We start from the raw sequence: 84,887 nt of genomic DNA on the forward strand, positions 1-84,887 counted from the left end.
CCCGAGGTGTACGGGCTGCCACCGGACCCGGTGGTGACGACCCGGGACCTGCCGGCCATGTGGAAACGCGCCGGCCTCGCCGCCCTCACCATGGCGGCGGCGACCGTCGCCGCGTTCGTCGGAGGTTCCTCATGACCCCACCGCGCCCCGTGGGCGACCGGTTCCGTCGCTTCCGGGAGCGGCTCGCCGCCGAGGGCGGCGACCGACCACAGGCGAGCGACGAACGCCCCAGCGCCGCGAGCGGTGCCGACCACCCGGGCGACGGGGACACCGCCAGCGGTGACGGTGCCACCGGCAGCCGCCGGGGCGAGGTGACGGTGCGCCGAAGCGGCGGAGCCTCCGGCCGGCGGGGTGGGCGGCGCAGAGGCGGCGGCGAGGAACTGCGGGTGCCGGAGGCCGAGTTCACGTCGTACTACGGTCGGCCCATCCTCAAGGCGCCGGTCTGGAAGTGGGACATCGCGGCGTACCTGTTCACCGGTGGGTTGGCCGCCGGCTCGTCGCTGCTCGCCGCGGGTGGGCAGCTCACCGGGCGGCCGGCGTTGCGACGTGCCGGTCGGGTCACCGCGGTGGTCGCCGTCAGCGCCAGCGCCGTCTTCCTGATCAGGGACCTGGGCCGGCCGGCGCGGTTCCACCACATGCTGCGGGTGGCCAAGCCGACCTCGCCGATGTCGATGGGCACCTGGATCCTCACCGCGTACGGGCCGGCGGCGGGTGTGGCCGCGATCGCCGAGGCGGCCGGTGTGCTGCCCCGCCACGGTCCGCTCGGGCTGGCCGGCAGGGTGTTGCCGCCGCTCGGGCACGCCGCCGGGCTGCTCGCCGCAGGCACCGCGCCGGCGCTTGCCACGTACACCGGGGTGTTGCTGGCCGACACGGCGGTGCCGTCGTGGCACGAGGCGTACCCCGAGTTGCCTGTCATCTTCGCGGGCAGCGCCCTGGCCAGCGGCGCGGGCGTGGGTCTGCTCGCCGCGCCACCGGCGCAGGCGGGGCCGGCCCGGCGGATGGCGGTGGCCGGCGCGGCCCTGGAGTTGTACGGCGCGCATCGGGTGGAGACCCGCCTCGGCCTGCTCAGCGAGCCCTACCGGTTGGGTCGGCCCGGTCGGCTGCTGCGCGCCGGCCGGTTGCTGACCGCCGGTGGGGTCGCCGGTGCCCTGCTCGGTCGGCGCAGTCGGGTGCTCGGGGCGCTGTCGGGGACCGCGCTGCTGGCGGCGTCGGTGCTGACCCGGTTCGGCATCTTCTATGGTGGTGTCGCCTCCGCACGGGACCCCCGGTACACGGTGGTGCCGCAGCGTGCGCGGGTCGACGACCGGCGGGCCGGCATGGATCTTCCAGCTGATCGGGCGGACCCGCCGGCGGTGTGATCGAATGTCCGGTGGAGGCGTTCAGGAGGCTGGTGCCCCTCCCGGTCTTCAAAACCGGAGTGGTCCGGGACCCGGGCCAGGCGGGTTCGATTCCCGTCCGTCTCCGCCAAACCGCTCGCAGGAGATGACGCGATGGGCGACGGGCCGGTGGACCCGCGACGTCGGGTGCCGCGCACCGACACGCTGCTCGCCGACCCGCTGTTGGCCGCGGCCACCGCGACGTTGGGCCGCGACCAGGTCAAGGCGGTCGTCGTGCGCGCGCAGGACCGGGCCCGCCGTGGCGAGATCAACCCCGACGAGGTACGAGACGCCGCGCTCGCCGCGTTGCCCGCGCCCGGCCCCCGCGTGGTGCTCAACGCCACGGGCGTCGTGCTGCACACCAACCTGGGTCGGGCGCCACTGTCACCGGCCGCCCTCGCCGCGGTGGTGGCCGCCGCCGGGCACACCGACGTCGAGTTGGACCTGGGCACCGGTCGGCGGGCCCGCCGGGGCCGGAACGCGCTCGACGCCCTGGCCGCCGCCGTGCCCGACGCGGGGGCCGTGCACGTGGTCAACAACGGCGCCGCCGCGCTGGTGCTGGCCGCCACCGCGCTGGCCGCCGGCCGGGAGATCGTGGTCAGTCGGGGCGAGCTGGTCGAGATCGGCGACGGCTTCCGCCTGCCCGACCTGCTGGAGAGCACCGGCGCGCGACTGCGGGAGGTGGGCACCACCAACCGCACCAGGCTCGCGGACTACGCCGCGGCGCTCGGCCCGCAGACCGGCTTCGTGCTCAAGGTGCACCCGTCGAATTTCCAGATCACCGGCTTCACCTCGGCCACCGGTGTGCGTGACCTGGCCACCCTCGGCGTGCCAGTGGTCGCCGACATCGGCTCCGGTCTGCTCACCGAGGATGCGCTGTTGCCCGACGAACCGGACGCGACGAGCACACTGCGCGCCGGCGCCGCGCTTGTCACCGCCAGCGGCGACAAGCTGCTCGGCGGCCCGCAGGCGGGGCTGCTGCTCGGCGACGTCGCGCTGATCGACCGACTGCGCCGCCACCCGCTGGCCCGGGCGTTGCGGGTGGACAAGCTCACCCTGGCCGCGCTGGCCGCCACCCTGCACCAACCGGCCACCCCCACCCGGGCGGCCCTGCACGCCGACCCGGCCGTGCTGCGCCGACGGGTGGAGCGGCTGCGCGACCGGCTCGGCGCGGACGGTCGCAAGGCGGAGGTGGTGCCGGCCCTCGCGGTGGTCGGCGGGGGCGGCGCCCCCGGTGTCGAGTTGGACTCGTGGGCGCTGAGCCTGCCCGAGCGGTACGCGGCGCCGCTGCGCACCGGAGAACAGCCGGTCCTCGGCCGGGTGGTGCGCGGTCGGCTCCTGCTCGACCTGCGCTGTGTGCCCGCCGACGCCGACGAGGCGGTCCGCGCGGCCGTGCTGCGCGTACCCGGGGACGACTGAGCGTGTTCGTCGTCGCGACCGCCGGGCACGTCGACCACGGCAAGTCGACACTGGTCCGGGCGTTGACCGGGATGGAACCCGACAGGTGGGCCGAGGAACGCCGCCGGGGCATGACCATCGACCTGGGCTTCGCCTGGACGACGCTGCCGTCCGGCGGCACCGTCGCCTTCGTCGACGTACCCGGGCACGAACGGTTCGTGCCGAACATGCTCGCCGGTGTCGGCCCGGTGCCGGCGGCACTGATCGTGGTAGCCGCCGACGAGGGCTGGATGCCGCAGTCGGCCGAGCACCTGGCGGCGCTCGACGCGCTCGGTGTCGCGTACGGCCTGCTGGCGGTGACCCGCGCGGACCTGGCCGATCCGGGGCCGGCGACGGCCCGCGCCCGCGCCGAGATCGGCGCGACGAGTCTCGGCGCGGTGCAGGCGGTCGCGGTCAGCGGTCGGACCGGCGCGGGTCTGCCGGAGCTACGGGCCGCCCTGGACCGGCTCGCCACCCGCCTGCCGCCGCCGATGCTGGACGACCCGGTCCGGCTCTGGATCGACCGCAGCTTCACCGTGCGGGGCAGCGGCACCGTCGTCACCGGCACCCTCGGCGCCGGTCGGCTGCGGGTGGGCGACACGCTGGAGCTGGCCGGGGCCGACGAACCGGTCCGGGTCCGTGGCCTGCACTCGCTCGGCGAGGCCCACCCGGAGGCCGCCGCGGTGGCCCGGGTGGCGGTCAACCTGCGCGGCACCTCCCGCGACCAGCTCGGTCGAGGTGACGCGCTGCTCACCCCGGGCCGGTTCGCGCACACCGACCTGATCGACGTCCGCCTCACCGGCGACCCGGCCGCCGACCTGCCGGCCACCCTCACCCTGCACGTCGGATCCGCGGCGGTGCCGGTCCGGGTGCGACCGCTCGGTGTGGACACCGTACGGCTGCGCCTGTCCCGCCCGCTGCCGCTGCTGGTTGGCGACCGGGCGCTGCTGCGTGACCCGGGCCGGCACCACGTGACCGGCGGGGTGCGGGTGCTGGACGTGGCGCCGCCGCCGCTGGCCCGCCGAGGGGCCGCGGTGGCCCGCGCGCAGGTCCTCGCCGAGCTGGACGGTCGACCCGACCTGGTCGGTGAGCTGCGCCGCCGCCGACTGGTCCGGGCCGGTGCGCTGCTGCGGATGGGCGTGCCGGTGCACGTCGCGCCGGTGGCCGGTGACTGGCTGGCCGACCCCGAGCACTGGCGGCGGCTCGGCGACCAGGTCACCGAGGAGGTCGCCCGCTACGTGCGGGAGCACCCGTTGGAGCCGGGGATGCCGGTGGACGCGCTGCGCCAGCGCCTCGCCCTGCCCGACCGGGTGCTCGTCGAGGCGCTGGTCCGGCCGCCGCTGCGTGTGCACGCCGGTCGGGTCGGGGCGGCGGGCGCCGCCGACGGGTTGCCCGAGCCGGTGGCGCGGGCCGTGCGGCGGGTCCGCGAAGAGTACGGCGACCGCCCGTTCCGGGCTCCCGAGGCGGACCGTCTCGTCGACCTGGGTCTGGGCCCCCGGGAGATCGGCGCCGCGGTGCGGGCCGGCGCGCTGCTGCGGTTGGCCGACAACGTGGTGCTGCTGCCCGACGCGCTCGACGGCGCGGTCCGGGTGCTGGCCGGGCTGCCGCAGCCGTTCACCCTCTCCGCGGCGCGGCAGGCGTTGGACACCACCCGGCGGGTGGCGGTGCCGCTGCTGGAGTTGCTGGACCGGCGCGGCGCGACCCGCCGACTGCCCGACGACGCCCGGATCGTCGTCACCTGAGCCCCGCCCCTCCGAGCCGGTGGTGCGGCGCTAACCGGCCCCCGGGGCGGTGGTGGTCACCTACGGTGACGCCATGGACCCTTCGGCGGTCTGGCGGGACCGGCAGCACCGGTGGCGGATCGAGGCGTACCGGGCGCCGGATCTGCGGTTCGCCATCTACGCCACCAACGGCCCCACCGAGTCCGTGCCGCTCTGGCTGTTCGGCATGTCGGCGCTGGCCCGCTGGTTGATGACCCACGCCATCTCGCTTGACGACCTGGAGGTCGACTGAGTGGTCTTGACGACCTGGAGGTCGACTGAGCGGTGGCGCGGGCGTAAACCGGACCCGGAGCCGGCCCCGCTGCGGTTGAGTGACCTGAGGCGGCGGACGGGGGTGCGCGATGGGCGGTCAGCTCGTGCAGTTGGCGCTGGTGGCGGTGCTGGTGCTTGTCAACGCCGCGCTCTCCGGCAGCGAGATGGCGTTGGTGACGCTGCGCGAGGGGCAGTTGCGGCGGCTGGGTCGGCGGGGCGGCGCCGGTGAGCGGCTGGTGCGGCTGTCCCGCGATCCCAACCGCTATCTGGCGACCATCCAGCTCGGCATCACCCTTGCCGGTTTCCTCGCCTCGGCGGCGGCCGCGGTGTCGCTGGCCGGGCCGTTGGTCGGGCCGTTGGGCTTCCTCGGCGGCGTGGCCCGCCCCGCCGCGGTGCTGCTGGTGACGGTGCTGCTGACGTTCGTCACGCTGGTGCTCGGTGAGTTGGCCCCGAAACGACTGGCGATGCAGCGGGCGGAGCGCTGGGCGCTGCTCAGCGCCGGACCGCTGGACCTGCTCGCCCGGGTGTCCCGGCCGGCGGTGTGGCTGCTCAGTCGGGCCACCGACACTGTGGTGCGGCTGGCCGGCGGCGACCCGGGAGCCAACCGCGCGGAGATGACCGAGGACGAGCTGCGGGAGATGCTGGCCAGCCAGCGCGGCCTGTCGGCGCAACAGCGGGAGATCCTGACCGGCGCGTTCGACATCGCCGGCCGGACGTTGCGGGAGATCCTGGTGGCCCGCCGGGAGGTCACGACGCTGCCGGCCACCCTGAGCGCCGACGAGGGGGTCCGCCGCCTCGCCGCCGCCGGACGGTCGCGCGCTCCGGTCACCGGCCCCGGCGGTCTGGACGAGGTGCTCGGGGTGGTGCACATCCGCGACCTGGTACGCGCCGGCACGGCACCGGTGGGGGAGCGGGTGCGCCCGCCGGTGCTGCTGCCGGTGACCCTGCCGGTCGCCGACGCGATGCGGCAGCTCCGCCAGGACCACCAACAACTGGCCCTGGTGGTCGACGAGCACGGCGGGATCGACGGCATGGTCACCATGGAGGACCTGCTGGCCGAGGTGGTCGGCGAGTTGTACGACGAAACCGACAGGGATGTGCGCGGGGTGCTGTGGGAGGAGGACGGGTCCCTGCTGGTGCCCGGTGACTTTCCGCTGCACGACCTGCCCGACCTGGGGGTGCGGTTGAGCTTCCCGCTGTCGCGTGACTACACGACGGTGGCCGGGCTGGTGTTGGCCCGGCTGCGGCACCTGCCCGGCAGGCCGGGGGAGACGGTCCGACTTCCCGGGCTGACCCTGGAGGTGGTGGAGGTCGCCGACCGGGCGGTGCGGCGCGTGCGGCTGCGCGGGTTCACCGTCGAGCGCTGACCGGGTCGCCCGGTCGGGGGACACCGGCACCGAACACCCGCACGGGCGGATGCGGTCGGCCTACGGTGCGTATTCGTGAAGGACCGAGGTTTGCGGACGTTCGTCGCGGTGCTGGCCGGCCTCACGGTGATCTACTTCGGCAGCGCCGGGCGTAGTCCCGAGGAGGGGCGTGGGATCTCCGGCGGAGTGGTGGTCCTGGCGTTGCTCGCCGCGTTGCTGGTGTGGCACCTGACCCGGCCGGGGGACAAGACGGTGAAGTGAGCCGCCTCAGCGGGCGGCGACCCGGCTGACCTCGCCGGCGGACTCCTCGCCGAGCGCCACCCGCACCAGCGCCGAGGCGAGCCGGCCGAAGTCCGGTTCGTCGACAAGGCCGGCCAACCCGTCCGGGGAGCCCGGCAGACCCAGCCGCTTCGCCCCGGCGAGGGCCCGACGGTCGGCGTACGGGCGCACATCCGACCAGACCGCCTGAGCCTCACGCAGGTAGATGTCCGCGCCGGTGGGGCCGATGCCGGGAAACTCGGTGAGGCGGCGGCGCAGCCCGGCCGGGTCGCCCCGGGCCTCCCGGTGCAGTCGGCGCAGGTCACCGTGCCAACGGTCCAGGCACAGTCGGGCGCCGGTGCCGAGCATGGTGGCCGTCCGCTCGTCGTAGCGGCGGTAGTGGGCCCGACCCAGCGCGTCGACGCGGTCCTGCCAACTGGCCGCCTCCATCGCCTGCGGCGTGCGGTAGCCCGCGGCGAACAGCTCCCGCGCCGCGTCCACCGCCAGGCACGCCCGGATCCGGGTGCTCAGCAGGGTGGCCAGCACCAGCAGCTGGTAGAGCGGACGGGGGCGGTCGGCGAGCTGGATGCCGGCCTCCTCGGCGTACGTGCTGCCCCGCCGGTCCAGCAGAACCCGCGCCACCGTTCGATCGTTGCCCACCCCGCAGGGGTACCCACCGCGCGGCCCGCTAGCCGTCGCACCGCCGGAATGCCGCCGGGGCGGACGGGTATGCCGGCGGTGGAGGCGGTCGATGCCGCCCGCGTACCGGAGGGAGACACCCAGTGGTCAACCCGCAGCAGGAGGAGTTCCGGCGCAACGCCAAGGGAGCCACCAGCCAGGACAGCAAGGGGCCCACGCCGACCGGGCATCCACTCAACCGCGGTTCGTCACGCGGTGACGAGGGTCGGCCGGTGCCCAAGGGACAGGTGTCGCCGTACGGCCCGGCCGGTGAGCCGGTGGCCGACGACGACAGCGGCACCCGGTAACTAACGGGTGCGCCCGGACGGCCGCCGCAACCTGTTCCAGGTGGCGGCGGCCGTCAGCCCGTACGCGAGGTGCGGAATGATGTCCGAGATCCAGTCGGAGCGCCGCCACGTGCGGGGATCACTGATCCCGAGTACGGTGATCGACCCGTCGGTCATCGTCATCACGCCGGCGCCGAGCAGGCCGGTGGCCAGCGGCAGCGGCTGGCGGCGACCACCGGCGTAGAGCGCGAACGCGACGCCCGCGGCGATGCCCAGCCCGTAGCCGATCAGGGGCCCGAGGCCCGCGCGGCGGTTCGCCGCCCGGCCGTCGGAGCCCAAACTGACGTGCGCGATCCCGGCCAGCCGGTCGACGGTCTCCTGGGGCACGTCGCTGTCCGGTCGTCCCCGCAGGGCCATGTCGAGGTAGCTGACCACGTTCAGCGCGGTGCTGCCGACGGCGCCAGCGATGGCGCCGTCGGCAATGTCGACCCTGCTCACTTCGGGTCGCCCGGTTCGCGCTCGCTCTTGGGGCCGTACGTGCGGTCGCCGCGCACCACGCCCCGCTGGCCGCGATCCTCCTGGAGGATCCGGTTGGCGACCTGGTTGGCCTTACCGTCGGGCACCCGGCGTCCGGAGTCGTCGATCGCGTTGCGCAACCGCGCCCGCTGCTTGTCGTAGGCGTTACTGCCCGGCCGTGGTCCTGGCATCTGGTGCCTCCTTCGTCGGGTCTGGGCTCCTGCGCCGCCTTCGGCGCTCGGGGCATGCGCCGCCGTCGGCGGTCCGGGCACGCGGCACCCTCGTCGGTCGGGGCATCCGCCGTCCTCGTCGCCGTCGGCGTACCGCGGCCGTCTACCCGTCTGGCGGCCGGCCAACCTCGGGCGCCCAGCCGGGGGCGTGGACCACGGCGACCGGGCACCGGGCGTGGTGCAGCATCGACTGGCTCACCGACCCCAGCAGCAACCCTGTCACCTCGCCGCGCCCCTGCCCGCCCACCACCGCCAGTTGCGCGGCCTCGGACGCCTCGGCCAGCACGGCGCCGGTCCGGCCGCGGACCGCCCGACAGGTCAACCGCAGCTCCCGGTGGTGCTCGGTGAGCCCGGTCAACCACTCGGCGAGCATGCGCTCCCGCTCGCCGTGCAGCGTCGCCTCGTCGTACACCAGGGGTTGCATGTCGCCGGGGCCACTGCTGCCCGGATGCCGGTAGGCGTGCACGGCCACCAGCGGCACGCCGCGCGCCACGGCCGTCTCGGCCGCGAAGTCGGCCGCCAGCCGGGAGGCCGGCGAGCCGTCCACCGCGACCAACACCGGCTCGTCGGGCCGTTGCGCCCCGCGGGCCACCAGCACCGGGCAGTCGGCGTACGTGGCGACCTGCACCGCGACCGAGCCGACCACGAGCCCCGAGAAGCCACCCAGCCCCCGGTCGCCGAGCACGATGAGCGCGGCGGTCGGTGACTCGCCCACCAGCACCGCGGCGGCCTCACCGTCGATGATCTCACCGGCGACCGACAGCCCCGGTGCTGTCGCCTCGGCCTCGGCCACCGCGGCCTGGACCAACTCCTCGGCCCGATGGCGCAGCCCACCGCCGGGCGGCGCGTCCGGGGCGGGGGAGACCGGCACGTGCAGCAGCGGCCAGATGAACCCGTGCACGACCCGCAGGGGCCGACGTCGGAGCGCCGCCTCCGTGGCGGCCAGGCGTACGGCGCGCAGGGCCGGCTGCGAGCCGTCCACGCCGACCACCACCGCCGCGTTGTTCGCCGAGTTCACCGCCCACCTTCCGCTCGGGGCCAGTATCGCGGGCGGCAGCGTCTCCGCGTCGCGATACCGCCGAGCGCGTCGGGGTCGGTACGCTGGCGACCACTGGTCCGGGAGGGAGAATCGTCGATGGGTGAACCGGACCAACCGGGCACCGGCCGGATGATCGACTTCTGGCTCGGTGGGGAGCACCACTTCCCGGTCGACGTGGCCGCCGCGAGCGCGTTCGAGCAGGCGTACGGACCGTGCGCGCCGGTGTTCCGGGAGCTGCGGGCGTTCCTGGGGCGGGCGGTGCGGGCCACTCTCGCCCACGGCGTGGATGGCTTCCTGGTGTTCGGTGCCGGGGTGCCCACGATGGGCAACGTGCACGAGGTCGCCACCGACGCGACGGTGCTCTACACCGACGTCGACCCGGTGACCATCCGGTTGGGGCAGAGCATCCTCGCCGGCAGCGACCGGGCCGGCTACGGCTTCGGTGACGCGACAGACATCGGCACCATCGACCCGGCGCAGCTGCGCCGGTTCGTGCCGGGCTGGGGCCGTCGGCCGGTCGGGGTGGTCTTTCTTGGGCTCGCCGCGTTCCTCGATGACGCTACGCTGACCCGCACGCTCGACGAGCTGTACGCCGCCGCGGCGCCGGGCAGCCTGCTCGTCCTGGACTTCGACACCGAGGAGTTGGCGGGTCACCCGCAGGCGCTGGCGATGATGGGGCCACAGTTTCGGATGCGCCAGCCGTCGACGTTCGCGCCGCTGCTGGGTCGCTGGGCGCCGACGGCGGACGGGATCGTGCCGGTCGCGCGGTGGCGGCCGACGGGTCCGCCGGCGCGGGTGCCCGACGCGTTCCACTGTGTGCTCGCGACCCGTGACGCCGACTGACCGCGGGGATTCGCCGCCTCGGGGTGTCCGTATGATGCTTGCCCTACAGCAAGCTTCTGGAGAGGACGACAATGGTGGACCCGCCGGACGTGGTGTCGCGCGCGCTGCGCGAGGCCCCGCCCGACCAGTTGGCCGAGGCGGCGGACCAGGCGATCCGGTCGACGCTTGGCGCGCTGCGCACCGACGTGTTCGTGGCTGACTACCGGATCAGCGGCCTCTGGCCGCTGCTGGACCCGGACCTGCCGGCGGCCGGGTTTCTGGCCTGCCACACCGTGGCGCAGCGGTGCTTCAGCAGCCAGCAACCGGTCCGCGACGCCGCCGGTGAGGGCCCCTGCCGGCTCTACCTGCCGTTGACGGTGTGGGGGGAGCGGTTGGGCGTGCTGTTGGTCGAGCTTCCCGCCGTACCGAATCCGACGGTTACCGGGCAGGCGACCGACATCGCCGCCGCGCTCGCGGTCGCGATGCGTGCGGCGGACCGGGGGACCGACAGGTACCGGCGGGCCCGCCGCCGTGAGCGACTGACGATGGCGGCCGAGATGCAGTGGGATCTGCTGCCCGGTCGCAGCGTCGCCAACCAGGCGTTTCAGCTGGCCGGTCAACTGGAGCCGGCGTACACGGTGGGTGGGGACCATTTCGACTGGTCTCTCGACGGCGACCGTCTCACAGTGACGGCGCTCAACGGCGAGGGCAGTGGTCTGGCCGCGTCGATGCTGACCGCCGTGACGGTCAACGCGATGCGCAACGCGCGTCGCTCCGGTGGCGGCCTTGCCGAACAGGCCGAACTCGCCTCGGACACGGTCTTCTACCAGCACCGGGGCCGCCGGTACGTGGCCACCCTGCTGCTCGAGGTGGACACGCGCACCGGCCGGGCGCGGGCGGTCGACGCGGGCTCCCCGCACCTGCTGCGGATGCGCGGGGCCACTGTGGAGTCGATCAAGCTGGACCAGCAGTTGCCGCTGGGGATGTTCGCCGAGACCCGGTACGAGGTGCAGGAGTTGGACCTGGCGCCGGGTGACCGCCTCGTTGTGGTCAGCGACGGGGTGTGGGCCGCCGAGCCGCCGGGCCGGGAGCCGTACGGGGAGCGGATGATGGCCCGTTCGCTGCGCGCCACACGGTTGCAGCCGGCGACCGAGGCGGTTGGTACGGTGATGCGCGAGCTGCACGCTTACCATGCGGACTCCGACCTGCGCGACGACGCCGTCGTGGTGTGTCTGGACTGGCACGGTCCGCGTGGGCGGGACAGTAGGTGATGGTCCCGGTCAACCCGTCTGGCGGGCAGCAGCGCGACAACGGCAGGGGACATCACGTGGAGCGACCTGCGGATCTCGCCGCGGCGATCGACGCGGCTGCCGGGACGCTGATCGCCGTGCTCGACTCGGCCGCGGCGCGGCACCAGGTGCCGCCCACCCAGTTGCGGGTGCTGACGCTGCTCACCAGTCGACCGGAGACCAATGTCAACGCGTTGGCGGAGCTGCTGGACGTGGTGCCGTCGTCGGCGAGCCGCCTCTGCGACCGGCTGGAGGCGACCGGGCTGCTGCGTCGGATGGCCGATCCCCGCGACCGGCGCGAGGTGCGGTTGGTGCCGACCCCCGCGGCGCTGACGCTGCTGGGGGAGCTGGCCGAGCGCCGGCAGCGGGCGGTGCAGGCGGTGCTGGATCGGATGCCGGCGAGGATGCAGCACGATCTGCTGCTGTCGTTGGTGGCGTTCGGCCACGCGGCGGCGCAGTCGGTGCCCGAGCAGCCGACCGACTCGGCGGTCCAGACGGCCTGAGCGCGAGCCCGCACCCACCACCCTTCCACTATTATCCTAGGACGCTTTAGGCATGGTGATCCCCACCACAGTGCGGCACCGCCGCACCGAGCCACACGTGACAGCACCGGGGAAGCGGGCGGCGAGCCCGATATAGTGACAGCGCACTTACCCGGCCCGTGATCTCGACGATCACGGGCCGGATCAGGGAAGAGACCCCACCCGGGGCGGGGCTGGCGCTGGTCGGCCCGAAGCACGCGTACGACGTCGGCCGGGGGTCCGTGCCGTGGAGGAGGATCGGTGTCGCGTCCGGCTCGGGCAGAGCAACCGCGGGACACCGGTGACGAGGCCCCCGGCAACCAGGTGCTCACCCTGCCCAACCTGATCAGCTTCGTGCGGCTGCTGGGCGTCCCGCTGTTCCTGTATCTGTTCCTGGTCGAGCGGGCCGACGTGGCGGCGATCGTCGTCCTGGCCATCGGCGGCACCACGGACTGGGTCGACGGCTGGATCGCGCGTCGTCTGCACCAGGTCAGTCGACTCGGGGAGTTGCTCGACCCGTTCGCCGACCGGCTCTACATCCTCGCCACCCTTGTCGCGTTCACCGCCCGGGAGGTGGTGCCGTGGCAGTTCACCGCGGCGCTGCTGGCCCGCGAGCTGCTGCTGCTCGGCTCGCTGGCGGTGCTGCGCCGCTTCGGGTACGGGCCGCCGCCGGTGCACTACGTGGGTAAGACCGCCACGTTCCTTCTGCTGGCGGCGTTCCCGGTGCTGTTGTTGGCCAGCGAGTGGGCCGCGGCGGCGACGGCGACGGCCGCGATCGGCTGGGCGTTGGCGTGGTGGGGGCTGGTGCTCTACTGGGTGGCCGGCGGGATGTACGTGGTGCAGGCTGCGCGGCTGGTGCGTGCGGTGCGCGGCCCGGGAGCGGTGGCGTGAGCGCGCCGCAGCCGGGCAAACCCCGCCCGGATCGGGTGTACGCGCCGGACTTCCTCACCGAGCTGTTTCGCAATCCACTGGATCCGGGGTATGCGGATGCGGCGGCTGCCCGCCGGCGCTCGGCGTCCACCGAGCCGGTCCGGGGGTGGCGTGCCTGGCCGGCGCGGTCGGTCAGTGTGGTCGTGGTGGTGCTGCTCGGTTTCCTGTTCGCGGTGGCGTACCGGCAGACGGTGGCGGACGAGCCGGGGCGCAGTCAGGCTCGTTCCGGTCTGGTGGCGCAGATCAGGGAGCGGGAGGGTCAGACCGACAGGTTGTCCACACGTGCGGACCAGCTGCGCGAGGAGGTCAGTCGGCAGCGGGACGCGGCGTTGAGTGGGTCGACCGCCGCGCGGCTGCGGGACCTGGAGGCGAGCACCGGGCTGGGTCGGGTGCGCGGCGACGGTGCGGTGGTGCGGTTGGCGGACGGGCCGGGTAAGGCGGACGCGGTGACGGGTGCTGGCGCGGGGCCGTCGCGGGTGCTCTACAGCGACTTGCAGGGGGTGGCGAATGCGCTGTGGAGTGCCGGTGCGGAGGCGATCGCCATCAATGGGCAGCGGTTGACCTCGACGTCGACGATCCGTACGGCGGGTGACGCGATCCTTGTGGACTTCCGGCCGGTGACGGGGCCGTACGAGGTGTCGGCGATCGGGCCGGGTTCGATGCGGCGCAAGTTCGAGAACAGTCGGAACGCGGATCTGATGCGGGAGGTCGCGCAGAAGACCGGGTTGTCGTTCGGTGTGCGGGAGGCGGATGACCTCACCCTGCCGGCGGCTCCGGAGCCGCAGCTACGCTACGCGAAGCCGTCGGTCAGTCCGAGCCCTTTCGCGTCGGGTGTCCGGTCCGGCAGTCCTGGGTCGTCCGGTTCGACGACGACCGCTAGCCCCTCCGGAGGTGGCCGATGATCGCGGTGCTGGCGTTGCTTGCCGGTGTGGTGCTGGGTGTGTGGCTTGATCCCACGGTGCCGGCGGCGTTGCAGCCGTACCTGCCGATCGCGGTGGTGGCCGCGCTGGACGCGGTGTTCGGTGGGGTGCGGGCCAGGTTGGACCGCATCTTCGACGACAAGCAGTTCGTGGTGTCGTTCATCTCGAACGTGTTGGTCGCTGGTCTGATCGTGTATCTGGGTGACCAGCTCGGGGTGGGCGGGCAGTTGTCCACTGGTGTGGTGGTCGTGTTGGGTGTGCGCATCTTCGGCAATGTGGCGGCGATCCGTCGGCACCTGTTCCGGGCGTAGGTTTGACGGCGATGAGTGATGAGCAGAGCGATACGGGGACGGGGTGGCCGCAGCCGGGTGGGCCGACGCGCCCGGGTGGGCCGGCGGGTGAGCCGGATCCGCGTCCGGACGCGCCGGATCCGGATGAGCTGAGTCCGTTGGCCCCGCAGGAGCCCGTGGGGCCGCAGGAGCGGCCGGACGAGGAGCCGGCGGGGGAGTCGGGCGTGGAGCCGGTCGACGACGGTGCGACGGTGGATCTGAACGCGGTGTCGCGGCCCGGGGAGCCGGTGGCGGGTTCGGACGGGTTGGCCGAGCCGGTCGGGGTGTCGGCGGTGCCGGTGGCGGCGGGTCGGTTCCGGTGGAGTACGGCCGGTGTGATGATCGTGGCGTTGTTGGTGTTGTTGGGTTTCACGTTGGTCGTGCAGTTGAAGACGACGTCGACGGATCCGACGTTGGGGGCGACGCGTCAGGAGGACCTGGTGCGGATCCTGTCGGATCTGGATGCCCGGGAGAGTCGTCTGCAGCAGGACATCCGTGCGTTGGAGGACAGTCAGCGGCAGTTGCGCTCGGGTGAGCAGGGTCGTCAGGCGGCGTTGGACGAGGCGACGCGGCGGGCGAACGAGTTGGGCATCCTGGCGGGGACGTTGCCGGCGGTGGGGCCGGGGTTGACTGTGCAGTTCGAGGCTGGTGTCAAGCCGATCACGGCGACTCGGGTGTTGGACGCGGTGCAGGAGTTGCGGGGTGCGGGCGCGGAGGCGATGCAGATCGCCGGTGGTGATCGGGCGACGGTGCGGATCATCGCGTCGACGTACTTCCTCGATGGGGACAACGGGTCGTTGGTGGTGGAGGGGCGTCGGTTGACGGGGCCGTTCACGATCACGGTGATCGGTGATCCGGCGACGATGCGTACGGCGTTGAACATTCCTGGTGGGGTGGTGGCGTCGGTCCGGGGTGTCGGCGGTAACGTGACGTTTGGGGAGCGTGAGGTTGCCGAGGTTTCGGCGCTGCACGCGCCGATCAAGTTGGAACACGCCCGTCCGGTCTCCTGACCGGCGCGGCCGCGCCGGACCCGGGTGGTCCGGGGCACCGATGGATGAAGGACGCGTCTGGTGATTCCCGAGGATCTGCGATACACCGCCGAGCATGAGTGGGTGGCGGGTGACGGCACGGGTTCGATCCGGGTCGGTATCACGCACTTCGCGCAGGACGCGCTGGGTGACATCGTGTACGTGCAGTTGCCCGAGGCGGGTGCGGTGGTCGCGGCCGGTGATTCGTTGGGTGAGATCGAGTCGACCAAGAGTGTGTCGGAGATTTACGCGCCGGTGGCCGGTACGGTTGCGGCGCGCAACGAGGCGTTGGGTGACACACCGGAGTTGATCAACACTGATCCGTACGGTGAGGGTTGGTTGGTGGAGATCACGCCGAACGATCCGACGGCGACGGACGGGTTGCTGACGGCGGCTGCTTATCAGAAGATCACCGAAGGCTGAGTGTGCGTGATCCGGTGCGTGGGCGGTGTGCGCGCGTCCGGTTGCCCTGCATTTCGGCGCTGGCTAGGCTCGCCCAGTCGACCGAGAACCCAAATAGTTGAGCGTTGTGGAATTGCCTTCCCGGGCACGGGGAGCCAGCCGCCGGGTGGACAAGCGCCCGGCGGCCAGACCCGCCATTACCCGACGCCGACCGAACAGATCCGTGAGGTGGTCCCATGACGCGGCCAGACGACGAGTTCCCCCCACTCGACGTCACTTCGACGCTCAATCTCGGTTCGCTCGACGAAGTGCTGGAAGGGCCGGATACCGATGTGGTGCCGAGCCGGATGTCCGGTTCGCTGCCGCCGGGTATGGCGCTGCTGGTGGTTCGTCGAGGTCCGAATGCGGGTGCCCGGTTCCTGTTGGACCACGATGTGACGACCAGTGGCCGGCATCCGGACAGTGACATCTTCCTTGATGACGTGACGGTGTCGCGTCGGCACGCGGAGTTCCACCGTGATGGTGGGACGTTCACGGTGCGGGACGTGGGTAGCCTGAATGGCACGTACGTGAATCGTGAGCGGGTTGAGGCGGCCACGTTGAGCAATGGTGATGAGGTTCAGATCGGTAAGTTCCGGGTGGTGTTCATCGCCGGTCCGCGCCCGGAGGAGGAGGCCGGCCGGGGGTGAACGAGCCTGCGGCCTCCACGTCACCCGGGGCGGCTCGGTCTCAGCCGCTGATGAGCATCGGTGAGGTGCTTGGGCAGTTGCGGGTGGATTTTCCGGACACCACGATTTCGAAGTTGCGGTTTCTTGAGGCTGAGGGTTTGGTCGAGCCGCAGCGGACGGCGGCGGGTTACCGGAAGTACAGCTGGGACGATGTGGCGCGGTTGCGGTTCGTGTTGACCGCGCAGCGGGACAAGTACCTGCCGTTGCGGGTGATCCGTGAGCAGTTGGCCCAGTGGGATTCGTCTGGTGAGCAGCCGGGGCGGTCGCGGCCGGCGTTGGTGGCGGTTGGTCCTGATGGTGCGGTGCCGGGTCGTGAGTCGGTGGAGCCGGTCGAGTCGTCGCAGGTGCGGCTCGGCCGGTCGGATCTGGTGGCGCGTAGTGGGATCGACGAGTCGACGCTTGTGGAGCTGGAGCGGCTCGGTGTGGTGGTGTCGGATCCGCCGGGGTGGTATGACGCGGATGCGTTGATCATCGCGTCCGCGGTGGCGGGTTTGGCGTCCTACGGGTTGGAGCCGCGGCACCTGCGGGGTTATCGGACGGCGGCGGACCGTGAGGTCGGTTTGTTCGCGCAGTTGGTGGCGCCGTTGGCGCGGCAGAGTGATCCGGCGGCGCGGGCTCGGGCGGCGGAGACGGCGCGTGAGTTGGTGGCGTTGTCGGAGCAGTTGCACGCGGCGTTGGTGCGGGTGGGTCTGCGTTCGACGTTGGGTCGGTGAGGGTGCCCGGTGAGTGGTGGCTGAGCGGAAAGATCTCTTCCGGGAAGCGTGCCGTAGGCTTGCCGGGGTAACCCCTTTCTGGCGCGGGCGTGGTGCTGTAGCGGACGGGACGGCCGTGTCGCGGTCCGTGTACCGTGCAGGGAGAGGGCGCGGTGCGTAGGTGACGACGACACGGAGGCGGCGGTGCGCGAGCTGAGCGTGGTCGGAGTTCGGGTGGAGCTGCCTAGCAACCAGCCGATCGTCCTGCTCAGGGAGGTCGAGGGGGACCGCTATCTGCCGATCTGGATCGGCGCGGTCGAGGCCACGGCTATCGCTTATGAGCAGCAGGGGGTCAAGCCGGCCCGGCCGTTGACGCATGATCTTTTGCGGGACGTGTTGGCGGCGTTGAAGGCGCCCTTGCAGGCGGTGGAGATCACTGAGCTCAAGGAGAACGTCTTCTACGCGGATCTGTTGATTGGCGATGGGGTGCGGGTGTCGGCGCGTCCGAGCGATTCGATCGCGTTGGCGTTGCGTGTCGGTGCGCCGATTCGTTGTGCTGAGCAGGTCCTGAGTGAGGCGGGGATCGTCATTCCTGATGAGCAGGAGGACGAGGTGGAGAAGTTCCGCGAGTTCCTGGAGCAGGTGCGTCCGGAGGATTTCGCGGGCTGAGTGGGCCGTGGGGGCTGTGCTCCCGGGTGTCACCGTGGGTGGTGCCCCGGTGTGGTTGGTGATCTTTCTCGGTGGGCTGCGCGGCGTGTCGTGTCGGTTCCTCCGTGGTAACCCCTGAAGGTGGCTATAGGGTTGCCGTGTCGAGGGGTGCGCGTCGGAGGAAACGGCGCGTCGCCGCACTGACGGGGGAGGTTGTCCGGATGCACGAGCCGCAGGATCCCGAGCCAGGCAGAGAGTTCGACGAGTCGGCTGCGTCGTCGCCAGGTGTGGCGGTCGACGGTGATGGTTCGGTCGGCTACCGGGGTGTGACGGCCTGCCACGCGGTGGGCATCAGTTACCGGCAGTTGGATTACTGGGCGCGGACGGCGCTTGTGGTGCCGAGCGTGCGGGACGCCTCTGGTTCGGGGACGCAGCGGTTGTATTCGTTCCGGGACCTGGTGGTGTTGAAGGTCGTGAAGCGGTTGTTGGATGCGGGGGTGTCCCTACAGAACATCCGCAAGGCGATCGAGGCGTTGCGGTCGCGTGGTGTGGAGGATCTGGCCGGGATCACGCTGATCTCTGATGGGACGACGGTGTACGAGTGTCGGTCTCCGGAGGAGGTGGTCGACCTGTTGCAGGGTGGCCAGGGTGTCTTCGGGATTGCCATCGGTGGGGCGTTCAAGGAGATCCAGGGGTCGTTGTCGCATCTGCCGGCGGAGCCGGCGACGAGCGCGCCGGTGGAGCCCGTGGTGGGGTCGGATCCGGTGGGTGACGAGTTGGCGGCGCGGCGAGCGCGACGGCGGGCTGGCTGAGCGTAGGGGCGTTCGCCTTTTTTCGGGTTGGTTTTCTCGCGACCGTCGGTGACGGTGGGTGGCGTCTGTGGGTGACTTCGTTCCACTGTGGACACTGTGGGTGTCGTTGCGGTGGCCGATTGTGGAGATACCCGTCGGTAGTGGTGACGCTGCGTTTCGTCCTGTTGTCGGGAACGCGATAGGGCGGCAATGACCCCGGGCGATTGACACGCTATGGTCCGACACGGTTATCGACCCTTCACCCCCGGAGGAACGACCGTGACGGTTACCGAAGAGGCTGCCCCCAAGTCGCACTACGACCGAATTGGCGGTGCCAGCTCGGTCAAGGCGGCTGTGGAGCTGTTCTATGACAAGGTGTTGGCCGACCCGGCTTTGGCGGGCTATTTCGCCGAGGTGGAGATGGTGGGTCAGCGGCGGCACCTGACGTTGATGTTGACCACGGTGCTGGGTGGCCCGAACGAGTACACGGGTCGTGGGTTGGCCGAGGCGCACCAGCCGTTGAACATTCCGGTGGAGCACTACGCGAAGGTGGGCGAGCACCTGCTGGCGACGCTGAGCGAGCTGGGTGTGCCGGGTGACATCCTGGCCGACGTTCAGGCGGTGCTGGGGCAGGTGCAGGACCAGGTGGTGGCCTCCGGAGACCGGTCGGACGCCTGAGCGTGGACGCGGCCCAACTCAAGCAGAGCTGGTCGGTGGTCGCCGGGCACGGTGATCAGGTGCCGCTCTATTTCTATTCGACGTTGTTCCTCGCTCATCCTGAGACGAGGCAGATGTTCCCGACGAACATGGCCGGGCAGCGGGACCGTCTCGTGACCGCGTTGGGGCACATCGTGTCCAACGTGGACCAGGTGGACCGGCTTGTGGGTTTCCTGCAGGATCTCGGCGCGGACCACCGTAAGTTCGCGGTCCGTGCGGAGCACTATCCGGCGGTCGGTGAGGCGCTGTTGGCGACGTTGCAGCATTTCCTCGCCGAGCAGTGGACCGACGAGTTGGCGTCGGACTGGGCGGCCGCGTACGGGTTGGTGGCCCAGGTGATGACGGAGGCCGCGCAGGCCGCCGAGGCGGTGAATCCGCCGTGGTGGGTGGCGGAGATCGTGGCGCACGAGCGGCGGGCGTTCGACGTGGCGGTGTTGACGGTGCGTCCGCAGTATCTGTTGCCATTCACCCCGGGTCAGTCGATCGGGGTGTCGCATCCGTCGGTGCGGTCGTGGCGGTACTACTCGCCGGCGAACGCGCCGCGGGCGGACGGCACGTTGGAGTTGCATGTGCGGGCCGCGCCGGGTGGGGCGGTGTCGTCGCGGCTGGTGTACGGGTCGTCGGTCGGGGATCGGATCCACCTGGCGGCGCCGGTCGGGGAGCGGCTGGGGTTGTGGGCGGCGGGTTCCAGTGATCTGTTGTTGGTGGTCGCGGGGACCGGCTGGGCGCCGGTTAAGGCGTTGGTGGAGCAGGTCGCGGCGGAGGGTTCGCGCCGGCGGGTGGACCTGTACGTGGGGGCCCGTTCCCGCAGTGAGCTGTACGACAGTGAGGCGATCGACAAGCTGGCGTCGTCGTACCCGTGGTTGACGGTGACCTATGTGGTGGGTGCCGATGTGCACCGGCCCGGGGAGTTCCTGCACGCGGTGGATCGGGCGTTGGCCGACGGTGACTGGCGTTCTCGGCACGTGTTCGTGTGCGGGTCGGACGAGATGGTGTCGTACGCGGTGCGGGCGTTGCTCCAGGCGGGTTTCCACTCGGGTCAGGTGCATCACGAGGGCCTGGGTGAGCAGTGGTATGGCCCGGCGTGGCGTACGGCGGTGCAGCAGTCGACCGTCGATGACATCTCGGGAGGTGGGCACAGGTGACGAGGAGTGAGCTGGGGGGCCCCGCAGTGGTGAACGGAGGCGGCCACAGGTGAGTGCGACGCCGATCAGTCGGTACGACGGGATGCAGGTGTCCGGCGCGGTGCAGGTGCGGATGACCGCCGATCGGGTGCGGCGGTGGCAGTTCGGGGCGGCGTCGTTCGCGCGTCGCGGCTATGACAACGCCGATGTGGACCGGTTCCGGATGCAGATCGCCGACGAGTTGGATGTGTTGGCGACGCAGCTCGCGACGTTGCGGGCGGAGAATGAGCGGTTGACCGACCGGGTGGAGTTGCACCGGCACGGGGTGATCCCGAGCACGGGGGTGGCGGGGAAGACCCCGGCGGCGCGGGAGGTGAATCTGTTGTCCGCGGCGCAGCGGGAGGCGGAGCAGATCATCGCGCAGGCGCATGACTATGCGCGGCGGGTCGCCGAGTACGCGCGGGTGCAGTACGAGAGTTATCTGCACGCGGCGGAGGCGGAGGCTAAGCAGGAGGCGGAGCGGGCGGTGGCGGAGTACCGCAGCGCGGCGGGGTCGAGCTTCGACGACACGGTGGCCACCCGGGAGGCGTTGCGGATCTTCGGGGAGATGATGGTGTCGCACATGCAGGCGGCGGCGCGGCATCTCGATGATGGCAGTGAGCAGTTGGCGCGGACGATGGATCGGATCTCGGCGGAGACGCCGGGGGCGCCGTTCGTCGGTGGTGTGGTGGGTCAGTCGGCGTTGCCGCGGCACCAGCAGCGATGAGTGTCCCGGGTGGGGTGCGCCCCGCCCGGGTGCTCAGCTGAGGTGTGGTGCGAGTTACCTCGGCCGCGGTGATGTGGTGGGCCGCACGAGGAAAACTTGGTCCAGTGCTCCGGTGCAGGGTGCTTGGGCGAGCTCGGCGCCGTCGTCCACGTCCGCGTGTCCGCCGAGAATGCCGAGGCAGAGCCCACTGTGGGTGGGCCGGATCCGGTATCCGGTCGGTGTCTGGGTCGGCTCCAGTTGGTAACGCTGATGTGCGGCTCCGGTGCACTCGCTGGGCGCTATCAGCGTGTCGGCCTCGGTGAGCGCCTCGTCGACGGTGAGGCATCCGACGCCTTCGGTTGGATGGTGCCACCGGATTTCGTAGACGCCGTTGATGCTTGTTGCGGTGAGGTACGTGTCGGGGGTGATCGTGGCGCATGGGCGTTGCACGGCGAGGGGCCGATCCGTACGGCGGTTGCGCTCGCGGCCTTCGCCGACGCAGAGGTCGTGGTCGGGGATGTGGGCGGGTTGGATGAGGACCCAGCCGTCGTGTGGCAGCTGAGGCTCGGCGGCGGGGCGTTCAGGTGTTTCGGTCGGCTTGAGCAGCAGAAACGCCGCGATGCTGAGAAGTAACCCGAGAGCGGCGGCGCCGATGACGAGCAGTCGGCGGCGTCTCGTGAGCTGGGGGGCGGGTGGCGCCGGCTCGGTTCCGCTGTCGGACTGCGGTGGCAGGGGAGCGCTCGAATCTGAGATTTCGGTGCCGATGGCGATGCTGTTTCGCACTGTGGCCCACCGGTCGGCGGTGTCCTGATCGAGGCCGCAGGCCAGGACGAACGTCGCGATCAGTGGGGCGCGGGGCAGAGTGTTGCGGCCGAGCATCGACGCGATGGTGCTCGGTGGGAGCGATCCTCCGGATGCCTGTGCCTTCGCGGCCAACTCCCGGTACGAGAGCCCTGACCACAGGCGTAGGGCTTTCAGGGCTGCGACGAACTCTCCGACGTTCATGGATGGATGGGGTTCCGGCGGTCGCAACGCAGGCCCTCCCTCAGTGCCAAGGCGCTCCGATTCGGTGGGAACCAGCATTCTTCCGACAGGTTCACATTCGTGCGTCTAGATATCTGACTCTCCGACTCGTTGTGACCGCCATCACTGTGGCAGCGCGGCTCGCAGGCAGCCGTCGAGGCCGGGTGCGCGGAACTGTTCCGCACAGCTCAGACCCTTGTTCGTCGCACCGACCGCTGGCCAGGCTCATCCCCAGATCGAGGTGAGAACCCCTCGGTCAGTTCCGTACCAGAGGAGGAGCAGCATGCAGAAACTGAAGCGGCGGGCGCTCACTGTGGGCGCCGCCATCGCGCTTGGCGTCGCCTCGGGGGCAGCGCCGGCGAGCGCCTCGACGAACCAGGCACCGACCTTCACACCGTCGAACGCCCCCGTCGGCACCCTGGCCGTCTGCGGTTGGAGTCCCGGGAGCAACGGTCTCGGGGGCGCCACCGTGACGACGTCCATCCCGCTGCGCAATGGTCCGGGCCAGAGCTGTGGCAACGTGAGCAACTACCTCAACGTGGGCCAGCGACTCGGCGGGTGGTGCCGGTTCCAGAACTCGGCGGGAAACTGGTGGTACTACGTCAGCGTCGGAGGGGCGGCACCGTACGGCTGGATCTACGGCGGGAACGTCTCGGGCGAGAGCACGATCACCACGCCCTGCACCGGCTGAGGTGAGTCCACCGATGCGGTGAGTCAGCGGGGATCCGTTCGGGGCCTGTCCCGTTCTGCGGGGCGGGCCCCGAACGGCATGCGGGACGTGGACCGCGGCACCAGCAGCGCCGATCACCCCCGGGGGTGGTCAAGGGTCACCTCGGTGCCGGCGATGACGACACGCATGCGCCGAACCTACCGGGGCGGGGTCGCCCACACCGCCGGGTGTGCAGGGCTTGACCTTGCCCTTCGGGTAACCCCCAGTCTGGGGTGTGCCGGTCGCCGTGACCGGCGCGAGGAGGATGGCGACGTGGGGCTGTGGACCATCGGGGTGTTCGCCCGGGCGGCGAGGCTGACGCCGAAGGCGCTGCGCCTGTACGAGCAGGTGGGGCTCCTGCCGCCGGCCGCTGTCGATCCGGAGTCCGGGTATCGGCTGTACGACCCCGAGCAGCTGCCGGTGGCGCGGCTGGTCGCCCAGCTCCGGCGCATCGGCATGCCGCTGGCGACGATCCGCGTCGTGTGTGCCCTGGATCCCGCGGCGGCGGCGCAGGCGGTCACCGCGTACTGGCGGGAGGTCAGCGCCGACACCGCGGCCCGTGCCCGGCTCGCCACCGTCCTCGTGGAGCACCTTCTGGAAGGGGACGTCACCGTGTCTCGATCGAATCCCGCCCTCGCTGTTCGCTGTGCCGCCGGGTGTGTCACCGGGGCGGCGCGCGACAGCAACGAGGACGCCGCGTACGCCGGTGAGCGGCTGTTCGCCGTCGCCGACGGCATGCGGGGACCCGGTGGGGCTGCCGCCAGTGCCGCCGCCATCGACGCCCTCCTGCCGTTGGCGCTCGCCGACACACCGGCGGTGGACCTGCTGACGATGCTGGCCGGTGCGGTCACCGACGTCGACCGCACCGTGCGGGCGCTGGCCACCGACGAGCACCAGCCGGTCACCACGTTGACCGCGTTGCTGCGCGGCGGCTCGCAGTTGGCTCTGGTGCACATCGGTGACACCCGGGCGTACCTGCTGCGCGGCGGGGAGTTGTCGCTGCTCACGCAGGATCACACCTGGGTGCGGACCCAGGTGGATCAGGGTCGTCTCGACCCCGACGAGGCCGCCGCGCATCCCCAGCGGGCGGTGCTGGTGCGCGCGCTCGGTGGGGGCCGGCAGGTCGAGGCTGATCTCGCGCTGCGGACCGCGCTGCCCGGTGACCGGTACCTGCTGTGCTCCGACGGGCTGTGGGCGGTCGTGGATCGTGCCGATCTGCACGCGACGCTGAGTGCCGGCGGCGATCCCGAGGACACGGTGGCGGCGCTTGTCGACCTGGCGCAGGCCCGCGGTGGGCCGGACAACATCGCCTGCGTCGTCGCCGACGTCGTCGCCGCGTAGCCCAGGGCCCCACCCCACCCCACCCAAGGCGGTTGATCATGAGGTTATTGTCACGACCCGCCGCGGCGGCCGACTATAACTCCATGATCAACCGCCTCGAGGGGGGTGGGGGTGGGTGGGGTGAGGCAGCATGGAGGGGTGACGGAGAGCTTCGACGCGTTGCGCGCGCTGGTGGCCGCTGGTGGGGTGGTGGTGCTCAGCGGCGCCGGCCTGTCCACCGAGTCGGGCATCCCGGACTACCGGGGGCCCAGCGGGGTGGCGCGGCGGCACACCCCGATGACCTTCCAGGCGTTCACCCGGGATCCCCTCGCGCGGCGGCGTTACTGGGCGCGAAGTCACCTGGGGTGGCGGTTGATCGCGGGTGCGGCGCCCAACGCCGGGCACCGGGCGGTGGCCAGGCTGCAACACGCCGGCCTGGTCGATGAGGTGATCACCCAGAACGTCGACGGTCTGCACGGTGCGGCCGGCAGCACGTCGGTGATCGACTTGCATGGTCGCCTGGACGAGGTGATCTGCCTGGACTGCGGCAACCTGACCTCCCGGGAGGAGTTGGACCGGCGGCTGCGCGAGGCCAACCCGGACTTCGTGGCCCAGGTCGCCGCGGTGAACCCGGACGGTGACGTGGATCTCCCCGACGAGCAGGTGGCCGCGTTCCGGCCGGTGGACTGCGGCATCTGCGGCACCGGGATGGTGAAGCCGGACGTGGTGTTCTTCGGCGAGACGGTCCCGCCGCAGCGGGTGGCACGGTGCTTCGCCGCCGTCGAGCGGGCCCGCTCGTTGCTGGTGCTCGGGTCGTCGTTGACGGTGATGTCGGGGCGCCGTTTCGTGATCCGCGCCGCGAAACGGGGCATTCCGGTGGCGATCGTCAACCAGGGGCCGACCCGTGGTGACGGCCACGCCACCATCAGCGTCGACGCGCCCCTGGGCGCGCTGCTGTCGGAGTTGGCCGACCGGGTGGGTGGTGCGGCACCGGTCGGGGTGTGACAGCCCGGCCGGGGGTCGGACATCTGCCGGAAACACCGGCGCTGGTAGCGTTGACCATGCCGGTAACACCCACGTGGGAGAGACCGCCCGAGGGCACTCAGGGCGGCGCCGAAGGGGCAAATCCTCCCCGGAACCTCTCAGGCAAAAGGACCTCGTGGGCAGGCACTGTGGAGCGCCCCCGGTGGGGGTGCGACAGAGGGGGAGGCCGACACGTCGACCTCGCCCGGGAGTGCCCCTGATGACCGTAGAGCAGTTCGCCACCCGTCACATCGGCCCCGGCCCCGACGACGAGCGTCGGATGTTGGAGGTCGTCGGGCACGACTCGATCGACGAGTTGATGGACGCCGCGATCCCCGAGGTGATCCGCTGGCACGGCACCCTGGCCCTGCCCGATCCGGCCACCGAGGCCGAGACGATCGCCGAGCTGCGGGCCCTCGCGGCGCGTAACACCGTCGCCGTGTCCATGATCGGGTTGGGATACCACGGCACGCACACCCCGGCGGTGATCCGCCGCAACGTGCTGGAGGACCCGGCCTGGTACACGGCGTACACCCCGTACCAGCCGGAGATCAGCCAGGGCCGCCTGGAGGCGCTGTTGAACTTCCAGACGATGGTCACCGACCTGACCGGCCTGGCCACCGCGAACGCCTCCATGCTCGACGAGGGCACCGCCGCGGCGGAGGCGATGACCCTCGCCCGCCGCGCGTCCAAGAGCAAGAGCCGGGTGTACGTCGTCGACGCCGACGCGTTGCCGCAGACCATCGCGGTGATCACCAGCCGCGCCGAGCCGCTCGGCATCGACGTGCGGGTCGTCGACGTCGCCCGTGACGAGCTGCCGGCGGAGTTCTTCGGCCTGCACCTGCAGTACCCGGGCGCGTCCGGGGCGGTCCGCGACCACACGAGCCTCGTCGAGGCCGCGCACACCGTCGGGGCGCTGGTCACCGTCGCGGCGGACCTGTTGGCGTTGACGCTGCTGCGCGCACCGGGGCAGATCGGCGCGGACATCGCCGCCGGCACCACCCAGCGTTTCGGCGTACCCATGGGCTTCGGGGGGCCGCACGCCGGTTACCTGGCGGTCCGCGCGGGCCTGGAGCGGATGCTGCCCGGGCGCCTCGTCGGGGTGTCACGCGACGCGGACGGCAACCCGGCCTACCGGTTGGCGTTGCAGACCCGTGAGCAGCACATCCGGCGGGAGAAGGCGACAAGCAACATCTGCACCGCGCAGGTGCTGCTCGCGGTGATGGCCGGCATGTACGCCGTCTACCACGGCCCGGACGGGCTGCGCGACATCGCGACGCGTACCCATCAGATGGCGGCGCGGCTCGCGGCCGGGCTGCGCGCCGGTGGCGTGGACGTCGCGGGCGTCGCGTTCTTCGACACCGTCACCGCGACCGTGCCGGGCGGCGCGGCGCGGGTGGTCGCGGCGGCCGCGCAGCGGGGCGTGAACCTGCGGCTGGTCGACGCCGACCGGGTGGGGGTGTCCTGCGACGAGACGACCACCGACGCGCACCTGGCACTGGTGTGGGAGGCGTTCGGGGTGCCCGCGTTCGACGGGACCGTGGACGCGGCCCTGCCGGCCGACCTGGCCCGGACGTCGGACTTCCTGACCCACCCGGTGTTCCGCAGCCACCACTCCGAGACGGCGATGCTGCGCTACCTGCGGCGGCTGTCGGACTTCGACTACGCCCTGGACCGGGGCATGATCCCGCTCGGGTCGTGCACGATGAAGCTGAACGCGACCACCGAGATGGAGCCGGTCAGCTGGGCGGAGTTCGCGCACATCCACCCGTTCGCGCCGGACGCGCAGACCGTCGGGTACCGGGAGATGATCGGTCAGCTGGAGTCGTGGCTGGCGGAGGTGACCGGCTACGACGCGGTCAGCGTGCAACCCAACGCCGGGTCGCAGGGTGAGCTGGCCGGGTTGCTGGCGATCCGCTCCTACCACGCGTCGCGGGGTGAGTCGCACCGCGACGTGTGCCTGATCCCGTCGTCGGCGCACGGCACCAACGCGGCGTCGGCGGTGATGGCCGGCATGCGGGTCGTCGTGGTGGCCTGCGACGAGGACGGCAACGTCGACCTCGTCGACCTGGACGCGAAGATCGACAAGCATCGGGACGCGCTCGCCGGGATCATGGTGACGTACCCGTCGACGCACGGGGTGTACGAGACGGGCATCGCGTCGCTGTGCGCGAAGGTCCACGACGCCGGCGGTCAGGTGTACGTCGACGGGGCGAACCTCAACGCCCTGGTCGGGTTCGCCAAGCCCGGCAGGTTCGGCGCGGACGTGTCGCACCTCAACCTGCACAAGACGTTCTGCATCCCGCACGGCGGCGGTGGCCCCGGTGTGGGCCCGGTCGCGGTCCGCGCGCACCTCGCGCCGTTCCTGCCCGGTGACCCCCTCGGGGCGCACGCCGACGCGACGCCGGCGATCTCGGCGGCGAAGTACGGGTCGGCGGGGATCCTGCCGATCCCGTGGGCGTACCTGCGGATGATGGGCGCCGAAGGGCTGACCCGGGCCACCGGGGTGGCGGTCCTCGCCGCGAACTACGTGGCGGCGCGGCTGCGCGGGCACTTCCCGGTGCTCTACGCCGGCAACAAGGGCCTGGTGGCCCACGAGTGCATCCTCGACCTGCGGCCGTTGACGAAGACGACAGGGGTGAGCGTCGACGACGTGGCGAAGCGGCTGATCGACTACGGCTTCCACGCGCCGACGATGTCGTTCCCGGTGGCGGGCACGCTGATGGTGGAGCCGACCGAGAGTGAGGACCTGGCCGAGCTGGACCGGTTCTGCGACGCGATGATCGCCATCCGGGCGGAGATCGAGCAGGTGGGTTCCGGGGCGTGGCCGGCGGGGGACAACCCCCTGGCGAACGCGCCGCACACCGCGGCGATGGTCAGCGGTGACGAGTGGTCGCACGCGTACCCGCGGTCGGTGGGCGCGTACCCGGCCGGGGTGGACCGGGCCGGGAAGTACTGGCCACCGGTGCGGCGCATCGACGGCGCGTACGGCGACCGGAACCTGGTCTGCTCGTGCCCGTCGCCGGAGGCGTTCGAGGACTGACAACGCCGGAGCCGGTCGAGGACCGACGGCGGCGCGCCGGGGCGGGCGGTTACGGCCTGCCCCGGCAGCCGCTGCGACCTGGGCGGAGAGGTCCCTTACCGGGGGACTAGCCTGGGTCCGCGGCGGCTAAACGGTGACGCTGGGTGGTCAATCAGGCCACGAGGGCGTGGCGGGCGGGACCGCGGTGCGGTGCGATGCTGCTGCCGTCGGGCAGCAACTCGCCGGTGTCCTCGAAGACGATCACACCGTTGCAGAGCAGACTCCAGCCCTGCTCACGGAAGCAGGCGAGGACCCGCGCGGCTTCCCGGTCGGTGGCTTCAGCGGAGGGGCAGGTCGGTTGGTGCTGGCACATCGGGTTCTCCGGACTGTGGGGGCACTGTGTCATGGTTCACATGACCAGTGACGCACAGTACCAAGCGAAAGTGGCCAGCATCGAGCAGGTGTCGGCCTGGCGCACCCGAAATCCACTGAACGGATGAGGAAGGTCGGACCATACGGCGTGGAAACGCTCCCACAGGTGTTCACCGCAGGCAGCGGCGCGGCCGCGTTGGCCGCCTACCGCGGCGCGGCGGCGTCGGTCGGTGTGCCGGCGGCGCCCGCCGCGTGTCGGGACTCGCTCACCGAACGCGCCCGCCTACAGTGGCACCGCCGCGACGGCGGCGACCCCGCCGCGCTCGCCGAGGAGTTCCTCGCCGCACACGGCCTGCCCCTACACGACCTGACCCGACCCGCCCGCCCCCACCCGCACGACGGGGTGTGCGGCGCCGCGCTCTACCTGTCCGCCGCGGCCGGCGCGCACCTGGCCGGCGCACCCACCACCGCACCCGAACCCGCGCCGACCCTGCCCGACCTCACCGTCGTCGTCTACCACCACGGCCCCACCCGGGCCACCCCACCGGCCGTACCCACCCCCTGGTGGCTCGGCCCGTGGACCGACAGCTGGACCCCCCGCCAACACGCCGACGCCGTCGACAGGGTCCGCGCCGCCATCGGCCGCGGCGACGTCTACCAGACCAACCTCGTCGGGCACGCCGCCGCCCGCTACACCGGCGACCCCCTACCCGCCCTGAGTCGCCTCGGCGCGCTCCCCGGCGCCCGCTACGGCGGCGTCCTCACCGGCGACGGCTGGGCGATCGGCTGCGCCTCCCCGGAAACCCTCATCGAGGTCACCGACGGGCACCTGATCACCCGACCCATCAAGGGCACCCGCCCGGCCACCGCCGCCGGCCGCGCCGAACTGCTCGCCAGCGCCAAGGAACGCGCCGAACACATCATGATCGTCGATTTGGAACGCAACGACCTCGCCCGCATCGCCCGCACCGGCACCGTCACCGTCGACGACCTGTTCGCCGTACGCCGCTGGTGCGACCTGTGGCAGGCCGAGTCGACGGTCCGCGCCGCCGCCGCCGACGGCCTCGGCCTCGCCGACCTGCTGCGCGCCACCTGCCCCGGCGGCTCCGTGACCGGCGCACCCAAACACGCCGCCCTCACCCAGATCAACGCCCTCGAACCCGTCGGCCGGGGCGCCAGCATGGGCGCACTCGGCTGGGTCACCCCCGGGCACGTCGACCTCGGCCTGACCATCCGCACCGCCGCCGCCGACGCCGACCTGCTGCACACCTGGGCCGGCGGCGGCATCACCTGGGACAGCGACGCCCACGCCGAGGTCGCCGAAGCCGCCGCGAAGACCGCCCCGATCCGCGCCACCCTGGCCGGACACTGACCCACCCACCACCGGCGATAAACTGACCCCCATGACCATGCGGCCCATCCGGATCATCGGCGACCCCGTCCTGCGCACCGGATGCGAACCGGTCACCACCTTCGACGCCGAGCTGCGCGCCCTCGTCACCGACCTGATGGACACCCTGCTCGGCGCCCCCGGCCGCGCCGGCGTCGCCGCACCACAGATCGGCGTCAGCGCCCAGGTGTTCGTCTACGACGCCGACGGGCACCGCGGCCACCTCATCAACCCCACCCTTGAGCTCTCCGACGAGCTCCAGGACGACGAGGAAGGCTGCCTGTCCATCCCCGGCCTGTACTTCCCGACCGTCCGGGCGCTGCACGCCACCGCCCACGGCGTCGACCAACACGGTGAGCCGCTCACCATCGCCGGCAGCGGCTTCCTCGCCCGCGCCCTGCAACACGAGACCGACCACCTGCACGGCACCCTCTACGTCGACACCCTGCGCGGTGACACCCGCCGCCGCGCCCTGCGCGAGATCCGCGCCGGGCGCTTCGACTCACCCAGCCGCCGCGCCTAGCGACGTCAACGTCCACTCGTCGTAGTCGGCGACCCGGGTGAAACCCACCCGCTCGTACAGCCGCACCGCGGCCGCGTTGTCCGCCTTCACGTTCAGCGTCACGTGCTGCACGCTCTCCCGCAGCCGCGTACACAACGCCGCCACCACCGACGCGCCCACACCACGACCCCGCCACCGCGGATGCGTCGTGACGTTCCCCAACGCCGCCACCCGGTACGCCGGCGAGAACACATGCACCCCCGCCACCGCGACCAACGCGCCCCCGTCGCGTACCCCCAGGTACTGCCCGGTCTGCATCATCCGCTCGTCGAACCAGTTACCCGGGTACGCCTGCGCGTACAACTCCCGCACCTGCGGCAGGTCCGCCGCCCCCAACACCACCCCCGCCGGGGCCACAGCGCCCAGCCGCCCCGGATCGGTCAACGCCATCCGGTGGTGCCGACCACCGGCATCCATCCGGAACGACCCCGCCAGCGCGCCGGTCAGGCCGGGGGACAGGTGCGCGTACAGGCGGGCCGGCAGCACCGGCGCCACCTGCGCCAACAACACCGACAACGCCGCGGTGTCCGCCGGCGCGGCGAACGCCAACAACGTCGGCAGGTCGGCGCCGTGGTACAGCAACGCGACCTGGTCACCACGGCGAAACCACGACGTGTACGGCCAGAAGAAGTCGTCCAGGTCACCCAACTGGTAGGCGTGCAACACCGGGTCCCGCCCCAGCAACCTGGCCAGCACCGCCCGGTCGTGCTCGGCCCGCACCGGCATCAGCGGGCCACCCACTGGTCGTGGCCCAGCTTCGCGACCAACGCCAACACCACCACCAGCAACACCACCCGCACGAAACCCGACCCCCGGCGCAACGCCATCCGCGCACCCAGCACCGCCCCGGCGATGTTGCACACCGCCATGCCCGCACCGAGCAACCACCACACGTGCCCGGTCACCCCGAACACCACCAACGCACCCAGATTCGTTCCCGCGTTCACGACCTTCGCCATCGCCGACCCGTGCACGAAGTCCGCGCCGACGAGGGTGGTGAACGCCAACACCAGAAACGTGCCGGTCCCCGGACCGATCAACCCGTCGTACAGCGCGATGCCCACCCCCGCGACCGCGATCACCGCCACCACCCGCACCGGGGTACGCCGCCGCGGCACCGCCACCACCCCCAACCGGGGGCGCAGCAGCACGAACACCGCCACCGCCACCAACACGACAAGCACCACCGGCCGGTACGCCGACGCCGGCACCGCCCCGGCCAGCGCCGCGCCGACGCCCGCACTCACCACCGCCAACCCCGCCGCCGGCGCCACCACCCGCCAGTCCACCTCGGTCCGCCGCGCGTACGTCGCCGCCGCCGTGGTCGTACCGAAGATCGCGGCCAGCTTGTTCGTGCCCAGCGCGGTGGCCACCGGCAACCCCGGCGCCGCCACCAGCAACGCCGGCAGCAGCAACAACCCACCACCACCGACCACGGCGTCAACCCACCCCGCCATCGCGGCAGCGGCCAACAGGGTACTCAGCGATACGGCGTCCACGGGCGGCAATTCTCCCCACCCGGGGCACCCCGACCCGCACCGGAGTGGCCAGCCTCACCCGGTCAGCGACCCCGGGAACGCCGCAACCACACCCCCAACGCGCCGACCGCCACGAACACCAGCACGGAACACAGCAACACCTTCGCCACCCGGTAACCCTGGCACAGGGACGTAGGGTGCAGAAGTGCGCCTGGCCACCTTCAACGTGCTGCACGGACGCTCCCTGAGCGACGGGCTCGTCAACCCCGACCGCCTCACCGCCGCCGTGCGCGCCCTCGACGCCGACGTCCTCGCCCTACAGGAGGTCGACCGCGACCAACACCGCAGCGGCAACCTCGACCTCACCACCATCGCCGCCCACGCCCTGGACGCACCACAGCACCGCTTCGCCGCCGCCCTCGTCGGCACCCCCGGCGAACAGTTCCGCCCACTACGCCACGACGACGACGGGCACGGCGAACCCTGCTACGGCATCGGCCTGGTCAGCCGCCACCCCGTGCGCAGCTGGCACATCACCCGCCTCAAGCCCGCACCCGTACGATCCCCGGTCTACGTCCCCGGCCCCCGCGGCGGCCTCATCCTGCTGCACGACGAACCCCGCGTCGTCCTCGCCGCCGTCCTGGACACCCCACACGGCCCACTCACCGTCGCCGCGACCCACCTGTCCTTCGTCCCCGGCTGGAACGCCCGCCAACTACGCCAAACCGTCCGCGCCCTGCGCGCACTACCCGGCCCCCGCGTCCTGCTCGGCGACCTCAACCTGCCCGCCGGCCCCGCCCGACTCATCTCCGGCTGGCACCTGCTGGGCCGCCGCCCCACCTACCCCTCCGGGCAGCCCCGCGTGCAACTCGACCACATCCTCGCCGACCGGCACGCCCTCGACCAGCTCCCACCCGTACGGGCCGTCACCGCACCACCGTCCACCATCTCCGACCACCGCCCCCTGCTGGTCGACCTCGGCTGAACCCGCCGGCCACCCGCCCGGCAGTGCGTAGGTTGGAAACCACCACCGCCACGGAGCTGACCATGAGCGACACGCCGGACACGATCGTGCTCATCCACGGATTCTGGGTCACCCCCCGCAGCTGGGAACACTGGGCCACCCACTACCAGGCCCAAGGCTTCCGGGTACTCACCCCCACGTACCCCGGACTGGAAGCCGAGGTCGAAGCGATCAACGCCGACCCCAGCCCCCTGGAGACGCTCACCGCGCCACAGATCATCGCGCACCTGTGCGCGGTGCTCGACGCACTGCCCACACCGCCGATCATCATGGGCCACTCCGCCGGCGGGGCGTTCACCCAGGTGCTGCTCGACCGCGGGTACGGCGCCTCGGCGGTCGTGCTCAACTCCGCGCCCACCGAAGGCGTCACGGTGACGCCCCTCTCGCAGCTACGCTCCACCTTCCCGGTCCTGAAAAACCCCGCCAACCGGCACCGGGCCGTCGGCTTCACCTTCGACCAGTGGAACTACGCGTTCACCAACACCTTCGACGAGGACGAGGCCCGCGCCCTGTACGAGCGCTACGCCATCCCCGCCGCCGGCGGGATCCTCTGGGACGGCGTCCTGGCCAACCTGCTGCCCGGCCCGCAGGACATCGCCGTCGACTACCACAACGACAAACGCGCCCCGCTGCTGTTCATCTCCGGCTCCGAAGACCACATCATGCCGCCCAGCGTGCAACGCGCCAACGCCGCGCACTACCAGGGCGACACCATCACCGAGGTCGAACTCCACGACGGGTACGCCCACCTACTGCCCGCCCAGCACGGCTGGCAGCGCATCGCCGACCACGCCCTCGACTGGGCGCTGCGGCACGCCCGCTGACCGGCGCGGACGCTTCATGTTCGCGGTCAGGGGCGCAGGATCACCTTTCCCCGGTTGACCCGCGCCTCGATGATCTCATGAGCGGTCGCCGCATCGGACAGGGGAATCTGGGCGTGGATGACGGCCCGAAGCTGTCCGGTGCGGTGCAGCTCCCACAGCCGCTCGTGGTGGCGGTCGTAGAGGTCCCGCCGGGTGCCGGCGAACCGGGCCATCGTGAGACCGGTGATGGTCTTCGAGCCGGCGAGCAGGTCGAACGCGGGCACCGTACCGCCACCGGAGTTGAAGAAGATGAGCCGCCCACCCGGACGCAACGCGGCGACCGCGCGGGGGAGAAGGTCACCACCGACGGCGTCGAGGACCACATCGACCGGGTCGGTCCACGATTCGTCGTCGTAGACGACGACCTCGTCGGCGCCGAGACCCCGCACGAAGTCCACCTTGTCCACGGTGCCGACGGCTGCCACGACGCGCGTGACGCCCTGAATCTTCGCCAACTGGACGGCGAGATGCCCCACGCCGCTGGCCGCGCCGGTGACCAGAACCGACTCGGCGGCGGTGATCTGCGCGGTGGCCAGCGCCGCCAGGGCGACGTGTCCGCTTCGGACCAGCGCGGCGGCCTGCACACAGTCCGCGTGGTCGGGGATGCGGCTAGCGGTGAACGTCGGCACGACGACCACGTCGGCGTAGGCGCCCACGAAGGCGAGGGCGGTCACCCGGTCGCCGATCGCGAAGCCATCGGCCTGCGGGCCGACGCCTATCACCGCACCGGCCACCTCACCGCCCAGCGTCGCCGGCAGCGGACCGCGGTCGCCGTCACCCCGAACCTTCCGCACCCCGGGAAGCGTGACACCGATGGCCTCGACGCGGATCAGCAGCTCGCCGCGGCTGGGACGAGGCTGGGGGACCTGCTCCACCCGCAGGACCTCCGGTCCGCCGTGCCGGTGATAGCGAACAGTGCGCACAGGTACCTCCTATCGTTGGGTGTCCCCAACGATAGGCGCGACTGTCGGGTAGGCCCAACGATTAAGTAGTGTCCTGACATGGCCGACACCCCGTACGCCCCCGCACGCATCCGCGCGCTGCCAAGCTGGCTACTGGGCCGAGCCGCTGCCCGCGGCCACCGACTCGTCGCCGAGGCGCTCGCTCATGAGGGCATCCGGATGATGCACCACGCGGTGCTGGCCACCGTTGCCGAACTCGGGCCGCTCTCGCAGGCCCAACTCAGCCGAACCCTCGGCGTCGACCCCAAAGACATGGTCTCCATCGTCCACGACCTGCACACCGAAGACCTGATCACCCGAGCCCCCGACAGCGCCGACCGGCGCAAGAACGCCATCTCCATCTCACCGACCGGCACCCGCCTGCTGCGCCGCACGGAGAGACTGGGCGAGCAGGCCAACGCCGAACTGACCGCCGCACTCACCCCCGAAGAGCGTCAACACCTCGTGCGACTCCTGACCCGCATCGTCGCGCCCCACCACCCACCGGCATGACGACCCCGCCTACCTGATCAGCCCTACGCCGCCGGCCGGGTGAGCTTGGCGGCCACGGCGTCGAGGACCCAGTCCAGACCGGTCGCGAAGGACACCTCGGCGTCCACCTCCGCCCCGTCGTGCACCGCCCTGCTCAGCGCCGGGAAGCGGCCCGTGGCCAACATCTTCGCCAGGCGCGGGCCGGAGGCGCGCTGCCAGTCGCGCTTGGACAGACCCGTGGCGCGCTCGGCCCGCAGGTTCGCGATCTCACGCCTGATCGCACCTGTGACGTAGGCGCTGACAGTTTCCACCGCCCGCAGCGCGGTGTCGATGTCGGCGAGGCCGTCGAGGGCGGCCAGCTTGGCCTCGGTCACCGCGAAACCGTTCGGCCCCAGGGTCGGGCGGCCACCGAGCAGGTCGGCAAGCCATTCATGCCGCAGAACGGCCTGCCTGGTGCGGTGGGCGAGGACGCGCAACGCCTCCCGCCACTCACCCGGCGGCTCCCCGGGGAGTATCTCGGCGTGCACCTCGTCCACCATGAGGTCGAACAGCTCGTCCTTGGTGGAGATGTACCCGTACAGCCGCATCGGGCCGGCGTTCAGCCGGGCCGCGACCTTGCGCAACGACACCGCCTCCAGCCCACCCTCGTCGGCCAGCGCGACGGCGGCCGCGATGATCCGCTCCCGGTCGAGCGGCACCGGGGGATTCGGCGGCTCCGGCCGGTCCCACACCGTCATGATCACTCCCTGCTGTTGCGGTGCATTCTACGAGCCCGATACGGTGTATCGCTATGAGACACCGTATCGCCGTGGCCGGGGGCGGCCCCGCAGGCCTCACCTTCGCCCGCGTCCTGCACCGCCACGGCCACCCCGTCACCGTCCTCGAACGCGACCCCGCACCCGACTCCCGCCCCCCAGGCGGCACCCTCGACCTCCACCAGGGGCTCGGCCAACTGGCACTGGACAAAGCCGGCCTACTGACCGAGTTCCAGACACTGTCCCGCCCGGAGGGACAGGCCATGCGCATCCTGGACACCGCCGGCACCGTCCTGCGGGACTGGCAACCCCACCCCGACGAGCAGACCAACCCGGAGATCGACCGCGGACACCTCCGCGACCTCCTGCTCGACTCACTCGACGTACGGTGGGGGCGAGAGGTCACACAGGTGCTGCCCGGCACCGCGGACGGCACACTCGTCCACTTCGCCGACGGGCACCAGGAGACGTTCGATCTCGTCGTGGGCGCGGACGGCGCCTGGTCCCGGGTCCGCCCGGCGGTCTCACCGGTGACACCGCACTACACCGGCGTCACCTCGGTCGAAACCTCCCTCGACGACATCGACACCCGCCACCCCGACCTCGCCCACCTGATCGGCGACGGCTCGGTGGCCGTGTACGGCGTCAACCGATCCCTCGTCGCCCAACGCAACAGCGGCGGCCACGTCAAGGTATACGTCAAGCTCCGCGCCCCACTGGACTGGCACGCGGACCTGGACCCCACCGACGTCGAGGCCACCCGAACGCGCCTGCTGGCCCTGTTCGACGGCTGGGCCGCACCCGTCCTCGCCCTGCTCGGCCACGGCACCGCCTTCGTCCACCGCCCCTTCTACGTCCTACCCGAATCCCACACCTGGGCCCACGTCCGCGGGGTCACGCTCCTGGGCGACGCCGCCCACCTGATGCCACCGCTGGGGGCCGGCGCGAACCTCGCGATGCTCGACGGCGCCGAACTCGCCGAGGCCATCGTCGCCAACCCAGAAGATCTGGACCAGGCCGTACGCGCCTTCGAGGAACGGATGTGGGCACGAGCCGCCACGTGGGCGAAGATCACGACAGCCGGCCTGGAACGCCTCGTGAGCCCGGACCCCGCCGAAGCCCTCGCCCTCTTCGACGACGTCCAGCCATCCTGACCACGGCACCACCCAGCCGCACACTCAATCCCGGTCCACACCCACCAGAGAGGCCAACACCCGATTGGTGCGGTTGGCCCGTACCGCCTCACGCTGCTGCCCCGCCGTCACCTCGATATAGGTCTGCGACGACGCCAACGACGCGTGCCCCAACAACCGCATGATCTCCGCCGCGCTCGCCCCGTCCTCCGCCAACCGGGTCGCGAACGTGTGCCGCAACGCGTGCAACCGCGCCCCACGCGGCACCCGATCACCGATGCCCGCCCGCCGATAACACGACTCCACCAGATACTGCAGCCCACCACGGCGCAGCGGCTCGCCCTGCCGATCCACCAGCAGCGCCGAATCGGGGCGCACCGACCGCGCCCCGAAGCGCCGACGCCGACTGTCCAGATAGTCGGCGATCACCCGATCCAGATCGGACTCGATCGGCACCACCCGGGGCCGCCCGCCCTTGCCGGCCACCTCGATGCGCCGCTCACCCGGCCGACCCGCCAGCGAGCCGACCCGCAGCGCCAGCAACTCCGACAGGCGCAGCCCCGCGCACAACGCCACCGCCAACACCGCCACGTCCCGCTCCGGCCACGGATCACGCTGCCGGCCGTCGTCGCGCGCCACCGACGCGAGCAGCACCTCGGGGGTGTCGGCACCGCGCAGCGGCTTCGGCTGGGGGAGTAGCGCCCGAGGCCGCCCGACCGCCGGCATCGGATTGCCCGCCATCAGCCCCTCGGCCACCAGGAACGAGCAGAAACTGTTCCAGGTGGACCAGGCCCGGTGCACCGACGCGGCCGCCCGGGGAGCGGCGAACCGGGCGAAGGCCGCCCGCATCACCCGGGGGGAGAGGTCGGTGATCGACAGCGCGTCCAGGGATGGGGGAGAAGCGGCATCCTCCGCGATCAGGGTGGCCACCGTGCGCAGATCCCTCCGGTACGCCTCCAGGGTGTGCGGGGAGGGCTTGCGGGTGGCCCGGGCGGTCAGGAACTCCTCGATCAGCACCTCGAGCGATTCGTCCTGTTTGTCATGCATAAGGGATATTATGCATGATTTTCGGGTTCCCGGGAAGGGGGGGCGAGGGGAGAGGGTGAAGCTGAACCTGAGGGCCGGCGCCAGCGTCTGCTGTTGACTGCCTGTCGAGCTGCGCCGTCGGTGGGGCAGCTCGACAGGTGCTCACTGCCACACCTGGCCGGCACGCCCCGCAGCCCGGACCACCGCGAGAACGGCTGGAACTGCTCGACAAGCACGTACCGTGCGTGGCATGACGTCGCCCGCCACCTCCTGTCCCACCTGCGGTCGACCCGGCACGCCCACCGTGTACCGGGACCTGGACGGACCGGTGGACCTGATCTGTCCCGAGGGGCACCAGTGGCGCGCCGCAGGCCGCCCCGGGTGGGCTCCGCAGGCGTCCCCGGCCGCCGTCGGCGGCGACGCGCACGGCACAGCGGCGTGGACGGCGCCCCTGGACGTCGGCAAGGACGGGCGGAGGTGGCGGATCGGCACGGCCGACGACGTCGCCTGGCTCGCCGGGCACACCACACCGGGTACCTCGGTCGCCGCCGCGATCCCGCCGGTGTTCGACGCGTACGCCACCTTCCACCCGCCCGACGGGGTCGGCTTCGCCACCCACGAGCGTGCCGTGATCGACGAACTGACGGCGTGCACCCCGGACCAGCCCTGGTGGTTGGGCTTCCTCGACACCGGCGCCCACGACGTCGTCTTCCCGAGCGCTGCGCGGGTGTCGCTCTACCAGGGCTGGTCCTACGTGCTTGTCGAAGCCGGACCCGAGCAGGCTCTCACCTGGCGGGCCGGTCACATGCGCGGCGACGGGACCCTGCCCGATTTGTTCTTTCCGACGGATCGCTCCTGGTTGGTCTCCGCCCTGTGGGACGACACCTGGACCGACATCGGCGGCGGCGCGCTCGTGCTCGGACGCCTGCACCGCAATCCGCTGGTCAAAGCGCGCCTCGTTCGGCCCGACGAGGACGCCTGCCCGCCGGGCCTGACGCGCGAGTGAAGGCCGCGAGGGGACCCGCCCACCCAGCTTACTTTACATAATGTGCATTATCGAATGCGGTGCTGACGGCATTGTGCGGCCGGAACGTCACACCTGGTCCACTGCCGTCCGTGCGACAGACTCCGGGTCGTCCGCGTTGGTGACGAGGGCAGCGACGCGCAGTAGGTCCCTGGCGCGGAAGTACGCCAGCACGTCCTGACCGTAGAGCCCCCCACCGATGCGCCGCCGCACCTGCCGCACCGCGGTGTCGAGCAGCCGATGGTGGTCGGCGGAGAGTGAACCACCGCCCGCCAGGCAGGCGGTCACCACGAGGTCGATCTCCCCTGCGCCCGGGTCGTCCCACCCGAGCAGTTCGGGCAGTCGGCTGCGCCGCCAGTAGGTCAGGGCGTGCAGCGCGGCCTGGCGCGAAGCGCCGTACCAGACCGGTGGGCCCAGAGTCGGGTTTGCCGCATCGGCCCGCAGCGTACGGTGGCCGAGCCGTTTCGCCGCGCGGCGTTGGTCGGCGTACTCGCGGAGGTGTTCGCGCCAGAGGGTACGGCTCGCCGCGAGATGATCAAGTGCGCGCGGTAACGCGTGTTCGTCTCGCTGGAATGGCCCGGCCAACTCTTCGAGGAAGCTCAGTGTCGCCTCGAAGCCGATTGGGCGATAGAGCTGGACGCAGGAGCGCAGCGCCGAGACCCGGCGCTGGCGCGGTTGCCGCGGGTCCCGGACCTGGTGGGAGAAGGCGCTGAAGCTCACCGGCGGAGAGCGGAGCCGATCATGATGCCCCCGAGATCCGGCGCAGCCAGTCCTGGGTCAGCGATCGCAGCGGCGTGGGCTGTTCGTACGGTAGGTAGTGCCCGGCCGCGTCGAGCACGGTGAAGGTGCCGCGGGGATAGCGGCGCATGGCGCGGAACTGGTCGGCGTAGCCGGCGATCCGGTCCTGGCGGCCGGTGAGCACGGTGACCGGGCCGTCGAAGACGACCTCGGCGTTCTCGTCGGGCAGCGCGTAGTGGGCGCCGGACTGCAGTTTCTGCTGGAACGTCGCGTCGCCGGGGCCGCCGGAGTCCAGTGCCGCGAGCACCGTCGCGACGACCGCGGGGGTGCGCTGGCCCAGGGCGGCGTCGAGGTGCTCGTGCAGGGTGGCGGGGGCGGCGTCGAGCCAGCCCGGGGGTGCGGTGAGCGGTGGGTCGTCGGGCAGGTCGCGGCTGTCGCGGGCGATGGTGACCCCGGGGCAGACGAGGAGCAGGCCGCGCACGAGGTCGGGTCGTTGGCGGGCGATGCCGGCGGCCAGGTACGCGCCGTAGGAGCCGCCGGCCAGCAGGACCGGTGCGTCGAGGTGGTGGTCGAGCCACGCGCACACGGTGTCCAGCATCGACTGGGAGGTGGGTGCGCAGTTCGCGGGGGTGTCTCCGTGGCCGGGTAGGTCCAGGTAGATCTCGCGGAGGCCCGCGCCCGCGAGGGCGGGGCTGAAGGCGGCGGCCGTGGCGGCGCGGCTCAGGCTGAACATGGGCAGGCACACCACCGCTGGTCCGGTTTCGGCTGATTGGTGGAACGCCAGGTTCATGGGAGGAGTCCTTGTGGGGGTTGGGGGCGGTGGCGACGTGCACCAACGTCTCACGCCCTGGTGCTGCTGTGAAGGGCATGGGCGGAGGGGCTGTCCGTCGGTTCGGAGGTGAGCGCCGCCGCTGTCGCCGACCTCACGTGCGCCGCCCGCCGGGGAATTCTTGGCACGGGTGGTGCCGTTGACCGTTCGGAAGATCAGGACCATATGATCGGATGGAAGTGCCATGCACATGCGCTCGGATGCGGTAGTGCTGTTCGGCGTCACCGGCGACCTCGTCTCGAAGAAGCTGTTCCCGGCGCTGTACGAGTTGACTCGGCGCGACCGCCTCGACGTCCCGGTGATCGGCGTGGCCCGCTCCCCCTGGGATGACCAGCAGCTCGTCACGACGGCCCGTAAGGCGGTCGCCGAGGCCAACGACGAGATCGACGACGAGACCTTCGACCGGCTGGCGCAGCACCTTTCGATGATCTCGGGCGACTACGCGGATCCGGCCACGTACCAGCGGCTGGCCGAGCGTCTGCGGGGCGCCGAGCGGCCGGTCTTCTATCTGGCGATCCCTCCGGCGGTGTTCGGTGCCGTTGTGGAGGGTCTCGCGGCGGCCGGTCTGGCCGCTCGGGGTCGGGTCATCGTGGAGAAGCCGTTCGGGCGTGACCTGGAGTCCTCGCGTGAGTTGGATCGCACGCTGCGGGGGGCCTTCGCTCCGGAGCGGGTGTTCCGCATCGATCACTACCTGGGTAAGGAGGCGGTCGAGGGTCTGTATGCCTTCCGGTTCGCCAACCGGTTGTTCGAGCCGCTGTGGAACAGCCAGCACATCGACAACGTCCAGGTCACCCTGGCTGAGGGTTTCGGTACGCAGGGCCGCGCCGGCTTCTACGACACGGTGGGCGCCACTCGGGACGTGTTGCAGAACCACATCCTGCAGGTCGTCGCGTTGATCGCGATGGAGGCGCCGGACAGCGAGGACGTCGACGCGTTCCGTGCGGCGGAGGTGGCGGTGTTGCGGCAGATCGCGCCGTTGTCGCCGGAGTCGACGGTGCGGGGTCAGTACGTCGGCTACCGGGACGAGCCGGGCGTGGCACCGGATTCGAACACGGAGACGTTCGTGGCCACCCGGTTGACTGTCGACTCCCCCCGCTGGGCTGGTGTGCCCTTCTATCTGCGGGCCGGTAAGTCGTTGCCGGGGACGGCGACGGAGGTGGTGGTCGAGTTCAAGCAGCCGCAGCGCTCGTTGATCCCGGCCGAGCGGGGCACGGAGACCGCCGCGAATCTGCTGCGGTTCCGGCTCGGGCGTGGTGACGGCATCACGATGTCGATTCAGGCGAAGAGCCCGGGTGCCGAGGTGGCGAGCCGTCCGGTGGATCTGTCCGTCGACTTCGGCGCGGCTCTCGGTCGTCGCCAGGAGGCGTATGAGCGGCTGCTCGACGACGCGATGGATGGGCTGCACCTGCGCTTCGCGCGCGCGGAGACGATCGAGCAGGAGTGGCGCATCGTCGAGCCGATCCTGGATCTGCCGGCGCCGGTGCAGTCGTACGACAGGGGCAGTTGGGGTCCGGCGGACGCGGACGCGTTGGCTGGTGGCTGGCACACGCCGGACCTGCGGTAGCGGGTGTCGCCCGGCGCTGACTGACCGCTCAGCTCAGCGGAGGGACCGTCCGGCGCTGGTGAGGTTTGCCGCTCGCGGGTGCTGTGGGCACGTTGTGCGGGACGCCTTTCGTCCTCGTCGGAGAGGAAGCAGCGCATGCTTTCCGCACTCGATCGTCGGCACACCGTCGCGCCGCCCGGTTACAGCCGGTGGCTCATTCCCCCGGCGGCGTTGGCCATCCACCTCTGCATCGGTCAGGTCTACGCCACGAGCGTCTACAAGAATTCGTTGATCGCCCACTTCGACACCAGTCAGACCGCGATCGGGGTGATCTTCAGCATCGCGATCGTGATGCTGGGGTTGTCCGCGGCGGTCGCCGGGACCTGGGTGGAGGCGAACGGGCCGCGCAAGGCGATGTTCGTCTCGGCCTGTTTCTGGGCGGCGGGCTTCCTGGTGGGTTCGCTGGGTATCGCCACGAAGCAGCTGTGGTTGCTGTATCTGGGCTACGGGTTGCTCGGTGGCATCGGTCTGGGCATCGGTTACATCTCCCCCGTCTCCACGTTGATCAAGTGGTTTCCGGATCGGCCGGGTCTGGCCACCGGATTGGCGATCATGGGCTTCGGTGGTGGGGCGATGGTGGCCTCTCCCCTGTCGCGGCACCTGTTGTCGTTCTTCGACGCCGGCTACGACCCGGCCAATGCGGGCTCGACGGCGTCGGGCAGTGCGCTGGTGTGGTTGTTCGTGACGCTCGGCCTGGGCTACTTCGTGATCATGATGTTCGGGGTGGCGAACGTGCGGGTGCCGGCGGAGGGCTGGCGGCCGGCCGGGTTCGACCCGGCGAGCGTGGCGGCGAAACCGCTTGTCACCACGGCGAACGTGTCGGCGGCGAACGCGGTGAAGACCCGCTCGTTCTGGCTGCTGTGGGTGGTGTTGTTCTGCAACGTGACGGCGGGTATCGGGATCCTGGAGCAGGCCAGCCCGATGATCCAGGACTTCTTCCGGGACAACGGCACGTCAGCGGTGTCGGTGGCGGCGGCCGGCGGGTTCGTGGGGCTGCTGTCGCTGTTCAACATGGCCGGCCGGTTCGTGTGGTCGTCGACGTCGGACGTCATCGGCCGTAAGCCGATCTACCTGGTGTACCTGGGGGTCGGCATGGTGTTGTACGCGCTGCTGGCCCTGGTCGGGCAGAGCGCGACGGCGTTGTTCGTGTTGTTGGCGTGCGTGATCCTGTCGTTCTACGGTGGTGGGTTCGCCACGGTGCCGGCGTACCTGCGGGATCTGTTCGGCACGTTCCAGGTCGGTGCGATTCATGGCCGGTTGCTGACCGCGTGGTCGGCGGCGGGGGTCGCGGGTCCGCTGATCGTCAACGGGTTCCTCGACGCGCAGGGTGAGCCGGGTTCGTTGACGGCGGCGGCGTACCGGCCGGCGCTGTTCACGATGGTGGGTGTGTTGGCCGTGGGGTTCGTGGCGAACCTGCTGGTGCGGCCGGTGCCGCAGCGCTACCACGAGCCGTCGTCGGAGCGCGGCGTGGATGAGGACACCGTGGCGGAGAGGAGTGGTACGCGATGAGCGACGACAGCCGATCCGGGCAGCAGGCCCGGTTGTGGATGTCCTGGTTGGTGGTGGCGGTGCTGCTCGGCTTCGGGGTGGTGCAGACGGTCATCACGGCGGCGAAGCTGTTCACGCACTGAGGGTGTGCACGCACTGAGCGGTGAGCCGGGGCGCCGCGCGCCCCGGCTCACAGGCCGCCGGAGACCCGCAGGACCGTGCCGGTGGTGTACGAGGCGTCCGGGCCGAGCAACCAGGCGATGGCGGCGGCGATCTCGTCGGGTTCACCGGCGCGGCCCAGTGGGATGCGACCGACGGCGGTGTCGGCGCGGTCGGGTACGCCGGAGTCGGCGTGGATGTCGGTGCGCACGATGCCCGGTGCGACGGCGTTGACCCGGATGCCCCTGGCGGCGAGTTCCTTGGCGAGGCCGACGGTGAGGGTGTCGGTGGCGGCTTTCACGGCGGCGTAGTGCACGTACTCCCCCGGGCTGCCGAGGGTCGCCGCGGCCGACGAGACGTTGACGATCGCGCCGCCGTCGGTGAGTCGGCGGGCGGCCTGTTGGGCGCAGAGGACGTAGCCGACGAGGTTGACGTCGACGACCCGGCGCAGGTCGTCGACGCGTAGCTCGGTGAAGGGCCCGATGGGGCTGGTGACGCCGGCGTTGTTGACCAGGCCGGTGAGGGGGCCGAGTTGGGTGGCGGCGTCGAACAGGCCGGCGACCTGGTCGGGGTCGGTGGTGTCGGCGCGTACCGCGATGGCCTGTGCTCCGGCGGCGCGCAGGTCGGCCAGGACTGTCGTGGCGGCGGTGTCGTCGCGGCGGTAGCACAGGGCGATGCGGTGACCGGCCTGGGCGAGGCGGCGGGCGGTGGCCGCGCCGATGCCACGGCCGCCGCCGGTGATGACGGTGACGGGTGCCATGGTCCCTCCCGAGGTTCTGGTGGCTGCGCAGTCGGTCGCGCCGACGCTACCGTGACCGGCGCGGCCGGGTCGTCGAGAGGAGGGTCACCTGCGGCGGGCGGGGCGGGCTCAGGCCGCGGTGGTGGCCGACGAGGTGGCGGCGCTCTGGGTGTGATCGCTTACGCTCACCGCGCGTTCGATCGGACAACGGAGGTGCGCGGTGGCGGGTGTGGGTGTCGGCGACGTGGTGCGGGATTTCGAGTTGCCGGATGAGACGGGCACGCCGCGGCGGTTGTCGGAGTTCCTGGCGACCGGGCCGGTGGTGTTGTTCTTCTATCCGGCGGCGATGACCCGGGGGTGCACGGCGGAGAGCTGCCACTTCCGGGACCTGGCGGCGGAGTTCACGGCGTTGGGCGCGTCGCGGGTGGGCATCAGTCGGGACCCGGTGGCGAAGCAGGCCGAGTTCTCGAAGTTGCACGGTTTCGACTACCCGCTGCTGTCGGATGTCGACGGCACTGTGGCGCAGTTGTTCGGGGTCAGGCGGCGGGTGCCGTTGGGGCCGTTGGGCACGAAGCGGATGACGTTCGTGATCGGCACGGACCGGCGGATCGTCGAGGTGATCCACAGCGAGGTCAGCATGAACGACCACGCGGACCGGGCGTTGCGAGCCCTGGGCGGCTGAGCCGGCGGTGAGCCCCGTGCGGCGGGTGTCGCAGTCGGCTGGTATCAAGACAGCAATCAAACAGGTGTACGGAAGAGGGTTGTGATGGATGCCGGCCAGGGTTTGTCCACTAGCGAGGTGCAGAGCATCCGGGAAGCGTTGGCGGCCGGGCGCAAGCCGCGGGTGGTGTTCACGGCGGCGGCGGGGCAGATCGCCGGTCAGGTTGGTCAGGTGGTCGAGCTGACCGACCCCGAGGTGTCCGACGAGTTCGTGGTGGTGCGTTTCGGTCGCGACGAGTTGCCGTTCTCCCCCGCCGACCTGGCGGTGGCGCCCAAGGGCGCCGGTCGTCGGGTGGTGGAGGCGAAACCGGAGCCGGAGCCGCAGGAGTCGCCTGCGGCGGCGCCCGCACCGGAGTTCGTGTTGGACACGCCGCGGGTGCCCGCGCAGCGACAGGAGGAGCCGAAGGTGGAGCAGACGGAGAAGCCGCCGGCGCGGCGGGCGGTCAAGGCGGTCAAGCCGAAGGGCCCGGCGGGGCTGACGGTGACGTTGGCGTACGCGGACGGGGAGTGGACCGTCGCGGCGCAGCAGGGCAGCAAGGCCCTCGCGAAGCCGTACGTGGTGAAGCCGGCGGAGGCGTTGAAGATGGTGGCGCTGGTGGACGTGCCCGGGGTGCAGGAGGCGGTGGAGCAGATCCTCGGCACCGAGCGGGCCGAGGCGGAGCAGCAGGCGGAGAAGCTGCGCGCCGAGCTGGCCGAGATCGAGGCCCGGCTGGCGGAGCTGCGCGAGGCCCGCTGAGGCGGGTCAGGGTCGGCGGTGGTGCTCCAGCAGCCGGGTGAGCTGCTCTCGCTCGGTGGTGGACAGTGGGGCGAGCAGGTCGTGTTGGACGCGGTCGAGGGTGTCGCCCAGCCGGCGGGCCTCGGTGACGCCGGCTTCGGTGCTGCTGATGACGTTGCGGCGGCGATCGGCCGGGTCGGGGGCGCGTACGACGAGCCCTCGGCCGGCCAGGTCGTTGATGGCCGCGACGACGTCGCTGCGGTCGATGCCGCAGCGGCGGCCGAGGTCGGCCTGACTGGCGGGCCCGTCCTCGGCGAGGGTGGCGAGCAGCCGGTAGTGGTAGCCGCGCAGGTCGTGCGCGGCGAAGCCCTCGGTGAGCAGGCGGGTGGCGTGGCTGGCGGTCTGGTTGAGCAGCCAGGTCGGGCCCGCATCTCGGCTGTCACACCTGTATCTGTCCGCTGCCGCCGCCGAGTTCTCGATCAGTCATCGGCCGCCGGTCAGAAGTAGTCGAGCAGCTGCGCCGGACCTCCGGCGCCGAGCAGGTCGAGCGCGGCCGGGTCGACGGTCGGGCCGTGGTGCAGCAACCCGGCCTGCGCCACCGAGCGGGCCCGCGCCGCCCCGGCGTAGAGCAGGGCGAAACCGCGGACGTCCAACCGCAGGTCAGTATCGCCACTGACCCGGGTCAGCTCGGCGTCGCCGTCGGCGACGCTCAGCCGCCAGGTGCCGGTGTTCCAGTCGGCGAGCGTGTCGGTGAGGCCGAAGTCGACAGTGCCCCGGGTGTGGGCGGGCCACCCCCGCGCCGCCACCGCCCGGGTGACGTCGACAGGTCGGTGCATCCACAGGTCCCGTTCGTGGTCGCGGGCCGCCTCCAGCGGCAGGACTGTGCTGACGGCGTCGCCGTCGAGCGGGCACAGCCGCAGCGTCGGCGCGACGCTTGCCCAGCTGGCGAGCACGCCGACAAGCTCCCGGGCGGCCTCGGGGGTGACGGCCAGGGCTTCGTCGACGGTGAGCACCGAGTCGGCGCCGTAGCCACGGCCGCGCTGCCAGGTGGCGTAGCCGACCAGCTCACCGTCGGCCTCGACGAGGGTCAGACCGTCGCCGGGCAGGGTGGGGTCGGGCATCTCGAACCGCTCACCCCGGCGGGTCAGCATGCCGTTGCGGTGCCGGGCGACCCGCTCGTAGAGGTCGGCGACGGCGGGCAGGTCGGCCGTCGTGCCGGCCCGCGCCGCCAGCTCCGGCGACGGCCGGTGCCGGGGCAGCGCGGCGGTGGCCAGATCGACGGTACGCAGCACGCCGGCGGCCTCCCACCCGCACGCCCGGTACGGGGCGGCGATGGTCGGGTAGAGGGCGCTGATCGCCGCCTGACGCTCGTGGGCCCCGCGCAGCAGAGCGGTGAGCAGGGCACGGCCCACGCCCCGGCCCCGGGCCTCGGGGGCGACCGCCACCCCGGCGACGTCGGCGGCCGACACCGCCCGACCCGACCACCACTGGTCGTGGTGCAGGTCGACAGCCTTGCCGACGAGCCGACCGCTGCCGTCGAACGCGCCGTAGCGGGTCAGGCCGGCAGGCGTGACGGTGGCGTGCGCGGGGGGCTGCGGGTCGGAGCCGAACGCGAACCGACCCAACTCCCAGGCGGCGTCGAGGTCGTCGGTGGCGAGTTCACGAACGTGCACAGGTTCGGGCATCGGCACACCCTAGCGGGGCGGATCGGAGCCAACCGCCGATTCCCCCACCCCACCCCGCCCCCGCCCCACCCTCCGCCCCCCTCCGCCGTCGATCAAGGAGTTGTGGTGGGTGACAAAGGGCCCGAACTGGCCCAGGCCGGGCACCACAATTCCATGATCGACGGATCCATGATCGACGGAGTCGGCACGGGCACGATCGTGCGCCGGCCTGATCCGCTCAGTGCTGGGGGATGTTGGCCACGCCGATGCGCTTGCGGAACACCCAGTAGGTCCAGGCCTGGTAGCCCAGCACGACCGGAGTGAAGATCACCGCCACCCAGGTCATGATCTTCAGGGTGTACGGGGTGGAGGCGGCGTTGGTGGCCGTGAGCGTGCCGGCCGCGTCCAGGGTGGAGGGCAGCACGTTCGGGAACAGCGCCGCGAACAGGGTGGCCACGGCCAGGCCGATCGCCACGGCGGTGCCGGTGAACGCCCAGCCCTCCCGGCGTACCCGGGCGGCGGCGAGCCCGCCGAGCAGGGCGAGGGCCGCGGCGACGGCGAGCACGACGGCGGCGGTGCTGGAGCGGATGTTCAACGTCCAGGTCAGGAAGGTGACCGCGAGCACGGCGGCGCCGATGCCCAGGCGCACGGCGAGGGTGCCCGCGCGCTCGCGGATGTCGCCGGTGGTCTTCAGGGCGAGGAACACCGCGCCGTGGGTCGCGAACAGCGCGAGGGTGGTCGCCCCGCCCAGCAGGGCGTACGGGTTGAGCAGGTCGAGCAGGCCGCCGACGTACTCGTGGTCGGCGTCCAGTGGCACACCGCGCAGGATGTTGGCGAAGGCGACGCCCCACAGGATCGCCGGCACCACCGACCCGGCCACGATCGCGGTGTCCCAGCGGCGCTTCCAGGACACCTCGGGGCGCTTGTGCCGGTACTCGAAGGCGACGCCCCGGGCGATCAGGGCCAGCAGGATCAGCAGCAGCGGCAGGTAGAAGCCGGAGAAGAGGGTGGCGTACCACTCGGGGAAGGCGGCGAACATGGCGCCGCCGGCGGTGATCAGCCAGACCTCGTTGCCGTCCCAGACCGGGCCGATGGTGTTGATCAGGACGCGGCGTTCCCTGTCGTCGCGGGCCAGGACGGGCAGCAGCATGCCGACGCCGAAGTCGAAGCCCTCCAGGATGAAGTACCCGGTGAACAGCACGGCGACGAGGAGAAACCAGATGGTGGTCAGGTCCACGATGGGCTCCGGGATCAGTAGGCGAAGGCGAGCGGGCGCTCGGCGTCGTCGGTGTCGTCGGTGGGGGGTTGTTCGGTGACGTCCGGTACGCCGGCCTTGGCGTAGCGCAGCAGCAGCTTGACCTCGATCACGGCGAGGGTGGCGTAGAGCAGCGTGAAGGCGGTGAACGAGGTGAGCACCTCGGTCAGCGAGACGCTGCGGGAGACGCCGTCGCGGGTGAGCATCTCGCCGAAGACGATCCACGGCTGGCGGCCCATCTCGGTGAAGATCCAGCCGAAGGAGTTGGCCAGCAGCGGCAGCACCGGCATGGCCAGCCCGGCGCGCAGCAGCCACCTGCTGCTGGGGGTGCGGCCCCGTCGCTGGCTCCACAGGACCAGCAGGGCGATCGCGCCGGCGGCCATCCCGAAGGCGATCATGAAGCGGAAGCTCCAGTAGGTGACCGGGATGATCGGGGTGTAGCTGCCCGCGCCGTACTGGGTGGCGTACTGGGCTTGCAGGTCGTTGATGCCGTGCACGGTGCCGTGCGGGTCGCCGGTGCCCAGGTACGACAGCAGGTACGGGATCTTGAGGGCGAACACCTCGCGGCTGCCGTCGAGGCTGCCGATGGTGAGCACGGAGAACGAGGCGGGGCTCTCGGTGGTGTAGAGGCCCTCGGCCGCGGCCATCTTCATCGGCTGCACATCCGTCATGATCTTGCCCTGGATGTCGCCGGTGAACAGCACGGCGGCGGAGGCGACAAGGACCACCCAGGAGCCGAACTTCGTGGCGAAGCGGTACGCGCCGGTGTCGGCCGAGTCGCGGTTGCGGATCAGGTGCCACAGGCCGACGGCGACGATCAGCGACCCGGCGACCAGGAACGAGCCGGCCAGGGTGTGCGGGAAGGTGATCAGGGCGACCTTGTTGGTCAGCACGGCCGGGAAGTCGGTCAGCTCGGCGCGCCCGCTGTCGGGGTTGATCCGGTAGCCGACCGGGTTCTGCATGAACGAGTTCGCCGCGAGGATGAAGTACGCGGACAGGTTCGTGCCGATCGCGGCGGCCCAGATGCTGGCCAGGTGGGCGCGCTTGGGCAGTCGGTCCCAACCGAAGATCCACAGGCCGATGAACGTGGATTCGAGGAAGAACGCCACCAGGGCCTCGATGGCCAGGGGCGCGCCGAAGACGTCGCCGACGAAGCGGGAGTAGTCGCTCCAGTTCATGCCGAACTGGAACTCCTGCACGATGCCGGTCACCACACCCATCGCGAAGTTGATCAGGAACAGCTTGCCGTAGAACTTGGTGAGTTTGAGGTAGCGCTCGTTGCCGGTGCGGTGCCACATCGTCTGGAGGATGGCCACCAGCACGGACAGGCCGATGGTCAGTGGCACGAAGAGAAAGTGGTAGACGGTGGTGACACCGAACTGCCAGCGGGCAACGTCCAACGCGTCCACCTGAACCCCCAACCATCCATACTACGAGACGTAGTAAATACTACTGCTCGTCGTAGATGCTCGGGTGCTCGGAGCCCGCCCACGGCCCATGACCCTGATCACCCGACCCGCCCTCGCCACCACACCGCCGCGTGCGACGATGGCGCGCTGATGGACACCACCCACTGGCAGCCGCCGTTGATCTGGCGCGCCGCCCTCCTGCTGATGCGCGGCCTGGTCGGCCTGCTGGCCCGCCTCGAGGTCACCGGCGACGTCCCGGCGCACCTGCGCCGCGGCCCCCTGGTGCTGACCGCCAACCACATCAGCCCGTTCGACCCCCTCGTCATGGCCGCCGCCTGCCAGACCCGCGGCATCGCCCCCCGGATCATGGCGACCGCCGGGCTGTTCCGCGTGCCGGTGTTCGGTGCCGCCATGCGCCACGCCGGGCACATCCGCGTCGACCGGGGCACCAGCGCCGTACACCGGGCACTCGACGACGCCGCCAGCGCCGTCGCCCGGGGGTCGGTGATCCTCATCTACCCCGAGGGGCGCATCGGCCTGGACCCCGGCATGTGGCCCGAACGCGGCAAGACCGGCGCCGCCCGACTCGCCCTGGACTGCGGCGCTCCGGTCGTGCCGATCGCCCAGTGGGGCGCCCACGAGGTGCTGCCCTACCGGGCGCCGCGCGGAATGCTGCGCGGCATCGCCCGCGCACTGTGGCGCCGCCCGGTGATCCGGGTGCACTTCGGCGTGCCCGTCGACCTGGGCGAGACGAACACCGCCACCCCCGGCGCCGCCCGCCGGGCCACCGACCGGATCATCGACGCGCTCACCGACGCCCTCGCCCCGCTGCGCCCCGACGAACCGGACCTGCCCCGGCACGTCGACCCCGGCCGCCCGGCCGACACCAGCCGCGCCCACCGCCGCGACCCCCGCTGAGGTCGACGCCGCGACCCCCCGCTGAGGTCGACGCCGTGATCAACTCCGCTTTCTGAAAACCGGGGCATACCCGCGCCCCGGACACCCCGCCTCGCGGAAAACCGAGTCGATCACCGTCCGCGCCCCTAGCCTGTTGCGGCGGGTCCAGGAGCGACTCGACCCGCGGCGCCCGAAACGAAAGGCCGACCCATGAGCGGGCAGACCGTACTGATCACCGGAACGTCGACAGGCATCGGCCTGGAGATCGCGCTGGGCTGCGCGCGGGCCGGCTGGCGGACCGTCGCCACCATGCGCGACGTCGCCCGCGCGGACCGGCTGCGCGACGCCGCCGCCACCGCCGGGGTCGCCGACCTGATCGACGTACGCCCCCTCGACGTCACCGACCCGGACGCGGTCACCGGCTGCGTCGAGGACGTGATCGGCGCGTACGGCCGGCTCGACGCGGTGGTCAACAACGCCGGCGCCGGGCACGTCGGCACCCTGGAACAGGACAGCGTCGACGACGTCCGGGCCGTCATGGAGGTCAACTTCTTCGGCGTCCTGCACGTCAGCCGCGCCGCCCTGCCCCACCTGCGGACCAGCCGGGGCCGACTGGTCACCGTCTCCAGCGTCGGCGGGATCGTCGGGCAGCCGTTCAACGAGGCGTACTGCGCGGCGAAGTTCGCCGTCGAGGGATACCTGGAATCCCTCGCCCCGCTCGCCGCGACCACCGGCGTACGGGTCACCCTCGTCGAGCCGGGCGCGGTGGCCAGCGAATTCGTCACCAACATCGCCATCGACGCCGACGTCGCCATCGCCGCCGCCGGGGTGTACGGGCCGGCGCTGCGCGCGTACCTGGCCCGCACCGGGCAGGCGGGCGGCGACAGACGTCGGAGGCCCGACGTCGCGCCGGTGCGGCGGGGGCCCCCACACACCTCGTCTTGCCCGACACCGGCTGACCACCGTCTGCGCGGGTGGGCCGGCCTGGGGGAAATCCCCCAGTGCAGGACGGCCGCCAGCCGGCTTCTGCCCGGACAACCGCGCGCCTAGCGTGATCTTCCGTAGCCCACCGACGACGCGGGTGACCCGGGCCCGGACCCTCACCAGGCGACACGGGCCGACGATCGGTGAGCGGTGCCGGCGCGCATCCGCCGTCGGCGGTTGGCCGCCGGACAGGCGGGACGCGTGCGCGGGAGGCGGGGTGGAGGATGACGGGCATGGGCCTTCCGGTTCGCACGCCGACCGGGGACCCGCCGCCGGACGACCGGCGGCGGGGCAGGCACCCGTGGCGGGGCGTCCACACGGCGGTCGTGGCCCCGTTGCGCAGACGTGCGGGCCGTGAGCTGGCGTTCTGCCTCGCCGAGCTGCCATTCCTCGTGGTCAACCCGGTGGCACTCTTCGTTGTCGCGGTGGACCTGAGCTGGTTGGTCAGCAACGGCGCGCGGGGTAACCCCGCCCCGACCGACCTGGTCGTCGCCGTTGTCAGCGTGGGACTGCTGCTCGTGCTGCTCGTGTCGACGACTGCGGCGCGCAGGCTCGGCGCACTGCACCGCTCGCTCGCGGCCCGGCTGCTCGGGGTCCGGGTCGCGGCGCCGCCGCCGGTGCGCGCGAGTCGGGCCTGGCCCGGGCCGCGCGACAGGGCCGGCTGGCGGGTTGTCGGGTATCTGTTGGCCAGGCTGCCGGCCAGCCTGATCGAGCTGTACGCCGTGTTCTTCTGGATCGGCGGCCTGGTCAACCTGAGCTACCCGTTGTTGTGGGGGGCGTTCCGCAACCACCCGCCGGGGGTTCGACTGGACCCGGTGCCGGTGTTCACGCCGTTCGGGTTGTTCGGCGACGGCACGTTCCGCGTCGCGACCCTCGGCGGCACGTTCGCCGCCGCGGCGGCGGGAGCGGCGATGCTGCTGGCCGCACCGTGGGTGACCAGAGCCGTCACGTCCGCCGACGCCTGGCTGATCCGGGGTCTACTCGGGCCGGGGCGGCTGGCGCAGCGGGTCCACGAGCTGGAGCTGACCCGGGCGTCGGCCGTGGACGACTCCGCCGCCTTGCTCCGACGGCTGGAACGCGACCTGCACGACGGCGCGCAGATCCGGCTGGCCACGCTGGCCATGAACCTCGGCATGGCCCGCCGCAAGCTCGGCGACGGCGACGAGGTCGCGGACGCCGCCGCCGTCCGCGACCTGCTCGACGCCGCGCTGCGCGGCGCCAAGGACGCACTCGGCGAACTACGCAGTCTGACCCGCGGGATCCACCCGCCGGTGCTCGACAACGGGCTGGCCGACGCCCTCGCCTCGCTGGCCGCCGACAGTGTGATCCCCGTCAAGTTGGAGATCGGCATCCCGGTCCGGCCCACCCCCGCGATCGAGGCCATCGCGTATTTCTGCGCCGCCGAACTGCTGGCCAACGCCGCCAGACACGGGTTCGCGACCACCATCGCCGTCCGGGTGGCGGGCGGGCGGGGACTGCTGCGGCTCAGCGTCGCCGACGACGGCGCCGGCGGCGCCGACCCGACCCGGGGCACCGGCCTGTCCGGGCTGGCACAACGGGTCGCCGTGGTCGACGGCACGCTGACCATCGCGAGCCCGCCCGGTGGCCCGACGACGGTCACCGTCGAGCTTCCGATGCGCGCATGAGCGTGCGCGTGGTGATCGCCGAGGACGCCGCCCTGTTCCGGGCGGGGCTCACCCGCCTGATCGAGGACCACGGCCACCAGGTGTGCGCCGCAGTGGGCGACGGTGACACGCTGCTGACCGCGGTGAGCGCGCATCGGCCCGACGTCGTGGTGGCCGACATCCGGATGCCGCCGACGCACACCGACGAAGGGCTGCGCGCCGCACTCGAGATCCGCCGCCAGCACCCCCGCACGGGGGTGCTGGTGCTGTCGCAGTACATCGAGACCAGGTACACGGCCCGGCTCCTGGAAGGCAACGCGGCGGGCGTCGGATACCTGCTGAAGGAACGGGTGGCCGACGTCGCGGAGTTCGCCGACGCGCTGCGACGGGTCGCCACCGGCGGCACGGCGCTCGACCCGGAGGTCGTCGGTCAACTGCTGCGCGTCAGCCGTCGTGCCGACGGGGTGGCGGCGCTGACCCCGCGCGAGCGCCACGTCCTCGCGCTGATGGCGGAGGGTCGCTCGAACGCCGGCGTCGCCGACGCGCTCGCGGTGACCGGCGGCACCGTGGAGAAACACGTCGCGAGCATCTTCGACAAGTTGGGGCTGCCCCCGGCCGAGGCCGACAACCGCCGTGTCCTCGCGGTCCTGCGCTACCTCAGTTCGTAGGTCCGCGCCGGCCCGAGGTGCTGGGGGCAAACCCCCACGTCGAACCTGGGGCTATCCGGTTGGTGCGGACATTGAGACTCTTCGTAGCGTTTGGGGGCAAACGTTGTCCCGAAGGGAGCCCTCGGATGAGCGTGGTTTTCGCAGGCCGGAGGGTGGTGCGGTGGCGCGCGGTCGTGGCGGTCGCGGCAGTGGCGGCGGTGCTGGCCACGACGGTCGGCCCGGCTGCCGGGTCAGCCGCGCCGCCCACCCCGGATCACCGGTCCACGGCCACGGTGCTCCACCGCGGCCTCGACGACCTGCACGGCCTGGGCGTGTCCGGGACGCAGGGCCTGGTCCGCGACGCGGGCCGGGTGACCGCCGCGCGCAGCGGCGTGGCCGACCTGGACACCGGGGCGCCGATGCCGGTCGACGGGTACTTCCGGATCGGCAGCACCACGAAGACGTTCGTGTCGGTGATGGTGCTCCAACTCGTCGGCGAGGGCCGGATCCGACTGGACGACCCGATCGAACGCTGGCTGCCCGGCGTCGTCACCGGCAGCGGCAACGACGGCCGGTACGTCAGCGTTCGCCAGCTCCTGCAACACACCAGCGGCCTCTACGATCCCACCGGCGACCTCGCCGCCCTGCGATCGGCCGACGAGTTCCTGGCGCACCGCTTCGACCACTACACCGAGGCGCAGCAGGTGGCGACCGCGATGGGGCACGCGCCGTTGTTCGCCGCCGGCACCGGCTGGAGCTACTCGAACACCAACTACCTGCTGGCCGGGATGCTCGTCGAACGCGTCACCGGACACCCGTGGCACACCGAGGTGCGTTCCCGGATCCTGCTGCCGCTGCGCCTGACCCACACGTTCTACCCGGGTGACCAGCCGAGCCTGCCCCACCCGCACGCCAACGGGTACCGACAGTTCGCGCCCGGCGGGGAGTTGGTCGACACGACCGTGTTCAATCCAACGGTGACGGCCTCGGCCGGCGGCCTGGTCAGCACCCCCAGCGACCTGGCCCGCTTCTGGCAGGCGGTCGGCCGCGGTCAGCTCCTGCGGCCGGCGCAGCTGGCCGAACTGCACCGGACCGTGCTGGCCGACGGGTTCCAGGGCATCCGACCGGGCATCCGTTACGGGCTGGGGATCATGTGGATACCCAACCGGTGTGGCGGCTCCTGGGCGCACGTCGGCTCCATGCCGGGGATGAGCACCCTCGCCGCGGTCAGCCCGGACGGGCGCCGCTCGACGGTCCTGTACCTGGCCACCGAGCTGGCTGACCCGGACCCGGCGGTGGCGGTCATCCAGCGGCAGATGACCCTGCTGGACGACCTGATCTGCGGCTGACGCCCCGCGCGGCGGCGCGGGCGGGCGACAGACGCCGGCCGGCCACCCGCCGGCCACCAACCGGGGGCATACTGCGTCGCGTGTTGACCCGATTCGGCTACCTGGACGCGCCCGCGCCGCTGGCGTTCGCCCACCGTGGCGGTGCCGCCGAAGGTGACGAGAACACCACCGAGGCGTTCGCCCGTGCCATCGGGCTCGGCTACCGGTACGTGGAGACCGACGTGCACGCCACCGCGGACGGCGTGGCGGTGATCTTCCACGACCCGACGTTGCGACGGGTCACCGGCGAGGCGGGGCGCATCGCCGAGCTGAACTGGGCCGACCTCGCCTCGGTACGCGTCGGCGGGGCCGCCGTCGTACCCCGGCTCGACGAGGTGCTGGCCGCCTGGCCGCAGGTCCGCTTCAACATCGACGTGAAGGCCGACGGCGGCGTCGAGCCGGCGGTCGCGACGGTGACCCGGGCCGGCGCCGGCGACCGGGTGTTGCTCGCGTCGTTCAGTGACGCCCGCCTGACCCGGCTGCGCGCGCTCACGCAGGGGCGGGTGGCGACCAGCCTCGGCATGCGCGGGGTCGCCCGGCTGCGGCTCGCGTCCCTGCACGGGCGGCCGCTGCGGCTGCCCCCGTCGGTGGTCGCCGCGCAGGTGCCGCCGCGCTACGGGCGGGTGCCGGTGGTGGACCGCCGGTTCCTCGACTACTGCCACCGGCTCGGCCTTCAGGTGCACGTCTGGACGATCGACGAACCCGCCCAGATGCACGACTTACTGGATCTCGGTGTGGATGGCATCATGACCGATCACGTCGGCGTGCTGCGCGACGTCTACCGCAGCCGCGGCCACTGGGCCGCCTGATCCGTCGAAGGACCCCCGGATGGCCGAGACCGTGACCCCCGCGGTGGACGACACCCCGCCCCCGGCGAGCACCCGCCGCGAGCGCAGGGGCTGGTACATCTACGACTGGGCGAACTCCGCGTTCCAGACCACGGTGATCACCGTGTTCCTCGGCCCGTTCCTGACCACCGTCACCGAGCTGGCCGCCGGCTGCGAGTTGGGCGCGGACACCTGCGACGGGTCCGTGCACCCGCTGGGCATCCGGGTCGCGGCCGGGTCCTACTACCCGTACCTGATCTCGCTGTCGGTGTTCCTCACCGTGTTCGTGCTGCCGGTCATCGGGGCGATCGCCGACCGGTCGGCGCACAAGAAGCGGCTGCTCGGCGGGGCCGCGTTCACCGGCGCCGGCGCGACCATCGCGATGGCCTTCGTCACCGGCGACCGCTACCTGCTCGGTGGGGCGTTGTTCCTGGTCGCCAACATCTCCTTCGGCGCGGCGATCGTGGTCTACCACTCGTTCCTGCCGCAGCTCGGCGGCCCCGACGAACGCGACGGCATCTCCAGCCGCGGCTGGGCGATCGGCTATCTCGGCGGTGGTCTGCTGCTGGCGCTCAACCTCGTCGCGATCACCCTGCTCGACGAGGGCGACGACCCGCAACGCACCCTGGACCTGGCCCGCTGGTCGATCGTGTCCGCCGGGGTGTGGTGGGCGGTGTTCACGCTGGTGCCGCTGCGCTGGATGCGCGAGCACCCCAGCGCGGCGGCCCTGGCCGGAGGCGGCAACGTGGTCACCGACGGGTTCCGGCAGCTCGGCCGGACCATGCGCGAGATCAAGGCGTACCCGTTGACGTTGTTCTTCCTGCTCGCCTTCCTGGTCTACAACGACGGCATCCAGACCGTCATCACCCTGGCCAGCCAGTACGGCACCGAGGAGCTGCGCCTGGAGCAGAGCACCCTGATCATCACGATCCTGCTGGTGCAGTTCCTCGCCTTCGGCGGCGCGCTGAGCCTCGGCGCGTTGGCCCGGCGCATCGGCGCGTGGAAGACCGTGCTGCTCAGCCTGGTGCTCTGGACCGGTGTGATCATCGCCGCGTTCCGGCTGCCCGCCGAGGCGCCGGTGCCGTTCATGATCCTCGGCGCGGGCATCGGCCTGGTCCTCGGCGGCAGCCAGGCGTTGAGCCGGTCGCTGTTCAGCCAGCTCATCCCGGTCGGCAAGGAAGGCGAGTACTACGGCTTCTACGAGATCAGCGACAAGGGCACCAGCTGGCTCGGCCCGCTCGCCTTCGGCCTGGTGTTCCAACTCACCGCCTCCTACCGGGTGGGCCTGGTCTCCCTCCTGATCTTCTTCGTGGTCGGCTTCGTGCTCCTGGCCGCCGTGCCGATCCGCCGCGCCATCGTCGCCGCCGGCAACACACCACCCCGGGTGCTCTGAGCACGCGTCCCGCGCCCGACAGATCGGCCTCGGCCGATCGGCTAGGCTGCCCGACCGTGACAGACGACGCCGCCACCGCTCCGACCTGCCTGGCTCACCCGTTCCCCGGCCAGCCGCACGCACCGGCCGGGTGCGCGGCCGCGCGGGGGCTCGACGGGCGTCCGGTGCACGCCGCGGCGTTGAAGTTCTTCTGGGGGCCGATGGACTGCGGCAAGTCGACGATGGCGTTGCAGATGAACTACAACCACGCCCGGCAGGGCCGCCGTGGACTGGTCACCACCCGCATCGACAGGTCGCTGGGCCCGCAGGTCACCACCCGCATCGGCCTGGCCCACGAGGCCATCGAGGTCACCGACGACCTGGACCTGCGGGCCCTGGTGCGCGGCCGGTGGGCCGACGGGGTACGCGTCGACTACCTGATCTGCGACGAGGCGTGCTTCTACACCGTCGAGCACGTCGAGCAGATGGCCGAGCTTGTCGACAGCTTCGACGTGGACGTGTTCGCGTTCGGCCTGGCCACCGACTTCCGCTCGCAGATGTTCCCCGCCGCGCAACGGCTGTTCGAGTTGGCCGACCAGGTGGCCCGCATCCAGGTCGAGGTGCTCTGCTGGTGCGGCCGGGAGGGGCTGCTCAACGCCCGCGTCGTCGACGGGCGGGTGGTCCGCGAGGGCGCGCAGGTCGTCATCGGCGACACCGTCGACACCGCCGAGGTGCGCTACCAGGTGCTGTGCCGCCGGCACTACCGCAGCGGCGACCTCGGCCCCCGCGACTGAGCGGCCCGCCGCGACGACACCCAGTCGGCCATGATCACCGCGCCGGTGATCAGCAGCGCGGCCGAGGCAGCCACCGCGAGTGGCACCCGCAGCGCGACCGCCGGCACGCTCAGCGCGAGCAACACCACAGTCGCGACGGCCCGAGCGACGCTCCCGCCGTCGCCGAGCGCGAACTGGTACGCGGCGTGCCCGGCCAGGAACAGCGCGGGACCGCCCAGCACGACCAGAGCGGTCGCCCAGCCGACCGGTTCACCGGGAGCGTGCAGCAGGAGTTCGTCGCCGACCGCCGTGACGACGATGCCGGCCACCATCACCGGGTGCAGGTAGTTGAACACCAACCGCGAGAGCCGGCCGGCCCGCCTGCCCGCCCCGGCCAGCGCCACCATGGCGGCCTGGGCCCGGTCGAAGTACACCCACCACAGGGCCGCCGAGCCCGCGAAGGCGAGCAGGAAGGCGACGATCGTCACCCGGTCCAGCTGCTGCGTCAGCGTCCTTCCGGTGATCAGGATCGACTCCCCCAGCGCGATGAGGATGAACGCCTGGCAGCGTTCGGCCAGGTGCCCGCCCTCCACCTCCCAGTGCTCGGGGGTGCTGCGCCCCAACCCGGGCACCGGAAACCCGGTCGCCAGCCCGACGGCGTCGACGCCGATCACCGCGATCCAGATCACCTCCCGGGCCGGGGCGTCCACCAGCGCGCCGACGACCGCGAGCGTGCTGGTGGCGGTAACCCAGACGACGCACTGGCGGAAACTGTCACCCAGCCCGGGTTGCCCGCGGATCGCCCACATGGCGAAGACCGTCCGCCCCACCTGCACCGCCGCGTAGGCCGCGGCGAAGAGCAGACCGTTGTCGCCGAAGGCGCCAGGCAGCGCCGCGGCGAGCAGCAGGCAGCCCAGCGACGCCAGCAGCAGGGTGACCCGCACCGGGGTCCGATCCGGGTGCAGCCAGTTGCCCGCCCACACGGTGTAGATCCAGACCAACCACACAAGGCCCAGCAGGACGGCGGTCCGGCCGGCGCCCGACCAGCCGAGGTCCCTGCTCAGGTAGTGCGACAACTGGGTGATGGTGAAGACGTAGACCAGGTCGAAGAACAACTCGGTGGAGGTGGTCCGCTCCACCCCACGACGCGGGCGCAGCAACTGCGGGTGCAGCGGACGGCTGTTCGGCCCCGAGCGGGTCACCGCACACCCCGCCGCACCCGCGACCGGTCGGCCACGATCACGGCGACGGTCACCGCCAACGCCAACGCGGCGCACACCGCGACGGGCAGGCCCAGCCCCACCCCGACCGGCACCAGCGCGAGCAGCACCAGCACCGCCGTGATCCGGCTGGTCGGCAGGTGTCGCCACAGCAGCGCCTGGTACGCGGCGTGCCCGGCCAGGAACAACGCCGGCCCACCCAGGACGAACAGCGCGCCGACGGTGGTGGCGGGCACCCCGGGCCCGCGCAGCAGCGACTCGTCGCCGGCGGACACGACGATCACACCGGCGACGATCACCGGGTGCAGGTAGTTGAACGCCACCCGGCTCAACGCGCCGGTACGCTCGCCCGCCCCCGCGATCACCTCTGTCGCGGCCGGGGCCGACCGGGCGAAGTACACCCACCACAACGCCACCGAACCGGCGAACGCCAGCAGGAACGCCCCCCAGGTCACCAGGTCCACGTGCGACGTGAGGGTGCTGCCGGTGACCAGGATCGACTCACCCAACGCGATCAGGACGAACGCCGCGCACCGTTCGGCCAGGTGTCCACCCTCCACCATCCACCGTTCCGGGCGGCTGCGACCCCGCCCCGGCAGCGGGTAACCGATCAGCAGGCCGACGACCTCGATCACGATCACCGCCGCCCACAACGCCTCCCGGGCAACCCCGCCGGCCAGGCCGCCGAGCACCACGAGCACCGACGTCCCGGTGATCCACGGCAGCGACTGTTGGAACCCGGCGACCAGCCACGGGCTGCCCCGCACCGCCCACAGCGCGAACACGGTGCGGCCCAACTGCACGGCCACGTAGATCACCGCGAAGAGCAGGCCGGTGCCGGCGAACGCCTGCGGGATCACCGCCGACAACGACAGGCTGCCCAACGCCACGCCGATCAGCACCGTGCGCACCGGCCCCTGATCCGGTTGCAACCAGTTGGTCAGCCAGGTGGTGTAGACCCAGACGAACCAGACCAGGGCCAACAACAGCGCGGTACGCGCGGCGCCCCGCCAGTGCGGGTGGGCGATCAGGTAGTGCGACAACTGGGTGATGGAGAAGATGAAGACCAGGTCGAAGAAGAGTTCCGTCGAGGTGGTCGGCTGCACCCCCGTGCGCGGGCGCAACAACTGCGGGCGTACCGGGGTGGCGACCGGTGGTTCAGAAGGGGTCACCGCACACCCGCCAGTCCCCGTCCTCGCGGACCACCGGTAGGCGGCGCTCCTCGCTGCGCCCGCCGTCGCGGGTCACCTTCACCGTCACCGTCCCGTGCGGGCGTCCGCTGCGGGTGGCGACCGACACGTCGGTGATCTCGTAGTCGGTGACCATCGGCGGTGTCCGCACCCAACTGGTGAAGCCGATCGCGCTCCACCGGGTGCGGGCGTCCTCGCAGAGCCGCTCGTACGCGCGGTCGCTGTCGCCGAGCGCCACCTCGCTGAGGAAGTCGTCGGCGGTCTCCCGGATCGGGCCGGCGGCCTGCCGGACGGTCTGCAGGTTCCAGGCGGCCAGCCCGGCCACCCCGACGCAGCACAGCGCCACACCGAACCCGGCGAACGCCAGCCCGGTGCGCATCGGGCGGTTGCGCCGGGCCGGTCGGCTCCACGTCTGGCCGGCACCCACGACTACCGACCGTAGAGAACATGGTCGCACTGAAGTGTGACAAGTCGGAAATCGGCGGTAGGTGGTGGGCGGGACTGCCCTGTTCGGAGCGGCCACGGATCGTCTACGGTCGGCGCACACCCCCCGAGCAGTGCCAGGAGCCGATCGATGAGCCGCTTCGTGCAGCCGCCACCACCTCCCGTCGATCCGTACGCCGGTGACGGCCTGCTGCGGTCCTGGCTGGAGCGCCACCTCGGCCCGGCCGGGCACGCCGCCGCGAAGGGCCGCCTCGCCGACCTGGCCGCCGACGTCACCGGGCCGCTGCGCGCGGCACACGCCGACGCGGAGGCGCACCCGCCGACGCTGGTCCGCTACGACCCGTGGGGCGCGCGGATCGACCGGATCGACACCTCCGCCGGCTGGCAGGCGCAGCGCGCCGCCGCCGCCCGACACGCCGTGGTCGCGCTGCCCTACCTGCCGGACGCGCGCGGCACCTGGGGCGCCGCCGCGCGGGTCGTGCAGCACGCCCTGCTGCACCTGTACGGGCCGGAGTCGGCGACGTTCTCCTGCCCGGTGGCGATGGCCGACGGGGCGGCGGCGCTGCTCAGCACGCCCGACGTGGACGCCGGGGTCCGCGACGCGTGGCTGCCCCGGCTGATCTCCACGGACCCGGCCACCGCGATCACCAGCGGGCAGTGGATGACCGAGTCGCAGGGCGGCTCCGACCTGGGCCGTTCCAGCACCATCGGCCGACCGGCGGCGGACGGGTCCTGGCGGCTGACCGGGGAGAAGTGGTTCTGCTCCGCCGCCGACGCGGCGATGGCGGTGGCGCTGGCCCGACCGGAGGGCGCCGGGCGGGGCAGCCGGGTGCTCGCACCGTTCCTGGTCCCCCGCTACGCGGCCGACTCGCCGTTGAGCATCGGCGAGGCGCCGGGCGCGCCCGCGTCGGGTGTCACAGTGCACCGCCTCAAGGACAAGCTCGGCACTGTCGCGCTGCCCACCGCCGAGATCGGGCTGCGCGACGCGTACGCGCTCCCGCTGGGCGACCCGGCGGTGCCCGGCCTGGTGCGGGCGATGACCCTGGTCGTGGTGACCCGGGTGCACAACGCCGCCGCGGCGGCCGGTGGGATGCGCCGTGGACTGGACTACGCCCGCGCGTACGCCGAGGTGCGGCACGTCGCCGGCGGGCCGCTGGCGTCCTCGCCGCTGCACCGGGCCACCCTGGGCACCCTCGCGGTCGACGCGGCGGGCGCGTTCGCCCTCGCCGGGCACGCGTTCGCGCTGCTCGGGCGGGTCGAGGTCGGCGCCGACCCGGAGGCGACGGCGGAGCTGCGCATCGTGGCGCCGTTGGCGAAGCTGGCCACCGGCCGGCTCGCCGTCAGCTCCGCCAGCGAGTACGTGGAGAGTTTCGGCGGGGCCGGTTACGTGCAGGACACCGGCGTGCCCCGGCTGCTGCGCGACGCGCAGGTCCTGCCGATCTGGGAGGGCACCACGAACGTGCTGGCCCTGGACGTGCTGCGCGCGTTGACCAGGGAGGACGCCGGGGCACCGGTGCTGCGCCGGCTCGCCGCCGCCGTCGACCTGGCCCGACCGCTGTCACCTGCGCTCGCCGACACCCTGGCCGCCGCCGCCGCGCAGCTGGGCGACACCATCACCGCTGTCACCGCCGACCCGAGCGCCGCGGCGGTGCAGGCCGGTGCCCGTGGCCTGGCGCTGCGCCTGGCGTACGCGCTGACCACCGCGCTGCTCGTCGAGCACGCCGCGTGGGGTGACGAGCAGGCGGAGTTGGCGGCCCGGCTGTGGGCGCGGCGCTGGCTGCGGCACGAGGAGATCGCCGAGGACGCCCACCACCACCTGGAGCTGCTCTGCTGAGCGGCCGAGGCGAGCGCGGGCAGGTGCCCATGTCGGTGCTGATCGAGCATCGCGAGGGACGTTCTCGACTGACCGGCGCAGCGAGCGTGTGGCGATCAGGCCCGGCGGCGGGACCGGGCCGCCCACACCGCGTACGCCGGGTCGCGGTCGAGGTTGTGCCGGTCGCGGTCGTAGCGGCGGGTGGTGCGCGGGTCGGCGTGACCCATCGCGTCCTGCACGTCTTCCAGCGGCACGCCCTCGGAGCGGGCGGTGGTGGCGAAGGCGTGCCGCAGCGAGTGCGGGGACAGCTTCGCCCAGGCCGGGATGCCGGCGGCGCGGGCGAGCCGGCGGACCATCCGGAACACCGAGTGCCGGTCCAGTCGGGCGCCGCTGGCGGTGACCAGCAGTGGGCCGGTCAACTGTGGCACCGGCACGCCGGTGGCGGCGGCCCGCTGGGCCAGGTAGGCGTCCACCGCGTACCCGGTGCCGGGGGTGAGGGCGCGGCGGCGTTGTTTGCCGCCCTTGCCGACGAAGCGCACGCTGCGGTGCCCGCGTTCGGTGCCGAGGTCGGTCAGGTCCAGCGAGATCAGCTCCCCGACCCGAAGGCCCAGGTCGGCCAGGAGCGCGAGCGCGGCCCGGTTGCGGGCGGCGGTCGGGCCGGTGTCGGCGTCGGCGGCGCCGAGCAGCGCGTCCACCTCCTCCGGGGTGAGCCCGATGGTCGCGGAGTGGTCCCGGTCGACGCGGGGCCTGTCGACTCCGGAGACCGGGTTGGCCGCCACGCCGCCGAGCTTGACGAGGAAGTCGTACCAGCTGGACAGCGCGGAGAGCCGACGGGCCACGGTGGCCGGGGTCAGCGGCCGGCCGCTGCGGGCGCCGATTGTGGACTCCAGCGCTCGGGCGTACTCGTTGACGTGCAGGAATGTGACCCGCAGCGGGTCCAGGTCGCGACTGGCGCACCAGCGCAGCCAGCCGGTGACGTCGCGGCGGTAGGCGTCGCGGGTGTGCTCGGACAGCCGCCGGTTACGCAGCCACGCCTCGGTGACCTCGATCGGCCCGCTCGGCAGCGCGGGTGGCGCGGACGGGCGGGTCAGCACCGGAGCGTCGGAGATCGCCATGTGAAAAAGGCTCTCAGCCTCGGGTGGGATCAGCGCGCAGGCGCGCCGATCCCACCCGTCACCGTGATCAGGCGTTGATCTGCCGGCGCCCGTCGCCGTTGGAGCTGATGGTCACGCGGCGCGGCTTGGCGCGCTCGGCGACCGGGATGCGCAACGTCAGCACCCCGTGCTCGTAACCAGCTTCCAGCTTGTCGGTGTCCAGGGTGTCGCCCAGGAACAGCCGCCGGGTGAAGGTGCCCATCGGGCGTTCGGCGGCGACCAACTCGACGCCGTCACCGGTGGGCCGGCGACGCTCGGCGCGGACGGTGAGCACGTTGCGCTCGACGGTGCAGTCGATGGTGTCCGGGTCGACGCCGGGTAGGTCGAACGCCGCGTAGAAGTGGTCGCCGTCGCGGTAGGCGTCCAGGTGCATCGTCGCGGGACGGGCCGCCGTACCGAAGAACTGGTCGGCGAGTCGGTCGATCTCGCGGAAGGGGTCGGTACGCATCAACATGGTCATGCCTCCTCGGTTCTCCGGGCCGAAGGTGATGAGTTGAGCCGGGGTGACTCAACTTCCTCTTCTTATTTAACGCATCCGCTGGCCGGCGTCAACCGCTCATCGCAGTCGCTTCTCGAACCAGTGCTCGGCGTAGGGGCCGTGCGAGTACGCCGGGATCTCGGTGTAGCCGTGCCGGGCGTACAGGGCGCGGGCCTCGACCAGGTCGGCGCGGGTGTCGAGCCGAATCCGGTCCGCGCCGGCCGCCTCGGCCCGCTGCTCGGCGGCGGCCAGCAGCGCGGCACCGCCACCCTCGCCCCGATGAGCGGGTCGGATGAACACCCGGGTCAGCTCGGCCCAGCCGGGCTGCCAGCGCAGGCCGGCGCAGCCGGCCACCTCGTCGCCGCGGTGGGCGAGCAGGAGCAGCCCGGTGGGCGCGGTCAGGTCGTCGCTGGGCAACTCGGCCAGAGCCCGTTCGACCTCGCCGGGCAGAGCCGGGCGACGGTGATAGCGAACCACCATCTCGGTCATGTACTCGCGCAACAGCAGCACGGCGTCGGGGTGGTCGGGCCGGGCGGCGGTGGTTGCCCAGGCGGACCGGGCGATCATGGTCACCTGCTGATCATGACCGCCCGGTCAACGGTTTTATCCGGTCGCCTGGGCTCGCGCGCCCGGTGTCGACGACTCGCCGATCCGCAGGCGCGGCCAGTCGGACAGGTCCCGCAGTAGTTGCCGGTCGTGGGTGGCGATGACGACGGCCGCGTCCGTGTCGCGGATCGCGGCGGTCAGCTCGTCGGCCATCCTCGACGACAGGTGGTTGGTCGGTTCGTCGAGCAGGATCAGCGTGGGCCGCCCGGCCAGTGCCAACGCCAGGTCGAGGCGGCGCTGCTGCCCCTGCGACATCCGCCCCACCGGTGTCCGCATCGCGGCGGAGTCCAGCAGACCAAGCGCCGCGAGCGGTACGGCGTCCGCGTCGGAGAGCACCCCGCGGGCGACGAGCGAGCCCACCTGACGGGTGTACACCTCGTCGGCGTCGAGTTCGGGGGCCTGCTCGGCGGTCTCCTGGGTGAGCCGGGCGATGCGGGCCTCCCGCGCCGTCCAGGCGTGACCGTCGGTGGGTTCGAGGGCGCCGGCCAGCACCGCGAGCAGTGTGGACTTCCCAGCGCCGTTGGGTCCGGTGACGAGCAGCCGGTCGCCGCCGTCGATGCTGAGGTCGACCGGGCCGGCAAGGCGCCCGCGCACGGCGATGCCCCGCGCACGCACCTGCGGTGCCCCGGGCCGCACACCCGGGTCCGGCAACCGCAATGCCGGCGGCGGTTCCGGCACGTCGATCCGGTGCGCCCGGAGTGCGTCCTGCTGCCGGTGGAGAGCCTGCACGACGCCCGGCGCGCGGGACTGGCGCTGGTGTTTGCCGGTCCCCTTGTCCGGCCGCCACCCGGTGGAGAGCCGGTCGCGGGCCGCCGACACCGCGTCCTGTAGTCGGCGATGCTCGGCCTGCTGCTCCTCGTACTCCTGCTGCCAGCGCTCCCGCTCGCGACGCCGCGCGTCCTGCCAGGCGTCGTAGCCCCCGGCGTGCAGCCGCGGCGTGTCGTCGCGGGTCGGGTCGAGGTCGAGGAACCGGTCCGCGACGTCGCGCAGCAACGCCCGGTCGTGGCTGACGATGGCGAGGCCGCCGGGGTGATCGCGCAGCCGGCGGGTCAGGAAGTCCAGGCCGTCGGCGTCGAGGTGGTTGGTGGGCTCGTCGAGCAGCAGCACATCGTGTCGCGCGCCGAGCAGGCACGCCAGTCGCACCCGGTAGCGCTGGCCGACCGACAGCGTCGCCAGGGGGCGGTCGCGGTCCGGGCAGGCGTCGAGGGCCTCCAGCGCCACGTCGACGCGGCGTTCGGCGTCCCACGCGTCGAGCCGGGTGGCCTCGTCGAGCGCGGCGGCGTAGCGGTCCCCGGCGACCGGATCACCCCCGGCGACCGCGAAGGCTGCCTCATCCAGCGCCGCGAGGGCCGACAGTGATGCGGTCAGCGCCTCGGACGTCAGGGTGCCGACGGTCTCGCCGTCGCGCGCGGGCAGTTCCTGGCGGGCCAGGCCGATTGTGCCGGCCCGCCGCACGGTGCCGGCGTCCGGTGTGATCAGCCCGGCGAGGACGTGCAGCAACGTCGTCTTGCCGCGACCGTTCTCGCCGACGACCGCGACTCGTGACCGGGCGGAGACGGTGACCGACACGTCCCGCAGGACGCGACGGGACCCGCGGGTGACGGTGATGCCGGTGGCGCGCACGTGCGCGTTGCCGCCGGCCTCGATGGGCGGGGAGAGAGGTTCGGGGTGTGGTGTGAGGTTCAACGGTGCTCCGCAGCTCGCGATTGAGCCGGGCAGCAGCCAGTGGCCGCCCGGCGGGAACCGGGACGGCGAGCGCGGATTCAGCAGAGGGAAGAGCGCCGCCGTCAGCGGGCGGAGCGGACCTTCTGCGACCAGACACCTCGTGCCATGACGGCGATGCTAGCAACCTCGCGGTGCCCCGACCACACGGTTTGCGCCCACCCCGTCGCCCCGCAGGGCTGGGGTGGGCGCAGACAATCCAGCGCGTCGGGTGCCGTCAGCGGCGAGGGCGGGGCAGCAGGGCGATCAGGGGGACCGCCACGGCCAGGTGTGTCGCGCCGAGGGTCAGCTTGGCGCCGCCGGTGGCCTCGACGCCGAAGAGGGGGACGAGGGACACCGCCGTCAGCACCACGGCGAGGGAGATCCAGACCGGTCGGGCGACCCGTGGGGCGAGGCGTTCCAGCAGGGCCAGCGCCGCCCAGCCGAGCAGGGCGGCGCCCAGGGCGACCACGAGAACCGCGCCCGCCCCGATGTCGGTGGCGGGTTGACCCGGGCTCTCGACGGTGTAGTCGACCCCGGCGAGCGCGCCGATCGCCCAGATGGCCAGGGCGGCCACCACGGCGGCGGTGACGCCGAGGGCGCGGCGACGCAGGGTCGAGGTGGTGGGGGTCGTGACGGCGGTAGCGCTCATGACGGCTCCTCGTTCAGGGGAAGCGAACGAGTAAGACCGTAGCAGATAGTCTTGTTCGGAACTATCTTTCTCGGAACTAACAGCCGGAGCGAGCGCCCGGCGCGTAGGGGGAGGTATGGGCCAGCGGGCCGTTCACCAACGCCAGCAGGGCGCGCAGGAACGCCTCCCGGTCCTGCGCGGGCAGGGTCGCGAGCAGGTCGTCCTGAATGCGCCGGACCACCTGCCGCGCCCGTTGCAGGACCTGCTCCCCCGCCGGTGTCACCACGACCAGGCGGGCCCGCCTGTCCGTCGGCGCCGGACGGCGCTCGGCCAGCCCGGCCCGCTCCAACTGGTCGAGCGTGACGACCATCGTGGTCTTGTCCACGCCGCACCGCTCGCCGATCTCCCGCTGGGTCAGCTCGCCGGTGTGCGCCTGCGCCAGCACGTAGTGGGCTCGCGGCGAGATGCCCAGCTCGGCCAGCCCGGCGGCATGCTCGGTCTGCAACGCGTGGCTGGCCCAGGACAGCAGGAACAGCAGATCCGGTGGGCCGTCGGCGGGCGTGCAGGAGGTCATGCGCCGAGGCTAGCAAGATCCTCCGCGACCAGACGGTTTGCGCCGTGGACGATCAGGCCCGCTGGTAGATGCCGTGCTCGCGGGTGAGCAACCGCTCGTCGACGAGATACCGACGCAGCGTGGCGTGGTCCGACCCACCCGCCGCGCACCACGCCTTGAGCGCCTCGTCGACGGCCCGCTCCGGATAGCGGGTGCCCGGCGCGAACGACCGCTCGGCGATGTGGGTGAGCAGCACGCGCCGCCGTTTCGGCTGCGCCGGCAGGCCCACCAGGACGTCTCCGCGCAGGAAGGTCCGCAGCACCGGATCGGCGGTCGGGTCGGTGTCGTCGGCCGGGCGGCTGTCGCGGGCGGCGGCCCGCAACGACGCCTCGTCGGCCGCGAGCGCGCCGTCCGCGCCGGTGACCAGGCCCGCGTCGGCGAGCCGGCGGACCCCGGTGAGCACGACCCGCGCCGGCAGGTCGGTCCGCTCGGCGACAAGCGCCGCGCTTGTCGCACCCAGCACGATCGCCGCGAAGATCCGTCGCCGTCCGTCGTCGGCCAGTGCACCGGCCAGAGCATGCGCAGTCACGCCGGTCACCCTCGCATCAGTGGTACGCGGACCGCCAGGCGTTTTTCCGACCCGCCCGGTCGGCACGTGGCTGCTCGGCCGCCGGCTGCTCGGCCGCCGGCTGCGGCGACCGGCTCGGGCGCCGCTGGCTGACCTGGTCGACGGGCCCCGCAACCGGCCGAACCCGCCGGCGTGGTGCCGGTCGGGCTCACGCAAAAGGCCCCCGACCAGTGTCGGGAGCCTTTGTGCGGTGAAGGTTGGTCAGCCGGCGGCCCGGGTCATGGCGACGAAGCCACGCCACGCCTGGGGGCTGAAGGTCAGCGTGGCACCGTCGCGATCCTTCGTGTCCCGCACGAGGACCACGCCGGGGAGGTTGTCGGCGACCTCGACACAGTTGCCGCCGTTGCCGCCGCTCTTGGTGCTCTTACGCCACCGCGCACCGCTCATGTCCATGATGCTGCCGCTTCTCTCAGAAGATCCAAGGAACGCCCTCGGGGCAGTGCCTCTCCGCGAATACGCTCCCACCGTCGTTCGAGCTTAACAAGCTCCGATGCCTGATCGAGGATCTGCGCCTGGGCCGGGCCGTCGACGTGCGCGACCCGCGACCCGTCCGGCATGTCGGCGATGGTGAAGGGGCCGTCCAGCCCCGGGTAGCTGGGCGCGTCGGCCGGGACGATGTGCAGTTGGACGCAGTCTGACTCGGCATGCTCGATCAGCCGGGCGAGCTGCGCCGCCATCAGGGCGCGGTCGTCGCCGACGCGTCGCCGCAGCACCCCCTCGTCGAGCACGGCGATCAGCAGTGGCCCGCCCTCGCGGCCGAGGATCGCCTGGCGGGCCATCCGCGCCTCGGTGAACTCGGCTACCGCGTCCGGTGTCAGCACCCCGCCCGCCAGGGTCGCCCGCGCGTACGCCTCCGTCTGCAACAGGCCGGGCACCCAGGCCAGTTCGAACGACCGCAACGTCACCGCCTCGCGTTCGAGATCGACCCACGGCCGGAACCACACCGGTTCGCGACGGCGGACCACGTCCGGCCAGAGCGTGTCGGAGTCCTTTGCCAGCAGCTCCGCCACCGTCGAGCGGTGCCTGCTCTGGGGAATGTGGCCCGGGTTCGCCCATCTCGCGACGGTCTTCGGGTGCACGCCGACACGACCGGCGAGACTCTCGGCGGTGTGCCCCGCGGCGGCGAGCGCACTGACAAAGGCGTGGTTCATGCCATCTCTCCTCTGGAGCAAATCAGCCGTCCACAGGAGATTACACAACGCTGTGTGATTGTCCGACGACCCTGGGCAAGGTGTTGTGTGGACGGTGCGAGAGGGGAGAGCGATGCCAGACGAGCGAGCAGAGCCGAGGCAGCCGGAGGGACGGCGATGACCGACACCCTGCGGGCCGGCGACGTGGTCCGGTTGACCACCGCCGCGAGCGTGCAGTTCCGCGACCCGATCGTCGTGCGGGTCATCCGGGAGCTACCCGACCGGCACACCTACGACGGCTGGTTCTGGCTGGACGCCTACGAGCTGAACCCGAAGGGCGAAGCGATCGCACGGCGCGAGCTGTACGTGCGGCGCAACGGCGTGCAGGTGCAGTTTCGGGCCCCCCGTCGGGCCAACGAGACCCGCCCGCCCACGCCGATCCGGCGCACCGGGCCCGTGGGGGTCGTCTGATGCCCGTACGCCGGCAGCACTCTCCGCTGCGCCCGTCGTGGCGCTGCCCGGTCTGCGGCATCCTGTGGCCGTGCTCGGCCGCGAAGCTGCGCCTGCTCGGCGAGTACCGCGAGGACCGGCCGGGCCTGTTGGCTCACCTGGCGACGGTGCAGCAGGCAGCCGAAGCCGACCTCACCGCGCTCAACCCGGGCGTCGCGCTGCCCGACCTGACCCCGCGTTTCGTCGGCTGGGCCGAGGCCCGCTAGCCACCGGCGCGAGCCTGGCCCTGCGACTACCAGGAAAAGGGGGACCACGCCTGAATCCCTGGGAGGCGGGAAGAGTGGGTCACCAGGCACGACGAGAGGAATGGGACACATGGCACAGCGCATCGAGACTCCGTTCGGGTTCAGCTCCACCGCGGCCGAGGTGCTCGCCGGCGTCGACCTGAGCGGCAAGCGCGCGATCATCACCGGCGGCGCGGGCGGCATCGGTGTGGAGACCGCTCGCGCCCTCGCCGGCGCGGGCGCCGAGGTCGTGCTGGCCGTGCGCCGCACCAGCGTCGCCGAGACGGCCATCGCGGACATCACGGCGACAACGGGAAACACCGACATCAGCGCACGGGAACTCGACCTGGCCGACCAGGGGTCGGTGCGCAGGTTCGTCGACGGATGGGAGCAGCCCCTGCACATCCTGGTGAACAACGCCGGGATCATGGCGCTGCCGCACCTCCAGCGCACCCCCGAGGGCTGGGAGATGCAGTTCGCCACCAACTACCTGGGCCACTTCGCGCTGACCCTCGGGCTGCACGACGCGTTGGCCGCCGCCGGTGGCGCACGCGTCGTCTCGGTCGCCTCCAGCGGGCACCTGTTCTCCCCCGTCATCTTCGACGACCTGCACTTCCGATTCCGCCCGTACGACCCGTTCCTCGCCTACGGGCAGTCCAAGACCGCGGAGGTGCTGCTCGCCGTCGAGGCGACCCGACGCTGGTCCGGTGCGGGCATCTACGCCAACGCGCTGAACCCCGGCGCCATCGCGACAGGCCTCCAGAAGCACACCGGCGGGCTGCGTACGCCCAAGGAACAGCACAAGACCCCGCAGCAGGGGGCCGCGACCACCGCCCTGCTGGCCGGTTCGCCGCTTGTCGACGGCGTCGGCGGGCGCTACTTCGAGGACGTCACCGAGGCCCCGGTGGTCGACGAGATGCCTGCGAACTACGCGGGCGTCGCCCGGTACGCCCTCGATCCGGCCAACGCGCAACGGCTGTGGGACGTCGCCCTCGGGCTCCTCAACTGAGAACACCCGGCCCCGGCGCGGCCGTCGACCCCAGGAGAAGGGAACAGGCAATGACGATCGTCCGCAGTCGCTGGAGGCGCTCAGCGGCTACACGTACACGACGCACGAGAGCGTCGCGGCCCTCGCCGGGGCGGTCGACGTGCTCCTGCTGTGCCTGCGCGACGATGGCGACATCCATGACCTGCTGGACAACCAGCAGCTTCGGCAGGGGCTGCGCGGCGGCACTGTGGTGGTCAACCACGGCACCGGCGACCCGGGCGAGAGTACCGCGCTCGCCGACCGCTTCGCGGCGGGCGGCATCCCGTTCCTCGACGCACCGGTGAGCGGCGGCGGGCCCGGCGCCAAGGCGCGGACACTGACCACGTCCGTGGGCGGGGAGCACGACGCGTACGACCGCTGCGTGCCGATCTTCGAGACCTTCTCCCGGACGGTGCTCCACATGGGCGGCTCCGGAACCGGCCAGTTGACGAAGCTGCTGAACAACTCGATGACAATGAGCAACCTCAAGAACGCGGCAGACATGCTGCGAATCGCCGCCCAACTGGACGTGAAGATCGGACCGCTGGTCGAGGCCATCTCGGCGAGCAGCGGGGCGAGTTTCATGCTCGGGGCGTTGAACACCGAGATCACTCCCGACATCGCCCCGCACATGCAGCCGCTGACGCGCAAGGACATCGAGCACTTCGCCGACGCGGTTTGCGCACGCGGGGTCGACCCGAGCGAGCTGCACGACCGCAGCCTGGCCGGCGCGAACGGGCTCGTCGAGGCGGTCGGAATCGTCGCTGGCAGCCCAACGGCGTGACCGGTGCCGCGCACCCGCGAACCAGGAGCTACGAGACGGACCCCTGAGCCAACCGCGCGTGCAGGTGCATGTCGTGCCAGCCGTCGACGTGGCGCACCGAGGCGCGGGCCACGCCCTCCACGCCGAAGCCGGCACGGGTGGCCACCCGGCAGGACGCCACGTTGGCGGTCGAGTGCTCCAGTGCCAACCGGTGCAGGCCGGCCCGCGTGAAGCTCCACCGGGTCAGTGTCGCCAGCGCGTCGGTCGCGACCCCCCGGCCACGCGCGCCGGGCAGCAGCCAGTACGACACCTGCGCCGACGCCTCGGCCAGCAGCAGGGCCCGGAGACCCACCTGCCCGATCGGCTGATCGTCGGCGTCGACGACCGCCCAACTGGCCGCCGTCTCGGCGTGCCAGCGGCCCGCCCACTGCCCCGTCCAGGCCCGCGCCTCGTCGTCGCCGTCGAAGCGGCGCACGTGCCACCGCTGGATAACCGGACAGTCGAAGGCGACCCGGACGGCCGTGGCGTCGGCGGCGTGCCACGGCCGCAGCGTCAGCCCGGGGCGTACCGGAAGGTGGGGTTGCTCCTGGGCGGCGAGACTCCCGGCGGGCAGGGCGGGCGCGACGAGCAGCGGCATGCCCCATTATCGAGCCGGGGCCTCACTCTCCGGTCGGGCCGCCGGCCAGCTCGGCGACCACGTCGAGGTGACCGAGGTGGCGGGCGTACTCCTGCACCAGGTGCAACAGCACCCGCTCCAGCGACGCCGGGTCCGCGCCGTTCCAGCGCGGCCCCGGCGCACCGACCTCCGCCAGGTCGTGCGCCGTCACCACCGCCGTGGTGTGCGCGCCCTGCGCCCGCAGCGCCGCCACCAGATCCGCGCGGGTCTGGTCGGGGGCGACGTACCAGCGGTCGTCGCGACGGTCACCCCACGGCTGCGCGACGTCCCGACCCTGGAAACCCCACTCGATCCAGCGCAGCTCGACGTGCCGCAGATGCGTGAGCAACTCCAGCGGGGTCCAGCCGGACGGCAGCCGGCTGCGCCGCAGCTCCGCCTCGGCCAGCGCCGACACCTTGGCCACCACGGACTCGCGGAAGTAGTCCAGGTAGCGCAGGAAGACCTCGGTGCGGCTGCCCGCCGGGGCGGTGGGTTCGGGGAAGGCGATCATGGCGCGGTCGGCAGGTCGCGGGCACGCTGGCGCACACCCGCCCCGCCGTAGGGGTAGTCGCCCACGAGCGGGGCGCTCGCCTCGTCCAGCAACCGCATCTGCTCGGCGTCGAGGACCAGGTCCGCGGCGGTCAGGTTGTCGTCGAGCTGCTCGGTGGTGCGCGCGCCGAGGATCACCGAGGTGACCGCCGGCCGGGCCGCCAGCCAGGCCAACGACACCGCCGACATGGACACGCCGCGTTCCCTGGCGACCCGGCCGACCGCGTCGAGCACCCGCCAGGTGCGCTCCTCGGCGTTACGACCGGCGTACGCCTCGACGCCGCGCTGCGGGTTCTCCCCGAGCCGGGTCGCGCCGGTGGGCGTGCTGTCGCGCTGGTACTTGCCGGTCAGCCAGCCACCACCCAACGGCGACCACGGCAGGATGCCGATGCCCTCGTTCTCGCAGACCGGCACCAGCTCGAACTCGATCTCCCGGGCCAGCAGGTTGTACTGCGGTTGCAGGGTCACGATCGGGGTGAGGTTGAGGTGCTGGGTGAGCAGGGCGGCCTTCTGCAACTGCCAACCGGTGAAGTTGCTGACCCCCGCGTAGCGGATCTTGCCGGCGCGCACCGCGTCGTCGAAGAACCGCAGTGTCTCCGGCAGTGGGGTGAGCGGGTCCCAGGCGTGCGCCTGGTAGAGGTCGACGGCCTCGACGCCGAGCCGTCGCAGGCTGGCGTCCAGGGCGCGGGTGAGGTGCACCCGGGACAGGCCGGCGTCGTTCGCCCCCGGCCCCATCGGGAAGCGGCCCTTCGTGGCGATCACCAGTCGGTCGCGCAGGTCGGGCCGGGCCCGCAGCCAGCGCCCGACGATGCTCTCGGAGACACCCGTGGAGTAGACGTCGGCGGTGTCCAGGAAGGTGCCCCCGGCCTCGACGAACCGGTCCAGTTGGGCGAAGCTGCCGGCCTCGTCGGTCTCCGCACCGAAGGTCATGGTGCCCAGACACAGGGTCGACACCACAGTGCCGGTGCCGCCCAGAGTGCGATAGCGCATATCGTCCTTTCGGTCCGAGTCCAGAAGCCGATCTTCGCACCCGGCTCACCCACCTGCACGGGGAGGCCGCCGGAGCCTGTCACGGGCACCCGCGCGACAGGCCTGCCCGTCATCATGTGCCAATGAGCGAGCCCGCGATCGACACCGACCGGCCGCAGCGTCCAGCCGGGACGGCACCGTCGACGCTGCCACCGGAGCCCGGTGCGCCCACGCGCGGGCCGTGGCTGGTGGCCCTGGCGACGAGTGTGCTCCTGCTGCTGCTCGCCGGCCGCTACGGCTATCACCGCGACGAGTTGTACTTCCTGCTCGCCGGCCGACACCTCGACTGGGGCTACGTCGACCAGGGCCCGCTGGTCCCGGCGCTGGCCCGCCTCCTGGACACGATCGCGCCGGGCAACCTGGTGATCCTGCGGACCCCGTCGGCGTTGCTGGCCGGCGGGGCGGTCCTACTGGTCGCCGCCATCGCCCGCGAACTGGGCGCCGGTCCCGGCGCGCAGACCTGCGCGGCGGTGTTGGCCGCGCTGTCCGGCATCGTGCTCGCCAGCGGGCACCTGCTCAGCACCACCACCGTCGACCTGCTGGTCTGGCTGGTCGCGGCGTGGGGCGCGGTGCGGTTGCTGCGCTCCGGCGACAGCCGCTGGGCGCTGGGCATCGGGCTGGCGCTCGGCGTGGGCATGCTCAGCAAGCTGCTGCCCGCGCTCCTGGCCGTGGGGCTGATCGCCGGCGTGCTCATCGCCGGGCCCCGTCGGCTGCTGCGCGACAGGTGGGTGCTCGCCGCCGCCGGGATCGCCGTGCTGCTGGCCGCACCCAACCTGATCTGGCAGGCGGCGCACGGCTTCCCGCAGCTCGGCGTTGCCGCCTCCATCTCCGACGGTGACAGCTCCTACAGTGGCCGCCTCGACGCGCTCACCCTCCAGTTCGTCATCATCAGCCCGTACGCCGTACCCATCTGGATCGCCGGCCTCGTCGCGCTGCTGCGCCGCCCGGCCTGGCGGGCCTACCGGGCGGTGGCCTGGGCCTGGCTGGTCGTGTTCGGCATCGTGGTGGTCGCCGGCGGCAAGGGTTACTACGACGCGCCGCTGCTGCTGGTGCTCACCGCCGCCGGCGCGGTGGTGACAGTCGCGTGGGCGTCGCGCGGGTCGGTGCGGCTGCGTCGGGGGCTGCTCGCGCTCGGCGCGGTGCCGTTGCTGCTGCCCACCATCGTGCTGCTGCTGCCGGTGCTGCCGGCCGAGCGGCTGCCCGGTTTCGTGGTCGACGTCAACTACGACGCCGGTGAGACGATCGGCTGGCCGGCGTTCGCCGACTCGGTCGCCGCCGTCCATCGTGGGCTGGCGCCCGAGGAGCGCTCCCGGGCGGTCGTCCTGACCGACAACTACGGCGAGGCCGGCGCGCTGGCCCGCTACGGTCCGACCCGTGAGCTGCCCCGGGCCTACTCGGGGCACAACAGCATGGCCGACTTCGGTCAGCCGCCAGCCAACGCGGACGTGGTCATCGCGGTCGGGTGGGAGCGTCCCGACCCGCTGACCGCCTGGTTCGACGAGTGCACCCTCGCCGGGCGGGTGGACCAGCGGGTCGAGGTGGAAAACGACGAGAACGACGGCCCGATCCACGTGTGCCGAGGGCTGCGGCGTCCATGGGCGCAGATCTGGCACAGCGAGGTACGCCACACGGGCTGAGCGTGCTCAGCCCGTGCCGCTTGTCAACCAGGCCTGGATGCCGGCCAGGGCCTCGGGGCCGGAGGTGGCGTCGACGTCGCCGGCGAGGTCGGCGACCGTGACGGCGGCGAGCGCCTGACGCCACGCGTCCTCGGCCGCCCACATGGCGCGGGCGACCGGGCACGGCGTGGTGCAGGCGTCGGCGGGCGTCGCGAACGGGCCACGCTGGCGGATCTCGGTGCAGACGAAGGTCGGGCCGGGGCCGTCGATGGCCCGGACCACGTCGAGCAGGGTGATGCTCTCCGGTGCGCGGGTCAGCACGTAGCCGCCCGACTTGCCCTGCACGGAGTGGACCAGGCCGGCGCGGGCCAGGGCCTGGAGCTGCTTGGCGAGGTAGCTGCCGGAGACGTCGTGCAGTTGCGCCAGCTTGGCCGCCGAGACGGGCGTGTGGCTGGCCGTCAGCACCACGCAGCAGTGCAGGGCCCACTCGACCCCGCCGGACATCTTCATGTCGTCACCCTAGTCGGGGTGCGGCAGTTGATCTCGACCAGCGGCCGACGGCGGCGCTACCGCACATAGCTGCTGGCCTGCGCGCCCAGGACGTTCAGGAGGGCCAGCGCCTCGGCCCCGGGGGACTGCGGCGGTGCGGTGAAGAGCACCAGGTACTGGTCCCGGTCGGTGAGGGTGAGGGTGTCGCAGTCGACGGTGACCTCCCCGACGGTCGGGTGGCGGAAGGTCTTGGTGAGCATCGGCGGGGCCTGCACGTCGCGCCGTTGCCAGAGCCGGGCGAAGTCGGGATCGGTGGCAAGGAGGTCGTCGACGAGGCCGGTGATCTCGGGATCGGTCGGGTAGCGGGCGAGGGTGGCGTGCAGCCGCATCACGACGGCGAGCCGGAACTCGGCGGCGTCGGACACCCCGTACAGCCTCGCGCCGGGGTGCTGCGGCCCGGGGAAGGCCCGGCGGGCGAGGTTGCGGTCCTCGGGTGCGAGCGCGGCGAAGTCCTCCATGAGCGCGGCGGCGAGGTCGTTCCAGGCCAGGATCTCGAACGCGGCGGACAGCACGAAGCCAGCCGTCTGCGGTAGCCGCTCAAGCAGGGTGCGGATGCTGGGGCGGACGTCACGCCTGTGCAGTCCGGTACGGCTCGGCGCGGTGCCCGCGAGGACGTGCAGGTGGCCGGACTCGGCGTCGGTGAGCCGCAGCGCGCCGGCGATCCCCGCCAGTACGTCACCCGACGGCCGTGGTGCCCTGCCCTGTTCGAGTCGGACGTAGTACTCCGTGGAGATGTGCGCGAGGACCGCCACCTCCTCGCGGCGCAGACCCGGCGTCCGGCGTCGCGGGCCGGACGGGAGGCCGACGTCCTGCGGGCGCAGCCGCTCGCGGCGACTGCGGAGGAACGCCCCGAGTTCCTGCTTGTCCATGCGCCAAGTATGCGCGGGCCACGGCAGCGGATCGTGGTACAACCTGTGCCTGCATCCGGCCGGGATCCCGTCGAATGATGTCGTCATGACGGACAACACGCACATCGCAGACAGCAGGCCCGGTGGCCTGCTCACCGGCAAGGTCATCCTCATCACCGGCGCCAGCCGCGGCATCGGCGCGGCCGCCGGCCGACTCTTCGCCGCGGAGGGCGCGGCCGTCGTGCTCGCCTCCCGCAGCACCAGCGCCCTGGGCGTCATCGTGGCCGAGATCCGCGCCGGCGGCGGTGTCGCCGACGCTGTCGCCCTGGACCTGGCCGACCGGGCGAGCATCCGTGCCGCCGTCGACCGGGTCGACCAGCTGCACGGGCGGCTCGATGGCGCCTTCAACAACGGTGGGGTCGTCCAGCGGCAGGTCGGCCCGCTGCACACCACCAGCGACGAGGACATCGAGGAACAGTTCGCCGTCAACTTCCTCGCCCACTGGACCGCCATGAACGCCGAGGCCGCGCTGATGCGCCGCAACGGCGGCGGGGCGATCGTCAACACCTCCAGCATCGGCAGCCGCCGCGCGAACCCCGTCCTGCCCGCCTACGGCGCCATGAAGCGCGCGCTCAACAGCATCACCGAGACCGCCGCGGTGACCTGGGCACCCGACGGCATCCGGGTCAACGGCATCACCCCCGGCGGCACCCTCACCGAGATGATGCAGGAGTGGGAGGCGACAAGCCCCGGCGTCATCGAGGCCAGCAGCGCCGCGACTCCGCTCGGCCGGATGGCCGAGCCCCGCGAGGTCGCCGAGGCCGCCGCCTGGCTGCTCAGCGACCGCGCCTCGATGGTGACCGGCGCGATAGTGCCGGTCGACGGCGGCGCCGGCGCCTGAGCGCGGCGGCGCGGTGAGCTGACACACGCACCCCGCAATACTCGGACTCCTTCTATCCGGATATAGTTACTCGGACAGAAAGAATCCGAGTATTAGCTGGAGCGCCAGCGACCGGACGAACGACAACACAGTCACGGGAAGGTGCATGGGCATGAAGATCGCCGTACTGGGCGGGACCGGCCTCATCGGGTCACAGGTCGTCAAGATCTTGCAGACGGCCGGGCACGACGCGGTGCCACTCTCGCTCTCCACAGGGGTGGACCTGCTCACCGGGCAGGGCCTGGCCGACGCACTCACCGGCGCCAAGGTCGTCGTCAACCTGGCGAACTCGCCGACCTTCGACGACGCCTCCCCCGCCTTCTTCCAGACGACAATGGACAACCTCCTGGCCGCGGCCGCCCACGCGGGCGTCGGTCACGCGGTGGTGCTCTCCATCGTCGGCGTCGACCAGGTGCCCGACCTGGCCTACTACCGCGCCAAGGTCCTCCAGGAGGACATCCTCAAGGCCGGTCCCGTCCCGTACTCGATCGTCCGCGCCACCCAGTTCTTCGAGTTCGTCGAGGCGATCCTGTCCTGGACGGCCGACGACACCACAGTCCGGCTGCCCCGCACGCCCGTACAGCCGATGGCCGCCGCCGACGTGGCGCAGGCCGTCGCCGAGGTCAGCATGGGCGCACCCCTGCGCGGTGTCCGCAACGTCGCCGGCCCCGACGTCTTCACCCTCGACGAACTGGGACGGATCACGCTGGCCGCACGCGGTGACAAGCGCACCGTCACCACCGACGACAGCGCCGGCATGTTCGCCGCCGCACCCGGTGCGGCCCTCATCGCCGCCGACGACGCCGTCATCGCACCCACCGCCTACCGGGAGTGGCTCGACCGCCAGAGCTGAGGAAGGTTTTCACCGGCCCGTACGCCGCCGCGGCGGCGTACGGGCATGGCCGCTCGTCGGCCGTCGGGAACACCGGCCGGTCAGTGCCGCAGCAGGCCGGTCGTGTGGATCGGCTCCAGGTGCCCGGTGGGTGGCGCGCTGCGGTGCAGCTCCAGACCGACGTCGACGACGACGGAACGCTCCAACGTCACGACCTGCGCCAGCGGAACCCACTGCGCCAGGTCGGTCGAACCACCCGTCTCGGGCCGAAGCTCACCGCCGACGATCCCGGCCCGGTAGAAGACCGCCACCATGTGCAGCTCGACCTCGCCCGAGTCGTCGTAGGACTGCACCTGCCTGGTCCGCGAGTGCACACCGAGCAGTTGCTCGACCCGCGCCTCGTACCCCGTCTCCTCGGCGACCTCGCGCACGACGGCGTCGAACGGATCCTCGGTGTGCTCGACCCCGCCGCCGGGCAGCGTCCAGTGCCGCCGCGCCCCGTCGGGCGACACCCAGCGGGCGAGCAGCAGACCTTCGTCGCGCAGACACACCGCGTACGCGGCGACCCGGAGCCGTTGTGTGGTCACAGTGACCAGGATCCCGCAGTTGAGGGGAAACGTGCTCTCCCACTCGCCGAGGACGAGCACCGGACGCCGGGCCGGCAACTCCACGCCGTGTCGATCGCGTCAAACGGCCACTGCTGTCGACCGGCCGACCGGCCCGCCCGTTACCCCCCGGGCAGGACTACCCTCGCCGGTATGCCGGATTCCCGCCTGCTGCGCATCGGTACCCGCAACTCCCCGATGGCGCTGGCCCAGGTCGAACGGGTCCGCGCGATGCTCACCGACCGGCACCCCCACCTCTCCGTCGAGGTGCTGTCGATGTCCACAAGCGGCGACCGATGGCACGGCGACCTGGCCGCGCTGGGCGGCAAGGGCGCGTTCACCAAGGAGGTGGACGCCGCGCTGCTCGCCGGGCACGTCGACCTGGTCGTGCACTGCGTCAAGGACGTCCCCGGGGACCGACCGGCACCAGCCGGGACGGTGATGGCCGCCTACCTGGCCCGCGACGACGTCCGGGACTGCCTGGTACACCCGTCCGGCCTGCCGATCGAGCACCTGCCCGCCGGCACCCGGATCGGCACCTCCGCGGTACGACGGGTCGCCCAGTTGGCCCTGCACTGGCCGCACCTGACGCCGGTGCCCATCCGCGGCAACGCGAACAGCCGACTGGCCAAACTCGACGCCGGCGACACCTACGACGCGCTGCTGCTCGCGGTCTCCGGGCTGCGACGCATCGGCCAGGCCGCTCGGATCACCCACCCGATCGACGTCGACACGATGGTCCCCGCCGTCGGCTCCGGCACCCTGGTCCTTCAGTGCCGCGACGACGACACCCGCACCCGTGACCTGGCCGCCAGCCTCGGCGACCCGCGGGCACAGCAGGAGACCGTGGCCGAACGGACCATGCTGCACATCTTGCAGGGCAACTGCCACTCCCCCATCGCCGCGCTCGCCCGCACCGAACCGGATGGCCGCCTCGGCCTGCGGGCACGGGTGATCAGCCTGGACGGCAAGACGGTGCTCGACGTGCACGAGTGGGCGGCGGACCCGATCACCCTCGGCACCTCGGTCGCCGCGGCCCTGCTCCGGCAGGGCGCCCGTGACCTCCTCGAACTGCCCGCCTGACCTAACCTGGCGGGATGCTGTCGCAGCTGACGGGTCTGTCCCGACACTTCACCGAGGAGACCCTGCGCGCGTACCTCATCGAACGTTCGGTGCGCCGGGACGACGGCTGCCTGATCGTGCGCGGCTACGGCAGCCAGCGAGGCGTGCACCAGAAGATCGGCGGGAGGGCGTGGGCGCACATCGCGGCCTACGTCGTCTTCGTTGGTGGTTACGACCCCGAGTTGGACGTGCGCCACCTCTGTGGCACGCCGGACTGCATCGAACCCACCCACCTGCGACAGGTGACCCACGCCGAGACCTGCCGCGAGCGCGCCCAGCAGCCGCTCTGCCGCAACGGACACGAGCGGGAGCCCGACCCCACGAGCGGTCGATACCGCAGGGTATGTCGAGTGTGTAACAGCGAGGCCCAGAAGAGGTGGCGCGCGCGCCAGTCCGCCGAGGCCGCCGCGGCCCGGGCCGCCCACGGGCGGCAGGCGGGCTGACCGCGCCGTGTCCGAGGCGGGCCCGTGCCGCCGCGCGGTGCCGGCGGCGTGTCGGCGATGCTGTGGGCGTGGAGTACGTGTCCAGAGTGCCGCGACCGCCGCTGGACGGGCTGATCGACGACCTCTACTACCTGGCGGGTGTGCCGCCGTACGCCCGGCTGATGCTGCCGCCGCCGTCGGCGTTGCTCATCGTCAACCTCGGAGCGCCCTTCCGCATTCGGGGTGGCGCCGCCGTCGAGACGGCCGACTACGCCGACGGCTGCGTGGTCACCATGCCCACCCGCGCGTGGGAGTTCGGCTACCCACCCTGGACCCGGTCCGTCGGCGTGCACTTCAAGCCGTGGGGGCTGGCGCCGTTCCTGCCGATGCCCGCGGCCGACCTGTCTGACGTCCCGTTGGACGACAGCGGCCGTTGACGGTGTCGCAGGCGTCCTACGACTACACCCGGCCATACTGGGACCAGATCGGAGTCACGATCGCCGGCCGTCACGTCTTCGACATGACCGACGGCTGGGACGGGAAGCCGCCGAGCGGAATCGACCACGTGGTCGTCGTGACGCACCGGCCGCAGCCCGAGGGCTGGGACCCCGAGGCGCCGTTTCACTTCGTCGACGGCGTCGAGGCCGCCGCGGCCAAGGCGCAGGAGCTGGCGGGTGACCGCATCGTCGAGGTCGCCGCTGGCGACGTCGGTGGTCAGACGCTTGCCGCGGGCCTGGTCGACGAGGTACGCATGGACGTCGTACCCGTCGTGTTCGGGTCCGGCAAGCGCTACTTCGGGTCGGTCGACGCGCGGCACCTGTTGGAGGATCCGGACGTGGTGATCCCGGGCAACCGGGTGCTGCACCTGCGCTATCGGGTGCGGACGGCCGCCCGCTGATGATCCAGCGAGGTGTCGCTCGGGTTAGCGACCGGGCATGCTGGTTCTCACGGGCAGGTGGTGGCTTCAGGAGAGTGGATTGATGAAGTTTCTTCTCACGTCGTCGGGCATCTGCAACCCGAGCATCTCCGACGCGCTCGTCGACCTGTTGGGCAAGCCGATCGCCGAGGCCACGGCCCTGTTCGTCCCCACCGGTGTCTACCCCTTCCCCGGCGGAGCCGAGAGGGCGTGGAAGGCGATCCACGGCCGGGCTTCGATCCCGCTGTCCCAACTCGGTTGGAAATCCCTGGGGATTCTGGAGCTCACCGCGCTGCCGACCATTCGGGAAGAGAACTGGGTCCCGGCGGTCCGGGAGGCCGATGCCCTCCTGGTCTGGGGCGGCGACGTGCTGTACCTGACCTACTGGCTGCGCCAGTCGGGCCTGGCCGATCTCCTGCCGTCGCTGAGTGACACGGTCTACGTGGGGGTCAGCGCCGGAAGCATCGCGGTCACCCCGTACAACTGCGACGCCGACTTCGACCTTGCCTTCGTCCCCGACGGCAGCGACATGGCGCAGGATGCCGACCGGGCGCTGGGGCTCGTGGATTTCACGCTGTACCCCCATCTCAATCATCCGGACATGGAGGACACCGACCTGCCCACCATCCAGAAGTGGGCGTCCGGAATCCCGGTCCCGACCTACGCCATCGACGACAACACCGCCATCAAGGTGGCCGATGGCACAGTTGAGGTCGTCTCCGAAGGAGACTGGAAACTGATCAACCCCTGACCGCCGCAGGGCGGGTCCACACCACGATCACCGCAGTCGGCCGGAGAGACGTGGGCCGGTGCGGGTCGGCCCGTTCTCCCTCATCTCGACCCTTGTCGGCCGATGTCGACCTTGGTGAGGACCGGTCGGGTCACATCCTGGTTGTCGACGACGACGTCCGCGCGTTCGTGTGGCGCGCAGGCGGCGAAGTACAGCCGCTGGCCGCCGACATAGCGGCCGACGCTGGGATGGTCGGGATCCGGGTGCGAGCCGTCGCGTCCGGCCATCCGGGCCACGGTGACCGCGAACGGCGCGTCGAGGAAGACGGAGAAGTCCCAGAACTCCACAAGCTCGTCACGGTGCAGGAACAGCCCGTCGACGATGAGTACCGCGCCGGGCTCCGCGGTCCGCCACGCGAGATCCAGGACCCCGTCGGTCCGAAGATCGTGGGCGGCAGGACGGTAACGGCCTGAGCCCCCGGGACCGAACGGCTCCAGCACGTTGTGGACGAGGGCGTCGTAGTCGTAGCTGTCGAGCCAGAAGCCTTCCGGCGAATCCCGGCCCCGGCGGTGCCGCACAGCCCGGCGGTGATGAAAGTCGTCCGCCGAAACGTGCACGACAGCGCGTCCCCGGCCGCTCAGCAACGCGGCCAACTCGCCGGCGAACGTCGACTTGCCCACCCCATCGACCCCGTCGACGGCCACCCGTACGCGCCGCGGCGCGGGGAACGTCGGAACCAGGTCGGCGACATCGTCAAGCACCTGCCCCCGCACGACGCCCACGCCCGTTCGTCCATCCATGACCGGAAGCTCAACACATCGGACGTCGTTCTGCCCCGACGCCTCGCCTCACGTCTATCGGGGCAGGACAACGCGCCAACCTGCCCGGTGCCACACCAGACTGATTCATTACGCACAAGAACTGTCATTATGATGCACGTCGGTTTCGCCCCTTTTGCGGGGTCTATTTATCGGATTATTGTTACCGACAAACCAGTAATGACGATCTAGCTGTGCTGTCCAGGGAGGTTGGTCGAGGTTGTGTGACGACACGATCTGATGTCGTAGGTAGGTGAAGGCCTCCGGTTGTGGAGTGGAGCTGTCTAG

94 protein-coding genes, 1 tRNA gene, 3 pseudogenes and 1 riboswitch are annotated in these 84,887 nt (G+C 72.0%); of the genes and pseudogenes, 61 read left to right on the forward strand and 37 right to left on the reverse strand.

The window, feature by feature from the left end:
* From AB0A95_RS24910 to AB0A95_RS24945, 8 genes and pseudogenes are all read left to right on the forward strand, one after another.
* Positions 1-135 (forward strand): annotated as a pseudogene (locus tag AB0A95_RS24910) (4Fe-4S ferredoxin); the annotation flags it as partial.
* On the forward strand, positions 132-1,358 hold the full coding sequence (gene nrfD, locus AB0A95_RS24915) for an NrfD/PsrC family molybdoenzyme membrane anchor subunit (protein ID WP_357558173.1): 1,227 nt from the start codon (positions 132-134) through the stop codon (positions 1,356-1,358). The pseudogene AB0A95_RS24910 and the gene nrfD, both read left to right, overlap by 4 nt.
* Before the next feature lie 13 nt (positions 1,359-1,371).
* Positions 1,372-1,467, forward strand: a tRNA-Sec gene (locus AB0A95_RS24920).
* 23 nt (positions 1,468-1,490) lie between these two features.
* Positions 1,491-2,795 carry an L-seryl-tRNA(Sec) selenium transferase gene (gene selA / locus AB0A95_RS24925; RefSeq protein WP_357558174.1) on the forward strand — a complete coding sequence of 435 codons (1,305 nt, stop codon included), beginning with the start codon at positions 1,491-1,493 and terminating at the stop codon, positions 2,793-2,795.
* A gap of 2 nt (positions 2,796-2,797) precedes the next feature.
* On the forward strand, positions 2,798-4,555 hold the full coding sequence (gene selB / locus AB0A95_RS24930; protein WP_357558175.1) for a selenocysteine-specific translation elongation factor: 1,758 nt from the start codon (positions 2,798-2,800) through the stop codon (positions 4,553-4,555).
* 73 nt (positions 4,556-4,628) lie between these two features.
* Positions 4,629-4,826 carry a hypothetical protein gene (locus AB0A95_RS24935; protein WP_030327722.1) on the forward strand — a complete coding sequence of 66 codons (198 nt, stop codon included), beginning with the start codon at positions 4,629-4,631 and terminating at the stop codon, positions 4,824-4,826.
* Positions 4,827-4,935: 109 nt separating this feature from the next.
* The gene (locus tag AB0A95_RS24940) at positions 4,936-6,213 is read left to right on the forward strand and encodes a hemolysin family protein (RefSeq protein WP_357558176.1); all 1,278 of its coding nucleotides are present in this window, start codon (positions 4,936-4,938) and stop codon (positions 6,211-6,213) included.
* 75 nt (positions 6,214-6,288) lie between these two features.
* Positions 6,289-6,474, forward strand: coding sequence for a hypothetical protein (locus tag AB0A95_RS24945; protein ID WP_357558257.1), 186 nt, complete (start codon positions 6,289-6,291; stop codon positions 6,472-6,474).
* A gap of 6 nt (positions 6,475-6,480) precedes the next feature.
* On the opposite strand, the gene AB0A95_RS24950 is transcribed toward AB0A95_RS24945, so the two are convergent.
* Positions 6,481-7,131, reverse strand: coding sequence for a hypothetical protein (locus AB0A95_RS24950; protein WP_357558177.1), 651 nt, complete (start codon positions 7,129-7,131; stop codon positions 6,481-6,483).
* A gap of 122 nt (positions 7,132-7,253) precedes the next feature.
* Here AB0A95_RS24950 and AB0A95_RS24955 point away from each other — a divergent pair, with 122 nt between their 5' ends.
* On the forward strand, positions 7,254-7,457 hold the full coding sequence (locus tag AB0A95_RS24955; protein ID WP_357067586.1) for a hypothetical protein: 204 nt from the start codon (positions 7,254-7,256) through the stop codon (positions 7,455-7,457).
* Here AB0A95_RS24955 and AB0A95_RS24960 read toward each other — a convergent pair whose 3' ends face one another.
* The 3 genes from AB0A95_RS24960 to AB0A95_RS24970 all read right to left on the reverse strand — a co-directional run bounded on the left by AB0A95_RS24960 (position 7,458) and on the right by AB0A95_RS24970 (position 9,200).
* A complete protein-coding gene (locus AB0A95_RS24960; protein WP_357558178.1) occupies positions 7,458-7,934 on the reverse strand; it encodes a hypothetical protein in 477 nt (158 codons plus the stop codon).
* Complete coding sequence (locus tag AB0A95_RS24965) at positions 7,931-8,143, reverse strand: phosphatidylethanolamine-binding protein (RefSeq protein ID WP_088989541.1); 213 nt, start codon at positions 8,141-8,143, stop codon at positions 7,931-7,933. Before AB0A95_RS24965 ends, AB0A95_RS24960 begins: the two co-directional genes overlap by 4 nt.
* 142 nt (positions 8,144-8,285) lie before the next feature.
* The gene (locus AB0A95_RS24970) at positions 8,286-9,200 is read right to left on the reverse strand and encodes a universal stress protein (RefSeq protein WP_357558179.1); all 915 of its coding nucleotides are present in this window, start codon (positions 9,198-9,200) and stop codon (positions 8,286-8,288) included.
* Between the two features lie 117 nt (positions 9,201-9,317).
* Between AB0A95_RS24970 and AB0A95_RS24975 the strand changes: the two genes are divergently transcribed.
* The 15 genes from AB0A95_RS24975 to AB0A95_RS25045 all read left to right on the forward strand — a co-directional run bounded on the left by AB0A95_RS24975 (position 9,318) and on the right by AB0A95_RS25045 (position 20,928).
* On the forward strand, positions 9,318-10,064 hold the full coding sequence (locus tag AB0A95_RS24975) for an SAM-dependent methyltransferase (protein WP_357558180.1): 747 nt from the start codon (positions 9,318-9,320) through the stop codon (positions 10,062-10,064).
* A gap of 71 nt (positions 10,065-10,135) precedes the next feature.
* Positions 10,136-11,314 (forward strand): PP2C family protein-serine/threonine phosphatase, encoded by a 1,179-nt coding sequence (locus AB0A95_RS24980; RefSeq protein ID WP_357558181.1) that lies wholly within the window; start codon positions 10,136-10,138, stop codon positions 11,312-11,314.
* A 56-nt stretch (positions 11,315-11,370) separates the two neighbouring features.
* The gene (locus AB0A95_RS24985) at positions 11,371-11,835 is read left to right on the forward strand and encodes a MarR family transcriptional regulator (RefSeq protein ID WP_357558182.1); all 465 of its coding nucleotides are present in this window, start codon (positions 11,371-11,373) and stop codon (positions 11,833-11,835) included.
* Between the two features lie 279 nt (positions 11,836-12,114).
* The gene (locus AB0A95_RS24990) at positions 12,115-12,744 is read left to right on the forward strand and encodes a CDP-alcohol phosphatidyltransferase family protein (RefSeq protein WP_357558183.1); all 630 of its coding nucleotides are present in this window, start codon (positions 12,115-12,117) and stop codon (positions 12,742-12,744) included.
* Positions 12,741-13,685, forward strand: a complete 945-nt coding sequence (locus AB0A95_RS24995; protein WP_357558184.1) for a DUF881 domain-containing protein — start codon at positions 12,741-12,743, stop codon at positions 13,683-13,685. Before AB0A95_RS24990 ends, AB0A95_RS24995 begins: the two co-directional genes overlap by 4 nt.
* Entirely contained in the window at positions 13,682-14,014 is a 333-nt protein-coding gene (locus tag AB0A95_RS25000) for a small basic family protein (protein WP_030327710.1), read from the forward strand. Before AB0A95_RS24995 ends, AB0A95_RS25000 begins: the two co-directional genes overlap by 4 nt.
* Before the next feature lie 11 nt (positions 14,015-14,025).
* Positions 14,026-15,042 carry a DUF881 domain-containing protein gene (locus tag AB0A95_RS25005; RefSeq protein ID WP_357558185.1) on the forward strand — a complete coding sequence of 339 codons (1,017 nt, stop codon included), beginning with the start codon at positions 14,026-14,028 and terminating at the stop codon, positions 15,040-15,042.
* 60 nt (positions 15,043-15,102) lie between these two features.
* Positions 15,103-15,483 carry a glycine cleavage system protein GcvH gene (gene gcvH, locus AB0A95_RS25010; protein ID WP_357067567.1) on the forward strand — a complete coding sequence of 127 codons (381 nt, stop codon included), beginning with the start codon at positions 15,103-15,105 and terminating at the stop codon, positions 15,481-15,483.
* 215 nt (positions 15,484-15,698) lie between these two features.
* Positions 15,699-16,151 carry an FHA domain-containing protein gene (locus AB0A95_RS25015; RefSeq protein WP_007071101.1) on the forward strand — a complete coding sequence of 151 codons (453 nt, stop codon included), beginning with the start codon at positions 15,699-15,701 and terminating at the stop codon, positions 16,149-16,151.
* A gap of 50 nt (positions 16,152-16,201) precedes the next feature.
* Entirely contained in the window at positions 16,202-16,903 is a 702-nt protein-coding gene (locus AB0A95_RS25020) for a MerR family transcriptional regulator (protein ID WP_357067565.1), read from the forward strand.
* Between the two features lie 183 nt (positions 16,904-17,086).
* Positions 17,087-17,551 (forward strand): bifunctional nuclease family protein, encoded by a 465-nt coding sequence (locus AB0A95_RS25025; protein WP_030327706.1) that lies wholly within the window; start codon positions 17,087-17,089, stop codon positions 17,549-17,551.
* Between the two features lie 200 nt (positions 17,552-17,751).
* Positions 17,752-18,342, forward strand: coding sequence for a MerR family transcriptional regulator (locus tag AB0A95_RS25030; RefSeq protein WP_357558186.1), 591 nt, complete (start codon positions 17,752-17,754; stop codon positions 18,340-18,342).
* Positions 18,343-18,600: 258 nt separating this feature from the next.
* The gene (locus AB0A95_RS25035) at positions 18,601-18,999 is read left to right on the forward strand and encodes a group 1 truncated hemoglobin (protein ID WP_357558187.1); all 399 of its coding nucleotides are present in this window, start codon (positions 18,601-18,603) and stop codon (positions 18,997-18,999) included.
* 2 nt (positions 19,000-19,001) lie between these two features.
* Complete coding sequence (locus AB0A95_RS25040; protein WP_357558188.1) at positions 19,002-20,183, forward strand: globin domain-containing protein; 1,182 nt, start codon at positions 19,002-19,004, stop codon at positions 20,181-20,183.
* 49 nt (positions 20,184-20,232) lie between these two features.
* Positions 20,233-20,928: a cell division protein DivIVA gene (locus AB0A95_RS25045; protein WP_357558189.1), complete on the forward strand. Its 696-nt coding sequence runs from the start codon at positions 20,233-20,235 to the stop codon at positions 20,926-20,928.
* Between the two features lie 54 nt (positions 20,929-20,982).
* Here AB0A95_RS25045 and AB0A95_RS25050 read toward each other — a convergent pair whose 3' ends face one another.
* Positions 20,983-21,912, reverse strand: a complete 930-nt coding sequence (locus AB0A95_RS25050; RefSeq protein ID WP_357558190.1) for an XRE family transcriptional regulator — start codon at positions 21,910-21,912, stop codon at positions 20,983-20,985.
* A 301-nt stretch (positions 21,913-22,213) separates the two neighbouring features.
* Between AB0A95_RS25050 and AB0A95_RS25055 the strand changes: the two genes are divergently transcribed.
* The 4 genes from AB0A95_RS25055 to gcvP all read left to right on the forward strand — a co-directional run bounded on the left by AB0A95_RS25055 (position 22,214) and on the right by gcvP (position 28,025).
* On the forward strand, positions 22,214-22,621 hold the full coding sequence (locus AB0A95_RS25055; protein WP_357558191.1) for a hypothetical protein: 408 nt from the start codon (positions 22,214-22,216) through the stop codon (positions 22,619-22,621).
* 291 nt (positions 22,622-22,912) lie between these two features.
* Positions 22,913-23,980, forward strand: coding sequence for a MerR family transcriptional regulator (locus AB0A95_RS25060; protein WP_357558192.1), 1,068 nt, complete (start codon positions 22,913-22,915; stop codon positions 23,978-23,980).
* 138 nt (positions 23,981-24,118) lie between these two features.
* On the forward strand, positions 24,119-24,964 hold the full coding sequence (locus tag AB0A95_RS25065) for an NAD-dependent protein deacetylase (RefSeq protein ID WP_357558193.1): 846 nt from the start codon (positions 24,119-24,121) through the stop codon (positions 24,962-24,964).
* Positions 24,965-25,028: 64 nt separating this feature from the next.
* Positions 25,029-25,127: riboswitch (glycine riboswitch) on the forward strand.
* Between the two features lie 75 nt (positions 25,128-25,202).
* On the forward strand, positions 25,203-28,025 hold the full coding sequence (gcvP, locus tag AB0A95_RS25070) for an aminomethyl-transferring glycine dehydrogenase (RefSeq protein ID WP_357558194.1): 2,823 nt from the start codon (positions 25,203-25,205) through the stop codon (positions 28,023-28,025).
* Between the two features lie 151 nt (positions 28,026-28,176).
* Here gcvP and AB0A95_RS25075 read toward each other — a convergent pair whose 3' ends face one another.
* The gene (locus tag AB0A95_RS25075; protein WP_007460326.1) at positions 28,177-28,377 is read right to left on the reverse strand and encodes a DUF5999 family protein; all 201 of its coding nucleotides are present in this window, start codon (positions 28,375-28,377) and stop codon (positions 28,177-28,179) included.
* A gap of 96 nt (positions 28,378-28,473) precedes the next feature.
* Between AB0A95_RS25075 and AB0A95_RS25080 the strand changes: the two genes are divergently transcribed.
* Entirely contained in the window at positions 28,474-29,748 is a 1,275-nt protein-coding gene (locus AB0A95_RS25080; protein WP_357558248.1) for a chorismate-binding protein, read from the forward strand.
* A 31-nt stretch (positions 29,749-29,779) separates the two neighbouring features.
* Positions 29,780-30,289 (forward strand): peptide deformylase, encoded by a 510-nt coding sequence (gene def, locus AB0A95_RS25085; protein ID WP_357558195.1) that lies wholly within the window; start codon positions 29,780-29,782, stop codon positions 30,287-30,289.
* Here the strand turns inward: def and AB0A95_RS25090 are convergent.
* Together AB0A95_RS25090 and AB0A95_RS25095 are read right to left on the reverse strand one after the other, a co-directional pair.
* Positions 30,269-31,054, reverse strand: a complete 786-nt coding sequence (locus AB0A95_RS25090) for a GNAT family N-acetyltransferase (RefSeq protein ID WP_357558196.1) — start codon at positions 31,052-31,054, stop codon at positions 30,269-30,271. The genes def and AB0A95_RS25090 overlap by 21 nt on opposite strands.
* Entirely contained in the window at positions 31,054-31,827 is a 774-nt protein-coding gene (locus AB0A95_RS25095) for a TSUP family transporter (RefSeq protein WP_357558197.1), read from the reverse strand. Before AB0A95_RS25095 ends, AB0A95_RS25090 begins: the two co-directional genes overlap by 1 nt.
* 184 nt (positions 31,828-32,011) lie before the next feature.
* On the opposite strand from AB0A95_RS25095, the gene AB0A95_RS25100 reads away from it, so the two are divergent.
* Positions 32,012-32,791 carry an endonuclease/exonuclease/phosphatase family protein gene (locus AB0A95_RS25100; RefSeq protein WP_357558198.1) on the forward strand — a complete coding sequence of 260 codons (780 nt, stop codon included), beginning with the start codon at positions 32,012-32,014 and terminating at the stop codon, positions 32,789-32,791.
* A gap of 62 nt (positions 32,792-32,853) precedes the next feature.
* Entirely contained in the window at positions 32,854-33,654 is an 801-nt protein-coding gene (locus AB0A95_RS25105; RefSeq protein WP_357558199.1) for an alpha/beta hydrolase, read from the forward strand.
* Positions 33,655-33,680: 26 nt separating this feature from the next.
* Here the strand turns inward: AB0A95_RS25105 and AB0A95_RS25110 are convergent, their stop codons facing one another.
* Complete coding sequence (locus AB0A95_RS25110; RefSeq protein ID WP_357558200.1) at positions 33,681-34,616, reverse strand: zinc-binding dehydrogenase; 936 nt, start codon at positions 34,614-34,616, stop codon at positions 33,681-33,683.
* Between the two features lie 78 nt (positions 34,617-34,694).
* Between AB0A95_RS25110 and AB0A95_RS25115 the strand changes: the two genes are divergently transcribed.
* The gene (locus AB0A95_RS25115) at positions 34,695-35,147 is read left to right on the forward strand and encodes a MarR family winged helix-turn-helix transcriptional regulator (RefSeq protein WP_357558201.1); all 453 of its coding nucleotides are present in this window, start codon (positions 34,695-34,697) and stop codon (positions 35,145-35,147) included.
* A gap of 23 nt (positions 35,148-35,170) precedes the next feature.
* Here the strand turns inward: AB0A95_RS25115 and AB0A95_RS25120 are convergent, their stop codons facing one another.
* Positions 35,171-35,863, reverse strand: a complete 693-nt coding sequence (locus AB0A95_RS25120; RefSeq protein WP_357558202.1) for a TetR/AcrR family transcriptional regulator — start codon at positions 35,861-35,863, stop codon at positions 35,171-35,173.
* A gap of 53 nt (positions 35,864-35,916) precedes the next feature.
* Between AB0A95_RS25120 and AB0A95_RS25125 the strand changes: the two genes are divergently transcribed.
* A complete protein-coding gene (locus AB0A95_RS25125) occupies positions 35,917-37,035 on the forward strand; it encodes an NAD(P)/FAD-dependent oxidoreductase (RefSeq protein WP_357558203.1) in 1,119 nt (372 codons plus the stop codon).
* 24 nt (positions 37,036-37,059) lie between these two features.
* On the opposite strand, the gene AB0A95_RS25130 is transcribed toward AB0A95_RS25125, so the two are convergent.
* The gene (locus AB0A95_RS25130) at positions 37,060-38,061 is read right to left on the reverse strand and encodes a tyrosine-type recombinase/integrase (RefSeq protein ID WP_357558204.1); all 1,002 of its coding nucleotides are present in this window, start codon (positions 38,059-38,061) and stop codon (positions 37,060-37,062) included.
* A gap of 229 nt (positions 38,062-38,290) precedes the next feature.
* Between AB0A95_RS25130 and AB0A95_RS25135 the strand changes: the two genes are divergently transcribed.
* Positions 38,291-39,046, forward strand: coding sequence for a hypothetical protein (locus AB0A95_RS25135; protein WP_357558205.1), 756 nt, complete (start codon positions 38,291-38,293; stop codon positions 39,044-39,046).
* A gap of 87 nt (positions 39,047-39,133) precedes the next feature.
* Here AB0A95_RS25135 and AB0A95_RS25140 read toward each other — a convergent pair whose 3' ends face one another.
* Complete coding sequence (locus AB0A95_RS25140; protein ID WP_357558206.1) at positions 39,134-39,784, reverse strand: hypothetical protein; 651 nt, start codon at positions 39,782-39,784, stop codon at positions 39,134-39,136.
* Between the two features lie 19 nt (positions 39,785-39,803).
* Positions 39,804-40,592, reverse strand: coding sequence for an alpha/beta hydrolase (locus AB0A95_RS25145; protein WP_357558207.1), 789 nt, complete (start codon positions 40,590-40,592; stop codon positions 39,804-39,806).
* 223 nt (positions 40,593-40,815) lie between these two features.
* On the opposite strand from AB0A95_RS25145, the gene zwf reads away from it, so the two are divergent.
* The 3 genes from zwf (at position 40,816) to AB0A95_RS25160 (ending at position 43,865) form a co-directional block, all read left to right on the forward strand.
* A complete protein-coding gene (gene zwf / locus AB0A95_RS25150) occupies positions 40,816-42,195 on the forward strand; it encodes a glucose-6-phosphate dehydrogenase (protein ID WP_357558208.1) in 1,380 nt (459 codons plus the stop codon).
* Positions 42,196-42,330: 135 nt separating this feature from the next.
* Positions 42,331-43,743 (forward strand): OFA family MFS transporter, encoded by a 1,413-nt coding sequence (locus AB0A95_RS25155; protein WP_357558209.1) that lies wholly within the window; start codon positions 42,331-42,333, stop codon positions 43,741-43,743.
* Positions 43,740-43,865, forward strand: coding sequence for a hypothetical protein (locus tag AB0A95_RS25160; RefSeq protein WP_357558210.1), 126 nt, complete (start codon positions 43,740-43,742; stop codon positions 43,863-43,865). The genes AB0A95_RS25155 and AB0A95_RS25160 overlap by 4 nt, the downstream gene beginning before the upstream one ends.
* A 47-nt stretch (positions 43,866-43,912) precedes the next feature.
* Here the strand turns inward: AB0A95_RS25160 and AB0A95_RS25165 are convergent, their stop codons facing one another.
* Positions 43,913-44,641 (reverse strand): SDR family oxidoreductase, encoded by a 729-nt coding sequence (locus tag AB0A95_RS25165; protein ID WP_357558211.1) that lies wholly within the window; start codon positions 44,639-44,641, stop codon positions 43,913-43,915.
* A gap of 199 nt (positions 44,642-44,840) precedes the next feature.
* Here AB0A95_RS25165 and AB0A95_RS25170 point away from each other — a divergent pair, with 199 nt between their 5' ends.
* Entirely contained in the window at positions 44,841-45,302 is a 462-nt protein-coding gene (locus AB0A95_RS25170; protein ID WP_357558212.1) for a peroxiredoxin, read from the forward strand.
* Between the two features lie 84 nt (positions 45,303-45,386).
* A complete protein-coding gene (locus AB0A95_RS25175) occupies positions 45,387-46,076 on the forward strand; it encodes a hypothetical protein (protein ID WP_357558213.1) in 690 nt (229 codons plus the stop codon).
* Positions 46,077-46,082: 6 nt separating this feature from the next.
* On the opposite strand, the gene AB0A95_RS25180 is transcribed toward AB0A95_RS25175, so the two are convergent.
* From AB0A95_RS25180 to AB0A95_RS25195, 4 genes are all read right to left on the reverse strand, one after another.
* Positions 46,083-46,538 carry a MarR family winged helix-turn-helix transcriptional regulator gene (locus AB0A95_RS25180; RefSeq protein ID WP_357558249.1) on the reverse strand — a complete coding sequence of 152 codons (456 nt, stop codon included), beginning with the start codon at positions 46,536-46,538 and terminating at the stop codon, positions 46,083-46,085.
* A gap of 14 nt (positions 46,539-46,552) precedes the next feature.
* Positions 46,553-47,740, reverse strand: a complete 1,188-nt coding sequence (locus AB0A95_RS25185; RefSeq protein ID WP_357558214.1) for a GNAT family N-acetyltransferase — start codon at positions 47,738-47,740, stop codon at positions 46,553-46,555.
* Between the two features lie 217 nt (positions 47,741-47,957).
* Positions 47,958-48,956, reverse strand: coding sequence for a cytochrome d ubiquinol oxidase subunit II (gene cydB / locus AB0A95_RS25190; RefSeq protein ID WP_357558215.1), 999 nt, complete (start codon positions 48,954-48,956; stop codon positions 47,958-47,960).
* Between the two features lie 14 nt (positions 48,957-48,970).
* Positions 48,971-50,383 (reverse strand): cytochrome ubiquinol oxidase subunit I, encoded by a 1,413-nt coding sequence (locus AB0A95_RS25195; protein WP_357558250.1) that lies wholly within the window; start codon positions 50,381-50,383, stop codon positions 48,971-48,973.
* 150 nt (positions 50,384-50,533) lie between these two features.
* On the opposite strand from AB0A95_RS25195, the gene AB0A95_RS25200 reads away from it, so the two are divergent.
* From AB0A95_RS25200 to AB0A95_RS25235, 8 genes are all read left to right on the forward strand, one after another.
* Positions 50,534-51,301, forward strand: a complete 768-nt coding sequence (locus tag AB0A95_RS25200; RefSeq protein WP_357558216.1) for a lysophospholipid acyltransferase family protein — start codon at positions 50,534-50,536, stop codon at positions 51,299-51,301.
* A gap of 189 nt (positions 51,302-51,490) precedes the next feature.
* The gene (locus AB0A95_RS25205; RefSeq protein WP_357558217.1) at positions 51,491-52,330 is read left to right on the forward strand and encodes an SDR family NAD(P)-dependent oxidoreductase; all 840 of its coding nucleotides are present in this window, start codon (positions 51,491-51,493) and stop codon (positions 52,328-52,330) included.
* Between the two features lie 167 nt (positions 52,331-52,497).
* On the forward strand, positions 52,498-53,910 hold the full coding sequence (locus tag AB0A95_RS25210; RefSeq protein ID WP_357558218.1) for a sensor domain-containing protein: 1,413 nt from the start codon (positions 52,498-52,500) through the stop codon (positions 53,908-53,910).
* Between the two features lie 2 nt (positions 53,911-53,912).
* A complete protein-coding gene (locus AB0A95_RS25215; RefSeq protein WP_357558251.1) occupies positions 53,913-54,557 on the forward strand; it encodes a response regulator transcription factor in 645 nt (214 codons plus the stop codon).
* Positions 54,558-54,682: 125 nt separating this feature from the next.
* The gene (locus AB0A95_RS25220) at positions 54,683-55,885 is read left to right on the forward strand and encodes a serine hydrolase domain-containing protein (protein ID WP_357558219.1); all 1,203 of its coding nucleotides are present in this window, start codon (positions 54,683-54,685) and stop codon (positions 55,883-55,885) included.
* An 80-nt stretch (positions 55,886-55,965) separates the two neighbouring features.
* Complete coding sequence (locus AB0A95_RS25225) at positions 55,966-56,733, forward strand: glycerophosphodiester phosphodiesterase (RefSeq protein ID WP_357558220.1); 768 nt, start codon at positions 55,966-55,968, stop codon at positions 56,731-56,733.
* 19 nt (positions 56,734-56,752) lie between these two features.
* Positions 56,753-58,144, forward strand: coding sequence for an MFS transporter (locus AB0A95_RS25230; RefSeq protein WP_357558221.1), 1,392 nt, complete (start codon positions 56,753-56,755; stop codon positions 58,142-58,144).
* Between the two features lie 164 nt (positions 58,145-58,308).
* Positions 58,309-58,917, forward strand: a complete 609-nt coding sequence (locus tag AB0A95_RS25235; protein WP_357558252.1) for a thymidine kinase — start codon at positions 58,309-58,311, stop codon at positions 58,915-58,917.
* On the opposite strand, the gene AB0A95_RS25240 is transcribed toward AB0A95_RS25235, so the two are convergent.
* From AB0A95_RS25240 to AB0A95_RS25250, 3 genes are read right to left on the reverse strand one after another with little or no spacing between them, the layout of a single operon-like run.
* Positions 58,884-60,098 carry a low temperature requirement protein A gene (locus AB0A95_RS25240; protein ID WP_357558222.1) on the reverse strand — a complete coding sequence of 405 codons (1,215 nt, stop codon included), beginning with the start codon at positions 60,096-60,098 and terminating at the stop codon, positions 58,884-58,886. The two genes, AB0A95_RS25235 and AB0A95_RS25240, sit on opposite strands and share 34 nt — an antisense overlap.
* Complete coding sequence (locus tag AB0A95_RS25245) at positions 60,095-61,288, reverse strand: low temperature requirement protein A (protein WP_357558223.1); 1,194 nt, start codon at positions 61,286-61,288, stop codon at positions 60,095-60,097. Before AB0A95_RS25245 ends, AB0A95_RS25240 begins: the two co-directional genes overlap by 4 nt.
* Positions 61,275-61,685: a hypothetical protein gene (locus AB0A95_RS25250; protein WP_357558253.1), complete on the reverse strand. Its 411-nt coding sequence runs from the start codon at positions 61,683-61,685 to the stop codon at positions 61,275-61,277. Before AB0A95_RS25250 ends, AB0A95_RS25245 begins: the two co-directional genes overlap by 14 nt.
* A gap of 195 nt (positions 61,686-61,880) precedes the next feature.
* Between AB0A95_RS25250 and AB0A95_RS25255 the strand changes: the two genes are divergently transcribed.
* Positions 61,881-63,584 carry an acyl-CoA dehydrogenase family protein gene (locus AB0A95_RS25255; protein ID WP_357558224.1) on the forward strand — a complete coding sequence of 568 codons (1,704 nt, stop codon included), beginning with the start codon at positions 61,881-61,883 and terminating at the stop codon, positions 63,582-63,584.
* A gap of 95 nt (positions 63,585-63,679) precedes the next feature.
* Here AB0A95_RS25255 and AB0A95_RS25260 read toward each other — a convergent pair whose 3' ends face one another.
* From AB0A95_RS25260 to AB0A95_RS25300, 9 genes are all read right to left on the reverse strand, one after another.
* Positions 63,680-64,678, reverse strand: a complete 999-nt coding sequence (locus AB0A95_RS25260; protein ID WP_357558225.1) for a tyrosine-type recombinase/integrase — start codon at positions 64,676-64,678, stop codon at positions 63,680-63,682.
* A gap of 67 nt (positions 64,679-64,745) precedes the next feature.
* On the reverse strand, positions 64,746-65,171 hold the full coding sequence (locus AB0A95_RS25265) for an Hsp20/alpha crystallin family protein (RefSeq protein ID WP_357558254.1): 426 nt from the start codon (positions 65,169-65,171) through the stop codon (positions 64,746-64,748).
* A gap of 102 nt (positions 65,172-65,273) precedes the next feature.
* Entirely contained in the window at positions 65,274-65,762 is a 489-nt protein-coding gene (locus AB0A95_RS25270) for a GNAT family N-acetyltransferase (protein ID WP_357558255.1), read from the reverse strand.
* Positions 65,763-65,798: 36 nt separating this feature from the next.
* Positions 65,799-67,487 (reverse strand): ABC-F family ATP-binding cassette domain-containing protein, encoded by a 1,689-nt coding sequence (locus tag AB0A95_RS25275; protein WP_357558226.1) that lies wholly within the window; start codon positions 67,485-67,487, stop codon positions 65,799-65,801.
* Between the two features lie 253 nt (positions 67,488-67,740).
* On the reverse strand, positions 67,741-68,154 hold the full coding sequence (locus AB0A95_RS25280; protein WP_357558227.1) for a DUF6069 family protein: 414 nt from the start codon (positions 68,152-68,154) through the stop codon (positions 67,741-67,743).
* A 76-nt stretch (positions 68,155-68,230) separates the two neighbouring features.
* Positions 68,231-68,707, reverse strand: a complete 477-nt coding sequence (locus tag AB0A95_RS25285) for a MarR family transcriptional regulator (RefSeq protein WP_357558228.1) — start codon at positions 68,705-68,707, stop codon at positions 68,231-68,233.
* Positions 68,708-68,759: 52 nt separating this feature from the next.
* The gene (locus AB0A95_RS25290) at positions 68,760-69,275 is read right to left on the reverse strand and encodes a DUF2087 domain-containing protein (RefSeq protein ID WP_357558229.1); all 516 of its coding nucleotides are present in this window, start codon (positions 69,273-69,275) and stop codon (positions 68,760-68,762) included.
* 240 nt (positions 69,276-69,515) lie between these two features.
* Positions 69,516-69,707, reverse strand: coding sequence for a DUF397 domain-containing protein (locus AB0A95_RS25295; RefSeq protein WP_357558230.1), 192 nt, complete (start codon positions 69,705-69,707; stop codon positions 69,516-69,518).
* Positions 69,698-70,465, reverse strand: a complete 768-nt coding sequence (locus AB0A95_RS25300; RefSeq protein ID WP_357558231.1) for a DUF5753 domain-containing protein — start codon at positions 70,463-70,465, stop codon at positions 69,698-69,700. Before AB0A95_RS25300 ends, AB0A95_RS25295 begins: the two co-directional genes overlap by 10 nt.
* A gap of 156 nt (positions 70,466-70,621) precedes the next feature.
* Between AB0A95_RS25300 and AB0A95_RS25305 the strand changes: the two genes are divergently transcribed.
* The 4 genes from AB0A95_RS25305 to AB0A95_RS25320 all read left to right on the forward strand — a co-directional run bounded on the left by AB0A95_RS25305 (position 70,622) and on the right by AB0A95_RS25320 (position 72,989).
* On the forward strand, positions 70,622-70,915 hold the full coding sequence (locus tag AB0A95_RS25305) for a hypothetical protein (protein WP_357558232.1): 294 nt from the start codon (positions 70,622-70,624) through the stop codon (positions 70,913-70,915).
* Positions 70,915-71,160, forward strand: a complete 246-nt coding sequence (locus AB0A95_RS25310) for a flavin reductase (RefSeq protein ID WP_357558233.1) — start codon at positions 70,915-70,917, stop codon at positions 71,158-71,160. Before AB0A95_RS25305 ends, AB0A95_RS25310 begins: the two co-directional genes overlap by 1 nt.
* A 109-nt stretch (positions 71,161-71,269) precedes the next feature.
* Positions 71,270-72,187 carry an SDR family NAD(P)-dependent oxidoreductase gene (locus AB0A95_RS25315; protein WP_357558234.1) on the forward strand — a complete coding sequence of 306 codons (918 nt, stop codon included), beginning with the start codon at positions 71,270-71,272 and terminating at the stop codon, positions 72,185-72,187.
* Between the two features lie 70 nt (positions 72,188-72,257).
* Positions 72,258-72,989, forward strand: coding sequence for an NAD(P)-binding domain-containing protein (locus AB0A95_RS25320; protein ID WP_357558256.1), 732 nt, complete (start codon positions 72,258-72,260; stop codon positions 72,987-72,989).
* A 28-nt stretch (positions 72,990-73,017) separates the two neighbouring features.
* Here the strand turns inward: AB0A95_RS25320 and AB0A95_RS25325 are convergent, their stop codons facing one another.
* Genes AB0A95_RS25325 through AB0A95_RS25335 form a run of 3 tightly spaced genes read right to left on the reverse strand, consistent with a single transcriptional unit; the run spans position 73,018 to position 75,162 of the window.
* Positions 73,018-73,605 (reverse strand): GNAT family N-acetyltransferase, encoded by a 588-nt coding sequence (locus tag AB0A95_RS25325; RefSeq protein ID WP_357558235.1) that lies wholly within the window; start codon positions 73,603-73,605, stop codon positions 73,018-73,020.
* Between the two features lie 22 nt (positions 73,606-73,627).
* Positions 73,628-74,134: a DUF664 domain-containing protein gene (locus tag AB0A95_RS25330; RefSeq protein ID WP_357558236.1), complete on the reverse strand. Its 507-nt coding sequence runs from the start codon at positions 74,132-74,134 to the stop codon at positions 73,628-73,630.
* On the reverse strand, positions 74,131-75,162 hold the full coding sequence (locus AB0A95_RS25335; protein WP_357558237.1) for an aldo/keto reductase: 1,032 nt from the start codon (positions 75,160-75,162) through the stop codon (positions 74,131-74,133). Before AB0A95_RS25335 ends, AB0A95_RS25330 begins: the two co-directional genes overlap by 4 nt.
* 122 nt (positions 75,163-75,284) lie before the next feature.
* Between AB0A95_RS25335 and AB0A95_RS25340 the strand changes: the two genes are divergently transcribed.
* Positions 75,285-76,838 (forward strand): glycosyltransferase family 39 protein, encoded by a 1,554-nt coding sequence (locus AB0A95_RS25340; protein ID WP_357558238.1) that lies wholly within the window; start codon positions 75,285-75,287, stop codon positions 76,836-76,838.
* Positions 76,839-76,844: 6 nt separating this feature from the next.
* Here AB0A95_RS25340 and AB0A95_RS25345 read toward each other — a convergent pair whose 3' ends face one another.
* Both AB0A95_RS25345 and AB0A95_RS25350 read right to left on the reverse strand, forming a co-directional pair.
* On the reverse strand, positions 76,845-77,327 hold the full coding sequence (locus AB0A95_RS25345; protein ID WP_357558239.1) for an Rrf2 family transcriptional regulator: 483 nt from the start codon (positions 77,325-77,327) through the stop codon (positions 76,845-76,847).
* A 56-nt stretch (positions 77,328-77,383) separates the two neighbouring features.
* The gene (locus AB0A95_RS25350; protein WP_357558240.1) at positions 77,384-78,235 is read right to left on the reverse strand and encodes a helix-turn-helix transcriptional regulator; all 852 of its coding nucleotides are present in this window, start codon (positions 78,233-78,235) and stop codon (positions 77,384-77,386) included.
* Positions 78,236-78,320: 85 nt separating this feature from the next.
* Between AB0A95_RS25350 and AB0A95_RS25355 the strand changes: the two genes are divergently transcribed.
* Both AB0A95_RS25355 and AB0A95_RS25360 read left to right on the forward strand, forming a co-directional pair.
* Positions 78,321-79,115 carry an SDR family oxidoreductase gene (locus AB0A95_RS25355; protein WP_357558241.1) on the forward strand — a complete coding sequence of 265 codons (795 nt, stop codon included), beginning with the start codon at positions 78,321-78,323 and terminating at the stop codon, positions 79,113-79,115.
* Positions 79,116-79,266: 151 nt separating this feature from the next.
* The gene (locus AB0A95_RS25360) at positions 79,267-80,007 is read left to right on the forward strand and encodes an SDR family oxidoreductase (RefSeq protein ID WP_357558242.1); all 741 of its coding nucleotides are present in this window, start codon (positions 79,267-79,269) and stop codon (positions 80,005-80,007) included.
* An 80-nt stretch (positions 80,008-80,087) separates the two neighbouring features.
* Here the strand turns inward: AB0A95_RS25360 and AB0A95_RS25365 are convergent, their stop codons facing one another.
* Positions 80,088-80,657: an NUDIX hydrolase gene (locus AB0A95_RS25365; protein ID WP_357558243.1), complete on the reverse strand. Its 570-nt coding sequence runs from the start codon at positions 80,655-80,657 to the stop codon at positions 80,088-80,090.
* A gap of 87 nt (positions 80,658-80,744) precedes the next feature.
* On the opposite strand from AB0A95_RS25365, the gene hemC reads away from it, so the two are divergent.
* The 5 genes and pseudogenes from hemC to AB0A95_RS25390 all read left to right on the forward strand — a co-directional run bounded on the left by hemC (position 80,745) and on the right by AB0A95_RS25390 (position 83,802).
* A complete protein-coding gene (gene hemC / locus AB0A95_RS25370; protein WP_357558244.1) occupies positions 80,745-81,674 on the forward strand; it encodes a hydroxymethylbilane synthase in 930 nt (309 codons plus the stop codon).
* Between the two features lie 14 nt (positions 81,675-81,688).
* Entirely contained in the window at positions 81,689-82,156 is a 468-nt protein-coding gene (locus tag AB0A95_RS25375; RefSeq protein ID WP_357558245.1) for an HNH endonuclease, read from the forward strand.
* Between the two features lie 140 nt (positions 82,157-82,296).
* Positions 82,297-82,485 (forward strand): annotated as a pseudogene (locus AB0A95_RS25380) (AraC family transcriptional regulator); the annotation flags it as partial.
* A 57-nt stretch (positions 82,486-82,542) separates the two neighbouring features.
* A pseudogene (locus tag AB0A95_RS25385) lies at positions 82,543-83,033 on the forward strand (dihydrofolate reductase family protein); the annotation flags it as partial.
* 82 nt (positions 83,034-83,115) lie between these two features.
* Complete coding sequence (locus AB0A95_RS25390) at positions 83,116-83,802, forward strand: Type 1 glutamine amidotransferase-like domain-containing protein (protein WP_357558246.1); 687 nt, start codon at positions 83,116-83,118, stop codon at positions 83,800-83,802.
* A gap of 80 nt (positions 83,803-83,882) precedes the next feature.
* On the opposite strand, the gene AB0A95_RS25395 is transcribed toward AB0A95_RS25390, so the two are convergent.
* A complete protein-coding gene (locus AB0A95_RS25395) occupies positions 83,883-84,581 on the reverse strand; it encodes a uridine kinase (protein ID WP_357558247.1) in 699 nt (232 codons plus the stop codon).
* Between the last annotated feature and the right edge of the window lie 306 nt (positions 84,582-84,887).

Source organism: Micromonospora sp. NPDC049230 (assembly GCF_040647875.1).
In the GTDB taxonomy this organism is placed as follows: Bacteria; Actinomycetota; Actinomycetes; order Mycobacteriales; family Micromonosporaceae; genus Micromonospora.

Excerpts from the sequence above, each read along its gene's own strand:
- AB0A95_RS25360 (WP_357558242.1), top strand. The coding sequence starts at position 79,267 with ATGAAGATCGCCGTACTGGGCGGGACCGGCCTCATCGGGTCACAGGTC.
- AB0A95_RS25265 (WP_357558254.1), bottom strand. The coding sequence starts at position 65,171 with ATGTTGATGCGTACCGACCCCTTCCGCGAGATCGACCGACTCGCCGAC.
- AB0A95_RS25260 (WP_357558225.1), bottom strand. The coding sequence starts at position 64,678 with ATGGCGATCTCCGACGCTCCGGTGCTGACCCGCCCGTCCGCGCCACCC.
- AB0A95_RS25340 (WP_357558238.1), top strand. The coding sequence starts at position 75,285 with ATGAGCGAGCCCGCGATCGACACCGACCGGCCGCAGCGTCCAGCCGGG.
- AB0A95_RS25050 (WP_357558190.1), bottom strand. The coding sequence starts at position 21,912 with ATGAACGTCGGAGAGTTCGTCGCAGCCCTGAAAGCCCTACGCCTGTGG.
- AB0A95_RS25130 (WP_357558204.1), bottom strand. The coding sequence starts at position 38,061 with ATGCATGACAAACAGGACGAATCGCTCGAGGTGCTGATCGAGGAGTTC.
- AB0A95_RS25220 (WP_357558219.1), top strand. The coding sequence starts at position 54,683 with ATGAGCGTGGTTTTCGCAGGCCGGAGGGTGGTGCGGTGGCGCGCGGTC.
- AB0A95_RS25280 (WP_357558227.1), bottom strand. The coding sequence starts at position 68,154 with ATGAGCGCTACCGCCGTCACGACCCCCACCACCTCGACCCTGCGTCGC.
- AB0A95_RS24980 (WP_357558181.1), top strand. The coding sequence starts at position 10,136 with ATGGTGGACCCGCCGGACGTGGTGTCGCGCGCGCTGCGCGAGGCCCCG.
- AB0A95_RS25030 (WP_357558186.1), top strand. The coding sequence starts at position 17,752 with ATGCACGAGCCGCAGGATCCCGAGCCAGGCAGAGAGTTCGACGAGTCG.
- AB0A95_RS25000 (WP_030327710.1), top strand. The coding sequence starts at position 13,682 with ATGATCGCGGTGCTGGCGTTGCTTGCCGGTGTGGTGCTGGGTGTGTGG.
- AB0A95_RS25295 (WP_357558230.1), bottom strand. The coding sequence starts at position 69,707 with ATGGACATGAGCGGTGCGCGGTGGCGTAAGAGCACCAAGAGCGGCGGC.
- AB0A95_RS25250 (WP_357558253.1), bottom strand. The coding sequence starts at position 61,685 with ATGCGCACCGGGCTGGCGTTCGCCGGGTTCGGTGTGGCGCTGTGCTGC.
- zwf (WP_357558208.1), top strand. The coding sequence starts at position 40,816 with ATGCACATGCGCTCGGATGCGGTAGTGCTGTTCGGCGTCACCGGCGAC.
- AB0A95_RS25395 (WP_357558247.1), bottom strand. The coding sequence starts at position 84,581 with ATGGATGGACGAACGGGCGTGGGCGTCGTGCGGGGGCAGGTGCTTGAC.
- hemC (WP_357558244.1), top strand. The coding sequence starts at position 80,745 with ATGCCGGATTCCCGCCTGCTGCGCATCGGTACCCGCAACTCCCCGATG.
- AB0A95_RS25390 (WP_357558246.1), top strand. The coding sequence starts at position 83,116 with ATGAAGTTTCTTCTCACGTCGTCGGGCATCTGCAACCCGAGCATCTCC.
- AB0A95_RS25285 (WP_357558228.1), bottom strand. The coding sequence starts at position 68,707 with ATGACCTCCTGCACGCCCGCCGACGGCCCACCGGATCTGCTGTTCCTG.
- AB0A95_RS25175 (WP_357558213.1), top strand. The coding sequence starts at position 45,387 with ATGGATGCCGGCCAGGGTTTGTCCACTAGCGAGGTGCAGAGCATCCGG.
- AB0A95_RS25205 (WP_357558217.1), top strand. The coding sequence starts at position 51,491 with ATGAGCGGGCAGACCGTACTGATCACCGGAACGTCGACAGGCATCGGC.
- AB0A95_RS25090 (WP_357558196.1), bottom strand. The coding sequence starts at position 31,054 with ATGCCGGTGCGGGCCGAGCACGACCGGGCGGTGCTGGCCAGGTTGCTG.
- selA (WP_357558174.1), top strand. The coding sequence starts at position 1,491 with ATGGGCGACGGGCCGGTGGACCCGCGACGTCGGGTGCCGCGCACCGAC.
- AB0A95_RS25165 (WP_357558211.1), bottom strand. The coding sequence starts at position 44,641 with ATGGCACCCGTCACCGTCATCACCGGCGGCGGCCGTGGCATCGGCGCG.
- AB0A95_RS25335 (WP_357558237.1), bottom strand. The coding sequence starts at position 75,162 with ATGCGCTATCGCACTCTGGGCGGCACCGGCACTGTGGTGTCGACCCTG.
- AB0A95_RS25015 (WP_007071101.1), top strand. The coding sequence starts at position 15,699 with ATGACGCGGCCAGACGACGAGTTCCCCCCACTCGACGTCACTTCGACG.
- AB0A95_RS25115 (WP_357558201.1), top strand. The coding sequence starts at position 34,695 with ATGGCCGACACCCCGTACGCCCCCGCACGCATCCGCGCGCTGCCAAGC.
- AB0A95_RS25330 (WP_357558236.1), bottom strand. The coding sequence starts at position 74,134 with ATGATCGCCTTCCCCGAACCCACCGCCCCGGCGGGCAGCCGCACCGAG.
- AB0A95_RS25155 (WP_357558209.1), top strand. The coding sequence starts at position 42,331 with ATGCTTTCCGCACTCGATCGTCGGCACACCGTCGCGCCGCCCGGTTAC.
- AB0A95_RS24935 (WP_030327722.1), top strand. The coding sequence starts at position 4,629 with ATGGACCCTTCGGCGGTCTGGCGGGACCGGCAGCACCGGTGGCGGATC.
- AB0A95_RS25185 (WP_357558214.1), bottom strand. The coding sequence starts at position 47,740 with ATGCCCGAACCTGTGCACGTTCGTGAACTCGCCACCGACGACCTCGAC.
- def (WP_357558195.1), top strand. The coding sequence starts at position 29,780 with ATGACCATGCGGCCCATCCGGATCATCGGCGACCCCGTCCTGCGCACC.
- AB0A95_RS25305 (WP_357558232.1), top strand. The coding sequence starts at position 70,622 with ATGACCGACACCCTGCGGGCCGGCGACGTGGTCCGGTTGACCACCGCC.
- AB0A95_RS24940 (WP_357558176.1), top strand. The coding sequence starts at position 4,936 with ATGGGCGGTCAGCTCGTGCAGTTGGCGCTGGTGGCGGTGCTGGTGCTT.
- AB0A95_RS25255 (WP_357558224.1), top strand. The coding sequence starts at position 61,881 with ATGAGCCGCTTCGTGCAGCCGCCACCACCTCCCGTCGATCCGTACGCC.
- AB0A95_RS25270 (WP_357558255.1), bottom strand. The coding sequence starts at position 65,762 with ATGATCGCCCGGTCCGCCTGGGCAACCACCGCCGCCCGGCCCGACCAC.
- AB0A95_RS25300 (WP_357558231.1), bottom strand. The coding sequence starts at position 70,465 with ATGAACCACGCCTTTGTCAGTGCGCTCGCCGCCGCGGGGCACACCGCC.
- AB0A95_RS25315 (WP_357558234.1), top strand. The coding sequence starts at position 71,270 with ATGGCACAGCGCATCGAGACTCCGTTCGGGTTCAGCTCCACCGCGGCC.
- AB0A95_RS25210 (WP_357558218.1), top strand. The coding sequence starts at position 52,498 with ATGGGCCTTCCGGTTCGCACGCCGACCGGGGACCCGCCGCCGGACGAC.
- AB0A95_RS25325 (WP_357558235.1), bottom strand. The coding sequence starts at position 73,605 with ATGCCGCTGCTCGTCGCGCCCGCCCTGCCCGCCGGGAGTCTCGCCGCC.
- AB0A95_RS25375 (WP_357558245.1), top strand. The coding sequence starts at position 81,689 with ATGCTGTCGCAGCTGACGGGTCTGTCCCGACACTTCACCGAGGAGACC.
- AB0A95_RS25350 (WP_357558240.1), bottom strand. The coding sequence starts at position 78,235 with ATGGACAAGCAGGAACTCGGGGCGTTCCTCCGCAGTCGCCGCGAGCGG.
- AB0A95_RS25345 (WP_357558239.1), bottom strand. The coding sequence starts at position 77,327 with ATGAAGATGTCCGGCGGGGTCGAGTGGGCCCTGCACTGCTGCGTGGTG.
- AB0A95_RS25075 (WP_007460326.1), bottom strand. The coding sequence starts at position 28,377 with ATGTGCCAGCACCAACCGACCTGCCCCTCCGCTGAAGCCACCGACCGG.
- AB0A95_RS25005 (WP_357558185.1), top strand. The coding sequence starts at position 14,026 with ATGAGTGATGAGCAGAGCGATACGGGGACGGGGTGGCCGCAGCCGGGT.
- AB0A95_RS25125 (WP_357558203.1), top strand. The coding sequence starts at position 35,917 with ATGAGACACCGTATCGCCGTGGCCGGGGGCGGCCCCGCAGGCCTCACC.
- AB0A95_RS25135 (WP_357558205.1), top strand. The coding sequence starts at position 38,291 with ATGACGTCGCCCGCCACCTCCTGTCCCACCTGCGGTCGACCCGGCACG.
- AB0A95_RS25310 (WP_357558233.1), top strand. The coding sequence starts at position 70,915 with ATGCCCGTACGCCGGCAGCACTCTCCGCTGCGCCCGTCGTGGCGCTGC.
- AB0A95_RS25355 (WP_357558241.1), top strand. The coding sequence starts at position 78,321 with ATGACGGACAACACGCACATCGCAGACAGCAGGCCCGGTGGCCTGCTC.
- AB0A95_RS24975 (WP_357558180.1), top strand. The coding sequence starts at position 9,318 with ATGGGTGAACCGGACCAACCGGGCACCGGCCGGATGATCGACTTCTGG.
- AB0A95_RS25230 (WP_357558221.1), top strand. The coding sequence starts at position 56,753 with ATGGCCGAGACCGTGACCCCCGCGGTGGACGACACCCCGCCCCCGGCG.
- AB0A95_RS25055 (WP_357558191.1), top strand. The coding sequence starts at position 22,214 with ATGCAGAAACTGAAGCGGCGGGCGCTCACTGTGGGCGCCGCCATCGCG.
- nrfD (WP_357558173.1), top strand. The coding sequence starts at position 132 with ATGACCCCACCGCGCCCCGTGGGCGACCGGTTCCGTCGCTTCCGGGAG.
- AB0A95_RS25020 (WP_357067565.1), top strand. The coding sequence starts at position 16,202 with ATGAGCATCGGTGAGGTGCTTGGGCAGTTGCGGGTGGATTTTCCGGAC.
- AB0A95_RS25120 (WP_357558202.1), bottom strand. The coding sequence starts at position 35,863 with ATGACGGTGTGGGACCGGCCGGAGCCGCCGAATCCCCCGGTGCCGCTC.
- AB0A95_RS25200 (WP_357558216.1), top strand. The coding sequence starts at position 50,534 with ATGGACACCACCCACTGGCAGCCGCCGTTGATCTGGCGCGCCGCCCTC.
- gcvP (WP_357558194.1), top strand. The coding sequence starts at position 25,203 with ATGACCGTAGAGCAGTTCGCCACCCGTCACATCGGCCCCGGCCCCGAC.
- AB0A95_RS25105 (WP_357558199.1), top strand. The coding sequence starts at position 32,854 with ATGAGCGACACGCCGGACACGATCGTGCTCATCCACGGATTCTGGGTC.
- AB0A95_RS24965 (WP_088989541.1), bottom strand. The coding sequence starts at position 8,143 with ATGCCAGGACCACGGCCGGGCAGTAACGCCTACGACAAGCAGCGGGCG.
- AB0A95_RS25145 (WP_357558207.1), bottom strand. The coding sequence starts at position 40,592 with ATGAACCTGGCGTTCCACCAATCAGCCGAAACCGGACCAGCGGTGGTG.
- AB0A95_RS25160 (WP_357558210.1), top strand. The coding sequence starts at position 43,740 with ATGAGCGACGACAGCCGATCCGGGCAGCAGGCCCGGTTGTGGATGTCC.